The sequence below is a fragment of the Streptomyces sp. NBC_01803 genome (assembly GCF_035917415.1).
GTDB lineage: Bacteria > Actinomycetota > Actinomycetes > Streptomycetales > Streptomycetaceae > Streptomyces.
This window is the reverse complement of record NZ_CP109073.1, coordinates 1139940-1255282: the sequence shown is the minus strand read 5'-3', so window position 1 is coordinate 1255282 and position 115343 is coordinate 1139940. Positions and strand designations below refer to the sequence as shown.

The 115343-nt window shown below is 72.4% G+C and carries 94 protein-coding genes and 1 riboswitch (1 of these 95 only partly in view); of the genes, 58 read left to right on the top strand and 36 right to left on the bottom strand.

Going from position 1 to position 115343, the window contains the following annotated elements; translation table 11 throughout:
• Positions 1-41 precede the first annotated feature (41 nt).
• From OIE51_RS05095 to OIE51_RS05070, 6 genes are all read left to right on the top strand, one after another.
• Positions 42-1013 (top strand): alpha/beta hydrolase, encoded by a 972-nt coding sequence (locus tag OIE51_RS05095; RefSeq protein ID WP_326595839.1) that lies wholly within the window; start codon positions 42-44, stop codon positions 1011-1013.
• Between the two features lie 93 nt (positions 1014-1106).
• The gene (locus tag OIE51_RS05090; RefSeq protein ID WP_326595838.1) at positions 1107-1775 is read left to right on the top strand and encodes a hydrolase; all 669 of its coding nucleotides are present in this window, start codon (positions 1107-1109) and stop codon (positions 1773-1775) included.
• 70 nt (positions 1776-1845) lie between these two features.
• Positions 1846-3486 (top strand): MFS transporter, encoded by a 1641-nt coding sequence (locus OIE51_RS05085; protein ID WP_326595836.1) that lies wholly within the window; start codon positions 1846-1848, stop codon positions 3484-3486.
• Between the two features lie 104 nt (positions 3487-3590).
• On the top strand, positions 3591-4088 hold the full coding sequence (locus OIE51_RS05080; protein WP_326595834.1) for a DoxX family protein: 498 nt from the start codon (positions 3591-3593) through the stop codon (positions 4086-4088).
• 211 nt (positions 4089-4299) lie between these two features.
• Positions 4300-6183 (top strand): amidohydrolase, encoded by a 1884-nt coding sequence (locus tag OIE51_RS05075; RefSeq protein ID WP_326600499.1) that lies wholly within the window; start codon positions 4300-4302, stop codon positions 6181-6183.
• Between the two features lie 52 nt (positions 6184-6235).
• Positions 6236-6952 (top strand): GPR1/FUN34/YaaH family transporter, encoded by a 717-nt coding sequence (locus OIE51_RS05070; protein WP_326595832.1) that lies wholly within the window; start codon positions 6236-6238, stop codon positions 6950-6952.
• Between the two features lie 38 nt (positions 6953-6990).
• Here the strand turns inward: OIE51_RS05070 and OIE51_RS05065 are convergent, their stop codons facing one another.
• The gene (locus tag OIE51_RS05065) at positions 6991-9735 is read right to left on the bottom strand and encodes an ATP-binding protein (RefSeq protein WP_326595831.1); all 2745 of its coding nucleotides are present in this window, start codon (positions 9733-9735) and stop codon (positions 6991-6993) included.
• A gap of 779 nt (positions 9736-10514) precedes the next feature.
• Between OIE51_RS05065 and OIE51_RS05060 the strand changes: the two genes are divergently transcribed.
• Positions 10515-11534 (top strand): helix-turn-helix domain-containing protein, encoded by a 1020-nt coding sequence (locus OIE51_RS05060; RefSeq protein ID WP_326595830.1) that lies wholly within the window; start codon positions 10515-10517, stop codon positions 11532-11534.
• Positions 11535-11598: 64 nt separating this feature from the next.
• Here OIE51_RS05060 and OIE51_RS05055 read toward each other — a convergent pair whose 3' ends face one another.
• Positions 11599-12699, bottom strand: a complete 1101-nt coding sequence (locus tag OIE51_RS05055; protein ID WP_326600497.1) for a helix-turn-helix domain-containing protein — start codon at positions 12697-12699, stop codon at positions 11599-11601.
• A gap of 503 nt (positions 12700-13202) precedes the next feature.
• Between OIE51_RS05055 and OIE51_RS05050 the strand changes: the two genes are divergently transcribed.
• Both OIE51_RS05050 and OIE51_RS05045 read left to right on the top strand, forming a co-directional pair.
• Positions 13203-14066 carry an alpha/beta hydrolase gene (locus OIE51_RS05050; protein ID WP_326595828.1) on the top strand — a complete coding sequence of 288 codons (864 nt, stop codon included), beginning with the start codon at positions 13203-13205 and terminating at the stop codon, positions 14064-14066.
• On the top strand, positions 14063-14413 hold the full coding sequence (locus OIE51_RS05045) for a GNAT family N-acetyltransferase (protein ID WP_326595827.1): 351 nt from the start codon (positions 14063-14065) through the stop codon (positions 14411-14413). Before OIE51_RS05050 ends, OIE51_RS05045 begins: the two co-directional genes overlap by 4 nt.
• Positions 14414-14923: 510 nt before the next feature.
• Here the strand turns inward: OIE51_RS05045 and OIE51_RS05040 are convergent.
• Positions 14924-16384, bottom strand: a complete 1461-nt coding sequence (locus OIE51_RS05040; RefSeq protein ID WP_326595826.1) for an aminotransferase class V-fold PLP-dependent enzyme — start codon at positions 16382-16384, stop codon at positions 14924-14926.
• 194 nt (positions 16385-16578) lie between these two features.
• A riboswitch (SAM riboswitch) is annotated at positions 16579-16696 on the bottom strand.
• Positions 16697-16942: 246 nt separating this feature from the next.
• Here OIE51_RS05040 and OIE51_RS05035 point away from each other — a divergent pair.
• Positions 16943-18250: an MFS transporter gene (locus OIE51_RS05035; protein ID WP_326595825.1), complete on the top strand. Its 1308-nt coding sequence runs from the start codon at positions 16943-16945 to the stop codon at positions 18248-18250.
• On the opposite strand, the gene OIE51_RS05030 is transcribed toward OIE51_RS05035, so the two are convergent.
• From OIE51_RS05030 to OIE51_RS05000, 7 genes are all read right to left on the bottom strand, one after another.
• Positions 18225-19109: a helix-turn-helix domain-containing protein gene (locus OIE51_RS05030; RefSeq protein WP_326595824.1), complete on the bottom strand. Its 885-nt coding sequence runs from the start codon at positions 19107-19109 to the stop codon at positions 18225-18227. The genes OIE51_RS05035 and OIE51_RS05030 overlap by 26 nt on opposite strands.
• Positions 19110-19159: 50 nt before the next feature.
• Positions 19160-20005 (bottom strand): class I SAM-dependent methyltransferase, encoded by an 846-nt coding sequence (locus OIE51_RS05025; RefSeq protein WP_326595823.1) that lies wholly within the window; start codon positions 20003-20005, stop codon positions 19160-19162.
• A complete protein-coding gene (locus OIE51_RS05020; protein ID WP_326595822.1) occupies positions 20002-21492 on the bottom strand; it encodes a 4-hydroxyphenylacetate 3-hydroxylase family protein in 1491 nt (496 codons plus the stop codon). Before OIE51_RS05020 ends, OIE51_RS05025 begins: the two co-directional genes overlap by 4 nt.
• A complete protein-coding gene (locus OIE51_RS05015; protein WP_326595820.1) occupies positions 21489-22052 on the bottom strand; it encodes a flavin reductase family protein in 564 nt (187 codons plus the stop codon). Before OIE51_RS05015 ends, OIE51_RS05020 begins: the two co-directional genes overlap by 4 nt.
• On the bottom strand, positions 22049-23908 hold the full coding sequence (gene asnB, locus OIE51_RS05010; protein ID WP_326595819.1) for an asparagine synthase (glutamine-hydrolyzing): 1860 nt from the start codon (positions 23906-23908) through the stop codon (positions 22049-22051). Before asnB ends, OIE51_RS05015 begins: the two co-directional genes overlap by 4 nt.
• Complete coding sequence (locus OIE51_RS05005) at positions 23909-24661, bottom strand: hypothetical protein (RefSeq protein WP_326595818.1); 753 nt, start codon at positions 24659-24661, stop codon at positions 23909-23911.
• Between the two features lie 215 nt (positions 24662-24876).
• The gene (locus OIE51_RS05000) at positions 24877-25827 is read right to left on the bottom strand and encodes a response regulator transcription factor (RefSeq protein WP_326595817.1); all 951 of its coding nucleotides are present in this window, start codon (positions 25825-25827) and stop codon (positions 24877-24879) included.
• A gap of 488 nt (positions 25828-26315) precedes the next feature.
• Between OIE51_RS05000 and OIE51_RS04995 the strand changes: the two genes are divergently transcribed.
• The 18 genes from OIE51_RS04995 (at position 26316) to OIE51_RS04910 (ending at position 44998) form a co-directional block, all read left to right on the top strand.
• Positions 26316-27260 (top strand): ABC transporter permease, encoded by a 945-nt coding sequence (locus OIE51_RS04995; protein ID WP_326595815.1) that lies wholly within the window; start codon positions 26316-26318, stop codon positions 27258-27260.
• A gap of 2 nt (positions 27261-27262) precedes the next feature.
• Positions 27263-28162: an ABC transporter permease gene (locus OIE51_RS04990; protein ID WP_326595813.1), complete on the top strand. Its 900-nt coding sequence runs from the start codon at positions 27263-27265 to the stop codon at positions 28160-28162.
• Positions 28159-28968 (top strand): ABC transporter ATP-binding protein, encoded by an 810-nt coding sequence (locus tag OIE51_RS04985; RefSeq protein ID WP_326595811.1) that lies wholly within the window; start codon positions 28159-28161, stop codon positions 28966-28968. The genes OIE51_RS04990 and OIE51_RS04985 overlap by 4 nt, the downstream gene beginning before the upstream one ends.
• Before the next feature lie 277 nt (positions 28969-29245).
• Complete coding sequence (locus tag OIE51_RS04980; RefSeq protein WP_326595810.1) at positions 29246-30463, top strand: ABC transporter ATP-binding protein; 1218 nt, start codon at positions 29246-29248, stop codon at positions 30461-30463.
• Positions 30460-32070, top strand: coding sequence for an ABC transporter substrate-binding protein (locus OIE51_RS04975; RefSeq protein WP_326595808.1), 1611 nt, complete (start codon positions 30460-30462; stop codon positions 32068-32070). Before OIE51_RS04980 ends, OIE51_RS04975 begins: the two co-directional genes overlap by 4 nt.
• A 49-nt stretch (positions 32071-32119) precedes the next feature.
• Positions 32120-33142: an LLM class F420-dependent oxidoreductase gene (locus OIE51_RS04970; RefSeq protein ID WP_326595806.1), complete on the top strand. Its 1023-nt coding sequence runs from the start codon at positions 32120-32122 to the stop codon at positions 33140-33142.
• Between the two features lie 17 nt (positions 33143-33159).
• On the top strand, positions 33160-34242 hold the full coding sequence (locus tag OIE51_RS04965; RefSeq protein WP_326595805.1) for an LLM class flavin-dependent oxidoreductase: 1083 nt from the start codon (positions 33160-33162) through the stop codon (positions 34240-34242).
• A 65-nt stretch (positions 34243-34307) separates the two neighbouring features.
• Complete coding sequence (locus OIE51_RS04960) at positions 34308-34529, top strand: hypothetical protein (RefSeq protein ID WP_326595804.1); 222 nt, start codon at positions 34308-34310, stop codon at positions 34527-34529.
• A 238-nt stretch (positions 34530-34767) separates the two neighbouring features.
• Entirely contained in the window at positions 34768-35085 is a 318-nt protein-coding gene (locus OIE51_RS04955; protein ID WP_326595802.1) for an MSMEG_0570 family nitrogen starvation response protein, read from the top strand.
• A 77-nt stretch (positions 35086-35162) separates the two neighbouring features.
• Positions 35163-36503, top strand: coding sequence for an MSMEG_0569 family flavin-dependent oxidoreductase (locus tag OIE51_RS04950; RefSeq protein ID WP_326595801.1), 1341 nt, complete (start codon positions 35163-35165; stop codon positions 36501-36503).
• A 16-nt stretch (positions 36504-36519) separates the two neighbouring features.
• Complete coding sequence (locus OIE51_RS04945; protein WP_326595799.1) at positions 36520-37350, top strand: amidohydrolase family protein; 831 nt, start codon at positions 36520-36522, stop codon at positions 37348-37350.
• Between the two features lie 106 nt (positions 37351-37456).
• Positions 37457-37978 carry an MSMEG_0572/Sll0783 family nitrogen starvation response protein gene (locus OIE51_RS04940; protein ID WP_326595798.1) on the top strand — a complete coding sequence of 174 codons (522 nt, stop codon included), beginning with the start codon at positions 37457-37459 and terminating at the stop codon, positions 37976-37978.
• A gap of 10 nt (positions 37979-37988) precedes the next feature.
• Positions 37989-39089, top strand: a complete 1101-nt coding sequence (locus tag OIE51_RS04935) for an MSMEG_0568 family radical SAM protein (protein ID WP_326595796.1) — start codon at positions 37989-37991, stop codon at positions 39087-39089.
• A 5-nt stretch (positions 39090-39094) separates the two neighbouring features.
• Positions 39095-40618: an MSMEG_0567/sll0787 family protein gene (locus OIE51_RS04930; RefSeq protein ID WP_326595794.1), complete on the top strand. Its 1524-nt coding sequence runs from the start codon at positions 39095-39097 to the stop codon at positions 40616-40618.
• Positions 40615-41496, top strand: a complete 882-nt coding sequence (locus OIE51_RS04925; RefSeq protein ID WP_326595792.1) for a carbon-nitrogen hydrolase family protein — start codon at positions 40615-40617, stop codon at positions 41494-41496. Before OIE51_RS04930 ends, OIE51_RS04925 begins: the two co-directional genes overlap by 4 nt.
• A gap of 52 nt (positions 41497-41548) precedes the next feature.
• Entirely contained in the window at positions 41549-42379 is an 831-nt protein-coding gene (locus OIE51_RS04920) for a carbon-nitrogen hydrolase family protein (RefSeq protein ID WP_326595790.1), read from the top strand.
• Positions 42376-43464 carry an MSMEG_0565 family glycosyltransferase gene (locus tag OIE51_RS04915; protein ID WP_326595788.1) on the top strand — a complete coding sequence of 363 codons (1089 nt, stop codon included), beginning with the start codon at positions 42376-42378 and terminating at the stop codon, positions 43462-43464. Before OIE51_RS04920 ends, OIE51_RS04915 begins: the two co-directional genes overlap by 4 nt.
• A 367-nt stretch (positions 43465-43831) precedes the next feature.
• Positions 43832-44998, top strand: coding sequence for a DUF6801 domain-containing protein (locus OIE51_RS04910; RefSeq protein ID WP_326595787.1), 1167 nt, complete (start codon positions 43832-43834; stop codon positions 44996-44998).
• A gap of 433 nt (positions 44999-45431) precedes the next feature.
• On the opposite strand, the gene OIE51_RS04905 is transcribed toward OIE51_RS04910, so the two are convergent.
• On the bottom strand, positions 45432-45953 hold the full coding sequence (locus tag OIE51_RS04905) for a PaaI family thioesterase (protein WP_326595785.1): 522 nt from the start codon (positions 45951-45953) through the stop codon (positions 45432-45434).
• Between the two features lie 51 nt (positions 45954-46004).
• Here OIE51_RS04905 and OIE51_RS04900 point away from each other — a divergent pair, with 51 nt between their 5' ends.
• Entirely contained in the window at positions 46005-46472 is a 468-nt protein-coding gene (locus OIE51_RS04900; RefSeq protein WP_326595783.1) for a winged helix-turn-helix transcriptional regulator, read from the top strand.
• 518 nt (positions 46473-46990) lie between these two features.
• On the opposite strand, the gene OIE51_RS04895 is transcribed toward OIE51_RS04900, so the two are convergent.
• From OIE51_RS04895 to OIE51_RS04865, 7 genes are all read right to left on the bottom strand, one after another.
• Complete coding sequence (locus tag OIE51_RS04895) at positions 46991-50194, bottom strand: amidohydrolase family protein (RefSeq protein WP_326595782.1); 3204 nt, start codon at positions 50192-50194, stop codon at positions 46991-46993.
• 317 nt (positions 50195-50511) lie between these two features.
• Positions 50512-51156 carry a Rid family hydrolase gene (locus tag OIE51_RS04890; protein ID WP_326595781.1) on the bottom strand — a complete coding sequence of 215 codons (645 nt, stop codon included), beginning with the start codon at positions 51154-51156 and terminating at the stop codon, positions 50512-50514.
• The gene (locus OIE51_RS04885) at positions 51153-52754 is read right to left on the bottom strand and encodes a flavin monoamine oxidase family protein (RefSeq protein ID WP_326595780.1); all 1602 of its coding nucleotides are present in this window, start codon (positions 52752-52754) and stop codon (positions 51153-51155) included. The genes OIE51_RS04890 and OIE51_RS04885 overlap by 4 nt, the downstream gene beginning before the upstream one ends.
• Before the next feature lie 202 nt (positions 52755-52956).
• A complete protein-coding gene (locus tag OIE51_RS04880; protein ID WP_326595779.1) occupies positions 52957-53364 on the bottom strand; it encodes a response regulator in 408 nt (135 codons plus the stop codon).
• Complete coding sequence (locus OIE51_RS04875; protein WP_326595778.1) at positions 53361-54878, bottom strand: PAS domain-containing sensor histidine kinase; 1518 nt, start codon at positions 54876-54878, stop codon at positions 53361-53363. The genes OIE51_RS04880 and OIE51_RS04875 overlap by 4 nt, the downstream gene beginning before the upstream one ends.
• Positions 54879-54889: 11 nt before the next feature.
• Positions 54890-55330 carry an ATP-binding protein gene (locus OIE51_RS04870; RefSeq protein WP_326595777.1) on the bottom strand — a complete coding sequence of 147 codons (441 nt, stop codon included), beginning with the start codon at positions 55328-55330 and terminating at the stop codon, positions 54890-54892.
• Positions 55331-55484: 154 nt separating this feature from the next.
• The gene (locus tag OIE51_RS04865) at positions 55485-56153 is read right to left on the bottom strand and encodes a response regulator transcription factor (RefSeq protein ID WP_326595776.1); all 669 of its coding nucleotides are present in this window, start codon (positions 56151-56153) and stop codon (positions 55485-55487) included.
• Positions 56154-56346: 193 nt separating this feature from the next.
• Between OIE51_RS04865 and OIE51_RS04860 the strand changes: the two genes are divergently transcribed.
• The 3 genes from OIE51_RS04860 (at position 56347) to OIE51_RS04850 (ending at position 58262) form a co-directional block, all read left to right on the top strand.
• A complete protein-coding gene (locus tag OIE51_RS04860) occupies positions 56347-56679 on the top strand; it encodes an STAS domain-containing protein (RefSeq protein WP_326595775.1) in 333 nt (110 codons plus the stop codon).
• Positions 56680-56784: 105 nt separating this feature from the next.
• Positions 56785-57234, top strand: coding sequence for a universal stress protein (locus OIE51_RS04855; RefSeq protein WP_326595774.1), 450 nt, complete (start codon positions 56785-56787; stop codon positions 57232-57234).
• 14 nt (positions 57235-57248) lie between these two features.
• Positions 57249-58262 carry an adenylate/guanylate cyclase domain-containing protein gene (locus OIE51_RS04850; RefSeq protein WP_326595773.1) on the top strand — a complete coding sequence of 338 codons (1014 nt, stop codon included), beginning with the start codon at positions 57249-57251 and terminating at the stop codon, positions 58260-58262.
• A gap of 138 nt (positions 58263-58400) precedes the next feature.
• On the opposite strand, the gene OIE51_RS04845 is transcribed toward OIE51_RS04850, so the two are convergent.
• On the bottom strand, positions 58401-60230 hold the full coding sequence (locus tag OIE51_RS04845) for a glycoside hydrolase family 15 protein (protein ID WP_326595772.1): 1830 nt from the start codon (positions 60228-60230) through the stop codon (positions 58401-58403).
• Positions 60231-60267: 37 nt separating this feature from the next.
• Positions 60268-60606: a DUF427 domain-containing protein gene (locus tag OIE51_RS04840; protein ID WP_326595771.1), complete on the bottom strand. Its 339-nt coding sequence runs from the start codon at positions 60604-60606 to the stop codon at positions 60268-60270.
• A 321-nt stretch (positions 60607-60927) separates the two neighbouring features.
• Between OIE51_RS04840 and OIE51_RS04835 the strand changes: the two genes are divergently transcribed.
• The 6 genes from OIE51_RS04835 (at position 60928) to OIE51_RS04810 (ending at position 67271) form a co-directional block, all read left to right on the top strand.
• Positions 60928-61485, top strand: coding sequence for an Rv1733c family protein (locus OIE51_RS04835; protein WP_326595770.1), 558 nt, complete (start codon positions 60928-60930; stop codon positions 61483-61485).
• 431 nt (positions 61486-61916) lie between these two features.
• Entirely contained in the window at positions 61917-62156 is a 240-nt protein-coding gene (locus tag OIE51_RS04830; protein ID WP_326595768.1) for a hypothetical protein, read from the top strand.
• Between the two features lie 11 nt (positions 62157-62167).
• Complete coding sequence (locus tag OIE51_RS04825) at positions 62168-63943, top strand: DUF6895 family protein (RefSeq protein WP_326595767.1); 1776 nt, start codon at positions 62168-62170, stop codon at positions 63941-63943.
• A complete protein-coding gene (locus tag OIE51_RS04820; protein ID WP_326595766.1) occupies positions 63940-64980 on the top strand; it encodes a serine hydrolase domain-containing protein in 1041 nt (346 codons plus the stop codon). Before OIE51_RS04825 ends, OIE51_RS04820 begins: the two co-directional genes overlap by 4 nt.
• 780 nt (positions 64981-65760) lie before the next feature.
• Positions 65761-66810: a helix-turn-helix domain-containing protein gene (locus tag OIE51_RS04815; RefSeq protein ID WP_326595765.1), complete on the top strand. Its 1050-nt coding sequence runs from the start codon at positions 65761-65763 to the stop codon at positions 66808-66810.
• 41 nt (positions 66811-66851) lie between these two features.
• Positions 66852-67271 (top strand): hypothetical protein, encoded by a 420-nt coding sequence (locus OIE51_RS04810; RefSeq protein ID WP_326595764.1) that lies wholly within the window; start codon positions 66852-66854, stop codon positions 67269-67271.
• Positions 67272-67388: 117 nt separating this feature from the next.
• Here OIE51_RS04810 and OIE51_RS04805 read toward each other — a convergent pair whose 3' ends face one another.
• The 7 genes from OIE51_RS04805 to OIE51_RS04775 all read right to left on the bottom strand — a co-directional run bounded on the left by OIE51_RS04805 (position 67389) and on the right by OIE51_RS04775 (position 83697).
• Positions 67389-68474, bottom strand: a complete 1086-nt coding sequence (locus OIE51_RS04805) for a lipase family protein (protein WP_326595763.1) — start codon at positions 68472-68474, stop codon at positions 67389-67391.
• Positions 68475-68791: 317 nt separating this feature from the next.
• Complete coding sequence (locus OIE51_RS04800; protein ID WP_326595762.1) at positions 68792-69853, bottom strand: methyltransferase domain-containing protein; 1062 nt, start codon at positions 69851-69853, stop codon at positions 68792-68794.
• A gap of 89 nt (positions 69854-69942) precedes the next feature.
• Entirely contained in the window at positions 69943-71112 is a 1170-nt protein-coding gene (locus tag OIE51_RS04795; RefSeq protein WP_326595761.1) for a glycosyltransferase, read from the bottom strand.
• Positions 71109-72020, bottom strand: a complete 912-nt coding sequence (locus OIE51_RS04790) for an alpha/beta fold hydrolase (RefSeq protein WP_326595760.1) — start codon at positions 72018-72020, stop codon at positions 71109-71111. Before OIE51_RS04790 ends, OIE51_RS04795 begins: the two co-directional genes overlap by 4 nt.
• A 3-nt stretch (positions 72021-72023) precedes the next feature.
• Positions 72024-72338, bottom strand: a complete 315-nt coding sequence (locus OIE51_RS04785) for an acyl carrier protein (protein WP_442811864.1) — start codon at positions 72336-72338, stop codon at positions 72024-72026.
• The gene (locus OIE51_RS04780) at positions 72335-76918 is read right to left on the bottom strand and encodes a polyketide synthase (RefSeq protein WP_326595759.1); all 4584 of its coding nucleotides are present in this window, start codon (positions 76916-76918) and stop codon (positions 72335-72337) included. Before OIE51_RS04780 ends, OIE51_RS04785 begins: the two co-directional genes overlap by 4 nt.
• Positions 76915-83697, bottom strand: coding sequence for an SDR family NAD(P)-dependent oxidoreductase (locus OIE51_RS04775; RefSeq protein ID WP_326595757.1), 6783 nt, complete (start codon positions 83695-83697; stop codon positions 76915-76917). Before OIE51_RS04775 ends, OIE51_RS04780 begins: the two co-directional genes overlap by 4 nt.
• A gap of 226 nt (positions 83698-83923) precedes the next feature.
• Here OIE51_RS04775 and OIE51_RS04770 point away from each other — a divergent pair, with 226 nt between their 5' ends.
• Both OIE51_RS04770 and OIE51_RS04765 read left to right on the top strand, forming a co-directional pair.
• Positions 83924-84637, top strand: a complete 714-nt coding sequence (locus OIE51_RS04770; RefSeq protein WP_326595755.1) for a DUF5819 family protein — start codon at positions 83924-83926, stop codon at positions 84635-84637.
• Positions 84634-85854: an HTTM domain-containing protein gene (locus OIE51_RS04765; RefSeq protein ID WP_326595753.1), complete on the top strand. Its 1221-nt coding sequence runs from the start codon at positions 84634-84636 to the stop codon at positions 85852-85854. Before OIE51_RS04770 ends, OIE51_RS04765 begins: the two co-directional genes overlap by 4 nt.
• A gap of 209 nt (positions 85855-86063) precedes the next feature.
• Here the strand turns inward: OIE51_RS04765 and OIE51_RS04760 are convergent, their stop codons facing one another.
• Positions 86064-87299: a DUF6801 domain-containing protein gene (locus OIE51_RS04760; protein WP_326595752.1), complete on the bottom strand. Its 1236-nt coding sequence runs from the start codon at positions 87297-87299 to the stop codon at positions 86064-86066.
• 537 nt (positions 87300-87836) lie between these two features.
• Here OIE51_RS04760 and OIE51_RS04755 point away from each other — a divergent pair.
• Positions 87837-89312 carry a DUF6801 domain-containing protein gene (locus tag OIE51_RS04755; RefSeq protein ID WP_326595750.1) on the top strand — a complete coding sequence of 492 codons (1476 nt, stop codon included), beginning with the start codon at positions 87837-87839 and terminating at the stop codon, positions 89310-89312.
• Positions 89313-89728: 416 nt separating this feature from the next.
• Positions 89729-91789: a DUF6801 domain-containing protein gene (locus tag OIE51_RS04750; protein ID WP_326595749.1), complete on the top strand. Its 2061-nt coding sequence runs from the start codon at positions 89729-89731 to the stop codon at positions 91787-91789.
• 157 nt (positions 91790-91946) lie between these two features.
• Here the strand turns inward: OIE51_RS04750 and OIE51_RS04745 are convergent, their stop codons facing one another.
• Together OIE51_RS04745 and OIE51_RS04740 are read right to left on the bottom strand one after the other, a co-directional pair.
• Positions 91947-92489 carry a hypothetical protein gene (locus OIE51_RS04745; RefSeq protein ID WP_326595747.1) on the bottom strand — a complete coding sequence of 181 codons (543 nt, stop codon included), beginning with the start codon at positions 92487-92489 and terminating at the stop codon, positions 91947-91949.
• A gap of 136 nt (positions 92490-92625) precedes the next feature.
• Positions 92626-93900 (bottom strand): helix-turn-helix domain-containing protein, encoded by a 1275-nt coding sequence (locus OIE51_RS04740; RefSeq protein WP_326595746.1) that lies wholly within the window; start codon positions 93898-93900, stop codon positions 92626-92628.
• Positions 93901-94356: 456 nt separating this feature from the next.
• On the opposite strand from OIE51_RS04740, the gene OIE51_RS04735 reads away from it, so the two are divergent.
• The 14 genes from OIE51_RS04735 (at position 94357) to OIE51_RS04670 (ending at position 107744) form a co-directional block, all read left to right on the top strand.
• Entirely contained in the window at positions 94357-95787 is a 1431-nt protein-coding gene (locus OIE51_RS04735; protein ID WP_326595745.1) for a DUF6801 domain-containing protein, read from the top strand.
• A gap of 19 nt (positions 95788-95806) precedes the next feature.
• Entirely contained in the window at positions 95807-96793 is a 987-nt protein-coding gene (locus OIE51_RS04730) for an ABC transporter ATP-binding protein (protein ID WP_326595743.1), read from the top strand.
• Positions 96784-97593 carry an MlaE family ABC transporter permease gene (locus OIE51_RS04725; RefSeq protein WP_326595741.1) on the top strand — a complete coding sequence of 270 codons (810 nt, stop codon included), beginning with the start codon at positions 96784-96786 and terminating at the stop codon, positions 97591-97593. Before OIE51_RS04730 ends, OIE51_RS04725 begins: the two co-directional genes overlap by 10 nt.
• Positions 97594-97673: 80 nt before the next feature.
• On the top strand, positions 97674-98486 hold the full coding sequence (locus tag OIE51_RS04720; RefSeq protein WP_326600493.1) for an MlaE family ABC transporter permease: 813 nt from the start codon (positions 97674-97676) through the stop codon (positions 98484-98486).
• A gap of 5 nt (positions 98487-98491) precedes the next feature.
• On the top strand, positions 98492-99772 hold the full coding sequence (locus tag OIE51_RS04715) for an MCE family protein (RefSeq protein WP_442812035.1): 1281 nt from the start codon (positions 98492-98494) through the stop codon (positions 99770-99772).
• Positions 99769-100800: an MCE family protein gene (locus tag OIE51_RS04710; RefSeq protein ID WP_326595738.1), complete on the top strand. Its 1032-nt coding sequence runs from the start codon at positions 99769-99771 to the stop codon at positions 100798-100800. The genes OIE51_RS04715 and OIE51_RS04710 overlap by 4 nt, the downstream gene beginning before the upstream one ends.
• A complete protein-coding gene (locus OIE51_RS04705) occupies positions 100797-101864 on the top strand; it encodes an MCE family protein (protein WP_326595737.1) in 1068 nt (355 codons plus the stop codon). The genes OIE51_RS04710 and OIE51_RS04705 overlap by 4 nt, the downstream gene beginning before the upstream one ends.
• Positions 101864-102922 (top strand): MCE family protein, encoded by a 1059-nt coding sequence (locus OIE51_RS04700; RefSeq protein WP_326595735.1) that lies wholly within the window; start codon positions 101864-101866, stop codon positions 102920-102922. The genes OIE51_RS04705 and OIE51_RS04700 overlap by 1 nt, the downstream gene beginning before the upstream one ends.
• Positions 102919-103998 (top strand): MCE family protein, encoded by a 1080-nt coding sequence (locus tag OIE51_RS04695; protein WP_326595732.1) that lies wholly within the window; start codon positions 102919-102921, stop codon positions 103996-103998. The genes OIE51_RS04700 and OIE51_RS04695 overlap by 4 nt, the downstream gene beginning before the upstream one ends.
• On the top strand, positions 103998-105242 hold the full coding sequence (locus OIE51_RS04690; protein WP_326595730.1) for an MlaD family protein: 1245 nt from the start codon (positions 103998-104000) through the stop codon (positions 105240-105242). Before OIE51_RS04695 ends, OIE51_RS04690 begins: the two co-directional genes overlap by 1 nt.
• The gene (locus OIE51_RS04685) at positions 105242-105799 is read left to right on the top strand and encodes a hypothetical protein (RefSeq protein WP_326595729.1); all 558 of its coding nucleotides are present in this window, start codon (positions 105242-105244) and stop codon (positions 105797-105799) included. Before OIE51_RS04690 ends, OIE51_RS04685 begins: the two co-directional genes overlap by 1 nt.
• A gap of 22 nt (positions 105800-105821) precedes the next feature.
• Positions 105822-106448 (top strand): hypothetical protein, encoded by a 627-nt coding sequence (locus tag OIE51_RS04680; RefSeq protein WP_326595728.1) that lies wholly within the window; start codon positions 105822-105824, stop codon positions 106446-106448.
• Positions 106449-106477: 29 nt separating this feature from the next.
• Positions 106478-107008 (top strand): nuclear transport factor 2 family protein, encoded by a 531-nt coding sequence (locus OIE51_RS04675; RefSeq protein WP_326595726.1) that lies wholly within the window; start codon positions 106478-106480, stop codon positions 107006-107008.
• 31 nt (positions 107009-107039) lie between these two features.
• Positions 107040-107744 (top strand): hypothetical protein, encoded by a 705-nt coding sequence (locus tag OIE51_RS04670; protein WP_326595725.1) that lies wholly within the window; start codon positions 107040-107042, stop codon positions 107742-107744.
• 130 nt (positions 107745-107874) lie between these two features.
• Here the strand turns inward: OIE51_RS04670 and OIE51_RS04665 are convergent, their stop codons facing one another.
• The gene (locus tag OIE51_RS04665) at positions 107875-109203 is read right to left on the bottom strand and encodes an aspartate aminotransferase family protein (protein WP_326595723.1); all 1329 of its coding nucleotides are present in this window, start codon (positions 109201-109203) and stop codon (positions 107875-107877) included.
• On the bottom strand, positions 109200-110042 hold the full coding sequence (locus OIE51_RS04660) for a nitrilase-related carbon-nitrogen hydrolase (protein ID WP_326595721.1): 843 nt from the start codon (positions 110040-110042) through the stop codon (positions 109200-109202). The genes OIE51_RS04665 and OIE51_RS04660 overlap by 4 nt, the downstream gene beginning before the upstream one ends.
• Positions 110043-110280: 238 nt before the next feature.
• On the opposite strand from OIE51_RS04660, the gene OIE51_RS04655 reads away from it, so the two are divergent.
• Positions 110281-111024 carry a hypothetical protein gene (locus tag OIE51_RS04655; protein WP_326595720.1) on the top strand — a complete coding sequence of 248 codons (744 nt, stop codon included), beginning with the start codon at positions 110281-110283 and terminating at the stop codon, positions 111022-111024.
• 66 nt (positions 111025-111090) lie between these two features.
• A complete protein-coding gene (locus OIE51_RS04650) occupies positions 111091-111855 on the top strand; it encodes a GntR family transcriptional regulator (RefSeq protein ID WP_326595718.1) in 765 nt (254 codons plus the stop codon).
• 256 nt (positions 111856-112111) lie between these two features.
• Here the strand turns inward: OIE51_RS04650 and OIE51_RS04645 are convergent, their stop codons facing one another.
• The 4 genes from OIE51_RS04645 to pssA form a co-directional block, all read right to left on the bottom strand.
• On the bottom strand, positions 112112-112537 hold the full coding sequence (locus OIE51_RS04645) for a DUF6278 family protein (RefSeq protein ID WP_326595715.1): 426 nt from the start codon (positions 112535-112537) through the stop codon (positions 112112-112114).
• Between the two features lie 251 nt (positions 112538-112788).
• Positions 112789-113571 (bottom strand): exodeoxyribonuclease III, encoded by a 783-nt coding sequence (locus OIE51_RS04640; protein WP_326595714.1) that lies wholly within the window; start codon positions 113569-113571, stop codon positions 112789-112791.
• Positions 113572-113606: 35 nt separating this feature from the next.
• Positions 113607-114251 (bottom strand): MBL fold metallo-hydrolase, encoded by a 645-nt coding sequence (locus OIE51_RS04635; protein ID WP_326595713.1) that lies wholly within the window; start codon positions 114249-114251, stop codon positions 113607-113609.
• Between the two features lie 481 nt (positions 114252-114732).
• Positions 114733-115343: the 3' portion of a CDP-diacylglycerol--serine O-phosphatidyltransferase gene (gene pssA / locus OIE51_RS04630; protein ID WP_326595711.1), read on the bottom strand. The gene runs 238 nt beyond the window's last position; only the last 611 of its 849 coding nucleotides appear in the window; the start codon falls outside the window, past its right edge; its stop codon occupies positions 114733-114735.

Below are 115343 nucleotides of genomic sequence, written 5' to 3'. Positions count from 1 at the left end.
ACTCCCGGTACCGGGCCCCGTACGAGGAAAGGCAGTCCGTGATGTCAGACGCGCAGAGCAGGATCGGGCCGGTTCTGGAGGTGGACGCGGCGGGGTTCGCCGCGGCGACGGCTGAGCCGCCGTTTCTGTACGAGATTCCGGTGGAGGACGGGCGCAAGGCGGTGGACGAGGTCCAGTCCGGTGCGGTCGCGAAGCCGGAGGTGGACGAGGAGTGGGTGACGGTCGAGGGTGGTCCGACGGGCTCCGTCCGAGCGCGCGTCGTGCGTCCGGCGGGACACGAGGGGCTGCTGCCCGTCATCGTCTACATCCACGGCGCCGGCTGGGTGTTCGGTAACGCGCACACGCACGACCGTCTGGTGCGGGAGCTGGCCGTGGGTGCCCGCGCGGCGGTCGTTTTCCCCGAGTACGACCGGTCGCCCGAGGCCCGCTACCCGGTCGCTATCGAGCAGAACTACATCGTGGCCCAGTGGGTCGTGCGCGAGGGCGCCGCGAACGACCTCGACCCGACCCGTATCGCGGTGGCCGGTGACTCGGTCGGCGGCAACATGTCGGCCGCGCTGACTCTGATGGCCAAGGACCGCGGCGATGTCGCGCTCGCCGCGCAGGTGCTCTTCTATCCCGTGACCGACGCGGCGTTCGACACGCCGTCGTACCACCAGTTCGCCGAGGGCTACTTCCTGCGCCGGGAGGCGATGAAGTGGTTCTGGGACCAGTACACGACCGCCGAGGCCGACCGCGCGCAGATCACCGCGTCCCCGTTGCGGGCCACCACCGAGCAGCTCGCCGGCCTGCCGCCGGCCCTGGTCATCACCGCTGAGGCCGACGTGCTGCGCGACGAGGGCGAGGCGTACGCGGACAAACTCCGCGAGGCCGGGGTTCCGGTCACCGCGATCCGGGTCCAGGGCGTCATCCACGACTTCGTGATGCTCAACGCGCTGCGCGGCACCAAGGGCGCGGAGGTCGCCATCACGCTGGCCGTGGACACGCTCCGCAAGGCTCTCCACGGCGTCTGAGCACCGCCCGCCGGCGTGCGGCCGGTGTTCGGTACCGGCCGCTCCGTCCTCCCTCAACGACACAAAACGGTATAAAAGTTAAGGAAGTCAGTCATGCCTGAGTTCGATCTCGACAACGTCTCCGCCGCGCCGAGCCCGGATCTGCTCACGCCCGACAACGCGATGATGCTGTTCGTCGACCACCAGCCGCAGATGTTCTTCGGCACGGGCAGCGGCGACCGCGGCGCGATCATCAACAACACGGTGGGCCTGGCGAAGGCCGCCAAGCTCTTCGACGTGCCGGCCGTGATCACGACGGTGGCCGCCGAGTCCTTCTCCGGCCCGGCGCTGCCCCAGCTCGTCGATGTCTTCCCCGATCACAAGCTCATCGACCGCACCTCGATGAACGCGTGGGAGGACGAGAACCTGGTCGACGCGGTTCGCGCCACCGGCCGCAAGAAGATCGTCATATCCGGCCTGTGGACCGAGGTCTGCCTCGTCCTGCCGGTCCTGTCGGCGCTGAGCCAGGGCTACGAGATGTACGTCGTGGCCGACGCGTCCGGCGGCGTCACCCCGCAGGCTCACGAGCACGCCCTGGAGCGGATGATCCGCGCCGGGGCCGTACCTGTCACCTGGGTCCAGGTCCTGCTGGAGCTTCAGCGGGACTGGGCGCGCGGCGAGACCTACAACGGTGTGATGGACATCGTCAAGGCCCACGCGGGCGCCTACGGCCTCGGGGTCGTCTACGCCAAGCACTTCATCGGCGCCAACGCGGCCGGCTGACCACCGGGCGGTCGCGGGTGCAGCGGGGCTCCGGGCACGCCGGAGCCCCCGACCGGAGAGAGGACCGGAAGTGGGGAACGCGGAGTTCGGGCCGGAACGAGTGGCTGCCCGCCAGTCGGGCATCGCACCAGCGGCACCCGGATTTCGTGAGGCATGGCGACCCTTCGCCGTGCCCGTTTTCCGGGCGTTGTGGATCGCGCAGTTCGTCTCCAACACCGGCACCTGGATGATGACGGTCGGTGCCCAGTGGGAGCTGATCGGCCAATCGGGTGCGGTGCTCGCGCTGGTACAGACGGCGGTGAGCCTTCCGCTGCTGCTGCTCGCGCTCCCTTCGGGCGTCCTCGCGGACCGCTTCGACCGCAGAAGACTTCTCATAGCCGCCCAGTACGCGATGGTCGCGGCCTCGGCGGCTCTCGCCGTGACGGCCTTCACCGGATTGCTCGGATCCGGACTGCTGCTCGCGCTGCTCTTCATCATCGGAGGCGGCTCGGCGTTGATGGGGCCGGCCTGGCAGGCCATCCAGCCCGACCTGGTCGACCGGGCCTCGCTGGCGCAGGCCGCCGCGCTCGGTTCCGTGAGCATGAACCTGGCCCGTGCGGTCGGCCCAGCGCTCGGCGGCTTCGTCGTGGCCGCTGCCGGTACCGGATGGGTGTTCGCCTTCAACGCGGTCTCCTACCTGGGAACCGCCGCTGTGCTCACGGCCTGGCGCGCCCCGCACCGCGGTCGTAGCGACGCGAGCCGGGAAGGCATCCTCGCCGCGGTGGAAGCCGGGCGTCGCTACGTCCGCTACACGCCGGACATCCGACGCGTCCTCCTGCGTACCCTTCTTTTCGTCCCAGCGGCATCGGCGTTGTGGGTTCTGTTGCCGCTCGTCGCGGAACAGCGGCTCGCCCTGGGCGCCTCCGGATACGGACTACTGCTCGGCTCGGTGGGGCTGGGAGCCGTGGCTGGTGCCTTCCTGCTGCCGTGGCTGCGCCGCGCGTGGGGAGCGAATGCTCTCCTCTTGATCGCCGCCGTCGTGTGCGCGGCCGTCCTCGCGGTCCTTGCCCTGTCCAGCGTGTCGTGGCTGGTGACGGCTCTTCTGCCCGCGGCCGGCTTCGCCTGGATATCGGTGCTCTCCGTGCTCAGCGCGGCGCTGCAGACACGCCTGCCCGGGTGGGTGAGGGCTCGCGCCCTCGCCGTACAACTGATGGTCTTCCAGGGTGGCATGGCCCTGTCCGCCCCCCTGTGGGGCTTGCTCGCCGACCGTCTCGGACTTTCCCTCGCGCTGAGCACTGCCGCGGCCGTCCTGCTGGCCGGGGGGCTGTCCGTGCGCGCTCTGCCCCTGCCGGTCGGCGACTCGGACCCCACCGTGTCGGACCACTGGCCGGAGCCATCCGTGAGGTCCGCCCCCGGCCCCGACGCCGGGCCGGTTCTGATCACCGTCGCCTACCGGGTGCCCGAGGTGCGAACCGGCCACTTCCTCGCTGCCATGCGACCCGTCGCACGCGCGCGCCGCCGCACCGGAGCCATCACGTGGGGCCTCTACAGGGACGGCGACGACCCGGAACTGTTCGTCGAGCACTACCTCGTAGCCACCTGGTCCGGACACCTCGCCCAGCATCACCAGCGACTCACCGCTGATGACCGTGCCGCTGAGGAGGCGGCCCGAGCCTGGCTCGCGGAGGGCACGGTGCCCAAGGTCACCCACGCATTCGACGCTCTGACCTGATGGGGTGTGCCTGTTGAGGACAGCGTCGGACACGCTCGGGCAAGTGGCCGTCCCCCTCCGCTTCCTATCGTGGGGCCTCCCGGCGTCAACACAAGGAGCAACCCATGGAACTCGGTCTTCTGATTCTGAGGGCCGTGACCGGACTGCTGCTGGCAGCACACGGAGTGCAGAAGGTGAGTTTTCATCTCGGCGGCAAGGGACTCGCGGGCGGCACCGAGGAGTTCCGGCACGACGGTTTCCGCGGTGGAGTGCTGACCGCGGTTGCCGCGGGAGCGACGCAGATCGGTTCCGGTGCGCTGCTGGCCGCGGGCGCGCTCACGCCGCTCGCCGCCGCGGGCGCGATCGGTGTGATGACGGTAGCTCTGACCGTGAAGTGGTCGCACGGGCCGTGGGTCCAGAACGACGGCTACGAGTACCCCCTCTTCTTGATCGTCGCCGCCGCTGCCCTGTCGTCGACCGGCCCCGGCGCCTGGTCGGTCGACGCTGTCCTGGGTTTGCTGCCCTGGAGCGGATGGTGGCTGGCTTTCGCCGTTGTCCTGGGCGTCGGCGGCGGTCTCGCCACGCGCACCGCCTTGCACCGTTCGGAGCCGGCCCGTTCCTGACCCCCGCTGAGGTGGCTCAGCCGGAGTTCCGGCCGCGAGCACGCCTGTGGCTCGCGGGGCTGCCTTCTCCTGTGTGCTTCCGTGAGCAACCCGTGTGCACTCTCGGTAAACCCGGGAGCCACACCGGCTCCTACGGTGAGGTCATTGCCCAGAAACCCGGGGCGCCTGTGACGGCCCCACGATCTCACCGGAGGTGAGCGACGTGACCAGCATGCCGGTCGCGGGTATGGTCCCGGCGTCAGGCTCTGTCGAGCCCGCCGAGCTTCTCGTCCGCAACGCCAAGGTGTACACGGGCGATCCCGAGCGCCCCGAGGCGCGGGCCGTCGCTGTCCGCGGTGGCGCGGTCGTCGCCTTGGGCGACGACCGCACGGTGGCCGGCCTGGTGGGGCCGGCGACGAAGGTGGTCGACGCGCTGGGCCGGCGGGTGATCCCCGGTCTGAACGACTCGCATCTGCATGTCATCCGGGGTGGGCTCAACTACGTCCTGGAGCTGCGCTGGGACGGCGTGCCCTCGCTGCGCCAGGGGCTCGCGATGCTCAAGGAGCAGGCCGGGCGCACACCAAAGGGGCAGTGGATACGGGTGGTCGGCGGCTGGACGGCGGACCAGTTCGCCGAGCGGCGGATGCCGACCGTCGCCGAGCTCAACGCGGCGGCCCCTGATACGCCGGTCTTCGTCCTGCACCTGTACCAGTCCGCGCTGATGAACCGGGCCGCTGTCCAGGCCGCCGGATTCACCGCGGAGACCCCCGACCCGCCCGGCGGCCAGATGGTCCGGGGCCGGGACGGCAGTCCCACCGGAGTGCTGCTCGCGGCGCCGGGCGCGCTGATCCTCTACTCGACGCTGGCCAAGGCGCCGTCGCTCGACGCTCACCACCAGCGCGTCTCCACCAAGCACTTTCTGCGGGAGCTGAACCGCTTCGGTCTGACCTCCGCGGTGGATGCGGCCGGCGGCTTCCAGAACTTCCCGGACAACTACGGGATCGTGACCGAGCTCGCCCGCGCGGGAGAGCTGACGCTGAGGATCGCCTACCATCTGTTCCCGCAGACAGGTGGTCAGGAGATCGCCGACCTCACACGGTGGATCGAGATGGTCCGCCCCGAGGACGGTGACGCGTGGCTGCGCCTCAACGGCGCGGGCGAGAACCTCACCTGGGCGGCGGCCGACTTCGAGAACTTCACCGAGCCGCGTCCTGAACTCTCCCAGGGCTACGAGGTCGAGTTCGAGAAGGCCGTGCGCCTGCTCATGGAGAACGGCTGGGGCTTCCGCCTGCACGCCACCTATGACGAGACGATCCGCCGCGACCTCGACGTGTTCGAGAAGCTCGCCGCCGACGGGCTGTTCCCGACCGGGAACCGCTGGCTGTTCGACCACGCCGAGACGGTCAGTGACTCCAGCCTGGACCGGATCGCGGCTCTCGGTGGGGCGGTGTCCGTGCAGAACCGCATGTCCTTCCAAGGGCGCGCCTTCGTCGACCGCTACGGTGCCCAGGCCGCGGCCCACACTCCTCCGGTGCGGCGCATGCTCGCCAAGGGGCTCGTCGTCGGCGCGGGCACCGACGCCACACGGGTGTCCTCGTACAACCCGTGGGTCGCGCTGCACTGGCTCGTCACCGGGCGGACCGTTGGCGACCTCGCCCTTTACCCCGCGGAGAACCGCCTCACGCGTGAGACGGCCCTGGAGTTGTACACGCGAGGCGGGGCCCGTCTGACCGGCGAGGAAGGCGTCAAGGGCATCCTCAAAGAGGGCTACTTCGGGGACCTCGCGATCCTCTCCGACGACTACTTCACCGTGCCCGAGCAGGACATCGCGCACATCGAGTCGGTCCTGACCGTGGTGGGCGGACGCATCGTCCACGCGGCGGCCGAGTACGAGGGACTCGACGAGGCGATCGAGCCCCTCAGTCCCTCCTGGAGCCCCGTCGCCCACTTCGGTGGCTACCAGGCCACGCCGCGGCCCAGCGTAACCGGTGCCCGGCAGGCCGACCTCCTCGCGGAGGCCGTCGCCGAGTCGGAGCAGCACCGTCAGTGGCGGATGGCACGCGGCTTCGCGCCAGAGCCGCGCACGGAGATCTTCGACCCGTGCTTCGTGCTGTGAACCCCCTGCCCAGCAAGCCCTTCCGCAGACGACGGCTCCCAGGGAGATCACGATGAACGCCAGTCAAGACCAGCATCCTCAACAGCCCGAACCCGCCGGCCGGCATTTCGAGCCGGACCTCCGTTCGATGACGCGGATCAATCTGCGTCCGATCGCGTCCCCGATGCCGCTCGGCTTTTTCGCCGTGGCCATCGCCTCGGTGATCGTGGGAAGCCTGCAACTGGGGTTCTTCGGTGACGATGCCCATCGTGCGGTCGCCCTGACGATCCTGCCGGCGTTCGTTCTCCAGTTCTTGGTGAGCATCCTCGCCTTCGGAGCGAGGGACGTCCTCGCGGCGACTCTGATGGCCTGTTTCTCCGGGACATGGTTGGCGAGCTCCCTCGTTCTGGCGGTCAACCCGCCGGGTGGTGCCGAGGTGCTCGGTGTACTGAACCTCGTCTTCGCGTGCTTCGCCCTGCTCATGGCGTCGGTCGCGCGGCGCAAGCGTGCCCTGTGGTTCGTCCTCTGCGTTGCCGTGCCACGGTTCGCGGTAGCCGCGCTCTACAACCTCACCGGCGCCGAGTGGCTGGCCTATGTCTCGGGGGCGTTCGGACTGCTGCTCGCGGCGGTGGCCACGTACGCGGCATTCGCGCTCATGCTGGAGGACATGCGAGGCGAGCAGGTTCTCCCGATCGGACGCAGCGGCCCGGCGCATGCCGCGGTGGAAGGGGACCTCACGGTTCAACTGCGCGACCTGGAACGGCAGGCGGGCGTGCGCCGCACGTTGTGAGTGCCGGCGGGCGTGCGCGGACGGGAGGGTCCTCGGGCTCAGCCCGCGCTCAGCTTGTCCCTCAGCTGGCCGCGAGAGGTGATCGCGAGCTTCGGGAAGATGCGGTACAGGTGCGCGCCGATCGTTCGCGGTGACAGGTACAGCTGCTGACCTATCTCCTTGTTGGAGAGGCCCTCCGCCGCGAGCTGCGCGATCTGCAGCTCTTGAGGTGTCAGCAGGTCCCAATCGGTACGGCTTTGACGCTTGCTGCCCTCGCCCGCCGAGCGGAGCTCCTGGCGGGCGCGTTCGCACCACGGCTCCACACCGAGTGCCGCGAAGGACTCCCGGGCGATCCGGAGCGGAGCGCGAGCTTCCATCACGCGGCGTTGCCGTCGGAGCCAGGCGCCATGGGCGAGCATCAGTCGGGCGCGCGTAAAGGGCGCATGGGACATGTCCAGATCGAACGCCGCTCGGAAGCGCTCTTCCGCGTGCTCGTCCTCGGAGAGCAGCGCATGGGCGAATCCCAGGTTGATCCGGGTCAGTTGGGCCTCGCTCGATCCGGCGGTCGCGTCGAGCTGCCGCAACGCGGCCCTTGCCATGGCTCGTTGATCATCGCCCGTCGCGGCCTCGGCCAACTCCGCGATGGCGATGGTCTGCAGGAACGGATGGTAAGCAGGGTCGGCCGGGTCGAATACTCGCCAGACGCAGTGAAACGTTTCCGCGTGGTTGCCGGCGGCGAGGCCGATGAGGCCGCGCGTGATCTGGATGAACGCGAGACCGGACGGATTGGCCACGGACAGCCCGCGCCCCTCCGCCTCGCCGATGACAGCGAGCGCCGTGTCCAGATCTCCGTGCAACGCGGCGAACTGAGCCTTCGCGATCCGCGCACCGGCCAGCCAGCGAGGCTGGGCGTTCTCCTCGGCCAGACGCATCGCCTCGGCCGCGGCCGGGAGCCCGGTCTCCCAATCGACGGTGTGCACCGCGCTCAAAGCGAGGGACACCAGAGTCTGGGCCAGAAGGCCCAGACGGCCTTGGGCACGAAGCCCGGCCGCCGCGTGCTGGAGGAATCCAATGGCGTGGTCGTACGCGTTCACTGTCGTGGCCGCGGTGCCCAGGGTGGCGGCGGCCAGAAAGTCGTATCCGCCCTGACGTTCGAGGCGCTCCAGGCGGTCGAGCACCGTCCCTGACCGCTCCACCGGGGTCGCCGTGGCCAGTGTGTACACGAGGTCCGGGTGGAGTTCCGGAACGGGCAGCCGCTCGGCCGCGGCCACCACGCGTTCCCGCAGTTCTCGACCTGGGTCCGACCACCAGCACCGCCGCGCGGCTGTGCGCAGCAGCCGCAGGGCCAGTTCCGGATCCCCGGCCTCGGAGACCCGCTCCGCTGTCGTGATCAGGAGGTGCAGCCGAGGGATGCTCGTCGCGACTTCCACTTCGAGTCCCTCACGCAGCAGGAGCAGTCGCGCCCGCTCCCGCACGCCGAACTCCAGCGGCTCGGCCTGCCGCAACAGGCTTGACGCGTGGTCCGTCTTGCCGAGTTCGAGGCCCAGCTCGGCGGCGTTCAGGACGCGTGCCGCTCTTCCTTCGGGGAATTCGCTCAGTGCTGTGGCGCGTTCCAACGCCGTCATGGCCACCGCGGTGGCGCCACGCCCTCTCGCTCTGAGGGCCACCTGGTCCAGTTCCCGCGCCACCGCTTCGTCGGGACGGCCGATGGCCGCGGCCCGGTGCCATGCCTGTCGGTCAGGCTGTCCGTGCAGGATGTCGGCGAGTGCGCCGTGGGCGGCGAGACGGTCGGTGAGCGTTGCCGAGCCCAGGACGGCGGAGCGCACCAAGGAATGGGTGAAGCCGATGTGGAACTCGTCGGCGAACACCAGACGTGCGGCGATGGCGGGCTCCAGGGACCGTACGGAAATCTCCGTGCCGGTGAGCGTCGAAACGGCGGCGAGCACCTCGGCCAGCGCGTCGCCGTCGTCGGCGGCGGTGACGAGCAGTGCGCTGCGCGTGTCGGAAGGCAGATCGGCCAGGCGTGAGGCGAAAGCACGTTCGAGTCTGGTGGTGAGGGGGAGCGTTGTCGATGCCACGGACTCGGAGGTCGCCTCCGCGCCGAGGATGATCGGCAGCTCGATGAGCGCCAAGGGGTTGCCGGCGGCCGTGTCCACCACGCGGCGGCGTACGCCTGGGCCGAGACCGGGTTTGCGGGCGTCCAGCAGAGCGTCGGCCGCGGTCGGCTCCAGCGGCCTCAGATGGAGTGCGCGGATGTCAAGGGTCGCCAGCGAGGCGGTGTGGCCTTCGCGGAGGGCGAGCAGCAGGCCGAGGGGTTCGGCACCCACGCGCCGTGCGATGAAGCCGAGAACGTCCAGGGTCGGCGTGTCGAGCCATTGGGCGTCGTCCACGACCAGCAGAACGGGGATGTCGGCGGCGGCCTCGCCGAGCAGGCTGAGCGTGGCCAGGGCGATCATGAAGAACTGGGGGGCGGAGGTGTCGGAGGACGGCTCCGCCATGCCGAAGGCGCTCCGCAGCGCGTCCGCCTGGGCGGGAGGAAGGCCAGAGACGCGATCCATCATGGTCCGGGTCAGCTGGTGCAGCCCCGCGAACGGCAGATGGGTCTCGGCCTGTACACCCGATGCCTTGAGGACGGTGATTCCCGAGCTCTGGGCCCGGGCGACCGCGTGGGCCAGGAGGGAGGATTTGCCGATCCCGGGGGCTCCTTGGATCAGCAGCGCACTGCCGCGCTCCGGTAGTCCGTCGACCAGCTCATCGACAGTCGCCAGCTCTTTGTCCCTACCGAACAGTATGTTGTCTGGCATCCAAGGCTCTCCCGCACCAGTGATCTGACCTGGACAGGAGCAGTCTACGTGCGCGCGGAGAGCACGGATCTGCGCTCAGAGTCAAGCGTCTCTCGGCGATATCGCGTCCTCACCGTCGTTTGGCGGTCAGCATGCCGATGACGTAAGTCATCCGGCGTTCCAGGCTGGGTCCGGCGGCTGGACCTGCTGCCGGGCCGGCCGCTTGCGCGGCGGTGGGTCCCGGCACCGTGACCGGCTGGAGCCCCCCGTGACACCTGTGATCGACACGGCCGGATTCCCGGAGAACGGGACCGTCGAGCGCCGCTGGAGCCGGGCTGTCGCCATGGCCACTCCGCCGGTGACGGTCGCTTCGTACGGGGCGCCATCGCTGGAAGGCCCGGCACCGCGCGGGCCGCCGGTGACGTCGAGGGCCCACGGTCGGTTCCCGACACACCCCGGCCCGGGACGTCCGCGCCCGCGTGGACCGGCACCTCGGGGATCCGGGGTTCGGCCCGGGCGCCGTTGACGAATTCGTGTGTCCGGGGATTGAGGTAAACACCCGGTAACGGGCTCTTATTCCCCTTGCTACGGCGGACCGGCGAAGATGAACGGCGTGGGGCGACATGGGTACGGCACTGCTCGCCGAACATTTTCGGCGCCCGCACAGTCAGATGACTTAACTCCGCGCACGCCTCCTTCGGGAGAATCGCACTCATGAGGTCTTGGTACGTCGATGGGGCCCGCCGGCCGCTGAAAGGCCGCCGAAGTTCCGCTGAACCACTTCGCACCGGGAGGGCCACGTGAGCCTGGCGTTCATCACCACGTCTGTCGCCGATCAGGAGCGGCCGGCGCAGGGGGAGTCCGTCTCGCCGGCCTCGCTGTCGAAGGAAACCGCCCTGCGGAGGGGCTCCTCGTTCAGGGGCCGGATCGTGTCACACCGATGTGGATTCCTGCGGGTCAGCACAGTCGAGGGCGGTGCGCAAAACCTGGCGGGACCGACCTGGTCCATCGGGCCGAGTCCAGCCGACGCCCTGTGTGTCGGTATCCACACCAGGGGCTTGGCCGGGCTCGCTCAGGATGACTGGGCCCAGCGCTGCGGGCCGGGCGACGTGTTCGTCATCGACTGGGCACGTCCCTACACGCTGCGTGAGCTCGAAGGCTTCCGTCTGCACGTGTTCCGGATCCCCGGTGCTGTGCTGGGCATTCCGGAAAAGGACAGGGAATTCCTGGGCGGAGTCCACCGACAGTCCGGTAACGGCGTTGTTCAGCTACTCGCTCCACTTCTTGAGACCATCGCCGATTCGGTCTCGTCCTACTCGCCGCACGTCGCTCACCGACTTGCCGGCAGTGTGACGGATCTGCTCGGCACCATGCTGTCCGAACGGACGGTGTCCGAACACGCGGACGTCGGCGCGGCGGACGAGAATGCCGATCGCCTCGACATGGTGCGGCGAATTCGCAGCTTCGTGAACCAGAACCTGGGCGACCGCGAGCTGTCACCCGAGATGATCGCCGCGCACCATCATGTCTCGGTCAGATACCTGCACAAGGTCTTCGTCAGCGAAGGCACCACGATCAGCAGATGGATTCAGCAACGCCGACTGGAGGAGTGCAGGCGCGAGCTGGCCCGGCTCGGGCAGGCCACCTCATCCGTCTCCGCGGTGGCCAAGCGCTGGGGCTTTGTGAACGCCGCCCATTTCAGCCGCAGTTTCCGTGCCGCGTATGGCATCTCACCGAGCGACTGGCACAAAGTCCGAAGCGCCGACGGTTCGGCCGCGGCGCGGGACGAGGACACCGGAGTCCTGCTGCTCGCGGGCTGAAGCACGCGCGTATGCCGCCGCCCGGTCGGACATCGCGGAGCGACGGGAACCGGCTCGCGGGAAGTCAGACGGCTTCCCCGGCCTCAGCGACCTCACCCGGCGCTTTCGCGGAGTCGACGGCTGCCCCCGTGTGCGTGGCGGCGGCAGCACCCCCGGTCCGTCCCCGGGGACTGGGAAACGACTCGGGCGGGTGACAACATCCAGTGCCTCGGCCGGGCGTGGTTCCCGCATCCCTGCGCCAATGGCGGGGCGAGTGTCCGTACACCGCCTTGAACGCACGGCTGAAGTGCGCGGGGTTCTGGAAACCCCAGCTCCGCGCGACCGTCGAGATGGTCGGCGCCGCCCGCCCACGCCGTACCAACTCGTGGGCGCACTCCTCGACACGCCGCCGCTGGATCAGCTTCCGTACCGTGGTCTCCTCCGCTTCGAAAAGACGGTGCAGATACCGGACCGAGATGCGGTGAGCCCCGGCGACGCGTTCGGGAGACAGCTCGGGATCACGGAGGTTCTCGTCGATGTAGCGGCGGATCAACGGAAGAAGGTGATCGCGGGCATTGCCGCGGTCGCTGTCACCAGCCCCCGCCAGCTCGTCGACCAAGGTGGCCAGCAGATCGGCCGCGTTCCCTGCCAGCCGGTCGCCGACCGGTGCCGTGATCCGCGCGGCATCCGCGACGAGCCCCGTCACGAACGGCGCGAGGAGCGCGGCAACGCCCCCGGCCGGCGTGATGGCACGTCCGGTGATCCGGTCCACTCCGCCCGCGGCGCTGCCCAGCGACTGTTCGGGCAGCCGGAGCAGGTGCAGGGAGAAGCGCTGCCGCTGTTCCAGGGTGAACGGACGGCGAAGATGGAACAGGGCCAGTTCTCCGGGTCTCAGCACAGCGCTTCGCCCATCCTGATGCAGCAAGGCGGTTCCGGATGCCTGCACGGCGAGGGCGAGGCGGTTCTCGGGAGCCGCGGCGACCAGGCGGGCGTCGCGGCTCAGTCGCATCGGGTCCGCTTCCACCGACAGCACGCGCAGATAGCCGAGGTCGACGGCCGCCACACTGCCTTCGAAGGCGTGCTGGGTCCGCCGAGGGGTGACCCGCACCGGAGCCAGCAGGTGGCGGACGGCGCGCTGCCAGGCGCTGACTCTCTCCGCTTCGGGAACGGAAGCCGTACTCAGCACAGGTCGCACACAGACTCCTCGGCTCACATACTCCGGTGGCGAGCGGGATCTCGGTATCGGATCCGAACCGAGGTCTCCGCGAGGCCGCACTCACCCTGGTTCGAGTGTGCGCGTGTCCGGACGTCCAGTCCTCAGTCATCTGACGGCACTGGAGCGCTCCAGGAGACCGACCCTGCTCACTCGCGCACGAGGAGTGCGCGGAGCGTCACGAGTTCGTGTGCCCGGTGGACTGTTCTGTCGCCTGGCCGATCGCTGTCCCGCGATCCGCCGGCCCCGTCCCTGGGCCCCGCCTCGACACGACCAACGCGAACCCGATTCACACAGGTTTGTCCGATGAAGGCGGAGGCGAGGCGGGGGACGGCCACGACAATGTGCGCTGTCGGGATACCGCCACTGCACACGCGGTCATCCCGCCTGGGGCACTCGCCCTAGCTTGAGGCTGACGCCACCCATTCAGGGAGTCGGAACGATATGACTCCGTCTCCGAAGTGAGGACATCTGTCGTGTCAGCATCGGCCGATCTCGAAACCATCGAGCGCATCAACGCGGGCGACCGCATCCCTGTCGTGTTCATTCACGGTCTCTGGCTGCTGCCCAGCAGCTGGGAACGGTGGGCGCGGGTCTTCGAGTCGGCGGGCTATGCGCCCCTGACACCGGGTTGGCCCGACGACCCGGACACTGTCGCGGAGGCCAACGCCCATCCCGAGGTCTTCGCGGGCAAGAGCGTGGGGCAGGTCGCCGACCACTTCGCCGGGCTGATGGAGCGGCTGAAGCACAAGCCGGTCGTCGTCGGGCATTCCTTCGGCGGGCTCATCACGCAGATGATCGCCGGGCGGGGGCTGTCGGCGGCCTCGGTGGCCATCGACCCAGCGCCTTTTCGCGGTGTGCTGCCGCTGCCGATCTCCTCGCTGCGGGCGGCGAGCGTGGTCCTGGGAAACCCGGCCAATTACCACCGGGCCGTTCCGCTCACCTACGACCAGTTCCGCTATTCCTTCGCCAACGCCGTCGGCGAGGAGGAGGCGATGGAGCTGTACGAGCAGTTCGCGGTGCCCGCGCCGGGGGAGCCACTGTTCCAGGCGGCGGTGGCGAACATCAATCCGTGGACCGAGGTGAAGGTCAACACCCTCAATCCCGAGCGTGGTCCGCTGCTCATCATCTCGGGCGAGAAGGACCGCACCGTGCCGTGGGCCATTGCCAACGCCTCATACAAGAGGCAGGAGCGTAACGAGAACGCGGTCACCGAGATCATCGAGATGAAGGGGCGCGGTCACGCACTGACCATCGACAGCGGCTGGCGCGAAGTCGCCGACACCGCACTCTCCTTCGTCAAGCGGTTCACCACTGACGGCGAAGAGGGAGCGTCATGAGCGACATCGGTATCGACATCAGCGACGTCAGGGACCAGGGTCTCCTGGTCGGGCGTCTCGACGGCGAGATCGTCGGCTTCATCCAATACTTCGTCCTGCGGGAGCCGCAGCCGGCACTCGTGCCGGTCCACACCGTCGTCGATCCCGAACACACGGGCAGGGGCTACGCGGGCGCGCTGGTGCGCGAGTTGTATCGCATGGCCGCCCGTGAGGGGGTCGCGGTCGCGCCTTTGTGCTCGTACGTCGTGAAGTGGCAGGCAGGTCATCCCGAGGAGGCACCCGCCGCCACCGGGGCACTGCTCGGTGCGGCGCGGGCGGCCTTCGTCGCCGACCCGGCCAGGTGGTGACGGAGAACCGCCCTCGGGATGCCGGGCACTGCCCGGCATCCCCAGTTCCGCTGTGCGCGCGAAGGCCGTCAGCCTCTCCACGCCATGGCGCCGCGGATCGGCAGGTGGAGTACTAGCCGTGCCGGGATGTCGGCGTGCCGCGCGTCGGGCCGCGCGGGCTCGCCGCTGAGGCGGGGCCAAGGCACGGGGTTGGCGGATCGCCGGACTCCCTCTCAGTCGCTTGCCGTCACCGCCGCGGTGGCGAAGGCGCCTGCCGGATGAACTCTGTTCGCCTCTTCTACCGCACCGGAGGCGCGCTGGGGGAGGCCAGGGGAGTCACCAACGCCCTCCTTTCGCTCCTGCTGACCAGTCAGGAAAACGTGGGCCTCGGCGCGAGACGCACTCCAGGACGGATCGATGGACGAGAGCGCCGGCCGCGCGATGTCCTCGCACTCGGCGGGTGGGCGGCGCGGCGCCGGCCGGTGGGCGACGTGGCCGAGGGTGGACGTGCTTGCCGGCTGTCAACGGGCCTCACCCGGCTGTCAGTTCGGCCGTCGCGCGGAGGAGGCGGTCGATGTGTCCGGGCGGGGTGCCGGTGCCGAAGCTGACGCGGATGGCCTGGAGCGGACCGTCGCAGTCGGCGGGCTCCTCGCCGAGCAGGGTGCGGACCAGGGGGTGCGCGCAGAAGAGGCCGGAGCGGACGCCGATTCCGTAGCGCTCCGACAGGGTCCGGGCGAACTCCGCGCTGTCCCAGCCCTCGACGGTGAAGGACACCACGGGCACCCGGGGGGCGTCCGGACCGAAGAGGGACAGGGTGCGGACGGCGGGGAGGGCGTCGAGGCCGGTCCTCAGACGGCCCAGCAGGTGGTCCTCGTCCGCGACGAGCCGGTCGAACCCGGCCCCGGTGAGGGTGCGGCAGGCGGAGGCGATGGCGTAGGCGCCGATGACGTTGGGGGAGCCGGCCTCGTGCCGGGACTCGTCGGTGTGCCACTCCACCGCCACGCCGCCGTCGGGGCGGCGGGACACAGTGCGGCTCGCCCCGCCGCCCGCGAGGTACGGGTCGGCCGCCGCCAGCCAGTCCGCGCGGCCCGCGAGGACGCCGGAGCCGAACGGCGCGTACAGCTTGTGCCCGGAGAACGCGACCCAGTCCACGTCCAGTGTGGCGATGTCCACGGGCCGGTGCGGGGCGAGCTGGGCGGCGTCCAGGACGATCCGCGCGCCGTGCCGGTGGGCGGCGGCGGCGAGTTCGCGGACCGGCCACAGCTCGCCGGTGACGTTGGAGGCGCCGGTGACGCACAGCAGCTTCGGTCCCGGCGGGGCCGTCCGCAGGGCCTGCTCGGTGGTGCGGACGGCCTCCTCGGGGGAACGGGGCGCGGGCAGGAAGCTCACGTCCCGGCCGCGCCACGGCAGCAGCGCCGCGTGGTGCTCGGTCTCGAAGACGAACACGCGGGTCCCGGCGGGCGTGGCGGCGGCCAGCAGGTTGAGCGAGTCGGTGGTGGAGCGGGTGAAGACGACCTGGTCGCCGGGTCGGCAGCCGAGGAAACGGGCGACGGCCTCCCGGCTCTCCTCGAACAGCCGGGTGGAGAGCAGCGACAGGTGTCCGGCTCCCCGGTGGACGCTGCCGTAGTAGGGGGCGTAGGCGGCGATGTCGTCCCAGACCTGGCGCAGGGCGGGGGCGCTGGCCGCGTAGTCGAGCGCCGCGTACTCGGCTTCGCCGCCGTCCGCGAGCGGCACCCGCACTCCGGCGCTGAGCACGGCCGGAGGGGCGGGGACGGTGGTGGTGGTGGCGGTGGCGGGCGCGGTGACGGTGGCGGTGGTGACGGGCGCGATGGCGGCGGTGGTGGCGGGCGCGGTGGTGGTGGCGGTGGTGCCGGTGGTGGCGGGCGCGGTGACCGTGACGGCGGTGGTGGTGGTGCCGGTGGTGGCGGGCGCGGTGACCGTGACGGCGGTGGTGGTGGTGCCGGTGGTGGCGGGCGCGGTGGTGGTGGTCATGGTGAGTCTCCCGGAAGGCATGACGATCCGTCCGGCGGACGCCGCGGCGGGGTCGCCGCACCGTGTCGGGACGGGGAAAGAAGGCCGGGCGGGACACGTGGTGCCGGCCGCCGGACCGCGGGGGATCGGGTGAAGGCCCTGGGAAGAAGTCCCCGGGCCTAGATCATTCGCCGACTCATGGCGTGCTCCCTGAAATACCGCGCTTGCCGCGGACCTTGCTGTCCACGGCCCGGTCATCACCCGGGGCACCCCGCCACGGAAGGAGGGTTGCCGGACAGCGGGCCGGGGCCGTTGTCGCTGTCACTCGTGACCTTGGGCGCCATCCTGCCACCGCCCGCCACCGGCCGTCGCCCCCGTCTCACTCTCCGGACGCAAGGGTATGAGTGGCGGTCACAGGATGATCGCCTGGCTGGTTGCCGCCGCGTGGGGCCGCCCACGATGACCTGGCCGGGCGGCCCCGTCCCCCCGCCGGAGCCGCACTCCGCGCCGCCCGGCCCCGGCGGGCCGCGTGCCGTGCCGGGACGCGGCTCCGCGCCGATACGCGAGGTGGTGATCCGCTTGAGCGGCGTTTCCCCGACCGAGTCCGATCCGAAGTCCGGTGTCGATCCCACCGCCGATCCCGCCGCCGATCCGGGTGCCGATCCGGGTGTCGAGCCCGCGTCCGCCGGTCCGGTGGAGGGGTTCGACCGGCTCCGCTACGCGGGTGTGTTCGTGCTGCTGTTCCTCTTCGGGACCGAGACCTTTCTCATCTCACCGCTGTTGCCCACCATTTCCGACGACATCGGTGTGAGCGAGGCAGCCGCCGCGTCGAGCGTCACCGCCTACGTCCTGGCGTACGCGGTCGCGGCACCGTTCCTCGGGCTGCTCAGCGACCGGTTCGGCCGCCGCCGCGCGCTGCTCGCCGGGACCGCGCTGTTCGCGGTCTCCAACGCCGCCGCCGCGCTCTCGACCAGCCTGGCGCTGCTCGTCGTCTCCCGGGCGCTCGCCGGGCTGGCCGCCGCCGCGGCCGGGCCGGCGATCTGGGCGCACATCTCGGAGTCCACGTCGGACCGGGTGCGCGGCCGGGCACTGGGCCTCGGCATGGCGCTGTTCTCCTGCGGCCAGGTCGTGGGCGTGCCGCTCGGCGGTCTGCTGGCCGGTGTGGCGGGCTGGCGTTCCGCGTTCTGGGCGCTGACCCTGGGCACCGCCGCGGCCGTGCCGCTGCTGCTGCGGCAGGTCGGGCCCGCCGCAGGGCGGGGGGTGCCGGTGGGCGCGATCCGGGGCGTGCTGGCCGCGTGGCGGGTGCCCGCGCTGCGCGAGGGGCTGCTGGTCAACACGGCGTTCAACGCGGCCAACCTGGGCGCGTACACGTTCCTCGGCGCGCTGCTGGTCGACCGTTTCGACCTCTCCGTGGAGGCCCTGGGCCTCGTCGGGGTGCTGGTCGGGGCCGGGAGCGTGGCCGGGTCGCTGCTCGGCGGGCGGCTCGGCGACCGGTTCCGCGCGGCGGGGCGCACGGATCTGCCGCTGCTGGGCCTGTGGGGCCTGCTGCTGGCGGCGGGCATCGCCGTGGCGGCCACGGGTCCCGGCCTGGTTCTGGCGCTGGCCGGGGTCACCCTGTGGTTCGTCGCGAGCGGTGGCTTCGTGACCGATCAGCAGACGCTGGCGGGCACGGCCGCGCCGGAGCTGCGGGCCACGTCCAGCGCGTGGCTGACCTCCACCATGTACGCGGGCACCGGCCTCGGCGCCTGGGCGGTCGGCGCGTTCGGCGATGTGGCGGACGGCGTGCTGGCGGTGGGCGCGGGACTGGCCGTGCTCGCGGCGCTCGGCGGTCTGCTGGTGGGCCGGGGCGCGCGGGCGGCGGTCAGCCGGCCCGCCGGTCAGGAGTAGCGGAGGACGGCGTCGGGACGGCGCGCGGCCCCGGCTCGGCCAGGGCCGCCATCCGCGCCCGGTCCTCGGCCGAGTCGGGGGTGAAGAGCAGGACGAGCGCCGAGGGGTCGTCGACCGGGTGGAACGAGGACAGCGCGAGCTGGATGCGCTGCCCGGTCCTCGGCTCGACCGTCACCGTGCGGGCGGTCAGCTCGGCGACCGAGCGGCAGCCCCACCAGTGACGCAACTCCGGAGCGTCCTCGTCCAGCTGACGGTAGACCTCGCTGGTCCTCGCGTCGGCGAGGGCGGGCCCGGCCTGAGCGCGGAAGTGCTGGAAGACGTTCATCGCCAGCGGCTCCCAGTCGTGCATGACGGTGCGCAGCCGCTGGTCGGCTGCCATCAGCCACATCAGGTTGCGGCGCTCGGCCGGGATCGTCTCGGGCGCCCCCCACAGGGCGCTCCAGGCCGTGTTCCAGGCCAGCAGATCGAAATACTGGTCCAGGAGCACCGCCGGGCTCGCCGGCCACGAGTCGAGCACCGGCTGGACGGCGGCTGTCAGCCGCCCGCGGCCGTCCCCGCCGACCGGTCCGGCGGGCTCGTGGTATCCGGCGAGCCGCATCGCGTGCCGGGTGCCCGCCGGGTCCAGGCGCAGGGCTCGGGCGACCGCCTCCAGCACCTGCCGGGAGGCGGTCACCCGGCCCTGCTCCAGCCACGTGTACCAGGCCAGCCCCACGCCGGAGAGCGAGGCCACCTCCTCGCGGCGCAGCCCGGGGGTACGCCTGCGTGCCGTGGCGCTCAGTCCGACGTCGCCGGGCTTCAGCAGCTCGCGGTGGGCACGCAGGAACGCTCCGAGTTCCGTGCTGGGGCGGGGAGTTGACATCGGTGAACGCTCCTGGGCGGTGGGACGGGCAAGGGGGCGGAGGCGCGCGGTCAGGCGCGAGGTGTGAGCCGCCAGAGTCGCACGGGCATGTCGCTGACCCGGCCGCGCTCCTCCTGGCGCCGGGCGGCGGCTTCCCCGACGGCGCGGAAGAACTCCTCGCGCCGGGCGGGCGTGACGAGGCCGCTGTAGTAGTCCCCGAAGGTGGCGGCGTGGAAACGGGTGTACTGCGCGGCGTCCGCCACGGTGACCACGGCGTCGCGCTCCCACGTCCCGTCGGTGCGGAAGTCCCGTTCCAGCAGGGCCGCCAGATCCTCGACGGTCCGGGTACGGGTGGCGATGGGCAGCACCCCGCCACCCGCGAACAGGGCGGGGACGTCCGCGCGCGGCACGCCCAGGGCGGTGAGGGCGTCGCGGACGATGTCGTCCTCGCCGCCCAGGCCGTGCTCGTCGCGCGCGGGGTGGTAGGTCGTCAGCAGGAAGTGCCCGCCGGGCGCGAGGTGTTCGCGCACCCACGCCAGGACGCGGTCCTCCGTGGGGTACAGCCAGTGCAGCACCGAGGTCATCGTCACCACGTCGGGTCGGTGGGGCACCGGCGCGGGGGCGTTCAGGTCGGCCTCGGCCAACGCGACCCGGCCGCCGTGGGGCTTCAGGCGCGCGGCGGCCTCGGTGATGCGGTGGGGCGAACGCTCCAGGCCGACCGCCAGCTCCAGCGAGGGGAAGCGGTGCAGCGCCGCCTCCAGCAACTGGCCTATGCCGCTGCCCAGATCGACCAGGGTGGCGGGCTCGCCCGGGATGTGGTCCAGTACCCAGTCCCGGTCGTGCTCCTGGCGGAGTCGGCTGGCGTCCGCGTAGCCGGACAGGGTACGGGCCTGGGCCTCGACGGCTGATGTCGTCATCGCTGTGCCTCCAAGGGCGCGGTCGGGGACTGGGTCGGGGACGGGGACTGCGACAAGGCCCCGGGGGGCTCGACCAGCCGCCGCAGCCGTTCGCGCGTGGCGCTCTGGTCGTAGCGCTTGAAGAGGTTGATCCGGTTCCGGGTCAAGTCCCCGCGGTGGACATACTCGTAGAGGTCCTGGCGCTGGCCGAACCCGTCGCCGGTCAGCTCCCAGGCCAGGCGGAACAGCCGCGACTTCCGCTCGGCGTCGATGCCCCGGCCGCGCATGTACCGGTCGAGGTGCGGGCGGAGCCGGGGGTGGGCGAGGTCGCCCGCGGTGGGCTGCATCAGCAGTCCCGACGCGCCGATCTTCCGCACGATCTCCACGGCGCTGCCCGCCACTTCGGCGGACCACACGCGGCTGGCGGCTGTGTCGCCCGGCGCGAGCAGCCCGCTGTCCGTCGTGGTGGCGCGGCTCTCGGCGGCGTCCAGGAAGTACTCGGTCAGCTCGGCGTAGCCGGCCAGCCGCCCCAAATCCTCCTGGACGTTGCGGAAGCCGTCGACGCCGATGCTCTCGGCGACCAGGGTCGCCGTCGCGAGCAGCGTGCGCAGCCGCTCCCGGAACCGGACGTGCCCGATGTACGCGCTCCAGGCGTTGATCCGGCCGAGGCCGGTGCGCGCCAGGTCGCCGTCGCGGAGCAGGAACACCCGGTCCCAGGGCACCAGGACGTCGTCGAAGAACAGCATGGCGTCCTGCTCGTCGAAACGGGCGCCGAGCGGGTGGGCGTGGCCCCAGGGCTCGCCGCCCAGCGGCTCGCGGCACAGCGTGATCAGGCCGGGCGTGTTGAGGGGCAGGGCGAACCAGACGACGAACTGCTCCGCGCCGCGCTGGGCGAACGAGGCCGACAGGTAGACCAGCACCTCGTGCGCCAGCGGGGCCAGGGTGGTGAGCTGCTTGGCGCCGCGCACGACGATGCCGTGCTCGTTCTCCTCCAGCACCCGCAGGGCGAGGTCCGGGTCGTCCACGGGGTCGGCGGAGCGGTCGATCTGCGGGTCACCGAGCGCGTGCGACAGCACCAGGTCGTTCTGGGCGCAGTACCGGTACCAGGCTTCGGCGTTGGCCCCGAAGCCGGCCCGGTTGGCCTCCAGCCGGTGCCGGAAGTCGTAGACGCCGACCGCGATCGACGCCATGAACGCGGGCGAACGGCCGTGCTGTCCCAGCGATTCGGCGTGCCAGAACTCGGCGCTGCGCCGCTGGAGGCGCAAGTCCTCCAGGCTGTGCGGCGGTTGGTAGCCGCGGGCGAGGCGGTCGCCGGTGTCCGGGTCGACCCAGGTGAGCAGGTCGCGGTGTTCGGGGGCGTGCTGGAGGTCGAGGAGGCGGGCCAGCTCGTCCACGGCGGGCTTGAACGCGGGGTGGTCGGCCGGGCTGGTGACGCGCTCGCCGTCCAGGTACAGCTCGCGGCCGTCGGCGAGCTGGGCCCGGTAGCGGTCGCCGGTGAGCAGAGTCATGCGCGGGCTCCTGCGGAGGTCGGGTTCGGGTGGTCGGTGGGGTGGCCGGGGCCGGGGGACCGGTACCGGCCGTCGTGGTAGACCAGCGGGTCTCCCGGTACGGCGTCGGCGGCGGCGACGAGGCCGACGAGCAGGACGTGGTCGCCGCCCGGGAGCACGCCGTGCAGCCGGCAGTCGAACCAGGCCAGGCAGCGTTCGAGGACGGGCACGCCCGTGGTCCCGGGCCGCATCGGCGCGGTGGTGAAGCAGCCCAGGGCGCGTCCGGCGCCCGGGGAGGCGAAGCGCCGCGCCAGTGGCTCCTGGTCGGCGGCCAGCACGTTCAGCGCGAAGCCCCGGCCGCCCCGGACGGCGGTCACGATGGGGCTGCGGCGGTCGACCGCGACGCTGACCAGCGGGGGGTCGAGGGACAGCGGACACAGCGAGGAGACGGTCTTGGCGAAGACCTCGTCGCCGTGCCGGGCCGTCAGCAGCGCGACGCCGGTGGTCCACGACCGTGCCGCGTGGCGGTAGGCGTCGGCCGGGCCGGGGGCGCGTCCGGCGCGCGGGAAGCCGCCGCTCACCGCAGGCTCACCCGGTAGGCCCGGAGCCATTCGTCCACCTGGACCAGGTGGTCCAGGCCGCCGACGGGGTTGGGCGCGGTGCGCGGGCTGGGCAGCGGGCGTCCTTCGGCGAGTGCCCGGCGCACCGCCGCCCGGTCGACCAGTTCGAAGACCGGTGCGTGCGGATCGGCCAGCAGCTCGTGCGCCCGCGCCGTCAGCACCTCGGTGTACCGCACGGCCGGGGTCGACGGGTAGCCGCTCTTGGGGCGGTCCGTCACCCGCTCCGGGAGCAGGTCGCGCACGGCGTCCCGCAGCAGGCCCTTCGACCGGCCGCCGGGCGCCTTGAGCGCCCACGGCACGTTCCACACGTACTCCACCAGCCGGTGGTCGCAGAATGGCACCCGGACCTCCAGGCCGACCGACATGCTCACCCGGTCCACGCGGTCCAGCAGCGGCGGCAGCCAGCGTGTCAGCGCGAGGTGGAACACCTCGCGGACGCGCCGCTCCGCGTCGCTCTCCGCGCCGTGGTCACCGGCCCACTCCGGCAGCGAGGCGAGCGTGTCGCGGTACGCCGCCGCCGTGTACTCCTCGGGCCGGACCCGGGCCCGCACGTCCGGCCGCAGCAGCGCGGCCGGAGTGGTGCGGTCGTGCAGCCAGGGGAAGGTGCCGGAGGCGAGCGCCGCCGCGTCGTGGAAGTAGGGGTAGCCGCCGAAGATCTCGTCCGCGGCCTCGCCGGACAGCGCCACGGTGGATCGCCGCCGCACCTCGCGGAAGAGCAGGTGCAGCGAGGCGTCCATCTCGCCCCAGCCGGGCCGGTCCCGGGCGCGCAGCACGGCGTCGCGGGCGACCAGCAGGTCGTCGTCGGGGATGACGACGGAGGTGTGCAGGGTGCCGATGTGCCTTACCGCGGCCCGGACATACGGCGCGTCGTGCGTGGTGCGCCAGGCGTCGGGCGCGCGGTCGGAGCTGCCGGGGAAGTCGACCGAGTAGGTGGTCACCTTCCCCCGGCCGGTCCGCTCCCGCGCCGCGGCGGCCAGCGCGGTGATGGCGCTGGAGTCGACGCCGCCCGACAGCAGGGTGCACAGCGGGACGTCGCTGAGAAGCTGGCGCTCGACGGTGTCGGCGAGCAGCGCGCGCACGGTCTCCCGGGTGGCTTCCGGGCCGTCGGTGTGCGGGCGGGACTCCAGCGCCCAGTAGCGGTGTTCGCGGGTGACGGTCTCGCGGACCGACACCAGGTGGCCGGGGCGCACCTCACGCAGCCCGCGGAAGACGCCGTGGCCCGGGGTCGGCGCGGCCGGCAGGGCGAACAGTTCCGCGATGCCCTCGGTGTCGAGCTCGGCGCGGAAGAGGGGACCGGCGAGCAGCGCCTTGGGCTCCGAGCCGAACTGCACGCCGGTGGCATGGGCGTGCCAGTACAGCGGTTTGACGCCGAGGTGGTCGCGGACGAGGAGGAGTTCGCGCCGGTGGGTGTCCCAGAGCGCGTAGGCGAAGATGCCGTTGAACCGGCGGGGCGCGTCGGTCCCCCACTGAAGGTGGGCGCGCAGCACGACCTCGGTGTCCGAGCGGGTCCGGAAGACATGCCCGAGGGCATTCAACTCGGCCCGCAGCTCACGGTAGTTGTACAGCTCGCCGTTGTAGCTGAGCACCGCGCGCGGGTCATCGGGGCCGGCGCCGGGGCCGGTGTCGGTGAGGGGTTGGGTGCCGCCGTCGATGTCGATGACGGAGAGCCGGCGGTGGCCGAGGGCGGCGTGCCGGGAGAGCCAGACACCTCCGGCGTCGGGGCCCCGGCAGGCCAGGGTGTCCGCCATGGCCCGCACGGCGGGCCCCCGCTGCCGCAGGTCGGCGTCCCAGTCGATCCATCCGGTGATGCCGCACATCTAGTCCTCCCTCGGGGTGTCGGCGCCCGCCTGGCGGGGGGCGGTCGCCTCCCACCGGCAACCGTGGCCGGTGGGTCCGCCGCGCAGCCGGTGCGCGGGCACGAAGCCCTTGGCGCGGATGTTGGCGGACAGGGCCTCGGTGCAGTACGTGCACGGGGAGGCCAGCGTCAGACGGACGCCGTTGCGGCGGGCCTGTTCGCGGTAGTCCCAGATGGCGCAGTGCGTGATGGTGACGGCCGCGTGCTCGGCCGAGGGCTGGTCGTCGTCATCGAACTCGTAGTCCGAGCCGTAGAGTTCGGCCTGGCGGGCGATGCGGTGGATGGGGTCGGCCGCGCCCCGGCCGTGGTCGGTCTCGACCTCGCGGTGTACCTCGGCGTTGGCGCGGGCCCAGTCGGCGAGGACCTGTTCGCCGTACCGGTCCACCAGGAACCGTTCCATCAGGGCCTGTCCGCGGAAGAAGATCCGCTGCCACGCGTACGGCGGGGCGTCCGGGGCGGGCAGGTCGGCGAAGAGTTCGGCCTGCAGCGCGAACCAGGCGGTCAGCCGGACCTCGTCGCCCAGCGAGACCAGATAGCGGGTCAGGCCGGCCTCCGCCTCGTGCAGCCGCTGGCGCCACAGGGCCGAGCGTTCGGTGTCGGGCATCGATCGGTAGGGGGAACGGGGGGAGTCGTCCCTGGGGAGGGCCGCGCCCAGCAGCGCGGTGCGGGGCGCGGGTCTGAAGGGCTGTTCGGAAGATCTGTGCCCGTCGCTCATGGAGGGCTCCTTGTCGGGGGGTTACGGACGCACTGATCTCGTTCGCCGATCACGCTAGGCAGCGCGCCGTGGCGCCAGAAGCCCCAAAGGGCGACGGCGGCGGCGACGAACGGCGACGGCGCATGCTCCGAAGGTCGCCCCGCGCCGCGCGCCCCGCCCGCTCCGCCCCCGGATCTCCGGGGGCGGAGCGGGCGGGGCGCGCGGCGGGCGCCGGCTCAGCGGGCCAGGCCGTGCCGGTGGGCGTAGAGCGCGGCGCGCAACCGGTCCGACTGGCCGATCTTGCGCATCGCCTGGGTCAGGTGCTTCTTCACCGTCGCCTCGGCCAGGGCCAGTTCGCGGCCGATCTCGGCGTTGCTGAGCCCCCGGGCGAGCTGGGCGAGCACGTCCCGCTCCCGGTCGGTGAGCCCGCAGTGCTGCGGCGGCGGCTCGGCGGCGTGGCCCACCAGGCTCGCCGGGTGGGTCCGGGCCGACGGGGGAGCGGGCAGGAAGACGGTCCCGCCCGCGGCGGCGAGGGTGACGGCGGCGATCAGCCGGTCCTCGGCCAGGTCGAGCGAGACGCAGCCGCTCGCCCCGGCCAGCAGCACCTGCGCCGCCTCGGCCGGCCCCTCGGCCCGGCGCAGCAGCAGCACCCGGGGGCCGTCCGTCCCCTGGGAGCCTCGCAGCCGCGCGACGGCCGCGAGGTCGTGGGCGAGCGAGGCGCCGGGGCCCAGGAGGATCACGTCGGGCCCGACCCGCCGCACCGCCCCGTACGCCGACGTGGGATCGCTCGTACCGCCGACCACCACGATGTCGGGGGACGCGGCCAGGACGCTGCGCAGTCCGGCCCCGACCACGGGCCGGTGCGCGATGAGGAAAACGCGGGTGGCGGTCGCCGCCCGGCGGGCGTTCCACCCGCAGATGGGGTGGCCGCAGGTGCAGCCGGGCGACTCGGCGCGCGGCCGGCCCGGCATGGTCTCGGGCTCCGCGAGGAGCTGATGACCGGCGATCAGGTCCAGCGGGTTGTCGATCTCCGCTTGGGGGGTCGGGAGTGTCTGGCAGGACGAATGGGCCGGATGCGCCTGGTGCGTGGAGGCTCTGGGGGCGTCGGCGCGGGACGCGCGGCGGCCGAGGGCCGGACGGGACAGCCGTCCGGTGCCCTGTGCCGCCAGCTCGGTCAGTGCGGCCACCGTGAACCCCCGCGGGCGCGGAAGGCGTTGTCGCTGAAGTGCGGCATCGCGTGCGTTTCCTCTCGGATATGGCGAGGCCGTGCCCTTGGGCACGGCGTTACGGCGAAGAGGAAGGGCGCTGTCGGTGACGACCGGAAGTTCAGCGCCCGGCGCGCGGGCGACACAGCTCGTCGAAGCACCTGCGGTGCCACGAGCCGCCGATACCGACCAAGGTGAAGTCGGTCCGCCAATTTGTCATATGTCAATACTACTTGGGGCCAGTTTCCGTGGTCAAGGATATGTGAGCGCCGTGTGAGGGGGCAGCGGCGTACCGGGTCCGCCCGGTCCTATGAGCAGGGGTAACAGCATGAATCCCTGACTGGCTATCCCCGCTCCCCGGCCCGCACCCTTCCTTCCGCACCCGCCATCGGAAGGAAGCCAGCCATGTCCGCCCCCGCTCACCGCCCCGCCGCCGGTTCGCCCGGCGCACCGCCCCGGCAGGCGGCGGGATGAGGCTGTTCCTGGCACGCCGGCTGCTGCTGTCGGTGCCCACCCTGCTGGGCGTCACCGTCGTCGTGTTCGCCACCGTCGCGCTCGTCCCCGGCGACCCGGTCAGCACCTTCCTCGGGCCCGGGGCGCCGGCGGAGGCGCGGCACGAGCTCACCGAACGCCTCGGGCTGGACCGGCCGCTGCCTTTCCAGTACCTCGCGTGGCTCGGGCACGCCCTCAGCGGCGACCTCGGCGTCTCCATCTCCGGCCAGCGCCCTGTCACCGACTTCCTGTTCCCCGCGCTCGGCCAGACGCTGATCCTGGCGGGGGCCTCGTTCGTCCTCGTGCTCATCGGCGGCGTCGCGCTGGGCGCGCTCGGCGCGCTGCGACCGCGCGGCCTGCCGGGACGGCTGTCGGGCGCGCTCAGCACCCTGGCCGTCTCCGCGCCGCAGTATTCCGTGGCGCTGCTGCTCATCGCCGTCTTCGCGGTGGAACTGCGCTGGCTGCCCGCGGGCGGCACCCACGACGTCTTCGGCGGCGGGGGCGGCGCCGACCTGCTGCGCCACCTCGTCCTCCCGGCCGTCGCCGCCGCGCTGGTGCCGCTCGGTCTGACCGCCCGCGTGTTCCGCGCCGCGCTCGGCTCGGTTCTCGCCGGTGACCTCCCCGACAGCCTCCGGGCCCGCGGCCTGAGCCGGCCCGCCGTGCTGCTGCACTGCGCGCACAACGCCGCCCCGGCCCTGCTCACCATCGCCGGACTCCAACTGGCCTATCTCCTGGAGGGCGTCGTCTTCGTGGAGACCCTGTTCGCCTGGCCCGGCGTGGGCCGCCTGCTCTACGAGGCCCTGGCGGCCCGCGACCTCCCCCTGATCCAGGGCGGGGTCCTGGTGGTCGCGGTCGCCTTCGTCGGGATCAACATCCTCGTCGACGCCGCGCACGCGTGGATCGACCCGAGAGTGCGGAGCTGACGATGACCGCACCCGCCAACCCGACCCCCGTGGCGCCGCTCCCCGTGGCGCTGACCCCCATGACGGAGACGGAGACGGCGAACGGCCGACGCCTGGACGCCGGACTGCTGATCCCGGCCGCGCTCGCCACGCTGCTGCTCCTGGCGGCCCTGGCCGCCCCGCTGCTCGCCCCCTACGACCCCGCCGCCGGGTCGCTGGGGGACCGGCTGCTCGACCCCGGCAGCCCCGGTCACCCGCTGGGCACCGACGGCCAAGGCCGGGACGTGCTCAGCCGGCTGATCTGGGCCGCCCGGCCGTCTCTCATCGGCGGCCTGGTGCCGGTGGCGGTGGCCACGGTGCTCGGCAGCGCGCTCGGTATCGCGGCCGGTCTCGGCGGGCGCCTTACCGAGCAGGGCCTGCTGCGCTCCCTCGACGTGCTCTACGCGTTCCCCGGCCTGCTGCTGGCCATCGCCGTCGCCACCGTGCTGGAGGCGGGCGTGGGCGCCACCGTGTTCTCCCTGTCCGTGGTGCTGACGCCGGTCGTGACCCGCGTCGCGTTCACCGAGGTCCAGCGGATCCGATCCGCCGAATACCTGGAGGCCGCCCGCGTGAGCGGCGCCGGACGCGCGGCGATCGCCGTCCGCCAGGTGCTTCCGGTCATCGCCCCCGTCGTGCTGGCGTACGCGTCCTCGCTCATCGGGCTCGCCATCGTCTACGCCGCCGGCCTGTCCTTCCTCGGCCTCGGCGTCGCCCCACCCACCGCCGAATGGGGCGCCATGCTCGACGAGTTGAGACCGGCCCTGCTGACGCACCCCTGGGTCGCCGTGTTGCCCGCCCTGACGATCCTCGTCGTGTCCGTGCTCTTCAACGTCCTCGGCGAGGCGCTGCGCCGCCGGGTCGGCCTCCGGGAGGACCCCCGATGAGCCGGCCGGAGCCTGGCCACCCCGTGCTGGCCGTCGAGAATCTGACCGTCGACCACGTCGGCCGTCACCGGACCGTGCGGGCCGTGGACGGCGTGTCGTTCACCGTCGGCGCCGGGGAGGCGCTGACCCTGCTGGGCGAGTCCGGCAGCGGCAAGACCACCGTGGCGCGCACGGTCCTCGGGCTGCCCGGCCGGGGCGCCCGCGTCGCCGGAAGCGTCCGGCTGGCCGGGACGGACCTGCGCGCGGCGGACGAGCGCACCCTGTCCCGTGTCCGCGGCCGGCGCGTCGGCTACGTGCCGCAGGACCCCACCGGCGCGCTCGACCCGCTGCGCCGGATCGGCCCGCAGCTCACCGAGGTGCTGCGGCGCCACCGGATCGCCACCGGCCGGCGGGCCGCCCGCGCCCTCGTGCCGGAGCTGCTGGCCACGGCCGGTGTCACCGACCCGGAGCGGATCGCGCGCAGCCATCCGCACGAACTGTCCGGCGGCCAGCGGCAGCGGGCGGCGCTCGCGATCGCCCTCGCCTGCGGCCCCGAGCTGCTGGTCGCGGACGAACCCACGACGGCGCTCGACGTGCTGGTGCGGGCGCAGGTCCTCGACCTGTTCGGACGGCTGCGCGCCGAGCGCGGCACGGCCCTGCTGCTGGTCACCCACGACCTGGAGGCGGCCCGCCGGGTGGGCGGCCGGATCGCGGTGATGCGCGACGGCCGCGTCGTCGAGAGCGGACCCGCCGAACGGGTCCTCTTCCGGCCGGACCACGCCTTCACCGCCGAACTGGTCGCCACCCGCGAGGAGGCCCACCGATGACTGACAGCGTGCTCGGCCGAACCCCCGTCGGCCCCGGCGCGGTACGCGCTCTCCGCCGGTGCCACGGCTCTCCTCGTGCCGGTCGGCGGCGGGCCGGTGACGGAGCCGGTCCCCCGGCGGTCACTGACCGGCGCTCCGCGGTACGTCCCCGCGCCGCCGGTCGGCAGCTCCGGAACGGAGCGACCGCGCCGGGCCGTCACCCGCGCGCTCACCGGCGCCGTGCCACGGGCATCCGACAGACGCCCGCTCCCGCGCCCGCGGAAAGGACGGTGGACCAGTGACCGCCCCGGCGACCGCCGTTCCCCTGCTCTGTGTGGAGCGCGTCATCAAGCGCTACGCCCGCGCGGCACCGCCCGCGCTGGACGGCGTCAGCCTGACCGTCGCGCCGGGCGAGACGGTCGGGCTGGTCGGCGAGTCCGGGTCCGGCAAGTCGACGCTCGCCCGGCTGGCGCTCGGCCTGCTCGCCCCCGACTCCGGCACGGTCCGCTTCGACGGCCGGGACCCGTACCGGCTCACCGGCCGGGGCGGGCGGGCGGCGCGCGGGCGGCTCCAGTTCGTCCCGCAGCACCCGGGCGGCTCCCTCAACCCGGCGCTGCGGGCCGGCCAGGCCGTCGCCTTCGCGCTCGGCGCGGCGGACATCCCGCGCCGGGAGCGGGCCGGGGCCGTCGCGGAGCTGTTCCGTCAGGTCGGCCTCGACCCGGCGCTGGCCCAGCGCCGCCCCCGCGAGCTGTCCGGCGGACAGCTCCAGCGGGTGGCCATCGCCCGCGCCCTGGCCACCGGCCCCGACCTGGTGGTCTGCGACGAGCCCACGTCCGCCCTGGACCGGTCCACCCAGTACCACGTCCTCGACCTGCTGCGGGACCTGCGTGAACGCACCGGCCTGGCCTACCTGTTCATCTCCCACGATCTGTCCGTGGTGCGGCGGATCGCCGACCGGGTCGTCGTGCTGCGCGGCGGCCGGGTCGTGGAGGAGGGCCCGACCGGGCGCCTCTGGGCCGCCCCCCAGCACTCCTATACCCGCGCCCTGCTGGCCGCCGCCGACATCCCTCCCGAGCCACCGCCGTCCCGCCCCACCGACATCCCCCCGAGCCCCGCCGTTCCTCCGACCGGCACCGTTCCCCCGGCCGGCACGGTTCCGCCGACCGGCACGGTTCCGCCGAGCCTCGCTGTTCCGCCGACCGGCACCGTTCCGCCGACCGGCACTGTCCCCTCGAGCCTCGCTGTTCCGCCGAGCCTCGCTGTTCCGCCGAGCCCCGCCGTTCCGCCGACCGGCATTGCCCCTCCGACCGGCGCCGTTCCGCCGAGCTCCGCCGTTCCGCTGGCCGGCACTGTCCCCCCGAGCCTCGCCGTTCCTCCGACCGGCACCGTTCCCCCGGCCGGCGTTGCCCCTCCGACCAGCACCGTTCCTCCGACGGGCACTGTCCCCCCGACCGGCACCGTTCCGCCGGCCGGCATCGCCGCGAGATCCCCCCTGACAAGGAAGCCAGCACGATGACACACCGCCATCCCCTTCGCAGACTCGCCGCCCTCCCGGCCGCCGCGTTGCTCGCGCTGACCGCGACCGGCTGTGGCTCCGGTGGCTCCGACACCCCGGCCGCCGCCGACTCCGGCAGCGGCGGCACCCTGGTCGTCGGCGCGACCGGTACCTTGCCCAACACCGACACCGTCATCGGCGGCGCGGGCTTCGAGGGGAAGCGGCTGGTCAGCTTCCAGCTCTACGAGGGCCTGACCCGTTACGACCTGACCCAGGGCGACGCGCCGCCCGAGATCACGGGCGCGCTCGCCACCTCCTGGGAGGTCGCGGACGACGACACCACCTGGACCTTCACCCTGCGCGACGGCGTCACCTTCCACGACGGCACGCCGTTCGACGCCGACGCCGTCATCTTCAACCTCGACCGCTATCTCGACGAGGAGAGCGACTACTACACCGACGCCCTCGGCGCCGCCGCCGGTGAGTACGCGGGCGGCATCGCCGACTACCGGAAGCTCGACGACGGCCGCGTGGAGCTCGTCACCGCGGAGCCCAACGGCCACTTCCCCGAGGACCTGGCCCACGTGCTCATCGCCAGCCCGACCGCGATCCGCGAGACCGGCACTGAGGACTTCGCCCGGCAGCCCGTCGGTACCGGCCCCTTCTCCTTCGCGTCGCAGCGCGAGGGCCAGGAGATCGAGCTGGTCGCCAACGAGCGGTACTGGGCCGGGGCGCCCAAGCTCGACCGGCTGATCGTACGGGCCATCCCCGACGCCGCCGCCCGCACCGCGGCGCTGCGCTCCGGCGACGTCAACTGGATCGAGTACCCCAACCCCGACGACATCGAGAGCCTGACCGCCGAGGGCGCGAGCGTCGTCACCAACAGCTACGACCACCTCTGGTACTGGATCCTCGACACCTCCCAGGGCCCCTGGAGCGACCCGCGGGTCCGGCGGGCCGCCAACTACGCCGTCGACCGCGAGGCCATCGCCGAACAGCTTCTCCACGGCACCGCCGACCCCGCCCACCAGGCCGCGCCCCGGGCCACCTTCGCCTACGACGAGGCGAACGACACCTACACGTACGAACCCGACCGCGCCCGGCGGCTGCTGGCCGAGGCGGGATACGAGGATGGCTTCGAGACGTCCGTGACCGTCCCCACCGGCGGCTCGGGCAACCTGCTTCCGGTGCCCATCACCGAGGCCATTCAGCGTGACCTCGCGGCCGTCGGCATCGACGTCGAGATCCGCACCACCGACTGGTCCACGCTGATCAGCGCCGAGGCGGAGGGCGAGGTGGCGCTCGGCTCCGACGCCATCGCCCAGTCCACGACGCTCTTCCAGTCCGAGGCGCTGCTGCCGCTGTTCATCGGCGGCGACAGCCCCTTCTGGACCGGCCACTACAGCAACGAGCGCGTCGACGAGCTGCTGGCCTCCGCGTCGGCCGACACCGACCCGGAACGCCGCCGGTCGGACTACCGGGAGGCGCTGTCCCTCGTGACGCGCGACGCCCCCTGGCTGTTCGTCGTCAACGACCGCAATCCCAGGGCGCTCGCCCCCGAGGTGCGGGGACTCGTCCAGCCGCAGTCCTGGTTCATCGACCTGACCACGGTCTGGGTCAGCTCGTGACCGCCCGCCCCCGCCTTCCCGCTCCGCCCGAGAGGACGTCAGTCGCTTCATGACCGAGCCGCACCAGCTTCCCCGCGCCGAGGCCGTCCCGCCCAAGTGGGGGATCACCCTGCCGCTGCCCGGACTCACCATCGACCGGCACCGCTTCATCATCGAACGCCTGCCGGACCTCGGTTACACCGACGTCTGGAGCGCGGAGGGCGGGGGCACCGACGCGTTCACCCCGCTCGCCGCGACCGCCGCCTGGTCCCCGACGCTGCGCATCGCCACCGGCATCGTGCCGGTGCACACGCGCGGCCCCGCGGTCCTCGCCCAGACGGCCGCCACCCTGGCCCAACTCGCCCCGGGCCGCCTGCTGCTGGGCATCGGCGCCTCGGTGCCCGCGCATGTCACCGACATCAACGGCATCCCGTTCGACGAGCCGTTCAAGCGCACCAGGGACGTGCTGCGGTTCGTCACGCGGGCGCTGCGCGGCGAGTACATCGCGGGCGACTTCGACACGTTCTCCATCACCGGCTACCGGCTGCCGCACCCGCCGGCCCAGCCGGCCAAGGTGATCCTCGGCGCCCTCCGCTCCCGGATGCTGCGCCTGGGCTTCACCGAGGGGGACGGCGCCATCACCAACCTCCTCTTCCCCGAGGATGTGCCGACCGTCCTCGACGCGGTCGGCCCGCAGCCGCCCGGCAAGGAGCTGGTGGTCAAGGTCTTCGTCTGCCCCACCGAGAACGCCGCCTACGCGCACCGCGCCACGCGCCCGTTCCTCGCCTGGATTCTCAACCGTGAGCCCTACCGGAAGTTCCACGAATGGCTCGGCCACGGCGAGCTGCTGCGCGAGTCCCACCGGCTCTGGGCCGAGGGGGACGCGGAGGGCGCCCAGAAGGCGCTGCCCGACGAGGTCGTGGACGGGCTGTTCATCAGCGGCTCGCCCGAGGAGTGCCGCGAGCGCATCCTGCGGTACCACCGCCCCGGCGTGACGACCATCCAGCTCTACGTGTCGCTGCCGCCCGAGGTGTTCGTCAGCCGCGCCAAGGTGCTGGAAACTCTGGCCCGGCTCGGCCCCGCCGGGTCCTGAGCGGAGGGACGAGGCGCATGGAACTCGACCTGCGGGGCGGCATCCGGGCCGCCCCCGTCGCCGGCGATACGCCCGGGGAACGCCAGGCGCTGCGCCTCGCCCCCGACCCGCGCGAGCGCACCGCCGACCCGGAGCACGTGGCGCGCACCGCCCGGGAGAACGAGGCGGACGGCCTGGACAGCGCCCTGGTGACGCAGTCCAGCTCGTGGCCCGATCCCTGGCTGGTGGCGGCGTGGGCGCTGGCCGCCACCAGCAGGCTCCGGGTCGCCGTCGCCCACCGGCTCGGCACCACGGCCCCCACGGCCGCGGCCCGTTCCCTGGCCACCCTGGACCGCCTCTCCGGGGGCCGGGCCGCCGCCCACCTCATCGTCGGGTCGAGCGACGCCGACGTGCTGCGCGACGGCGACACCCTCGGCAAGGAGGATCGGTACCGGCGGGCCGGGGAGTATCTGGAGGTCTTCCGCCGCTCCCTGACCGAGCGGCGGGGCTTCGACCACGACGGGGAGTTCTACACGGTCCGGGACGCCATGGCGGGCCTGTGGCCGCGCCCCCGCGCCGAACTACTCTCCTTCGGTGGGTCCTCACCGGCCGGACTGGAGCTGGCGGCGCGGTACGCCGACGTCTACGCGGTGCGGGCGCTGCCGCTGCCGGCGACGCGCGCCCGGATCAAGGAGATCCGGGCCGCGGCGGCGGCGCACGGCCGGACACTGCGGATCTGGCGCCACATCACGGTGGTGCTGGCCGCGACCGACGCCGGGGCGGAGGAGCGGGCGCGGCGGCTCGCGCGGGAGGCCGTGCGGCTCACCTCGGGGGCCGACCGCGCCCGGTGGGCCGGGGCGGTGCAGCTCGACCGGGACCGGGAACGGGGAACCGCCGGGCCCGACGAGGTCGCGTCGTACATCCGCCGCTCGGTCGCGGGCGCCTTCGTCGGCTCGCCGGAGGGGGTGGCCGCGCGCATCGAGCTGCTGGGGTCGGCCGGGGTGGACATCGTGCAGCTCGACATGGCCGTCGAGACGGACGAGGACCGGGACCTGCGCCGGGCCCTGGTGCACCGCCTCCGCCACCCCACCCGCGCCCTGTCGCGCCGCCGCGTCTGGTGAAACGGGCGCCGTGGCACCGGTCAGGCCCGGGGGCTCAGTCCGCCGGGGTGGCCGGGGCCGTCGCCGTGCGGACGGCTTCCCGGGCGAAGGAAGATCGCGGCGCGGACCGCGCCCGTGGGGCCGAGGATCGCGGCGCTCGTGTTGACGCCGTCCAGGATCAGGGCGATCCGGTCGGCCGGCTCCTGCGGGTCGCGGCCTCCGCGCGGTGGGCCGTCTTCACCGCCGCGCCGAACGACATCAACGGCACCGATTGCATCATCGACGGCGGCGTTCTCAAGTCCGCCTGAGCCGGAGCCGGTCGGGCCGGAACGGGCGGTCGGGCCCGGCGGCGGACCTCCCCCTGGGCAAGGAAGGGAGGCTCCTCTGCCGGGCCCGACGCCGTGTCACCCTCGGTGAGATCTTGGCAACACGTCTTTATTCCGGATGACTTCGATCGGTAATCGGCGGTGGCTGAAGTAGTCCCCACGAGCAGTACCGAGACCGCTCTTCCCCGCGGGTCACGGTGCTCCGTTCTGGAGGACATTCATGCCTGAGATGTACTTCCGGGTGCGCTGGCCGGACGGCGGAATCCAGCGCTGCTACTCACCGTCCACCGTAGTCCAGGACTTCTTCGAGTCCGGCACCGGCTATCCGGTCGACGACTTCGTCGACCGCAGCCGACGCGCCCTGACCATCGCCGGCGAGAGGGTGCGGGCCACGTACGGCTTCGCCTGCACCTCCGCGGCGGAGCAGCTCGCCCAGATCGAGGCGACCGCCGCCGCCCACGCCGCCTCGCCCGGCGCCACGGCCGACGACCGTGTGGTGGTCGAGGCGCTGACCGGCCCGGACGGGAGCGAGCGGTGACCCTCCCCCAGCCCCATGGGGGGCCGGGAGGTGCCCCCACGTTGCAGCCCCATGGGGGGCCGGGAGGTGCCCCCACGTTGCAGTCCCGTGGGGGGCCGGGAGGTGGCCCCGCGCTCGTCGGCGCCCACTACCAGGTGGCGGTCGTCGGCGGCGGACAGGCCGGGCTGTCGATGAGCTACCGGCTTGCCGAGCGCGCCATCGACCATGTGGTCATCGAGGCCGAACGGGTCGGGCACGAGTGGCGCGAGCGACGCTGGGACTCCTTCTGTCTGGTGACGCCCAACTGGCAGTGCCGGCTGCCCGGTTTCCCCTACCAGGGCCCCGACCCGGACGGCTTCATGGTCCGCGACGAGATCGTGCGGTATCTGGAGGACTACGTCGCCTTCGCAGCGCCCCCGCTGGCCGAGGGCGTGCGGGTCACCGGACTCCGGCGCACCGGCACCGGGGCCTTCCGGCTCACCACCACGGCGGGCGACCTGACGGCCGATCAGGTCGTCGTCGCCACCGGCCCCTACCACGGCCCGTCCGTGCCGCGCCTAGCCGAGCGGCTGCCGTCCGGGGTGCACCAGCTCCACTCCTCCCAGTACCGCGACGCCGGCCAACTCCCGGACGGAGACGTGCTGGTGGTCGGCACCGGACAGTCCGGCTGCCAGATAGCCGAAGACCTGCACCTGGCCGGCCGCCGGGTCCACCTCGCGGTGGGCGGCGCGCCGCGCGTGGCCCGCTTCTACCGGGGCCGCGACTGCGTGGCCTGGCTGGACGAGATGGGCCACTACGCCAAGGGCATCGACGAGTTCGCCGGCGCCGAGGCGGTGCGGCTGCGCGTCAACCACTACGTGACGGGCCGCGACGGTGGCCGGGACATCGACCTGCGGGCCTTCGCCCGCGAGGGCATGCGGCTGTACGGGCGGCTCACCGGCGTCGACGGCGCGTCGCTCACGTTCGCCGACGACCTCGCGGACAACCTCGACCACGCCGACGCGGTCGCGGAGTCCATCAAGGACGCCATCGACGCCCACATCACGGCGCACGGCGTCTCCGCGCCGCACGAGTCCCGTTACGTGCCGGTGTGGCGGCCCGATCCGCGCACCCAGCCGCGCGCCCTCGACCTGACGGGGGCGGGCGTCACCTCGGTGATCTGGTCCACCGGGTTCGTCCGCGACCACCGCTGGATCGAGATCCCGGTCTTCGACGGACGCGGCTACCCGATGCACTGGCGCGGTGCCACCAGCTGCCCCGGGCTGTACTTCCTGGGCCTGCCCTGGCAGTTCTCCTGGGGGTCGGGTCGTTTCGAAGCGGTGGGCCGGGACGCTGAGTTCCTCGCCGGGCACATCGACGCCTCCCGCCGGCTCGCCGACGTCTGCGGCGCGCTGACCGGAGCCCCCACGTCCCTTGCCTCCGCGCTCCCCGTCGGCTGAAGGAGGTGCCGCACCGATGACCACCACCCCCGGCGTGGCCGACGCCCACCGGCACATCGGCGTCCTGCCCGCGTATCCGTTCTACGGCGGCCCGCCGGTCAAGCCCGACACCACCGCCCGCGCCACCGTGAAACAACTCATCGCCGACCTCGACGCCGAGGGCACCACCCGCGCCCTCGTCCTGCCCAACTACGGTGTGCCCGACCCCGCCATCGCGTTCTCCTTCAACGAGCTCGCGATCGAGGCCGCGCAGACGGACGACCGCGTCCGGGCCGGCCTGTGGGTCTCCCCGCGCCCCGAGGACGAGCAACGCACCGCCCGAGCCCTGGCGTTGGCCGGCGAGGAAGGAGTGCGGGCCCTCAAGCTCAGCTTCCTCCTCGGCGGACGCGCCACCGACCCCGACTGCCGACCGCTGCTGGATCGGATCTTCCGGACCGCCGAGGCCCACCGGCTCGTCGTCCACGTCCACACCTCGCCCGGCGCCGCCTCCGACATCGACGAGGTCGGTCACCTGGTCGAGTGGTATGCCGACCGGGTGCCCGTGCACCTGGTCCACTTCGGTGGCGGCATGAGCGGCCACATCAAGCTCGCCGGCTCCCGCTTCTTCGACTGGATCGAGGCCGGCAAGCGCGTCTACACGGACCTCTCCTGGGCCATCGGCTTCACGCCCCGCTGGCTGGCCCGGGAGATCGAGCGCCGCGGCATCGGCCACGACCGGGTGCTCTTCGCCAGCGACCAACCGTGGGGCGACTTCGCGGGCGAGTACGCCCGGATGCGCGCCGCGACCGACGACGGCGAACTCGGCGGACTCGTCTTCCGGGACACCTTCGCCGCGCTCTACGACTGACAGTGACCGACTGACCGGCACGACCGACTGACCCGCACGACCGACTGACCGGCACGACCGACCGTCCCGCCTCCACCCCATCCGACACCGTCCCGAGGAGTCAGCCATGTCCGAGACCGTCGAACTCAGCGACATCGAGAAGAAGTCCCTCACCGAGATCCCGCACCCCTCGCTGCCCGAGGGCTCCACCATCTACGGCAGCACCAAGGTCTTCCCCGACTACCAGGCGGAGGACGGCGAAACGTACTTCACGCTCGTGCACGGCATCGCCCACGAGTCGTCCGTCAGCTTCGTCGCCGTCCTTCAGGCGACCCGCGCGTTGCGCAAGGGCTTCGAGACCGCCATCTACTTCTATGGGCCCGGCTCGCTCAACTGCCTGGCCACGCGCGGCTTCCCGACCACCGGCAACTCCGCGTTCCCCGGTGAGCACAACATCAACAACCAGCTCAAGACCTTCATCGCGGAGGGTGGCAAGGTCTTCTGCTGCCGCTTCGGTCTCTCCCTCCACGGCGCGCGCGAGGAGGACCTGATCGAGGGCGTGATCCCCACCCACCCGCTGGACGTCCAGGACGCGCTGATCCACTACGCCCGCAAGGGCGCCATCATCAACTCGACCTACCAGCTCTGAGGGGGGCCCGATGAGCGTTGGCACCGGCACGCCGGTGGATGTGCGGATCACGACCCGCGCCGAACTCGCCCTGCGCGGCGTCCGATTGGACGACGCCCAGGTCAAGCGGCCCGAGGGCGCGGGGCCCAGCGACGACGGTCACGTCCTCGTCGACGGTGCCAACGCCGCGCTTCCCACCAACCCCGACAGCCCCTACACCGTTCGCGACGGCCGGGTCTGGCTCGGCGACGAGACCGGATCTCTCACCGACACCGGCCTGACCCTCACTCCCGTGCGGCGGCCGAAGTTCTACGACCTGACCACCGCCGACGGCGTCCCCTACGAGCACATCGCCCGTCTGCACGGCGCGGATGTCTTGGCCACCACCGTCGTCCAGACCTGTGTCCGCTACGCCGAGTCCGACCGCTGCCGGTTCTGCACCATCGAGGAGTCCCTGCGCTCCGGCGCCACCGTCGCCGCGAAGACCCCGGCCCAGCTCGCCGAGGTCGCCGAGGCCGCCGTCCGGCTCGACGGCGTCCGGCAGATGGTGATGACCACCGGCACCACCGCCGGCCCCGACCGGGGCGCCCGCAACCTCGCCCGCGCCGTGCGCGCCGTCCTGGCCGCCGTGCCGGGACTGCCGATCCAGGCGCAGTGCGAGCCGCCCGGCGATCTCGCCTGGATCCGCGAGCTGCGCGACGCCGGGGCGACCGCCATCGGCATCCATGCCGAGGCCCTGGACGAGGACGTCCGCCGCCGCTGGATGCCCGGCAAGTCGACGGTTCCCCTGGCCGAGTACGACGCCGCGTGGGACGAGGCGGTCCGCGTCTTCGGCCGCAACCGCGTCTCCACCTACCTGTTGGTCGGCCTCGGCGAGGACCCGGACGAACTCATCGCGGGCGCCGGCCGGTTGATCGACCGCGGCGTCTACCCGTTCGTCGTGCCGTTCCGCCCGATGCGCGGTACCCTCGCCGCCCGCGACGGCGTCGGCGCCCCCGACCCGGAGCTGCTGCGCCGCGTCACCGTCGCCGTGGCCGCCAGGCTCCGCGCGGCGGGCATGACCGGCGCGGACCAGAAGGCGGGCTGCGCGGCCTGCGGCGCTTGCGGCGTCCTGGCGACGGCGGGCGGGTGAGCGCCATGACCTCCAGGTCCCCGTCCCCCTCCTCGCTGTCCCCGCCCGCCCCGCCCTTCCCGCCCGTGGCGCTCTCCCACGACGTGGCCGACGTGGCGGGGGGCGCCGGGTCCGCCGCGCCGGACGGGAACGACGTCCTGCTGCTGCTCGGCGACCGCGCCACGCTGGCCCGCCAGCCCGGGTTCACCGTCGAACAGGCCGACGACGCCGCCACGTTGGCCACCTACCGGGCGCTGCGTCGGGACGTCTTCGTCCACGAGCAGGGCCTGTTCGCCGGGGACGACCTCGACGGCCGCGACGCCGACCCGCGCACCATCGTGCTCGTGGCCCGGGGCCGCGACGGCACGGTCCTCGGCGGCGTGCGGCTGGGACCCGTCGACGACGGGCCCGACATCGGCTGGTGGCACGGCGGCCGGCTGGCCGTCGCGCCCGCCGCCCGCCGGCTCGGCGGCATCGGCCCCGCCCTGGTGCGGGCCGCCTGCGCCCGCGCCGAGAGCGAGGGCGTGCTGCGCTTCGAGGCGACCGTGCAGCCGCGCAACCAGCGGCTGTTCACCCGCCTCGGCTGGCAGACCGTGCGCGAGGTGACCGCCGCCGGGACGCCGCACGTCCTGATGCGCAGCCCGATCCACCGCATCGCCGCCCAGGCCGGTGCGACCAAGTCGGCGCTCGGGCCGCTGCTGTCGGGCCTCGCGCCCGGCGGCCCCGGATTCGTCGGCGACGACGGCGCGCCGGTCCCCGGCAGCGACCTGATCGCCGCCTGCGACGCCATCGTGCCGTCGATGGTCGAACGCGACCCGGAGTGGGCGGGCTGGTGCTCGGTCCTGGTCAACGTCAACGACCTGGCCGCCATGGGCGCGACGCCCGTCGGGCTGCTCGACGCCCTCGGTGCCCGCAACGCTTCGCACGCCGCTCGTGTGCTGGCCGGACTCACCCGGGCCGCCGCCGCGTACGGCGTGCCGGTGCTCGGCGGGCACACTCAACTCGGCGTCCCGGCCGCCCTGTCGGTCACCGCCCTGGGCCGCACCGCGCACCCCGTGCCGGGCGGCGGTGGGCGTCCCGGGCACGCCGTGCGGCTCACCGCCGATCTCGCCGGCGGCTGGCGCCCCGGCTACCGGGGCCGTCAGTGGGACTCGACCACCCACCGGACGCCCGGTGAACTCCGGGCGCTGCTCGGCACGTTGTCCGACGCCCCGGTCGGCGCGCGCCCGGCCGCGGCCAAGGACGTGTCGATGGCCGGGATCGCCGGCACCCTCGGCATGCTGGCCGAGGCCGGCGGCTGCGCGGCCGTGCTCGACGTGGCGGCCGTGCCGCGGCCGGCGGGCGCGTCGGTCGGGGACTGGCTGACCTGCTTCCCCGGCTTCGCGCTGCTCACCACCGACCGGCCCGGCGCCCCCGCGCCCGGCGCGGGTCCGGCGGTGAGCGGCGTGTGCGGGGAGCTGACACCGGGCCGGGGCGTCGGGCTGCGCTGGCCCGACGGAGAAATCACGGAAGCGGTCACCGGGACGGTGACCGGAATGGGGACCGCATGAGCACCGTACGCATGGCCGCCGTCGCCGCCGAGTTCGGCCGCGACCTGGAGGAGGACTTTCGCGTCGTCGAGGGGCTGATCGACCGGGCCCGCGCGGACGGTGTCCAGCTCCTGGCGCTGCCCGAGGCGTGTCTCGGCGGCTACCTGCTGAGCCTGGACGACGACGCGGAGCTGGACGCGGGCCCGCCCGCGCTCGCCGCCGACGGCCCGGAGATTCGCCGATTGGCCGTGCTCGCGGGCGAGATGACCGTCGTCGCGGGCTACTGCGAGGCGGGGACGGACAGTCGGCGCTACAACAGCGTCGTCTGCGTCAGCGGGGACGGCGTGCTGGGCAACCACCGGAAGGTGCACCAGCCGTTGAGCGAGGACGCCAGCTACGCCTCCGGGGACCGCTTCCACGCCTTCGCCACCCCGGTCGGCCGGATCGGCATGATGATCTGCTACGACAAGGCGTTCCCCGAATCCGCCCGCGCACTGGCCCTGGACGGCGCCGAGATCGGCGTCTGCGTCTCCGCCTGGCCGGGCGCCCGCACCCAGCCATCCGCCGACCTGGCCGAGGACCGCTGGAAGCGGCGCTTCGATCTCTTCGACCGGGCGCGGGCGTTGGAGAACCAGATGGTGTGGCTGTCGGCCAACCAGTCGGGAACCTTCGGCTCGTTGCGCTTCGTCGGCAGCGCCAAGGTGGTCGATCCGGGCGGCGAGATCCTCGCCGAAACCGGCGTCACGGCCGGGATGGCGACCGCCGAACTCGACGTCACCCAGGCCCTGGAGACCGCTCGCCGCGCCATGGCCCACCTGCGCGACCGGCGCCCGGACGCCTACGTGGCGGAGAACGCCGTGTCCGGCACGCCCGTCGCCCCCATCGGATCCCCGGCATGATGGACCCCCCGCAGGGCAACCCGTCCCCACCGGCACTGGAAGGCAGACATACGTGATCCGGATCGCGGCCGTGGCCGCCCACTTCGGCCGCGACCTGGAGTTCGACCTGGCGCGCGTCGCCAAACTCATCGACGACGCGCGCAAGGAGGGCGCCGGGCTGCTCGTCCTGCCCGACGCCGCGCTGGGCGGCTATCTCGCGGACCTGCGCCACCCCGATCCCGACGCGCTGCCGCCCGCGCTCAAGCCGGATGACCCGCTGATCCACGAAATCGCCCGCCTGGCCGCCGAGATGGTCGTCTGCGTCGGCTACTGCGAGGACGGCGGCAACGAACGGTACAACGCCGCCGTCTGCGTCAGCGGCGACGGCGTGCTCGGCCGCCACCGCAAGGTCCACCTCCCGGCCGGCGAGACCGCCGCCTACACACCGGGCGACCGCTTCGACGCGTTCGACACCCCCGCCGGGCGCGTCGGCATGCTCATCGACTACGACAAGACGTTTCCCGAGTCGGCGCGCAGCCTCGCCCTGGACGGCGCCGAGATCCTCGCCTGCCTGTCCGCCTGGCCCACCAGCATCACCAACCGCGCGCCCCGCATGGCGCAGGACCGGCAGGCGAAGCTGTTCGACCTCTACGACCAGGCCCGTGCCGCCGAGAACCAGGTCGTCCTCGCCTCCTCCAACCAGACCGGCGCCATGGGCGGCATGCGCTTCCTCGGCCAGGCCAAGGTGGTGGGCCCGGGCGGCGACATCCTCGCCCGCACCTGGGCCAAGGCGGGACTCGCGGTGGCCGAGGTGGACATCGCCGCCGAGATCGAGCGCGCCCGCCGCGTCCTGCGTCACCTGGACGAGCGGCGCCCCGCCACGTACCGGGGGACCGCGTCGTGAGGATCGCCCTGCTGAGCTACTCGACGAAGCCGCGCGGCGGCGTGGTCCACACCCTGGCGCTGGCCGAGGCGCTCGCCGCGGCCGGGCAGGACGTCACCGTCTGGACTCTCGGCCGCGGCGGCGACCAGGCGTTCTTCCGCCGCGTCGACCCGGCCGTCCGGCAGCGGATCGTTCCCTTCCCGGACGGCCCGTCGGAGGAGACGGTCGGGGAGCGCGTGCTGCGCTCGATCGCCACGCTGCGCGCGGCGTTCGACCCGGCGCCGTACGACATCACGCACGCCCAGGACTGCATCAGCGCCAACGCCGTGGACCGGTGCGTCCGGACGGTCCACCACATCGACCACTTCACCACCCCCGAGCTGGCCGCCTGCCACGAGCGGGCCCTCACCACCCCGTACGCGCACGTCTGCGTCTCGCGCACGGTCGCCGCCGAACTCGCCGACGGCTGGGGCCTCAAGGCCGAGGTCATCCCCAACGGCGTGGCGTTCGAACGGTTCTCCGCCGCGGCCGAGGACGGCGCCGGCCGGGCGGCGTGGGGCAGCCGCATCGGCCGCCGCTACGTGCTGTCGGTCGGCGGTATCGAACCCCGCAAGGGCTCGCTGGATCTGCTGGAGGCGTACGCCTTGCTGCGCGAACGCCGCCCGGACGTGCGGCTGGTGATCGCGGGCGGCGAGACGCTCTTCGACTACCGTGACTACCGGACCCGTTGGGAGGCACGGGCGGCCGAGCTGGGCGTCGAGCCGCTGATCCTGGGCGCGGTTCCCGACGACGAACTCCCCACGCTGGTCGCGGCGGCCGACGCCTTCGCGTTCCCCTCCGTCAAGGAGGGCTTCGGCCTGGCCGCGATGGAGGCCCTGGCCGCCCGCGTTCCGCTCGTCGTCCGTGATCTGCCCGTGCTCCGCGAGGTGTTCGGCGACGCGGCCCGCTTCGCGGCCACCCCCGAAGCGCTCGCCACGGAGCTCGACCACGCCTTCGGCGCGCCCGACCCGGCCCGCCGCGCGGCGGGCCGGGCCCTGGCCGCCCGCCACACCTGGGCGGAGGCGGCCCGCCGCCACCTGGCGTTCTACCGGTCGCTGCTCGCCTGACCGTCCGCTGTGTGAGTGAGGCAGGGGGGCACCTCGCCGCGCTACCCTTCGGTCCGCGCACCGTGTCCGCCGCCTGTCTCGTCGTGCCTGCCGGTCCGGGAGCACGCGCTCCCGGCACAGGCCAGCCAGTCGGGCATCGCCCCGGCACGGTGACGACACACCGGCCCGGCACGGTGACGACACACCGGCCCGGACCGTATTGCTCACCGGCGCACAGGAATGCGTCGTTCGACAATCCGGACCGAGGGATCGCGGGCGCGCGTCTTGACCACGGGAAAACGCGACTCCTAGCTTGTCGGGCGCGGGCCGGAGCCTTTTCCGCCCGTTCCCGTGCCATTCCGCCGAGAACAGGGAAAGAAAGGCGCTCATGGAGTTATCCAGAAAGAGATCACGGGTCCTCAGAGGTGCGACGGGGCTGCTGGCCACCGCTCTGTTCGCGACCGCGTCGCTGCCGCTCACCGCCGGTGCCGCGCACGCCGAACCCGTTTCCCGGTCGCTCCCATATCTGTGCACGATGCCGCTGGTGGGCGCCCGTCCCGCCACCGCCGTATTCGAGGTGGATGTTCCCACCGGCATCGTGACCGGTGAGCCGGTGACGATCGGCGTCGACGGCGAGCTGACGCTCGACGCCACCACCAGCCAGGCCATGCGGATCGTGAACGCCGTCACTCTCGAAGGCTCGGCCGTCGCCCATCTGACGGTGGAGGCCCCGGAGGGTTCCCTTCCCCTCGACGTGCCCCTGACGCTGCCGTCGGCCGATGTCCCGCCCGGGCCGCCGTATGTGCCGACCGTCATACCGATCGACGGCGGTTCGGCCGAGGTGATCTTCACGGAGCCCGGTCCCGCCTCCCTCATCGCGGGGAGCCTGACCCTGACCCTGACGCCGCGCCAGGCGGACTGGAGCCTCACCGGTCTCGGCACGTTCCAGTCGGAGTGCGCGCTCCAGGCCGGCCAGGACAATGTCCTGGCCACGTTCGAGATTGGCCCGGGCGACCCCGGCCCCCAGCCCGGCGATGTCACGCTCTCCTATGAGTGCGCCCTCCCGCTGATCGGTCGGCAGCCGGTGACCGCGACCTTCCGGCCCGAGGGCCCGGCCACGGTCGAGGTCGGCCGTCCAGTCAGCTTCGGTGCCGGTGTCTCGGCGACGTTCGACGACGAGATGACGCATCAGATGTTCCGGATGGTGAACGCCACCACGGTCGACGCCGCCGGGACGGCCGCTCTGGCGGTGGACGGCCCGCGGCGTGACGACTTCGCGTCCTTGGGGTCGCTGAACCTGGACCGGATCGTCCTCCCACCGGGTCCGCCCTACACGGCGCTCGGCACCGACGGCCGTCTCTCCGCCACGGATGTCACCTTCGCGCGGCGCGGGCCCGGCGAGGTCAGCGTCGGCGCGCTGATCCTGACGATGGTCGCGTCGCGGGCCGACGGCACTCTGTCGGGCCTCGGCGTGTTCGGCGTGCCGTGCACGCAGGACCCGGACCAGGACAACGTGCTGACGGCGTTCGACGTCGTCCGGGCGACCGGCGCGTGAGCGACCGCCCGGCGGCGCCAGGCACGCCGTCGTTCGAGGTCGGGGACGGCCGCGGTGATGCCCGGGTGGTAGCCGGTTCGCGTCAGGGCGCGCTGAAGGACGCGGCTCCGCCGGCGGGTCGCGGTGAGGGCGTCCAGCGATTCCGGGGGCGGCGAGGGAGACCGTGAGGTCCGGATCGGGCAGGCCCGCCGTTTCGGCGCCGGCCGTGATCACCGGCCGGCGCGGCGGGCCGAGGCGGCCGGTCGGGCGGCGCGGACCGTTTCGGCGAGCAGGGTGCCGGCGGCGGGCCCAGAGCGTTCGGTGATGCTGCGTGCGGCTCGTGAGGTTGTCGGCCCGGTGCTCGTGGGTCCGGGGTGCTCGTGGGTCCGGGGTGCTCGCGGGTCCGGGGTGTTCGTGGGTCCGGGGCCGGAGTCCGGGGGGTGTGACGGCTCGCTCAGCCGCCCAGGATCAGGCAGGTGCTCGACGCGGTGGCGAGGACCTTGCCGTCGGCGCTCCGGACGTCACCCTCGGCGAACGCCACCCGGCGGCCCGGCTTGGTGACCCAGCCGTGGGCGCGCAGCTCCGCGCCGGAGTGGACCGGGCGCAGGTAGTTCACCTTGATCTCGATCGAGGTGTACCCGGTGCCGACCGGCAGCGTCGACTGCACGGCGCAGCCGGCGACGGTGTCGAGCAGGGTGCAGACCAGGCCGCCGTGGATCAGGCCGATCGGGTTGTAGGCGCTCTCGTCCGGCGTGCAGACGAAGACCACTTCGCCTTTTTCGGCGCTGTGGAAGCGCATGCCGAACAGCTCGGCGATCGGGGGCGGCGGCAGCTCGCCGGCCGCCATGGCCCTGAGATGGTCGAGGCCCGACATCTGGGCGCCGGCCTCGGCGGTGACCCGAGGGTCGTACCAGGTGATCGTTTTGCTACGCGGGCTGCCCCAGGACTCGGGCACGGCGCTCTCGTCGGCGGACATGCGACGACGGTAGCATCTGAGTTCGGAAAGCGAATCCAGAGGGGAGTGTGAATGCCGCCACGTATCTGCTCGGTGGCCAGAGCGCTGGAAGTCGTCGGCGAGCGCTGGTCGTTGCTCGTGCTGCGCGAAGTCTTCCTCGGAGTACGGCGGTTCGGGCCGATCCGGGAGGCCACGGGCGTGCCGCGCGCCGTGCTGGCCGAGCGGCTGCGCGACTTGGTGGCGGCGGGCGTGCTGGACCGGCGGGAGTACCGGGAGCCGGGCGCCCGGGTCCGCCACGAGTACCATCTGACCTCTGCGGGACAGGAGTTGCAGCCGGTGCTCTTGGCGCTCATGCGGTGGGGCGACCGGCATCTGGCCGGAGCCGAGGGCCCGCCGCTTGAGCTGCGGCACGCGGACTGCGGCGGCCGGGTCCGGACCGCGCTGGTCTGCGAGGAGGGTCACACGCTGCCGGACAACGGGGCCGGACTGCGGCCGGTGCAGCGCGTCGGCGGGCCGGGCCCGTTCTTCGGATCTTCCTGAACCGGATCGCCGCTCGCTGATGGCCGAGTGCGGCGCGGGCGCCGTCATGGAGGTCCACCACATGCCGCGCGACATCCGCGACGGCGTCCTCGGCCCGGACGACCTCGACCACCTGCCCCCGGGGCCGGCGCGACCCGGCGCACTTCACCCGGTACGAGGAGACCGTCGTCCGCCTCCTCGCCCCGCGCGCGAGCCCATCACCCCGGCCCGCGCCACCGAGTGGGCCGGGGCCTACTGGCGGCGGGCCGGTCGGGCGAGGTCGTCGGAGCGGTCCGCCGCTGGCGGGAGCTCCTCAACGCGACCGGAACGGGACCCGGCCCGCTGTATCGCGTCTACCACGCCGGGTTCCCGGACGCCCCGTACGAGGAGGTCGGCCTCCTCGGCCACCACGAGGCGATCAGCGGCACGATCGCCGCCAAGATCCCCGGCTTTCCGGCAGGTTCGCCGGAGCCGGGGATCCGAGCCGGGGGGACCGAACCGCGCGCCCTCGCCGGCGGGCGCGCCCGCCGGCGAAGCCGTCAGTGGCCCGGGTCGCAGCAGCTCTCGCGGCGCATCAGATGGCCCACTTCCGCCCAGGCGGCCCAGTCGGCCGCGTCCCGCGCCACCCTGACGTCCGCGAACGCGCCGACCAGATCGGTCTGTTCGAACGGCACGCCGCCGCGCAGCACGGACTCGGTGTGCACCAGGGAGTCGAAGTCGGTGAACGGGTCGCCGTCCACCACCGTCATGTCGGCCAGCTTCCCCTCCGTCAACGTACCCAGGTCGCCGTCCGCGCCGAAGACCCGCGCGGGCAGCGCGGTCGCCGTCCGCAGCGTCTCGAACGGCGACAGGCCCGCGCGGTGCAACGCCCGCAGCCCCAGATGGAGATGGAGACCCACCGGGACCAGCGGCTGGTCGGTGCCCAGCGCGACCAGGCCGCCGCCCGCCAGCAGGCGGCGGTAGACGGCCGTCTCCGTGTCCAGCGCGGCCAGTTGGGCGGCGGTGGGCGGCACCGCCGCCTGCCCGCGCACCAGCGTGATGTCCCAGGGCGGCATCAGGGTGGTGACCCGGGGGTCCTGGGCCAGCGCCGGATCGGCGCCCAGCAGCGCCAGCGCCGTGAACGGGGTGGCGATCAGCCGGAAGTCGGTGGCCGTGTAGATCTCCGCCACGTCCTGGTACGCGCGCCCGGTCACGGAGGTCGCGTGCCCGAACTCAAGGCGTTGCGTCGCCTGGAGATGCGTCGTCAGGTCCTGCCCGAGCTGAACACCCGGCGAGCACAGGTGGCTTCCGGTCCGCACCCCGAGCCGGTCGTGGGCGAACGCGGCGGCCTCCGCCATCACCCAGCCCGGTGCGCGGACATACGTCTTCACGAAGTCCCAGTCGAGAGCCTCCGCCCGCTCCAGCGAGCGGCGCAGACCGTCCCTGGTCCGGTGTGCCCGGCCCATGCTGTACGCGACGCGGGCGCCGTCCAGCAGTTCCCCGGTGGCCAGCAGGCGCGGCCCGGCCAGGGCGCCCGAGGCGATCGCCTCGCGCAGCCGGGCCTGTTCGTAGGCGAAGCCGCCGAGCGAGACCGACGTCGTGATGCCGTACGCGAGTTGGAGCGCGGTCTGCCGTCCGCCGTAGGTGCTCTGCCAGGGGTGGATGTGGGAGTCCCACAGACCGGGGATGACCGTGCGGGCGGACGCGTCCACGAGCCGGCCGGCGGTGCGGCCCGCGCGGTGCGGCTCGACGGCGGTGACCCGCCCCTCCCGCACCACGACGTCCACGTCCTCGCGGACCGTCTCGTCCGTGCCGTCCCAGAAGCGGCCCGCCCGGACCACCACGTCGGCCGGGGCCGGCCGGCGGTAGGTGAGGGAGAGCCGGACGGTCCTGGGCGGGCCGCCGTCCACGCCGATGGTCCGCAGCCGGCCCGCCGACAGGTACAGCAGGGTGCGCGCGTCGCCGGACCAGGAGGGGTGGTCGGCGGGCTCGTCCGTCAGCCGGCGCGGCTCGCCGTCCGGACCGCCGTCCGCGCGGACGGGCAGCAGCCACAGCGCGGACTCCGCGACCACGGCCATCCAGCGGCCGTCCGGCGACCAGACCGGGCCGGAGTCGTAGCGGTCGGACAGGGAGGTGTGGGCGCCGATGGCGTGCAGCGTGGCGGCGCCGGTGTCCGTGTCCACGACGCGGATGAGGTTGTAGCCCTCGCGGAAGCGCTGGTTGAGGCGGTTCCGGTCGCACAGCGCGACGCGGCGGCCGTCCGGTGACCAACTCGGGCGGCCGGGCAGCCCGCCACCGCCGAGCGGCGCGGCCAGGGCGCGTTCGGTGCCGGAGGCGAGGTCGCGCACCACGAGGTTGCCGGACATGTCGAGGCACGCCAGCCGCGAACCGTCCGGCGAGAGCGCCGGGAACACCCGCCCGCCCGAGGCGAGTTCGGTCTCCTCCCCGGTGGCGAGGTCGCGGCGGCGGACGGCGAACAGCCCGTCGCGGTCGTCCGCGTAGACCAGCGCCCGGCCGTCGGCCGTCCAGGTCGGGCCCAGCACATAGCGGGTCGGATCGGCGTCCAGCACCTTGCGCGGCCGGGTTCCACCGGAGACCGGCGCGATCCAGAGGGAGTTGAGCGCGGCGAACGCCACCTCGCGGCCGTCGGGCGAGAGCGCGGGCAGATGCGGGGCGCGCACGGTGTGCCGCCCGCCGGCCGCGAAGTCATAGGTCTTGGCCCGGTACCGGTGCCGCCGCACGGGCAGGGCGGCGGTGAACGGGATGGCGTCCCGCTCGCCCGGCGCCGCCGGGCGCACGACGCGGAACTCGCCGTCCACGGTGGCCAGCAGAGCATCGGCGGAGATCCAGCGCACCGGCACCGGCTCCACGTCGCCGCCCACCTCCAGCGGGGTGCCGTCCACCACCAGGACGCAGGAGGTGGCGGGCGCCGCCGTGGTCCGCAGATGGGCGAGCCGCCCGGTGGGGGAGAGGGCCGGGGCCATCACCTGGAACCCGGCGGCCTCGGTGTGCGCGGTCTCCACCGGACCCGAGCCGTCGGCCGGGACGGAGACGACGGTCCTGGCCTGGAGCGCGGGCGGGATGCCGGTGAGGGCGGCGCGGACGAAGAAGATCCGGCGTCCGTCCGGCGACCAGGCCGGGTCGAAATCCTCCCAGGCGCCGTCCTGGAGCGGACCGGCCTGGCCGGGCAATCCGGTGACGCGGGTGTTCTCGCCGGAACGGGTGTCGTGGATCCAGATCCGGTAGGGGCTGCCGGTCACGGTGTCGCCGCCGCGCTCGGAGCAGAACGCGATCCGCGTGCCGTCCGGCGACCAGCTCGGCGCCCGGTCGTCGAACGGCCCGTCCGTGAGCTGCCGCAGCCCCGAGCCGTCCGGCCGCATCGTCCAGACGTGAAACCCGCCGCCCCGGTAGGCGCAGAACGTCAGCAATCCGCCGTCCGGCGAGAACTGCGGGCGGTTGGGCTCCAGTTCGGCGTCGGTGAGGGGCGTGGCCGCGCCACCGTCGCGCGGCACGGACCACAGGACGTTCTGCACCTCGGCGATCAGCCGGTCCCCCGCCGGGGACAGGGTGGCGGCGCCGTTGGTGGCGGCGGTGAAGGAGAGGGTGACGGACGAGCCGGCCGCGCCGCCCTCGGCGGCGGTGGCCGCCGCCGGGCTGAGCGCGGGCACGGTCACGGCGGCGCCGGCCGTCACCGTGGCGGCGCGCAGGAAGCCGCGCCGCGAGAGGTCGTGGGGAGGGGCGGCTGGGGTTTCTGAGGTGTCCAACGGAACGGGTCTCCCAGAAGAAGAAGGTGCGCGATGTGGGGGTGGCGAGTCGGCAGCCTAGGACCTCGTCGACCGGGCGCGTCGGATCAACCCGCCGTCCCGCCGGGGAGGTCGGTGGCCCGAGAAGTGGCCGATGAGAAGGTCCCCCGGACGAGGTGAGCGGTTGTGGCGGTCGCGTGAGGGCGCCGGATCACCCGGACGGGCGACCGCGCGGCCCCCGGGGGGGCGGATGCGGGGCGTACCGGGGCGGACGCCGGGGGGACGCGGGTGCGGAGCCGGGGTCGCCGGCCCCGCACCCACATCATCACAACGGTGGGTCAGCGGGGGTTGTCGTAGGTGGCGGTCACTTCCACCTCGACGAGCCAGCCGGGCACGGCCAGCGAGACGACCTCCATGGTCGCCCGCGCCGGGCGGGCCGCGTTCTCCACGAGCGGCGGCTCGGGCGCCGAGGTACCCATCGGGACGGGCACGACCTCCTCCGTCACCAGGTCGACGTTCGCGAAATACTGCCGGTACGCGCGGTTCCAGCCCGCGTAGTCGGCCGTCGCCGCGCCCGGCGGCGCCATCAGATAGCACTTCATGGTGACGACGTCCTCCGGCTTCAACCCGGCCGCCTGGAGGTTGCTGACGATGTTGCGCAGCACCACCAACGCCTGGGCCTCGGTCACGGTGACGCCCTGCGCGCCCTCGGTGAGCGCCGGATCGGTCCACCGCTCGGGCGAGTTGACCGGGGCCGAGGGGTTGAGGGCGGTGGGGCCGAGGCCGCTGCTCTGATAGAACGCGACCTCGGATCCGGTGGCCACGCCGTTGGCGATGGCCGGGTTGCTCTGCCCCTGCGGCAGCATGACGCGCACCTCGTGCGGGCGCGGCAGCCAGTCCCGCGCGTCGGCGACGGCGGTGGCGCCGACCAGCAGCACGCCGCTGGCGCCGAGCGCCGTGATGATCCTGGTCCGTCGCTTCACGCGGCCATCACCCTCTCGTGGATGTTCGTGACGACCCGGCGGGCGGAGGTGAACGCCCCGTGCTGCCAGGCGATGACGTGGCTGAGCCAGTCACCGGCGAAGTAGACGTGCCCGGCCGGCTCGTTGAGCAGCCGGTACTCGGGGCCGCTCTGGGAGGGCCAGCCCACCCAGCCGCCCTCGATGAACGGGGTGCGGTGCCACGCCACGCTGAAGGAATGGTCCAGCTCCGTGCGGTACTTGTCGCCGTGGATCCGCACGCCGCGACTGACCGCGCGGGCCTCGCGCTCGGCGTGGGACAGGCCGCTGTAGGCGACCGCGTTCGCCCCGAAGTTGTAGTAGCCGATGAGGGTGCCGCGGCGGCCCTGGTAGCCGTAGGAGGGATACCAGATGGTCGACAGATCGGTGTCGGTCGGCGTGATGCCGCCGTAGATGTGCTCGTCCTTCTCCCACCAGCGACTGCGGTACTCCAGACCGATCTTGCCCACCGGGGTCGGCACGGCGTAGCGGAGCGCGGCGGTGACATCCGTGCCGAGGTTGTGCTCGACGCGCGCCATGACCTGGGGCGGGATCGCCGCCACCACGAAGTCGGCGAGCTCGGTCCTGGTCCGGCCGTGCGCGTCACGCCAGGTGACCTCGGCGCCGTCGTCCAGGTTCCGCACGGAGGTGGCCTGGGCGCCGTAGGTGATGCGCTGGTCGCCGATCTCCTGGGCGAGGGCGCGCGGGATGGCGTCCATGCCGCCGACCGGCTGGAACATCAGCATGGCCTGGTCGTAGCCGAGTTCGAAGGAGAAGCGCTGTCCCACTCCGCTCGCGATGACGTCGGAGAGGGAGGGTGGCGGGCCGAGCGGGGTGCCCGCCTCGAAGGCGGCGCCGGGTTCCACGGAGTAGCCGCGGCGGTCGGTGCCGGTGTAGGCCCAGTTGTCCGCGCGCCCCTTGATGGCACCGAAGCTCTGGAGGAACGCCAGCAGGCGCTCCTTGTCCTGGCCGGTGAGGGTCTGGTCGAGGGCGCCCTGGTCGGTCGCCTTGGCGAGCAGCTCGGAGACATAGCCGTAGACGTCGGCCTTGGCGGTGCGCCAGCGCACCGGCTGTCCGGCGAGCGCGGCGCTGTTCTCGTGGTGGATGTAGGCGTTGGCGTTCTGGTTGGTGAACACCTCAAGGGGTACGCCGAGTTCGCGGCAGTACTCCATCGTCACGTGGGACTGCGGCAGGCGGGCCGGGCCCGCGTTCATGTACTGGCCGTCGGAGAAGGACGCCCGCTGGGTCCGGCCGTCGAGGTCGGTTTCCCCGGTGCCACCGCGGACCGTCCAGTTACGGCCGCCGGGGCGGTCCTTCGCTTCGAGAACGCGGCAGTCGTACCCGGCCTTGCGGAGCTCATAGGCCGTGGCGAGGCCGGCGATGCCGGCCCCGAGTATGACCACCTTCTTGCTGGTGCGTCCGGAGAGAGTGAAGTCGCCGCGTCGCGGTGGGCTGTACGCCTCCGCGTGGGCCTCGGGAACTGGTGCCAGCCCCAACGCGCCCATCGTGGAGTACAGCACTCCGGCGCCACCCGCGACTCCCACCGATCTCAGGAAGTCGCGGCGGGAAGCTTCCGCCACCATCTGTCGCTCCTTGCCCGCGACTCCACAGCGCGGACGCCGGAGCCGCGTATTTCCGTACGTTCCGGCCATGTGGGGGGAGGTGTGGAAGTGGCCGGCTGTGCTCCAAGAGGCTCCGTCAGGAGTGTTACGCACGCATGCCGATGACGTATCTGTGTCATGAGCGATACGAGCGACGCACGTGACACTGCGTCGGCCCGTCGGGTCAGCGTGCGACGCCGGAGCGGCCGAGTCGGCGAACGGCGGCCACGATCTCCGTGTTGGGGACGCCCTTCAGCAGGTATTCCGTCACCCCGAGGTCCCGCATCTCGTCGATCGCGCCGAGATCGGCGTAGGCCGAGAACGTCAGGATGCGGGTGCCGGGGGAGCGCCGCATGATCTCGCGGGCCACCCTCGCCCCGCCGCCGCCCGGCATCCTGACGTCCACGACGGCGACCGCCGGCCGGTGCAGCGCCGCGAGCGCGATGGCCTCGTCGGTATCCGCCGCGACCCCGACCACGTCGAAGTCCGGCTCCTCGCACAGCACTTCGCTCAGTGCCTCGCGGATCATCCCGTCGTCGTCACAGACCAGGACGCGCAGCCGCTCCGAAGTCTCCTGTTTCGCTGTATTCATGACTGACCGTCAGAGGATGGTGCGGTGGACCCGGCCGGGTCACCGGGCGGCGGGATGGGCAGCCAGAACTCGACGGTGGTGCCGCCGCCGGGCTCACCGTGCATGGTCCACCAGCCGTCGGCGGTCTCGGCCCGCTCGCGCATCTCGATCACGCCGAAGTGCTCGCGCCCGGTCGGCGGATCCAGCGGCGAGGCGAGACCGACGCCGTCGTCGGTGACGCGCGTCAGCACCCCGTGGCCGGCCGGCGCGAGCGACACCTTGACCATGCTCGCGCGGGCGTGCTTGTGCACGTTGATGAGTGCCTCCTGGCAGATGCGGAAGATGGTGATGGCTGTCTCGGTCGGCACTTCCCACTCCAGGGTGTGCTCGAACGCGTGACGCAGGCCCCACCCGGTCACCACCTCGCCCAGATAGGCCCCCAGCGCCTCAGCCAGCCCGTGCCGGTCGATTCCCGGCGGTCGCAGCCGGAAACTGAGGTCCCGCAGCCGGCCGACCGCGCCGCTCACCGACTCGTCGAGTCGGCGCACCTGCCCCAAGAGCTCCGGCGGCACCCGATTGGCCAGGAGCTGCAGTCGCATGCCGACGGCCACCATGGACTGGATCGAGTCGTCGTGGACGTCCCACGCGATCCGGCGCCGCTCCAGTTCCTGCGCCTCCACCAGATGCGCCAGCAGCCGCCGCCGCTCGGTCAGGACCCGTTCGGCCGTGCGGCGTTCGGTCAGGTCGCGGGTGACTTTGCCGAAGCCGCGGAGTCGGCCGGTTTCGTCGAAGAGGGCGGTGATGATGACGTTGGCCCAGAAGCGGGTGCCGTCCTGGCGGATGCGCCAGCCTTCGTCCTCGAAGCGGCCTTCGGCGGTGGCGGTCACGAGTTCGCGGCGGGGTTTGTCGGCGGCTTTGTCCTCGGGCGGATAGAAGACGGAGAAGTGCTGTCCGATGATCTCGTCGGCGGTGTAGCCCTTGATGCGTTCGGCGCCCAGGTTCCAGCTCACGATGTGGCCGTCGGTGTCGAGCATGAAGATCGCGTAGTCCACAACGCTCTGCACCAGCAGCCGGAAACGCTCCTCGCTCTCCCGCAGTGCCTCCTCGGCCGTGCGGCGTTCGGTCAGGTCGCGGGTGACTTTGCCGAAGCCGCGGAGTCGGCCGGTTTCGTCGAAGAGGGCGGTGATGATGACGTTGGCCCAGAAGCGGGTGCCGTCCTGGCGGATGCGCCAGCCTTCGTCCTCGAAGCGGCCTTCGGCGGTGGCGGTCACGAGTTCGCGGCGGGGTTTGTCGGCGGCTTTGTCCTCGGGCGGATAGAAGACGGAGAAGTGCTGTCCGATGATCTCATCGGCGGTGTAGCCCTTGATGCGTTCGGCGCCCAGGTTCCAGCTCACGATGTGGCCGTCGGTGTCGAGCATGAAGATCGCGTAGTCCACAACGCTCTGCACCAGTAGGTGAGGGGCGGGCGGGGAGGAATCCGCTCCGGCCCGCTGGGTGTGCTCGTCCGGCTGCTGGCGTTGGGGGGCACCGCGCATACCGTAGAGCTTTACACGACCGAGCCGGTCCCCGGCACGGGCCGGCCGCCGACGCTCCCCTCCTGGTCCGCTGAGGTCAGCTCGCACCAGACGACCTTCCCCCTGGCCAGCGGGGAGCTGCCCCAGTCGGCCGCGAGCCGGTCGATCATCCGCAGGCCGAGCCCGCCACCGGCCGGACCCGGCGCCCTGGGCACCGGGCGCGCGGGGCTGTCGTCGCTCACCTCGACCCGGACCCGGCCCGGCGTGCCGACCATGCGCAGCACCGGGGCCCCGTGGCCGTGCCGCAGGGCGTTGGAGACCAGCTCGGAGACGACGAGAACGACATCCTCGTGGCGTCCCCGGTACTCGTGCCGGATCAGTGTCCGGCGGGCGAACTCCCGGGCGTGTGCCGCGCTGCCGCCGTCCTCGGGCAGATCGAGCGCGACGTCGTAGGCCGGAGACGGGAGTTCCACGAGGGCACTCTGCGGCATCGGCGGGCCGCTGGCGAGACGCACGGGGCCTACCCGGGATGGTGCGGATGCGAGGCCGTGTCTGGTGCGTTCGCACTACGCGGCGCCGCCCGTAACCCCCCGCCCGCGCCCCCACCCCCGCCCGCGAGCCGCCGCGTCAGTCGAGCAGCCCGTCGCGGCGCGCGATCGCCACCGCTTCCAGCTTCGAGCGAGCGCCGATCTTCTCCAGCACCCGCTGCACATGGTTGCGCGCCGTGTTGTGCGCCACGCCGAGCCGCTCCCCGACCTGCGCGGTGCTCAGCCCCTCGGCCAGCAGCAGCAGGGTCTCCCGCTCCCGGCCGGTCAGCGTCGCCCCGGCGGTGGGCACCCGCCCGGTCAGCCGGTCCAGGATGCCGCTGAGCAGCCCCGGCGCGAACACCACCTCACCGGCCGCCACCTGCCGCACGGCCGCCTCCAGTTCTTCCAGCCGCCCGGACTTCAGCACCAGCCCCGCGCCCCCGGCCTCCACCACCCGCGTCGCCACCGACGCCGTCGCCTCGCCCGTCAGCACCAGCACCCGGGCCGACGCGGCGGCCTCCATCAGCCGGCCGATCGCCGCTATCCCGTCCCCGTCCGGCAGTCGGCGGTCCAGCACCACCACGTCCGGCCGGCAGTGGCGGGTGTCCGCGAGCGCCGCGGCGATCGAACGGGACCGCGCCACCACCGTCATGCCCGCCGCCCGGTCCAGCGCCTGGCCGATCGCCTCCGCCACCATGTCGTGGTCCTCGACCAGCACCACCCGGATCGGCTGTCCCTCGGACGGCGTCGGTGTCGGCGTTGGCGGCATGAACGGGGTCCCTCGGCAGTGGGCGGTGCGAGCGCAAACGCCTCGATCGTAACCGCCGGACCGGCCGTTGCTCCCGGGCGGCGTACGCGCCGGACCGCGCGCGGCCCTTTCACGCCGCCGCCCTGCGCTTCCCGGCTCCCAGCCGCTACTGTCGGACCGGCCGGCCGATCCCCAGGGCGAAGGTGAGGTGCCGATGACAGCCGTCGACGCGTTCCACACCACCGTCTTCTCGATAGAGGGCCGGGTCACCGTCGGCGCCGTGGGCGAGATCGACTTCGCCACGCTGCCCCGCCTGCGCCTCGCGCTGGCCGCCGCGCTGGACACCGGGCCGCGGTCGGTGGAGGTGGACCTCTCCGGGGTCTCGTTCTGCGACTGCGCCGGGGTGAACGTGCTGCTGTGGGCGCGGCAGCGGGCCCGGGCCGAGGGCACCCCGTTCCGTGTGACCGGCACCGGGGCGCCCGTCGTCGCCAGGATCTTCCACCTGCTGGACATCGATCACCTGCTGGGGCTGGACCCGGCCCGCTGAGAATGCTCTGTTCCGGCGCACCCGCGCACCGGCCTTTGTCAGCGCGCCACAACATCCGCCCCGGGACCCCGTCCGGTCGCCGGGGGGCGATTAGGGTGAGCTGCCATGACCGCTTATGACACCGTCGTCGTCGGGACCGACGGCTCCAAGTCATCGTTCGCGGCGGTGGAGCGCGCAGCCCTCGTCGCCGCCGTGTGCGGGGCCAAGTTGGTCGTCCTGTGCGCCTACCGGCCGCTGGGCCGCTCGGAGTCCATGGCCGCCCAGGACGTGCTCCGCGACGAGGCATACCACGTGATGGGCTCCGCCCCCGCCGAGGAAACCCTGCGCACAGCCCGGGAGAAGGCGGCCGTCGCCGGCGTGATCGACGTCGAGGCCATCGCCGTCGAGGGCGATCCGGTGCCCAATCTGCTGAAGGCCGCCCGGAAGCGTGGCGCGGGCCTGATCGTCGTGGGCAACCGGGGCCTGAACACCCTCACGGGGCGCATCCTCGGCTCGGTGCCGGCCGAGGTGGCCCGCAAGGCGGACGTCGACGTATTGATCGTGCACACCACGTGACAGGAGCGTCGCCCATGGAGCAGGAGCCGATCGAACGAGACGGACCCGGCGAGCCCGGGATCGAGGAGGCCCTGCTCGGCGGCGAGCGCAAGTACACCAGAAAGCAGGTCGCGGACCTGGCCGACGTTCCGCTGGAGCGCGTCCACCGGCTGTGGCGCGCGCTGGGCTTCGCCGCCGCGGACGACGACGACATCATCTTCACGGACGCCGACGTGGAGGCCGCCAGGATGGGCTATGCCTTCGTCGGCTCCGGTCTGATCGACCAGGAGCTGGACGCGGCCATGACCCGCGCCCTGGGACACTTCCTGTCCCGGCTGGCCGAGTGGCAGGTCCAGGTGGTGTGGGACTGGCTGGTCAAGCAGGAGGGCATGAACGTCGACGAGTTCGACATCGCGCGCGTCGTCGAGGCCACCATGCCGACCATGGAACGCCTCCAGAACTACGTGTGGCGCCGCCACCTCGTCGCCTTCGCGGGGCGCGCGGTGACCCTCGAGGCCGGGGTGGAGGCGGAGGAGCGCACCCAGATCATCGGCTTCGTCGACATGGTCGGCTACACGCGGCTGACGCGGCAGACCGACGAGCACACCCTCATCGACCTGCTGGAGCGGTTCGAGGCGCTGGCGGCCGACACCATCTCCGGACACCACGGCCGGATCGTGAAGATGATCGGCGATGAAGTCCTCTTCGTCGCCGACACGCCCGACGACGCGGTCGCGATCGCCTTCGACCTCGGCGAGCGCGCGCGGCTGGACGACAGCATCCCCGAGCTGCGCACCGGCCTCGCCCTGGGCCGCGTGCTGCACCGGCTCGGCGACGTGTTCGGCGAGACGGTGAACATAGCCGCCCGGCTCACCTCCATCGCGCGCCCGGACACCATCCTGATCGACGCCAACCTCGCCGGACGGATCCGCGCCGATCGCGCGTACGAGCTCCGCTCCCTGCGCGCGTCCGTGCGCGGCTACAGCCGTCTGCGGGCCTACGCCCTGCGCCGCCGCGAGAACGGCCGCCCCTCCACCCGGCACCACTGACACCGGGCCCCGCTCCCGCGCGGCGTCCGGGCGTTCCCGTGCCGAGCCGCGCGCGACGCGGCACCGCGGCCTGGGGATGACCCCCCGGACGAAGTCCGGCGGAGCGTCGTGGCCCCGCGAAGCCCCGAAAGACACGACCTAACGGCGGGTCGCCTCCGCGCGGGCGATCGACCAGGCCGCGTTGACCAGGCCGACGTGGCTGAACGCCTGGGGGAAGTTGCCCATCGGGCGGCCCGAGGCGGGGTCGGTCTGCTCCGCCAGCAGGCCGAGGTCGTTGGCGTGGTCCGCCGCGCGGGCGAACGTGGCGCGGGCCGCGTCCACGCGGCCCGCCATCGCCTGGGCCTGGGCCAGCCAGAACGTGCACAGCAGGAAGCTGCCCTCGCCGCCCGCCAGGCCGTCCACCCCGGTCGCCGTGCGGTAGCGGTGGACCATGCCCCGGCTGTCGGTCAGCCCCGCCGTGATCGCGTCGAGCGTGGACAGCACGCGCGGGTCGTCGGCCGGCAGGAAGCCGGTGATCGGCAGCGTCAGCGCGCAGGCGTCCAGCTCGGTGCCGCCGAAGGACTGGGTGAACGCCCCCGCCTCGTCGCTCCAGCCCTCCGTCAGGATCGCGGCCTGGATCTCCGCCGCGACGCGCAGCCAGCGCTCCACCCGATCGGCCGCCACGTCGAGCCGGCCGGCCAGGGACACCGCCCGGTCCAGGGCGACCCAGCACATCAGCTTCGAGTACACGAAGTGCCGCGGCTCGCCCCTGATCTCCCAGATGCCGTGGTCCGGCCGGTGCCAGACGTCGATGGCCGCGTCGGCCAGGTCCGGCAGGAACCGGCGCAGCGCCGTGCCGCCCGCGTCGAGCCAGTTCTCGAAGCGGGACGCGGTGCTCAGGATCTCGCCGTAGACGTCGTGCTGGATCTGGTTCCAGGCGTCGTTCCCGATCCGCACCGGGCGGCTGTCGCGCCAGCCCGCCAGGTGCGGCATGTCCCGCTCGGCCAAGTCGTGTTCACCGCCGATGCCGTACATGATCTGGAGCCGGGAACGGGCTCCGGAGACCGCCGCGGCGGCTGAGGTGAGGAACGCGAAGAACTCGTCCGCCTCGTCCGGGCAGGCGGCCACCCACAGCGCGTCCATGGTGAACGACGAGTCCCGTACCCAGGCGTAGCGGTAGTCCCAGTTCCGCTCGCCGCCCGGCTCCTCGGGCAGCGAGGTGGTGACGGCGGCGACGATCGCGCCGGTCGGCTGGTAGGACAGCGCTTGGAGGACCCGGCCCGAGTGGTGCACCAGCTCGCTGAAGGGCCCGTCGTAGGTGCGGTGCGCGTCGGACCAGGCCCGCCAGGTGCGGATCGTGGCCGCCAGCTGGTCCGCGACCTCCGCCGCCGGGTGGACGTCCGGGAACGGCCCCGACAGCGACCCCCAGTGCAGCGCGAAGTCCAGTCCCTGCCCGGCCCGCAGCACGGCCGTGCCGGTCGCCGCCTCGTCGCCGGGCGTCAGCGGCACCGGCGAGGTCAGGGCGAGAACGGTGGCCCCGCCGCGCGCCATGAGCCCGCCGTCGACCGGCAGGAGCAGCGGCCGGACCAGCCCGTACTCCGGGCGCGGCCGGAAGTCCACCGCCATCTCGACGGTGCCCTCAGCGCAGGCCGCCCGGCGCACCAGCAGGTGCGGGGCGGCCGAGCCGAGCCGGTGCGGGTCCTCGTCCGGGCCGGTCGCCAGCGCGTCGGTGAGGACCAGGGTGCCGGTGTCCGTGCGGAACTCGGTGCGCAGCACCAGCGTGCCGTCCAGATACCGGCGGGAGATCCGGGCCGGGGCCGTCGGCCGGATCGACCAGTGGCCCGCTCCCTCGTCCAGCAGCGCCGCGAAGACCGCCGGGCTGTCGAAGCGCGGGAAACACAGCCAGTCCACGGCGCCCTCCCTGCTGACCAGGGCGGCGCTGTGGCGGTCGGACAGGAGTCCGTAGTCCCCGATGGATGTGTTCGCCATCCGGGTCACCGTAACGCGGCCCGGCGGGCACCGCCCGTCAGACGTCCTCGGGCTCGCCCTCGACCACGACGCCGCGCCAGAACGCGATGTGGCCGGTGATCCGCCGCGCCTCGGGCAGCGGCTCGGGGTAGTACCAGGCCGCGTCGGGGTTGGTCTCGCCGTCCACCTGGAGGGTCAGATAGTGGGCGGTGCCCTTCCACGAACAGACGGACGTGGAGTCGCTGTCCGCCACGTAGTCCCGGTTCACCGCCTCCGGCGGGAAGTAGTGATTGCCCTCGACCATGACCGTGCGCGGTGATTCCGCGACCACCGCGCCGTTCCACAGAGCCCGCACCATGATGCCGATCGACCTCGTCTCGTCGCGTGCCGTCTCCACTCGGTGAGGGGGGAACCCGGCCGCCCGGCGGTTTCTTCCCGACTCGCTCCCGGGCCGGGGGCCGCGGGGCGTGGTCCGGGCACCGGGATCCGCATGGTCGGGACGGCCGACCCGCGCGGCGTGTCCGGCGCCAGGCCCATGGGGTGAGAGCCCGTCGTCCCGGTGGTGCCGGCCCTGGCCAACGCGGTCCGCGACGTCGCCCGGCGTCCGGTTCACCGCGCCGCCGCCGCGGCCCGACACCGTCTGGAATCGGCTTCGTTGACATGTACGGCGGCCCCATCGGGTACTCGCTTTCCCGATGTCACTGAGAGGGGCCCGGAGATGGAGCACAGGGTGCGGCTGTGGCGCTGGCGGCGCAATCCCCTTCGGCGCCGGTGCGACGTCGCGGAGGCGTGGATCGGCCTGCTGACCGGCGTGGTGATGGCGGTCGGCGCCCCGGTGGCGGGCGCGGCGGCGCTCACCGGAGGCACCGAGGCCATGCTGGACGACGCCCGGGAGGCGCGGCGTGCCACGGCCGTGGTGGCCGCCGCCTACGAGGCGGTGACGCCGAGCGGCGTCGGGCCGCTGGGCACCGTCCGGTGGACGGAGCCGGACGGGACGGTCGGAACCGGCATGACGCGGCTGGCCCCCGGTGCTGAGCCGGGCACGCGGATGACCGTCTGGCTCGATGAGGGTGGCGCGCTGCGCGGCGCGCCCCCGTCCCCGGCGGTGGCCCGGACCAGTGGCGTCCTGCTCGGGGCAGGCGCGGCGGGCGGCGTCTGCCTGCTCGCCCTTGGCGTGCGCGGCGGCGCCCGCGGCCGCCTGGACGCGGGCCGCGCGGCGCGGTGGGAACGCGAATGGGCCAAGATCGCGCCCCGCTGGAGCGGCCACGCCCTGTGAGGCGCCGCGTTGTGTGAGGCGCCACGCTCTGTGAGGCGCCACGCCCTGTGAGGGGCCGCCCGACGACCGGCCGTGGCCGGAGCGGGCGCGGGTGCCGCGCTCGCCACCGCCTCGGTCATCGGCTGTGGCGTGGTCGGCGGCGGACCCGACCTGGAACGGGTGGCCGTCGTCCCCCGAGGGGCGGCGCCCGGGGGGCCGCTGGTGGTCGTTCGCCATGGTCACCGCCGTGCGGTGCTGTCCGGGCCGACCCCCGACGCGATCAAAGGATAGGGAAATAGCACCTTGCGGCTGAATGGTCACTTGGAATCGTATGCGTGCGAATTCAGTCTGTTGAGCGCCAATAGCATAAAAAGGGCATCTACCTGGATTGCTGCTGCTTAAGGTGGGAAAAGGGAAATCAAATACGCTCGGCGAGAAATGAGGTATTTGTCGTGAAGAATGACGCTCTGTCGGTCGTCCCCTCCACAGGGGACGCCGAGACGGTTCGGGCGCTGGTCGCCGAGGGCGAGACGTCCCAGAACCTCGGCGCCGGTGGCGCCCAGGCATCGGGGGGCGCGCGGTTCACCCTGGCGCTCGCCGGGCTGCTGTCGTCGAACCCGAAGAAGGAGGAGCCGATCGAGGACGCCTTCGGCGGCATGGTGCGGGAGCTGACCTACCCGGCTGCCTGCTAAGGAGCCAGTGGATGTCTGTCGCGCGTCAGGCGGCGCCGCGCCCGGTCGAACCGACCGTCTCGGCGCTGGCCTCCGAGCTCGTCGGCGCGCTGCGGCACAGCGGCGGGGGCTTCTCCCTACGGGCCTGTGCCGCGGTCGCCGCTGAGCCGGTGGGGGCATTGGGCGCGGTGCGGGGCCTGGGTGCGGATGCCCTGGCCCTGTTCCTCCTCGTCGGCCACCCGCTCACGGAAGACGACGCCGCCGTCCTGCGGGCGGCCGTGGTGGCCTTCCCGGCACCGCCGCCCGGGGCGGAGGACGGCGCCCTGTGGGCGGCCCGCGACGCCGTCCTGGTCCGCGTGCTGGCCGCGCTGGGCGTGACCGCGGAGGGCTGGGGAGGGCTGGCGCCCGCCCGCGCCGATCCCGAGCCGGAGGAGGGGCCGGACGCGGGAGCGGCGGAGGAGTGGCCCGGCTTCGCGGCCGGACCTGGCGCTGCCGGCGTCGCTCGCCCTGCCAGGGCGGCCCGCGACGCCGCCTTGGTCCGCGTGCTGGCCGCGCTGGGCGTGACCGCGGAGGGCTGGGGAGGGCTGGCGCCCGCCCGCGCCGATCCCGAGCCGGAGGAGGGGCCGGACGCGGGAGCGGCGGAGGAGTGGCCCGGCTTCGCGGCCGGACCTGGTGCGGGCGATGCCGCGCCGCGACCACCTCAGCGCGGCGCGGCTGGCGCGCTGGCTGGCGCTCGACGCCCACCGCGCTCCCGAGCCGTTGCCGGCCACCGCCCTGGACCACGTCGCCGCGCTCGCGGTGGACCGGCCCCGGGTGCTGTTCGAGCTCGCCGTGGCACGGCGGCTGTTGACGACGGGAAGCGAGGCGTGGTGATGGACGCCGCGACGATCCGACTGGCCCAGCAGGTCACCGACCGGGCCATGGCCTGGCTGTCCGGGATGCGCTCCTCCTTCGCCTTCCCGCGCGACGTGGCGGACCACGAGGTCAGAGGTGAGGCGCTGAAGTCCCTGAGCGAGCTGGCGCTGGCCGTGGGCCTGCTGCTGCGCGCGGCGGTGGCCGGGCCGGACAGCGCGCGGTCCGCCCAGGAGCTGCTGGACTTCGCCTGGCGGGAGTTCCGCGAGGGCGAGCTGCTGTACGAGCTCCAGCGCTACACCCCGGCGGCGACCTATCCCTGGGAGATCTACGGGCAGTTCGCCACGGCGGGCTACCGTCACCCCCGGCTGGAGGAGCTGGCGCTCCCTCTGGACGGCCTGCGCGCCGCGCGGTTCACCGAGCACGTGCCGAACCGCCGGCTGGGCGTTCTCGCGGCCCGGCGCAGGCTGGGCCTGCCGGACCCGCCCGACGTGGCGGACCAGATCGGCCGGACGTGGCTGGGCGGTATGCCCGAGCCGTGGATGCTGGACGCGAGCAACGCGTACGGCGTCACCCACACCGTCTTCCACCTCACCGACTGGGGCGCCGACCCCGCCGGGCTGCCGGCCGGGCTCCAGGAGTATCTGGTGCGGTGGCTGCCGGTCTGGGTGGACGTCTTCACCGAGACCAGGACCTGGGACCTGCTCGGCGAGTTCCTGATGGTCGACATGTGCCTGGCCCGCCCCCATTTCCACGCCGCGGCCTGGGAGCGGTTCGCCGCCGCCCAGCGCGTCGACGGCATGGTGCCCAACGGCGTCACCCGCCCGCCGGACGATCCGGTGCTGGCGTTCGCCAACCACCACCATCCGACGATCGTGGCGGTCGTCGCCGGGACCCTCACGGTTTCCCGCGCACTCGACCCGGCGTCGCACGGCGAGCGGGGGCGCCCCGCATGAGCGAGGAGCTCCGGGCCGAGCTGTGGACGGTCATGGCCGAGCTGCTGGACGATCCGGCCATCCCCGGCGCGGTGGCCGTGATGGTCCGGGGCCCGGACCGGGCGGTGCTCGCGGCCGGTCGGTCGGCCAGGGGCGTGGGGGCGCCCGCGGTGGGCACGGACACGCCGTTCGCGCTGGGTTCCGTCACCAAGACGTTCACCGCGCTGCTGCTGGCCGAGCTGGCGGCCCGGGGCGACGTACGCTACGCCGATCCGATCGAGAGCTACCTGCCCGCGGGCGCCGCGCCCCGCCGCGGCGGTGGGCCGCCCATCACCCTGCTGGACCTGGCCACCCACAGCGGCGGCCTGCCCCACCTGCCGCGCAATGTCTACCGGCGCGGCCTGCGGCACTGGCTGGCCGACCCCTACGCGCGGTACCGGGCCGAGGACCTCTACCGCGCCACCGCCCGGCTGCGCTCCCGGCGGCGCACCGCGCGGTACTCGACGTTCGGCATGGGCCTGCTCGGCACCCTGCTCGCCAACGCCGCCGGCACCGACTACGTCACGCTCGTCACCGAACGGGTGCTCACGCCCCTGGGGATGCGCCACACCGGCGTGCCCGGCACCGCCGCCCTGGCGGCGGCGGAGCCCGCCACCGGACACCGGCGTGGCCGTCCCGTCCCGCACTGGACTCTCGACGCCCTTGCCGGGGCCGGCGCCCTCTACACCACGGGCGCCGACCTGCTGCGCTATCTGCTGGCCCACCTCGCGCCGGAGCGGACCCCGCTGGCCGCCGCCCTCGACGCCGTGCGGCGGCCCCACCAGCGGTACGAGGACGGGGACAACGACGTCTGCCTGGCCTGGACCCACCGCGTCGTCGGCTCGCGAGCGCTGCTGTGGCACACCGGGGGCACCGGGGGTTTCACCGCGTTCGCGGGCTTCGGCCCGGACGCGGCGGCGGGCGCCGCCGTGCTGGCCAACGCGGGCCCGACCAGGGCGGAGCCCGTGCTGAGGGCGGGCCGCCGACTGCTGCGCCGGGCCGTCTTCCCGGACCGTTGAGACCCCGGACGGTGGGCGTCACGCCGTCGACCGCTGACCGGAGTTGGCCAAGTGATGACCGTTTATGACAGCGCGATGTGCGGCGTTGAGGGGATTCGTCGCGAGGGTGGCCCCATCATCCCGATTACATCTCGTAATGCTGGCGTGCCACAGGGTTGGCGGGGTAGCGTCCCCGGCAGACGAAGGAACCCGGCCGGTATGGCAGCCAAGACGCCGGGCTCCTCCGACAGTTACCAGCTCACGATCCCAAGGAGGGGCTTATGCCTCCTGACCGTTTGCCGTCGGATCCGCGTGATCCGTTTCTCAACGGGTCACCGTCCTCGCGTGACGGTAGCATCCCGCGCCTCCCGGCGTTTCAAACCCTTCCCGCCCGTGCCAGGACGGGCAACAGCCGCTCGGCGCCGCTCCTCGCCCCGCTCGCCCGGCCTTCGGTGCCCCGCGTCCGCGTGCCGATGGCCGTCGCGGTGGTCGGCGCGGGCCTCATGAGGGAAGTCGCCCGAGGGCCCCGCGTCCGATATCGCCGGACTCGTCCCGACTGAGCCTGATCGTCGGCCGGGGCGGCTCCCCGCCGCCCCGGCGCACACCCCGGGAGCGTGCCCGCGCCGCGCCGCGCGCCGCGCGCCCCATACCCGCCCGGGGTTTCGCCCGGATTCCGGGCCAGTCCTGTGCCGCCTCGCGACGAAACCGGCGAGACGGCATCACCACATCCGGGGCTCCCCCCGATGTCCGCCGAGCAGAGGCAGTATGACCCGCTGCAAGAACTCGAAGTGCCGTAAACCCGTGGAGCAGAACCGCTCGGGGCGGCCCAAGGAGTACTGCGACAAACGGTGCCGCGACGCGGCCTACCGGGCCTCCCGCGCCAAGTCCTCCCCGGACGCCGAACGGTACTCCCAGTATGTCCGCGAGCTCTCCGAGGAGCTGGCCCGCCTCACCGACCGTCTGGTGAAGGCCGCCCACACCGACGACGCCACCGGCGACCTGCCGCTGCGCGTCCTGCGCCTGGCGGCGGAAGTCGAACGCGGCCTGAGCGACGTCCGGTTCGCCGCCGTCCAGCAGGCCCGCACCCGCAAGGTCCGGGCCGCCGAGATCGCCGGGGCGATGAGCGTCACCCCGGTCAAGCTCCGCACCGACTGGTCGGCGCACGCCGCCGAGCGGCGCATGCAGCACCGGATGAGCCCCAGCGCCCGCGCCGACGGCGCCCGGCAGGACGACGCGGACGGCCAGCCCGGCGCGGGCTGGTCGACCGGCCCCGTCTTCGTCCCCCGGCAGCGACGGCCCGACCCGACCGGTCAGGACCCCGGGCCCGCGCCCGAGCCGGACACGCTGGCCCGCGCCCTGACCACGCTGCAGCGCCTCAGCGGGCGCACCCTGCGGGAGCTCGGCAAGAAGGCCGGCGTCTCCGCCTCCTACGTGTCCCGCGTGCTGGCCGGCAAACGCCGCCCCTCGTGGCGGCTGGCCCAGTGCCTGGCCGAGGCGTGCGGCGGCGACCCGGCCGACATCCTCCCGCTGTGGAAGGCCGCCCGCGGCCTCGCCGCGCGCCCCGCCGGGCCCGACACCCTGCACGCCGCGCTGCGCGGCCTCCACCTCGCGGCGCAGCGGCCCGCGCCGGAGCTGATCCACACGGCCAGCCACGGGCTGCTCAGCACGGACGACATCAACAGCCTGCTGAACGGCCGCCGCACCCCCGACTGGCCCACGGTCGACCGCTTCGTGCACGCCCTGGGCGGCCAGCCCGAGGCGTTCCTCCCGCTGTGGCACGCCGCCCGCCCCCCCATGGCGACGCCCGCCCAAGCCGGCACCGGCCACTACCCGGCCGCCGCGTTCGGCTAGGGCACGTCCGCAGTCCTCCCCCGGAGCCGAAAGTCACCACCATGCGCGCATCCACGCCCCACGAGGGCCTGACCGCCCGCCGACTGCCGCCCGACCGCGAGGCGTTCGTCGCCCTGCACCACGGGCACTACCTGAGCTACGCCCGCCTGCACCTGCCCGCCCCGGCCGCCGAGGCGGTCGTCGGCGCCGTCTTCGACCACCTCTTCCGGTGCTGGCGGCGCTTCCTCAGCTCCCCCAACCCCGCGTCCCACGCCTGGTGTCTGCTCACCGACCGGATCCGCGACGAGGCCGACCGGCCCTGCCCGGCCCTCAGCCCGGCCCAGTACGACGCCTACGCGCTGCACCACCTGCTGGGCTACCAGCCGGCCGACGTGGCCACGGCGATGGGGGAGGAGGAGGACACCGTCCGCTTCCTGCTGCGCAGTCCCGGGGTGCGCGGGCTGCTGACCGGTCCCCCCTGACAACACGCCCGGATAACACGCCCTGAGAACACGCCCTGAGAACACGCCCGGACAAGCGGACCGCCCCCGTCCCCGGCGGTGCCGGGGACGAGGGCGGCGTGGGTGCCCGGAAGGTGGTCAGCAGGTGGTGGTGGCGGGGGTGCCGGCCAGCCGCTCGGCGATGAACTCCGCGGCCTCGTCGTTGCCCAGCCCGATTCCGTCGGTGTGCAGGCCCCCGGACTCGTACTGGGTCCAGGACAGTTCCACACCCTGGTCGCAGTACTCGTCGCGCAGGGTCCGGCCCTGGGAGAAATCGACGATGTCGTCGTCCACGACGTGGTACTGGAAGACGGGCACCTCGATCGGGGCCCCGCCGAGACGGTTCTCGCCCAGACGGCCCTGCCACGAGTCGTCCAGCACCGGGACGGTCGTCATGTAGTCCTGGAGCGTCTTGCCGATGTAGTCGTTCAGCAGCTCCACGGTGCAGGAGTTCTCCGACATCTCGGCGTACATGGCGCGACCCTCGTCGGTGAGCGAGGCGTCCAGGTCGAGCTCCGGGTACGCCTGGTCCAGGCCGAGCAGCGCGTACAGCAGCACGCCCATGCCGCGCTGGCCCTCCAGCGGCAGGGCCACCTCGATCAGGTTGGCCGGCACGCCGCCGCCGACCACGCCCGTCAGGTTCAGCTCGGGGGCGTACTCGGGCTGGAGCTGACCGGCCCACATGGCGGCGGCGCCGCCCTGCGAGTAGCCGCGGAAGAAGACCGGCGCGTCGGCGGACAGGCCCGACTCGGGCAGGCGCTGGGCGGCGCGGACCGAGTTGATGACCGCCGGGCCCATCGACTGGCCGACCATGTAGGTGCTGGTCGGGTCGGCGTGGTAACCCTCGTAGTCGGTGATGGCGACCGCGTATCCGGCGCGGAGCATGTCGTTGAGCGCGCCCTGCTCGTAGAACGCGCCCTCGTTGATCATCCCGGAGGGGGCGCAGCGGGCCGCGGGCCCGTGCGTGCCGGGGGCCAGGGCGACGATCGGCACATCGGCCGGGTCGGCGTTCTTCGGCACGACGACCATGCCGGTCACGGCGACCGGCTCGCCGAGCGCGTCGGTGGACAGGTACATCACCTGCCAGGCGTCGCCCAGCGACTGGGCGGTCGGCCCGCCGGCCTTGGCCGGGCGCGAGCGGATGAGGTCGCCGGGCTCGCCCTCGGGGAGCGGACTCGGCGGCACGTAGAAGTCGTCCTCAGCGACGGGCGGTGGTGCCTCGCCGGGTGCCCCCGCCGCTACCGGACCAGCGCCGGCGAACAGGAGCAGAATGGCCGCGGCCGGAGCCAGGATCCGTTTTCCCGGCCGACGGCGGGACAACATAGCAAGCACTGAAGCAACCTTTCGTCCGGCCTGTCGAGTTGAGATTTCGAGCCTGCCAGGTAACACACCGGAAATCCACAGTCAACGTGTGGGGCGGGAGTTTCTTGTCAGGTCGACGCAATACCAGGAGTGGGCGTGCGCCGCGGGGGATGAATCCGCGAACCGGGTCTCGACCCGGGTCAATTGTTCCGGCGCGCGATCAGCCGGTAGGCGTTGGACAGCCGGGAGCGGCGGGCCACCGGTGCCATGAGCATCTCCACGCCGTAGAGACCGATGAACGCCGGGAGCGCGGCCACCAGCCCCGCCGAGCGCGTCGCCCGGGCCACCCGGCCGGGCGGCTCCTCCCGCCACGGCGCGTCCTCAGCGGGCAGCACGCGGTTGAGCATGTACCAGAAGCCGATGAGGAGGTCCACGGGAACGTGCGCGGTGCCGCGCTCCTCGGCGACCACCGAGAAGCCGTTGCGATTCAGCTCCTCGCGCATGTTCGCCAGCGGGATGAACTGGAGGTGCTGCGGCTGGAACCACGGCACCCACCACCGGCCCATCAGCCGGGCGGACAGCGACTGCGGGTCCGGGATCTCGATCAGCAGATGGCCGCCGGGGCGCAACGCGGTCCGCGCCGCCGCCAGTTCGGCGCGCGGGTCCAGCGTGTGCTCCAGGTAGTGGAACATACTGACCGTTTCGTAACGGCCCGCCAGCTCGTCGGCCATCTCGGTCAGCAGACCTCGGTAGGCGCGCGAGATCCGCCCGGCCTTGGCCGCCAGCTCCACCGTCTCGCCCATGTCGAGACCGTCGAATTCCGTTTCCGGAAGCATCTCCTTCGCCGTGGCACAGAAATAGCCGTAGGAGGTGCCCACGTCCAGCCAGGTGCGCGGCGCGATGTGCGGGGTCAGCGCGTCCACGCTCGCACGGTAGCGGCGGGCGCTGCCGCTACCGCGGAACATTTTCTCCCACGTTTCCGCGCCGAGGCCGTCGTAGAAATCGCGGTAGTAGAAATCGAGGCCCTCCTGATTCAGGCGGGGATTCTGGAAGACGTGTCCGCAGTCCCGGCACCGGTCCAGGGTGAACACCCCCGGCTTGCCCTGCACCCAGTCACGGGTGCGCATCCGCCGCGTCAGCGCTCCCGACTCGCACCAGGGGCAGGTGGTGCGCTTGGGCAGGAGGAACCGCTCGGTGCCGCGGGCCAGTTCGGCCTGGTAGTCGGCGCGCAGCCGCTCGGTCTCCGCAGTGCGTGTGTTCATGTGTCCTGTCTCTTCCCTCTGGGCGCGCGTGCGGCCCGTTCGGAGTCGTCGGGGGTGCTGCCGTTCGGTGGAACGGACGGGCCGGTCTCTCAGGCGTCGATCGCGAGCTTCTCCAGGTGCGCCGCCGCGGCGGGGGCGCCGCCGGCCGCGCGGAACGACTCCCCGATCCGGTGGGCCGCCGCCGCGTACACGGGGTTGTCCAGCACGGTGTCCAGCGCCGCGCCGATCGATTCCCGGTCCGCCCGCGCGAACCGGACCCGCACCCCGGCGCCCGCCTCGGTGACCTGGGTCGCGACGGCCGGCTGGTCGTCCCGGATCGGGGCCACGACCAGCGGGACGCCGTTCGACAGGGCCTCGACCACCGTGTTGTGGCCGGCGTGGCAGACGACGGCGGCGGTCCGCTCCAGCAGGGCCAGCTGCGGGACGGAGCGCGCGATCAGCACGTCGTGGTCCCGGAACGGCTCCTCGCCCAGGGCGCCGCCGGGGTCCGCGACCACCGCCCGCAGCCGCCGGGCCCGCTCGCGCACCGCCTCGACGCACTCGGACAGGAAACGGGCGCCCGCCTCCGAGTTGACCGTGCCCATGGTCAGCAGGACCACCGGCCGGTCCGGCTCCGCGTCGATCCAGTCCCAGGGGAAGCCGGGCTCGGCGGGCCGCTCGGCCAGCGCCGGGCCGACGAACGCGACCGGGCCGCCCGGGTCCGGATACGGCCCGACCAGGTCCACGGTGGTGAAGGCGATGGTGAGCAGCGGTGAGAAGCGGGGATCGTACGCGGCCCTGGTGCTCCCGATCCGCTGCCGCAGCTCGCCGAGCCGGTCCCGGATCCACTCGTCCACCTTGGGCGTCCCGGCCGCGCCCAGCAGCTCGGCCGAGGTGGTCGCCGAGGTGGCGAACCGCAGCCCGGACCGCTCGGCCACCAGCGCGCCCGCCACCGTCTGCTGGTCCACCACGGCCAGGTCCGGGTGGAACCGCGTCATCGCCTGCTCGACGCCCGGCTCCATGGCCTCGGCCAGCGGAACGAACCACTCCTCCCACAGGTGCTTCAGCGCCGCGAACCCGCGCAGCCCGGCCGGGCGCGGCTTCTCCTCCGGGGTGGCCACCGGGAACACCGGGTCCTGCCGGGTGAGCAGTCGGCCCAGCAGCCCGGGGTGTCCCGCCCACGCCACCTCGTGCCCCCGGGCGGCCAGCTCGCCGGCGACGGCCGCCGCCGGGTTGATGTGCCCGACCAGGGGGGGCACGACGAAGAGGAAACGGCTCATCGGGCAGTGCCCCTGCCGCTTCCACCCGCCGGCGGCGCGGTCACGGCGGTGTCCCCCTCATGCCCGGGGTCCGTGCCGCGCTCGTTCTCCCGCACCCACTCCAGCACCAGCTTGCCGACCGCCTCCGGGGCCTCGACCAGCACCGAGTGCTTCTGCCCCGGCACCTCGGCGACCCGCACCCGGGGCAGCAGCGACAGCAGCCAGTCCGCCTTTTCCTTCACCAGCCCGTCGCTGCCGTTGACCAGCAGCACCGGAGCGGCCAGCGAGCGCAACTGCTCGTCGGTCAGCAGCCGGCTGGCGGGGACGTCGGCGACGATGGTGGTGGACCGCATCAGCTTCGCCGCGGACATGCCCAGGCGGGCGATGTGCGCCTCGTGCTGCTTGCCGCTGCGGTTGGAGGCGTAGGTGCCGTACATGTGGACCCACCAGGCCAGCGCCTGGTCCTCCGGCAGGTTCTCCGTCGTCTGCACCAGGGCGCCGCGCATCGACTCCGCCCAGTCCGGCGTCGCCGGCCCGGACTCGATCACCAGCACGGAGGCGACACGCTCCGGGTGGTGCGCGGCGTAGTCCAGGGCGACCGTGCCACCGAAGGAGTTGCCCACGAGGTGGACCGGCTGGTCGATGCCGAGCCGGTCGAGCAGCGCGTCGAGGTCGGCGATGAAGTCCTCGATCCGGTAGCCGCTCTCCGGCCGTTCGCTGCGGCCGTGTCCCCGCAGGTCGAACATGACGGCCTCGCAGCCGCCGGCGGCCAGCGCCGGGCCCAGCGTGAAGTAGAAGCTGGCGAGGCTGTCGATGAACACCCCGTGCACGCACACGACGACGGGCGGCCGGGCGTCCGGGTCGGTCCCGCCCTTGGGCGTCAGGCGCAGCACGTTCAGCCCGACGCCGTTCACCTCCATCCTGGCCATGGCTCAGCTCTCCTCAACGGCGCGGAGGCTGGCCACCACGTAGTCGACGAGCCGGCCCACGGTCAGGCTGATGATCTCGTCCAGCTCCATCTCGGCGACGAAGGCGGCGAAGTTGACCCGGTCGCCGTAGTGCGCCTCCAGGCTCTCGGACAGCGACACCATGTCGATGCTCTCCAGCTCCAGGTCGTCGCCGAACCGGGTGTCCATGTCGATCTCCAGCTCGGCCAGGTCCTCCCCGCCCAGAATGTCCCTGATCATCTCGGCCACGGTCGCCAGAACGGTGTCCTGGGCGGCTTCGGCGGGCTGTGCAACGCTCACTGGCTGGTCTCCTCGTTGTTCGGCGCGGTCCACGCGACGATGTAGATTTTCGCCCCGTCGCCGCTCGCCGGATCCGTGGTCACGGGATCCGCACTGTTCGGGTCGGTGTTCGCAGGATCCACCACGCGGGCGCAGCGCACCCGGTGACGGCGCGGGCCGACCGCGACGGTCAGCTCGTCGGCGTCGGCCGCCACCACGGCGAAGTCACGTGGCCGCCCCCGGAATCCGGTGCCCTCGGCCTTGGCGGCGGCCTCCTTGGCCGCCCAGAACCGAGTGAACCACTCCGCCGCCGACCGCCCGTCGGCGGCCCGGACGGCTTCGAGCAGCGCGCGCTCCTCGTCGCCGAGCGCGACCGCCACGGCCCGCTCGACATCGGCGGTGATCTCCTCGACGTCGATCCCGACGCCAGTCCCGGAGGCGGTCCCCACGCCGGTTCCGACGTCGGTCCCCACGCCGGTCCCGGAGGCGGGGCGGACGAGGGCGACCGCCACATCGCCGCGGTGGGCGAGCGACAGGTCCAGCGCGGGCAGCTTCCGGCCGTGCGCGCCGGTGGCGTACGGGCGGCCCGCCGCGTCGTTGGCGATCCGGATCTCGGCCGGGAAGACGGCGCCCTCGCCGCGCTCCCACAGCCAGTTCCGCACCGCGTCCTTGGCGGCGATCCGGCCCAGCAGCCACTGACGGCGGCCACGCGGCGGGCGCCGCGCGTACTCCTCGCGCTCCTCGTGGCCGAGCTGGGTGCGCATGAGCAGATCGCGCGAGGCCAGGTCGGGCGCCTGTTCGCGCATCATGTACCAGCCGCCCGGCCGCGCCACGGACAGCCCTCGGCGCTCGGGATAGCCGCCCGTCCGGCGGGCGTCGGGGCCGGCGAAACGGCGGTCCTTCCAGTCGGTGATCTCCGCCCAGACCCGGCCGCCGACGGTGAGCTGCGCGTCCATGTCGAGGCCGGTCTCGGTGACCGAGGTGACCCGGATGTGGCACTCGACCGCCGTGCCGGGCGGCGGCTCGGAGCCGAAGAAACGCACCCGGCCCATCTGGATGGGGAAGAGAATGTTCCGGCCGGGCTGGGTGGTGAGGAGCCAGTAGCCGATGAGCTGGCCGACGTTGTCGAGCAGCGAGCCGGGCGCGGGCGGGGCGGCGATGACGCCGCGCACGTGCTTCTCGCCGAGGGAGATCGGATACGTCAGGCCCTGGAACGCCGGCCCGTGGAACAGCCAGCGGTCGCCGTAGATCTCCTCCGGGGTGTGCTCGCCGAGCCATTCGCCCGCCGGGTCGAACGGCCAGGGCGCGGGCCGGTCGGGCGCGTAGTCGGGGGCCAGCTCGACCTGCGCCCGCGCGTACGGCCCGAAGGCGACCGCCAGCCGGCCGTCCTCGCGGGGCGTGGCGGTCACGTCGACCGTCACCTCGGGGATGGCGTCGGCCCACTGCTCGCACCGGACGTCGTACACGGCGACGGCCCGCGTGCCGGGGACCGCCAGCTCGGCGGCGTCCATCATGTGCCGCATGAGCGTGGTGGCCGGCACGACCGGCCGCCGGTCGGAGTCGTCCGGCCAGCCGGGCCGCTGCGGGAAGAAGCAGTGGTCCAGCAGATACGGCATGGTGCGGGTGGACACCACCAGCGGCATGGTGAACGGCGCGGCCGGCGGCGATGCCGGTGCGGGCGCCTGGGCGGGCGGCGCCGGGGGAGCGGCCACGGCCGCCGCCGGGTCGCGGGCCGCGATCACGGCCGCCGCCGCCGTCGCCGTCTCCGCGAGCAGGGCACCCAGCTCGGCCGCCACGGGGAACCGCGCGGCCAGCCCGTTCAGCGAGCCCAACTCGGGCGCCGCGACGGCCGACGGCCCCCGCACCGCGCCCCGCAGGTCGGCGCCCAGCGCGTCCCGCTCGCCGGGCTCCAGGGAGATCAGCGGCGCGCCCAGCGTCAGGCGCGTCGCGGGCCGGACCGGGGTCTCCCGCTTCGCCCGGGGCGGGGTGAGCACGGTGTCGTCGACGGCGGCGCCCTCCGTCCACAGCGCGGTGGCCACCCGGCGGAGCTGGGCCAGGCCGCCCCGGTGCGGGGAGTTGGCCGAGACCGTCAGATGGTCCTGGCCGTCCAGCGTGTCGTCGATCAGCGAGCCGACCTGGCCGGTGCCGACCTGGATGAACGCGCGGAAGCCCGCCGCGTACATGGCCTGGACGGTGGGCCGGAAGCGGACCGGCTCCAGCAGGTGCCGGATGAACAGCCGCCGCACCTCCGCGTGCTCGTCCGGGAACGGCGCCGCGATGGTGGCGGACCAGACGGGCACGGTCGGGGCGTGCAGCTCGAACCGCTCGGCGCCTTCGGCGAGCGGCCCGAGGTAGGGGGCGAGCATCGGCGTGTGGAAACCGGACATGAACGGCAGCACCCGGCCCAGCACCCGCCGCTCGCGGAACCACCGCACCAGCTCCTCGACGGCCTCGCGCGGGCCGCACACCATCGACTGGCGGGGCGAGTTGTCGTGCGAGAGGACGATGTCGTCGCGGCCCGCGATCGCCTCGGTGACCTTGTCCGCCGAGCAGCCGAGCGCGGCGAAGACCACGCCCGGGACGTTGAAGGAGTCCGGGTCGAACGCGGCCAGCACCTCGTCCGACTGCTCGCGGGAGTGCAGTCCGCCGGCGACCATCGCGGTCCACTCGCCGACGCTGTGCCCGGCCACCGCGTCCGGCACCACGCCCATCCGGCGCAGCGCGGCGTCCAGCAGCCGGCCGATACCGATCACGCCCAGGCCCTGCCGGGCGGTGTCGCCGGCGTCGGCCTCGGTACGGCCCGGCATGGGCAGGCCGAACCGCTCCGCCACCTCGTCCAGCCCGCGCGGCTCGAACTCCGCCTCCAGACCGGGGAAGACGAACGCCAGCCGTCCGGCGCCCGGCCCGGCCAGCAGCGGCGTGGCGCTGAACCAGACGTCGTCGCGGCCCCGCCAGGCCCGGCCCTTGGCGACCACGCGGCGGGCCAGCGCCAGCCGCTTCGCGGTGGGCTCCACGATGCCGAGCCGGCCGCCGACGGGGGCGTCCGGCGCGGGGGCCGCGCCGGCCAGGGCGCGCAGGTCTGCGTCGTCGGCGTCCAGCAGCGTCGCCAGCTCGGCCGGGCTCCCGGCGGCCAGCCGCAGCACCCGCTCGGGCTCGCGTACGGCGCCCGGCACCGCGCGACCGCGCGAGCGGCGCGGCGCGGGGTCGGGCGCGGCCTGTTCGATGACGACGTGCGCGTTGATCCCGCCGAAGCCGAAGGCGTTGACGGCGGCCCGGCGCAGCTCGCCCTCCCACGGCTGGGCCGTGGCCACCGGACGGAACCGGGTCCGCGCCAGCGTGGGGTGCGGGTCGTCGCAGTGCAGCGTCGGCAGCAGCGTCGCCCGGTGCACGGCCAGCGCCGCCTTGATCAGCCCGGCCGCGCCGGCCGCGGGCATGGTGTGCCCGATCATCGACTTCACCGACCCGATCACCGGGCCCTCGCCGTCGCTGGGCGCCCCGGGCGGGCCGAACACCTCGGCCAGCGTGGTGAGCTCGGCCGTGTCCCCGGCCGGGGTGCCCGTGCCGTGGGCCTCCAGCAGCCCGAGCACGCCCGGCTCGCGCGGGTCCAGCCCGGCCGCCGCCCACGCCTGCCGGACCGCCCGGGTCTGGCCGCCCGGGTCCGGGCTGACCAGCCCGCCGGCCCGGCCGTCCCCGGCCACGCCGGTGCCGCGGATGACGGCGTACACGCGGTCGCCGTCCCGTTCCGCGTCCGCCAGCCGCTTCAGCACCACGATGCCGGTGCCCTCGCCGATCAGGATGCCGTCCGCGCCGGAGTGGAACGGGCGGATGCGCTGGCTCGGCGACAGCGCCTTCATCTGTGAGAACACGCTCCACAGCGTGATGTCGTGACAGTGGTGCACACCGCCCGCCAGCATCACGTCGCAGGAGCCCGAGAGCAGCTTGGCGACCGCCTGGTCCACCGCGATCAGGGACGAGGCGCAGGCCGCGTCGATGGTGTACGCCGGGCCGCGCAGATCGAGACGGTTGGCCAGCCGGGACGCGGCGAGGTTGGGCACCAGTCCGATCGCGTCCTCCGGCCGTTCCGGCCCGAGCCGGGCGGCGAACGCCTCCCGCACCCGGGCGAGCTGGTCCGCGCCCAGCTCCGGCAGCAGCTCCCCGAGGGTGCGGGTGAGCTGATGGGCCGTGCGCAGCCGCTGGTCGAGCCGGACCTGACCGGCGTTGAGGTAGCCGCCGCGGCCCAGCACCACGCCCACCCGGTCCCGGTCGGGCAGCCGGTCCTCGCCGCCCGCGTCGGCGATCGCGTCGGCCGCCACGGCCAGCGCGATGAGCTGGTCGGGGTCGGTCCCGGCCACCGAGGTGGGCATGATCCCGAACCGGGTCACCTCCACCTCGGCCAGGTCGTCGACGAACCCGCCCCGGCGGCAGTACACCGGGTCCGGGTAGTACGACGGGTCCCAGCGCCCGCCCGGCACCTCGGTGATGGCGTCGGTGCCGGAGATCAGGTTGCGCCAGTACGTCTCCAGGTCGGGCGCGCCGGGCAGCAGCGCCGCCATGCCGACGATCGCGATCCGGGTGTCCCGGCCGTCGTCCCCGGCGGTCACTTGTCCCACCCCTCGGCCGCCGTGTAGACGACCGCGGGAGTCTCGGGATCGCCCCACGCCAGCTCGCGCAGCAGGGCCCGCGCCCCGGCGTCGGGGGCGATCAGCCCCACGCCGCGCCGGGTGTAGTCGCGGCCCAGCTCGGGGCTGACCATCCCGGGGTGCGCGGCCGACGGCGCCCACGGACCCCAGTGCACGGTCAGCGCCCGCTGCCCGGTGCGCGCGGCCCAGGCGGCGGCGAGTCCCTCCAGCGCCTCGTTGGCCGCCGCGTAGTCGGACTGGCCCCGGTTGCCCAGGACGGCGGCGATGCTGCCGAACAGCACGGCGAATCCGGGCGCGGGGGACAGCTCGCCCACCGCGTCGAGCAACGCCCGCGCGCCGTCCACCTTGGTGGCGAAGACACGGTCGAAGGACTCGGCGGTCTTCTGCGCGATCAGCCGGTCCTCGATCACCCCAGCGGCGCAGACCACGCCGTCCAGGCGGCCGTTGCGCGTCCTGATCTCCTTGACGACCTGCGCGACGGCCTCCGCGTCCCGCAGGTCCACGGAGTGGTAACGGGCCTGGCCGCCGAGGGCGTTCAGCTCGGCGAGGGTGGCGTCGATCTCCCGCTGGGCCAGGATCAGCCCGGCCTCCCGCTCGATCTCGGCGGGCGCCAGCCCGCCGCGCCTGGCCAGCGCCCCGCGCAGCGCGGTGCGGTCGGCCGCCCGCGCGGTGTCGGCCGCCTCCGGGGCCGTCGCCTGCGGGGTGCGGCCCATCAGCTCCAGCCGGCAGCCGGCGGTCCGCGCCAGCTCCACGGCGATGTGCGCGGTGATGCCCCGCGCGCCGCCGGCCAGCACCACCACGGACTCACCGTCCAGGCCGAGCGCCGCCGCGTCGGGCACCGCGTCGGCGTCCCGCGCCAGCTCGCCCGCCAGCAGCTCGAAGCCCTGCCGCTCCGATCCGGCGCGCAGCACGGCGGGGGAACCGTCGGGCGCCGCCAGCTCGTCCAGCAGCGCCTCGGCGAGGGCCGCGGCGGGCACGGTCGCGTCCAGCGCGACCGCCCGTGCGACGGTCTTCGGGTACTCCCTGGCCACCGAGCGGAACAGGCCGTCGAACCCGGCCGCCCCCTCGGCCGCGGGCCGCGCGCACACCAGCCAGCGCGGGCCGTCCCGCAGCGCCGCCTTCACCACGGGGAAGACGGCGGGCGGCGCCACACCGCCCGGCTCGGTGAGCGGCCCGAGCAGGAACACCCCGTCGAACGGGCCGTCCTGCTCGCCCAGCGGATGTCCCGCGTCCAGCGTCTCCGGCCGGGCGCCGCGCGCGGCCAGCGCCGCCGCGAGCGCCTCGGTGACCGCGCCCCGGCCCAGCAGCGCGAAGCGGCGCCCGGCCAGGTCGGGGGCGGCGGACGCCCCGGCCGACAGCGCCACCCGGCGCTGCACGAGCCGCTTGGGCGGCTCGCCCGCGAGCGCGGCGTCGTCCGCCGCGCCGCCGTGGTGTCCCTCGCCGACGGCCGGGAGCGTTCCACCGGCCTCCGGCGAGGGCGTCTTCGCCGAGCCGCGCGCCGACAGCCAGTCGGCGATGGCGGCCGCGGTCCTGGCCCCGGAGAGCTCCTCCACCTCGTCGTCGCTCAGCGAGAACGAGGCCGAGCCGCCCAGCCGCACGGCGAGTTCGCCGGCGATCTCGGTGCGCTTGATCGAGTCGATGCTGAGGTCGGCCTCCAGATCGAGGCCCGGCTCCAGCATGTCCACCGGGTAGCCGGTGCGGTCGCTGATGACGTCGAGCACCGTGCCGAGCACGTCGCGCGGCATCTCGGCGGCCGGTTCGGCCGCGGCCGGGGCCGGCTCGGCGGGCACGGCCGGCGGAGCGGCGGCGATCGCCTGTGCCGGCTGGGCGTAGGGCACGGCCTGGAGCGTCAGGGGCGCCGCCGGGGCGGGCACCACACCACCGAAGTACGACAGCAGCACGTCGCGCTGGGCCGCGATCATCTCCCGGCTGGTGGTGAGGAACTCGGTGATCAGGGCGTCCCGGTTCGGCTGGGCGGCGGGCGCCGGCGCCGCGGCCACCCGCCGCGCCGGGCGCAGCCCGCCGGCCAGCGCCTCGCCGTCCGCCGTGCGGACCAGATGGCCGTCCACGGTCCAGCCGGCCGGCTTGGCCGCCGCGGCTCGCTCGGCCGCCACCGCGTCGCCCCGGCCCTGGAACAGCCAGCCGGTGCGCACCGGCAGGCCCGCGACGGCCAGCCGGGCCAGGGCCTCCAGCAGGCCGCGCAGCCCGGCGTCGGGACGCGGCTCGGTCGCCACCGTCAGGTGCGGGCGGTCGCCGAGGATCTTGCGCACCAGGCCGCTCAGCACCGAGCCGGGTCCGGCCTCGACGAAGACCCTGGCGCCGGCCGCGTACATGGCCTCGATCTGCTCCACGAAGCGCACCGGCGCGCCCAGTTGGGCGGCGAGCTCGGATCGGATGCCGTCCGGCTCGGCCGGGTAGACGATGGCGGTGCGGTTGGCCCATACCGGGAACTCCGGGACGCGCAGCTGCCGTTCGGCCAGCGCCTCGGCGAACCGGGCGCCCGCGGCGGCGACCAGGGGGCTGTGGAACGCGCAGGCCACCGGCAGCCGCTGGGGCCGCAGTCCGGTCTCGCGCAGCCGCTCGACGGCCTCGCCCACGGCCTCGGTCCCGCCGGAGATCACGGTCTGCCGGGGCGCGTTGCGGTTGGCCGTCACCACCCGGTCGGCCAGCCCGGCCTCGCGCAGGACACGTTCGACGTCCTCGGCCGGTGCCGCGACGGCGGCCATGGTGCCCGGGTCGTTCCCCACCGAGGCGAGGATCGAGTCGGCCCGCTCGGCACTCAGGCCGACCAGCGTCTCGGGCGAGAAGACGCCCGCCGCGCACAGCGCGACCAGCTCGCCGTAGGAGTGCCCGGCCGCCATGTCGGGCCGGACGCCCGCGCGGGCCAGCAGGTCGAACGCGGCCAGCCCGGCCATGCCGAGCACCGGCTGCGCCACCCGGGTGTCCGTGACCGCGGCGCGCTGCCGCTCCGCCGTCTCGGGGTCGAACGAGGCGGGCGGGAACAGCGCGTCGGCGTAGGCGGCGGCGCCGCCGTGCCGCAGGTGGCGCTGGAGGTCGGGGAAGGCGAGGAACAGGTCGGCCAGCATGCCGGGCCGCTGGCTGCCCTGGCCGGGGAAGAGAAACGCCACATGACCCTCGGGTCCGGCGGCGGCCGGCTCGGCGAGGAAGACCCCGGCGGCCGGATCGTGGCCCCCGGCCAGCGCCTTGCGCAGCGATGTCGCCAGCTCGTCGGTGTCGGCGGCGACGACCGCGAGGCGCACCAGCCCCTGCGCGGTGTCGGAGCGGCGGGCGGCGGCCCGGGCCAGCTCGCGCAGCGGCTGCCGGCGGGCGCCGCCGTCGAGGGAGGTCAGCAGCCGCTCGGCCTCCCGCACGGCGGCGGCGTGGTCCGCGCCCCGGAAGGTGAACAGCTCGGCGGGCCACACCTCCCGGCCGTGCGATGGCGGCGGCGCGTCGTAGCCGCCGAGCACCACGTGGAAGTTGGTCCCGCCGAAGCCGAACGCGCTGACGCCGGCGATCCGTTCGGCGGTGGGCGTGGCCCAGGGACGGGCGGAGGTGTGGAAGACGAAGGGGCTCTCGTCGGCCTTCCAGGCGGGGTTGGGCCGGTTCAGGTTGCCGGTGGGCGGGAGCGCGCCGGTGTGCAGGGCCAGCGCGGCCTTGATCAGCCCGGCCAGACCGGCCGCGCACTTGGTGTGCCCGATCTGGGACTTCACCGAGCCGAGCGCGCAGCTCGCCGGCGCGGCACCGGACTCGGTGAACACCTCGGTGAGGATGGACAGCTCGGTGCGGTCGCCGACCACGGTGCCGGTGCCGTGCGCCTCGACGAGGCCGACGTCGGCGGGGGAGACGCCCGCGTTGTGGTAGGCGCGCTCCAGGGCCGCGCGCTGGCCCTCGGGCCGGGGGGCCGTCAGGCCGCGCGCGCGGCCGTCGCTGGAGGCGCCGACGCCCTTGATGACGGCGTAGACGCGGTCCCCGTCCCGCTCGGCGTCGGCCAGCCGCTTCAGCGCCACGCAGGCGATGCCCTCGCCCAGCGCGATGCCGTCGGCGTCCGCGTCGAAGGTCCGGGACCGGCCGGTGGGCGACAGGGCGCCGACGGAGGCGAACAGCAGATAGTCGTTGACGCTGTTGTGCAGGTCGGCGCCGCCGCACAGCACGAGGTCGCTCGACCCGGCGGCCAGCTCCTTGCAGGCCGCGTCCAGCGCCGCCAGCGAGGAGGCGCAGGCGGCGTCCACGGTGTAGTTGGCCCCGCCGAGGTCGAGACGGTTGGCGATGCGGCCCGCGATGACGTTGGACAGCATGCCGGGGAACGAGTCCTCGGTGAGCGTCGGAAGCTGCTCGGACAGGCCGGGCGGCATGCCGTCGAGGTAGGCCGGCAGGACCGCGCGCAGCGTGGCGGCCTGGGACAGGTCGCTGCCCGCCTCGGCGCCGAAGATCACCGAGGTGCGGGAGCGGTCGAACGGCCGGTCGTCGTACCCGGCGTCGGTCAGCGTGCGGCGCGCGGCCTCCAGCGCGAGGAGCTGCACCGGCTCGATGCTGCGCAGCGTGGCGGGCGGGATGCCGTACGACAGCGGGTCGAACGGGATGCGCGGCAGGAACCCGCCCCACTTCGACGGCGTGGTGGCGTCCGCGCGCTCCGCCGAGTAGTACACCTCCGGGTCCCAGCGCTCGGCCGGCACCTCGGTGACCGCGTCGTGGCCGGAGAGCACGTTCGTCCAGAACTCGCCGAGGTCGGCGGCGTCGGGGAACATGCAGGCCATGCCGACGATGGCGACATCCAGCGGCTCGGGCGCCGGCTCGGGCTCGGGCGCCGCGGTCAGGCCGAGCCGCTCGCGCACCAGCGCCGCGCTGCCGGCCAGGAAGTCCGCCGCGGCCGGGCCGACCGAGCGGTGCAGCTCCCCGACGGAGGTCAGCCGCGACCGCAGCACGGCCACCTCGCCGGCCATGAACATGCCCGCGTCGAGCTGGCGCTCCTCGCCGGTGGCCCGCAGCTCGTCGCCCACCCGCTCGATGCCCTTGCTGGCGATGCGCAGCCGGCCCAGGTTCAGCTTCTCCAGCTCCTGCCACGCCTCCCGGTCCGGCAGGCCCTCGGCGCGCAGCCGCTCCCGGGCCGTGGTGAACTCCTCGGTGAACGGGCTGCTCACGCAGCGCGTGGCGTGCCCGGGAGCGGTCTCCAGCAGGTCCGTGGCCTCGGCCGAGATCACCTGCCGCTGGAAGACCTCACCGATCGCGCCGCAGCTCACGGCCTGCTCGGTGAACAGGTAGGCGGTGCCCATCAGCACGCCGATCGCCGCGCCCCGCGCCGTCAACGGCGCGGCGAGCGCGGCGATCATCGCGGAGGAGCGTTCGTCGTGGATCCCGCCCGCGAACAGCAGCTCCAGCGTGGCGGCCGTTCCGTCGCCGTCCGCCGCCTCCGCCAGGAACCGCTCGATGACGGCGACCTGCGCCTCCCACAGCGAGAAGCTGCTCAGCGGCCCGACATGGCCGCCGCACTCGGATCCCTCGAAGACGAACCGGCGCACCCCGGCGTCCAGGAACTGCTTGAGCAGCCCCGGCGTCGGCACGTGCAGGAACGCCCTGATCCCGGCCTGCTCCAGCGCGGCGGCCTGAGCCGGGCGCCCGCCCGCGATGATCGCGTGCGTCGGCCGCCGTTCCAGGACCTCCGCGATCTGCGCCGTCCGCAGCTCCTCGTCCGCGAAGCCGAGCAGGCCCACTCCCCAGGACCGCTCGCCCAGCGCCGCCCGCGTCTCGGTCAGCAGCGCCCGGGTCTGCTCGCCGGTCGCCAAGGCGAGGGCCAGCATGGGCAGGCCGCCCTCGCGCGCCACCTCGGCGGCGAACCGCGGCTGGTCGCTGACGCGCGTCATCGGGCCCTGCACCACCGGCAGCTCAGTGCGCAGCGCGCGGCTCATCGGGGAGCCGGGGCGCAGCGCCGCCGCCGGGGCGTCGTCGGTGAACGTCTCCTCGACGGCCGTCCGCACCGCGCGGACCGCGCGGGCCACGTTGCCCCAGCTCTCCGCGAACCGGCGGGCCTGCCAGGCGTCCTGGCCGACCGGCAGCGGCTCCGTCTGCCCCTCCTGGACATCGCGGCGCCGCAGCACCCGGACGCCGTCCACGACGATGGTCTCGGTGCCGTCCATCCGGCGGATCGCCGCGGCCGTGTCCTCCGGGAGCTGCGACTCCGCCAGAAGTGAGAGTTGTGTGTCGAGCACCACGCCGGCCGCGCCGCCGGCCACCGCCGCGGCGGCCGTGCGCGGCCCGATCCCGCCGGCGGCCCAGACCGGCACGCCGAGCCCGGGGTCGGCGAGAAGCCGTTGCAGCAGCACAAACGTGCTCAGGGAGCCGATCCTGCCCCCACTCTCACTGCCGCGCGCGATGAGCCCGTGCGCCCCCGCCGAAACAGCCCGCACCGCCTCCTCCGCACTCGTCACCTCGGCCAGCACCCGCCAGTCTTCCGGCAGGTCACGTGGCCGCCAGGGGGCGCCCGCGCTCAGCACCACCGTGAGCCCGGACACGCCGTCCAGCTCCTCGGGCCCGAGGGCGCAGCCGGCTGAAACCCGGACACCGAATGGCCCCCGCACCCATTCGCGAATGCGTGCGAGCGCTTCCAGCGTCCGCCGGTCACCGGCACCCAGATCAAGAATTCCCAGCCCGCCGGCCCGGCACACCGCGGCCGTCAGCCGCGCATCAGGTTTCCCGAACGGACTGACGCCGATGACAATATGGTGATTGTGTGAATCGGGCGACATGGCACTCCAAGTGCATGCGGGGGGGATTTCAAAAACGGGAAACTACTCGTCGGTATCAGACTGGGTCAAGGAGCTTTCAACACCCGATTTTTTTTGTCATGCGAATGAGCAGTGCGTTCGAGGCGCTTGTCACTCGTGGCCAAGCGTCCCGCAGCAGGGGAGTTGCCGCAGGTGGGCCGGGCGTATGGTGCCGGGACTTCGTACGGACATGGGAGAGCCGCATAGCATGGAACCGTCCGAGGCCGCAGCGCCTAACGCATCCACGCGCACCGGGCCCCCCGGGTTCGGCGCGCTCTCACTGCCGGGCCGTGCCGCCGTTACGATCGCCGCACTGGTAATCGTGCTGGCGGGAGTCTGGCATCTGGGAAATGCCTTTTTCTACGTCGCGCCGGCGAACACCGTCAAGGACGAGTACGGCGAGACGATCCGTGATTACATGACCCCGGAATTCTCCCGGAACTGGCAGCTGTTCGCGCCCAATCCACCGACCACTAATACGCATGTGGAGGTGCGCGCGGAGTTCCGCCGGGAGGACGGCACCCTGGATACGACCGTGTGGGTCGACATGACGGGGCAGGACATGGACGCCGTCGAGCACAGCCTCCTGCCGGGCACGGCCCCGCAGACCCAGCTCCGCCGTATCTGGACCTCCTACCTCAACACCCACGACGACGAGGGCAACGCCCAGTCGGAGAGCGGGCTGCTGGCGGAGAGCTATCTGCACCGCATCGCGCTGCGCCGGCTCACCGACGAAGTGGACCTGCGCGATGTCGAACGTATCCAGGTCCGCGGCGTCACCACCTCCATCCAGCCGCCGGCGTGGACCGGAGAGACCGTCAGCGGCCTCAAGCGCTACCGGGAGCTGGAATGGTGGCACGTCAGGCGCTCGGACTTCCCCGACGACGTGAGAGACGACCTGCCCGACGAGGAGGCATCGTGAGCGCCACCGCCGCCGACCGCGACAGCCGACTGCTGCGCCCCTGGCTGGAACTGGCTGCCAGCCGGGCGTTCGGTCCCTATCAGACCGCCGTCGTCAGGATCGGCGTCTCCTTCACCTTCCTGCTCTATCTGCTCCGCGAGATTCCCGAACGCCATGTGCTCTACGGTCCCGACGGCCCCTGGGGCCTGGACCTCGCGGAGCGGGCGCTGGCCATGTCGCACGCCTTCACCGTCCTGATGTGGAACGACTCCGACCTGTGGTTCGAGTTCGTCTACGCGCTGGGCATAGCCTCCTGCGTCGCCATGCTCGTCGGCTGGCGGACCCGGACGGCCACCGTACTCGTCATGGTGATGATCGTGTCGTTCCAGGCGCGCAACCAGCACCTCATCGGCGGCGGCGACAACATCCTGCGGCTCGCGGCGATCTATCTGGTGCTCACCCGGTGCGGACAGGTCTGGTCGCTGGACGCCCGCCGCCTGACGCGGGTGAAGGGGAAGGCGACGGCGAAGGACGGATCCAGGGACATCGACCGGGTCGGCATCGCCCTGTGGCTGATATCCGGCGCCGCCCTCGCCGCGGCCACCGCCACCGGCGACCTCGACGGCCGCGGCTGGACCTTGGGGCTGTGGGGCATGTGGGCCCTGCACGGCCTGTGGTGGGCCCTGAACCGCCGCGGTGGCGTCAGCGAACCGCGCGCCATCGCCGACATGGTGGCCAACCTCCTCCACAACGCCGCCCTGCTGATTCTGATGGCCGAGGTCTGCCTCATCTATGCCACGGCCGGCTGGTACAAGATCCAGGGCTCCCTCTGGCAGGAGGGCACCGCCGTCTACTACTCGATGCGGCTGGACTACTTCTCGCCCTGGCCCGAGATTTCGGAACGGCTGGCGAGCAACAGCCTCATGGTGCTCCTGATGACCTACGGCACGGTGATGGTGCAGGTCGCCTTCCCGTTCAGCCTGCTCAACCGCCGGCTGAAGAACGTGCTGCTCGTCGCGCTCATCGGTGAGCACATCGCGATCGGGATCCTGCTGGCGCTGCCGTTCTTCTCCATGGCGATGATCGCCGCCGACATCGTCTTCCTGCCGACCGCCTTCCTGCTGGCCGTCGACGGCCGGGTCCGTGGTCTCTTCCGCCGCATCCCGCCGCCGCGGGCGGGGGCCGAGCGGGAGACCGCGCAGGCGGAGGCAGCGCCGCCGGAGCGGCAGCCCGCCTAGGAGCGCGCGCGAGCGCTGCCGGCGCTCCTCGCGTCCGTGTCATGCCGAAGACCTCCGTGCGGTGGATCCGTCCGTCAGCACCGCGCGGAGGTCTTCTCGTCCGCCCGGCCGGGGTCCGGAACCGAGGCGACGCCCGCACCACGCGGACGGGCCCGGAGCTGAATCGCTCCGGGCCCGCCGTCCTGCTCAGGTGCTGTGCGAGGTGTCGGTCAGGACGCCTCGGCGGTGCGCCGGCCCATCAGCCGGGGCAGGACGCGGAAGGCCGCGCCACCCGCCAGCATCGTCGCCGCGCCGATGATCATCAGCGGGGTGTTGTCCGACGAACCGGTCTGCGCGAGACCGCCGCCGCCCCCGAGGCTGCTGCCGCCGGAGCTTCCGCCGAGCTGCGTGCCTGACACGCCACCGGTGGTGGTGGTGCCGCCGTCCGTGGTGCCGCCGTCCGTGGTGCCGCCGTCCGTCGTGGTCCCGTCCGTCGTGGTCCCGTCAGGGTCCGTGGCGTCCGGGTCGGTGACATCGGGGTCGGTCACGTCGGGGTCGGTGACGTCCGGGTCGGTGACATCGGGGTCGGTCACGTCGGGGTCGGTGACGTCCGGGTCGGTGACATCGGGGTCGGTGACATCGGGGTCGGTGACGTCCGGGTCGGTGACGTCCGGGTCGGTGACATCGGGGTCGGTGACATCGGGGTCGGTGACGTCCGGGTCGGTGACATCGGGGTCGGTGACATCGGGGTCGGTGACGTCCGGGTCGGTGACGTCCGGGTCGGTGACATCGGGGTCAGTGACGTCCGGGTCGGTCACGTCGGGGTCCGTGCTGGAACCGTCGGTGACCTCGAACTCGGCCAGGACGTTGTCCTGTCCTTCCACCACGGTGCAGGCCGAATTGAACGTCTTCAGGCCGGTCGGCGAGCCGTCGGCCTTCCGCGGGGTGAGGGTCAGCGCCAGGTTGCCGACCGTGATCTCGCCGTGGCCGGGCTCCGTGAAGCTGATCTCAGGCGCGTCACCGGAGGCGGTGATGTCGAACTCCGTGTACGGCGGCGCCGGCGGGATATCCTGCTTCGGGATCTCGATCGGCACCTCAAGAGGCAGGTCGATGCCGCCCGGAGCCGCGATGTTCGCCTCAGCCACGGCGCTGCCCTCGATGGTGGTGGAAGCCACCGTCTTCAGGCCCTGATGCGTCTTGGCGTTCACCGTGGTGATCGCCTCGATCGCGATCGGCGGCGTCATCTCGTTGACCGCGATGCTGCTGGGGATGTCCGAGCTGATGTCCACGCTGATCGGCTGGGTACCGATCAGGGGGAACGGACACGTGTACTCCAGCGTCAGAGAAACCGGCTCCGCCGAGGCCGTGTCCATACCGGCGACGACCATGAACCCGCCGGCGGCGACAGTGGACGCGGCCAGAGCCGCGGTGACCCTGGACCTTCCCGATTTCTTATGAGTTGCCATCTAGAGCCCTTCAATCTTCGCCGAATTGACACGAGTGTGATTCCGTTTCCCCCGCATATCCTCATGTGGTGCATCCCACTCGGTCATTTTCGTTTCGAACCGGTAAACTACTCACCGGTATCCAGTGGGGTCAAGGGTTGTGACCCCTCCTCGGAGATTTGTCATCCGAGTGAGTAAGACGTTTCCGAAAGTTGTCACCCGGCGCCGAATCCTCCGAGTCGGGATGCCGGATCGCATGCAGGCGTGGCACGTTGGCCTCCTGTGATGAAGCGGGGTGTGGCGTTGCTCACCCGACCACAAGAAAAGGGCCTGCTCACGATGGTTCGGGGAGATTGCTGTGACACACCTTGACCGCCGAAATACTGGGAAGTAGTTTACGGCCCGGAAACGTGGTCGGATCGGTTTATCCGAGCGATTACGTGCTCAGTAGGCGATCCGTTCTCAGCGAAGCGAGCGGCATCACTCGGTGTCTCTCTCTCGCTACACGAGAGGTAGCTCATGGGAGCTCAGACGAGGAAATCACGAAGGATTAAGGCGGTGTCGGCTCTGGCCGCCTCCGCCCTTGTTGGGGGTGGGCTCATCGCCTTGGCCGGGAACTCCGCATCCGCGGACCCGGCGTCCCTGACGCTGAACTACACGTGTCCGTTCCCCCTGATCGGTACGCAGCCGATCAGTGTGGACATCAGCACGGATATTCCCGGCACCATCGAGGTCAACGAGATGACCCCGCCGATCGAGATCGAGGCGATCACTACGGTGAACGCCAAGACTCATCAGGGTCTGAAGACGGTGGCCTCCACCACGATCGAGGGTAGTGCTATCGCCTACTCGAACATCGCGGCCCCTGGTTTCGATCTGCCTCTTGAGGTGCCGATCGAGATCCCGAAGCAGAACATCCCGCCGGCTCCGCCCTACACGGAGTTCGACATCACCGCCAATGGCAGCGCTCCTGAGATCAGCTTCAGCGAGCCCGGCCACGGCGAGATCACGGTCGGCGACCTGCTGCTGACCCTCACCCCGCGGAAGGCCGACGGCACGCCGACCGGCCTGAAGACCTTCGAATCCGCCTGCACCGTGGTGGAAGGACAGGACAACGTCCTGGCCGAGTTCGAGGTCGTCCCCGAGGGTGGCGGCAGCACTGACGTGACGGACCCGGATGTCACGGACCCTGACGTGACGGACCCGGATGTCACGGACCCGGATGTCACGGACCCGGATGTCACGGACCCGGATGTCACGGACCCTGACGTGACGGACCCGGATGTCACGGACCCTGACGTGACGGACCCGGATGTCACGGACCCGGATGTCACGGACCCTGACGTGACGGACCCCGATGTCACGGACCCTGACGTGACGGACCCCGATGTCACGGACCCGGATGTCACGGACCCTGACGTGACGGACCCCGATGTCACGGACCCGGATGTCACGGACCCTGACGTGACGGACCCGGATGTCACGGACCCCGACGCCACGGACCCCGATGGCGGTCCCGGCGACCTGATCGAGTACGGCTACAACCTGGCCGGTACCTCGCACATCGGTACGGCTAACGGCGATGTGCCGATCAGCGGTGACCTGGATGCTCTGTTCGACCTGGAGTCCGGCGAGTACGAGGGCGAGCTGAACCTGGCCCCGACTTCCGGCAGCTTCAGCATCCTGGGCTTCCTGCCCGCGACCTCGGATATCGACTTCGAGCAGGTCGGTCCCACCACCGGCACGCTCCAGGAGGGTGTGCTGACCTCCAGCTCGACGATGAACATCCTGCTCCCGTCGATAAGCCTCTTCGGCATCCCGATCGGTGGCGGCGAGACCTGCAAGACGGTCGAGCCTTCCGTGATCGACCTGCAGTCGACCGGGGAGTTCTTCGACCCGCTGGAGGGTGGCGAGATCGCGGGCACCTACGCCCTGTCCGCCGTCCAGGACTGTGGTCCGCTCACCGGCTTCATCAGCCCCTTCATGGCCGGTCCGAACAACACGCTGTCGATCAACCTGACGCCGAAGTCCTAATCGATTCGGATCAGCTTGAATTAGCAGCCGCCCAAAAGTAACTGACCCCCGCCGCGAACCGCGGCGGGGGTCAGTTACTTTGAGGTCAGGCATCCTACGCCCTTCGTGAGTCGCCGGAGCGCCGCTGAACGGGGAGCTCACATAGCTGCGCGTTCAAGACGGGCTGAGCCGGCGGTCAAAGCGTGAAGAATTTGTAGGCGCGGCGTGATAAAAAGTCGGCATGCATCTTGACCGCTATGCAACCGAGCAGTAACTTACTGCCCGAGGGTGCAGTCTGGTCGGTTTATTCCGAGTGATTATGAGCTCGGTTGGTCGTTCTCAGCGAAGCGAGCGGCATCATCTGGTGTCTCTCTCGCATATAACCGAGAGGTACCTCAATGGGAACTCATAAGAGAAAAGTGAGAAGAATAAAGGCGGTGTCGGCTCTGGCCGCCTCCGCCCTTGTTGGGGGTGGGCTCATCGCCTTGGCCGGGAACTCCGCATCCGCGGACCCGGCGTCCCTGACGCTGAACTACACGTGTCCGTTCCCCCTGATCGGTACGCAGCCGATCAGTGTGGACATCAGCACGGATATTCCCGGCACCATCGAGGTCAACGAGATGACCCCGCCGATCGAGATCGAGGCGATCACTACGGTGAACGCCAAGACTCATCAGGGTCTGAAGACGGTGGCCTCCACCACGATCGAGGGTAGTGCTATCGCCTACTCGAACATCGCGGCCCCTGGTTTCGATCTGCCTCTTGAGGTGCCGATCGAGATCCCGAAGCAGAACATCCCGCCGGCTCCGCCCTACACGGAGTTCGACATCACCGCTTTTGGCAGCGCTCCTGAGATCAGCTTCAGCGAGCCCGGCCACGGCGAGATCACGGTTGGCGACCTGCTGCTGACCCTCACCCCGCGGAAGGCCGACGGCACGCCGACCGGCCTGAAGACCTTCAATTCCGCCTGCACCCTGGTGGCGGGTCAGGACACCGTCCTGGCCGAGTTCGAGGTCGTCCCCGTGGGTTCGACCGATGGTGGCACTGACGGTGGCACCGATGGTGGCACTGACGGCGGCACCGATGGTTCCACTGATGGTGGGACGGACGGTTCGACCGATGGTGGGACCGATGGTTCCACCGATGGTGGCACTGACGGCGGCACCGATGGTTCCACTGATGGTGGGACGGACGGTTCGACCGATGGTGGGACCGATGGTTCCACCGATGGTGGCACTGACGGCGGCACCGATGGTTCCACTGATGGTGGGACGGACGGTTCGACCGATGGTGGGACGGACGGTTCCACTGATGGTGGGACCGATGGTTCGACCGATGGTGGGACGGACGGTTCGACCGATGGTGGGACCGATGGTTCGACCGATGGTGGGACCGATGGTTCGACCGATGGTGGGACGGACGGTTCGACCGATGGTGGGACGGACGGTTCCACTGATGGTGGGACCGATGGTTCGACCGATGGTGGGACGGACGGTTCCACTGATGGTGGGACCGATGGTTCGACCGATGGTGGGACGGACGGTTCGACCGATGGTGGGACCGATGGTTCGACCGATGGTGGGACGGACGGTTCGACCGATGGTGGGACCGATGGTTCGACCGATGGTGGGACGGACGGTTCGACCGATGGTGGGACCGATGGTTCGACCGATGGTGGGACCGATGGTTCCACTGATGGTGGGACGGACGGTTCGACCGATGGTGGGACCGATGGTTCCACTGATGGTGGGACGGACGGTTCGACCGATGGTTCGACCGATGGTTCCACTGACGGCGGCACCGATGGTTCCACCGATGGTTCCACCGATGGTGGCACCGATGGTTCCACCGATGGTTCCACCGATGGTTCCACCGATGGTGGCACCGATGGTTCCACCGATGGTGGCACCGATGGTTCCACTGACGGCGGCACCGATGGTGGCACCGATGGTTCCACCGATGGCTCCACTGACGGCGGTGGGGGCGATCCGATCGAGTACGGCTACAACCTGCGGGGCACGTCGCACATCGGAGCCGCCAATGGCGATGTCCCGATCCGGGGTAGCCTCGACGCTCTGTTCGACCTGGAATCGGGTCAGTTCGAGGCCGAGCTGGAACTGGCCAACTCCGTTGGCCGCTTCAGGATCCTGGGCTTCCTGCCGGTCACTGCCGACATCGCGTACGAGCAGGTGGGCCTGACCACTGGTTCGCTGGTGGACGGCCAGCTCAACTCCAGCTCGACCGTGGATGTCTTCCTCCCGAAGGTGAAGCTGCTCGGCTTCCCGATCGGTGGCGGTGCCGACTGCCACACGGTCCAGCCCTCGGTGATCGACCTGCAGTCGACGGACGAGTTCTTCGACCCGCTGGCCGGTGGTGAGCTCGCGGGCACCTACGCCCTCTCCGCCGTCGAGGACTGTGGTCCGCTCACCGGCTTCATCAGCCCCTTCATGGCCGGTCCGAACAACACGCTGTCGATCGACCTGACGCCGAAGTCCTAATTGATTCGGATCAGTTTGAATTAGCAGTCGCCCAAAAGTAACCGGCCCCCGCCGTGATCCGCGGTGGGGGCCGGTTATCGTTCGCATCCGTCAACGGCCGGGAAAGACAACCGGCCCCCGCCGCGATCTGCGGTGGGGGCCTGCTGCTGTGGTCGGATCAGGCTCGCTGACAGTTTTCCGCCTCATCGAGTGCGGCCTCGATATCCGGGTTGTTGCGGAAAGTGTCCTCGGGGCCACCGTAAGCCTGGAGCTCCGTCATGCTCTCGCCGGCCTCCGTGATGGCCGCTTCCAGACTGGCGGGGTCCTCGCTGACCTCGGCCTCCTCCAGCGAGGCGGTCGCCGAGGCGACGGCCTCCCTGGCATCGTTGAGCTGCGTCATCGCGGCGTCGTACGACTCCTGCCCGTTCATCACCGGAGGCGGCCCGTCGCTCTCGATGCCCTGGGCGAGGACATCAAGTTGCTCCGACAGGCTGTCGAGGAACCCAACATAGTCATCCCTGGTCTGCTGGGGATCGGTGGAGCCGGTTTCAGGAAGGTTCAGAGCCTCCGAACCTTCCTGAATGTGACCACAGAAGCTTTCGGCCCACTCAAGGGCCTCCGAATCGACGGACGATTCGTCATCGCTATCCGAGCCGCAGCCGACCAGCGTCATCCCGGCCACCGACAGCAGCGTCAGACCGGTAATCAGACGTCGCACCATATTCCTCTCCTTCGTGAATTGGTGAGCGCTGGATGACGCTACTTACCCACGAGTTCGAGGACAAGGTTCCGTCACCGGAATCGCGGCACTCAGTCGCCGTTTGTCATCCGGTGACAAAGACCGGTGCCGGCAGTTGTCAGCCGTAGGTGCGGCTCAACGACCGGTCCTGGGCGGGCCGGAGCTGTCGCGCCAGGGGCAGGACGGTGGCCTTCTCCCGCAGCCGCAGGGCCCGCAGCACGGACTCCGTGGCGAACCGCTGGTCCGGATCGCTCAGCCGCCTGGAGCCGAAGATCCGCTCCAGGTTGCGCATCCGGTACCGGACCGTCTGCGGGTGCAGGTGGAGCAAGTCGGCCATCTCGACCGCGTTGCCCCGGGTGGTGTGCCAGGCCCGCAGCGTCTCGATGAGACGCTCCCGCTGGGTCTCGGTCAGCTCGGCCAGCGGCGCGAGCTGCCGGCGGGCGAGCTGTTCCGTCAGGGCCGGGTCCGCCAGTAGCCAGAGGGTCACGAGGTGTTCCTCGCACGGAATGAGGGGGCCGGCCTCGATGATGCCGGTCTCGGCCAGCTGCAGGGCCTGGCGGGCCCAGCGCAGCGAGTCACCGGCGTCGTCGAGCGGCACGGTGAGCCCGATGACCGCGCGGGTGCTGGAGAGCGCGGTCTCCAGTGTGGCGTGGCGCAGGTCGTCCATCGGCCCCGGAATCAGCAGGTGCGGCTGCGGGTCGGTCAGGTCGACGAGCGCGTCCGCGTCCAACTCCTCGCGCATGAGCTGCGGGTCGGGCGCCAGGGCGACGAGGGTGACCTCGTCGGGCAGCGGCCAGCCCGTGCGCTCGGCGAGCTCGGTGACCTTCGCCCGGGGAGCCGCGGGGCCGGCGAGCACCAGCCGCAGCAGGCGTCGGCGTTCGTTCTCCATCTGCTCGTTCAGCTCGGTCTGCGCCTTGATGGCCACATACCCTTCGCGCGAGACCTCCACCAGCTCGTCCATGTACGCGAACAGGGCGTCCGCGAAGGACAGCATGAGGCTGGGGGACAGGCTGTACCGCTTGCCGATCCGCTTCGCGCGGCGCAGGGCGACCCGGGCTCCGATCTGGAACGACGCCCGCAGGGTGTCCAGGGAGTGGCCCGAGAGCGCCTCGCAGCGGCCGAGCCTTCTGCACATCTCGTCGCGGCGCGCGGTCGAGGCCGCGGGATCGTTCACCTGCTCCACGAATGTGATGAGAATTTGCTCAACACAGGCTTGGATGGCCCTACCGTAGGGACCGTTCAGGAACTTGGTGTGCTCGGGTATGGCTCGTCGGATCTCCTCGCCTATCTCCCGGATGAGGCTCGGGAGCTCTGGCCGCATGATCGTCGCGAGCTCTTTGGGAATCGGACCCAGTGGCTCGAACACCTCTGGCTTTGTCGCGCTGGTAGTCATATCTCGCCCCTCACTCCGCCCAGGCGGACCCCGACAGCCGGATGGCCTGCGGCGATCCGGTCGACGGCGTCCGCGGATCGTCTTTGATCGCGGCCGGTGGCTCCGCCGCGTCAACGTCCATAGGCGCGCCGTAGCTCGCAGCAACATAGACCACGTTGGGGCCATAGCGCAGTAGTTAGGACATGCCGAACTACGTTCAACCTTCTGCGCGCGGTGTCAACCCGTCGGACGGAACATGCTCACCCGCCGATGAGGCGCCCCGGACCCCTGCTCAGTAGGACGACAAGACAAATCTGCGGCTTGAAAGTCTTCGGTGGATTCTTGTTGAGGACCATTGCGCTGGAGGTTACCCGTACGTAACGTCCCATCCGCGAGTTGCCGTCGGAGCCAATCGCCCCGGTCGGAGAGCTCGTTCGTATATTTCACGTCCGAGTCGCTCGTCGCCGAGGAGCAAAGATGCAGGGTGCGGTCAACCGACGTCGAGCGGTGCGTTTCGCCGCTGTCGCCGGGGTTGGTGCCCTGGTGATCGGCTTCTTCCAGGCCCAGGGCTCGGCCAGCGACGACCAGGACGTGAACAGGACGGTCGTCTATCAGTGCGGGTTCTCCGCGGGCAGCCGGGCGGTCGAGGTTGGCTTCGCCGGCGTCTTCCCCGTGGCCGGCGAGGCCGGCCGCCCGTTCGCCCCCGGTGACATGACCGCACGGGTGACGCTGCCGCAGGACGTGGCCGGGGAGCTGCTGGCTCCCGGCGCCGAGACCTTCGGCAGCGAGGCGACACTCACCACGCCCGTCTCGCAGAACGGCGGAGCCACGTCGGCCCAGTGGCCGGCTCTGAGCGCGGAGCAGGCCGCTGTGCCGGCCGCCGGCGAGGATCTTTCGCTGACCTACCAGGGGACCGGCCCCGAGATCACCCCGGCCGTGGCCGGCGACGTGACCTTCTCGGCCGGCGACTTGGTCCTCACCTTCCAGGCCGACGGCGCCGAGTCCCCCTCGCGCGTCGAGTGCGCCCCCGCCCCGGAGCTGGCGGAGGAGGAGCTCACGCTCGCCACCGTCGAGGTCTCCGGCGGCGAGGACGCGGAGGCGACAGAAGAAGAGGAATCGGCCCCCGAGGTCGAGGGCCAGGCACGCGAGGGCGCCGAGAACCCCGAGGCGGAGGCCCCGGCGGACGAGGTCCGCCCGCTGGCGGCGGACTGTCCCGACATCCCGCCGTCGACGCCGATGGACTTCAGCATGCTCCCCAGGGGCGTCCCGGATCCGGCGCCCGGTGACTACCTGGACGGCTCGACCGGCTGCACCTACGCGGTAGGGTTCGCCGACGTCACCAAGCAGAACGGTGCGACGATCGTCAACGATCCGTCGGGGAACCCCCGTCCGGGCAGCGTCCTGGCCGGCCGGGCGGTCTGGAGCGGGGACGACTTCCTCGCCCAGGCGTCGCTGGTCCAGCTCGACTTCCCGCCGGCGCGTTCCACGTTCCTCAGCTTCGGCTTCGCCCCCGTGACGGCGACCGTCGCCTTCGACGCCGACCCGGCGACGGTCATCACGGTCGACAACGCCGACGGGTCAAGGACCACCGTCAGGTATTTTCAGACGCTCCACGTCTCCGATGTCGAGGTCAACGGGGTGCCGCTCGACGTCGGACCGAACTGCCGCTCGGTCCGCCCGATGGACACGCTCCTGACGGGTGGCTCCAGCTACCAGGTGCTCGACGGTGGCCCGCTCAACGGAGAGGTCGAGATTCCCCCCTTCACCGGCTGCGGCTCGCACGGTGAAGATTTCGACCCGCTCCTGACCGCCACGATCTCCGGTCCGGGCAACGCCATCAAATTCAACCAAGGTGCGGTGTGCGACCCGTGTACGGAAGCCAACATTCCGAGTCTGCCCGAGCACTGATTCATCCCCGGGAGGTGTGATGGGTACTGAAGTCATCATCGAAGGTCTGACCAAGTCCTTCGGAAAGCAGAACATCTGGGAAGACGTGACGCTGACACTGCCTGCCGGCGAGGTGAGCGTCATGCTCGGCCCGTCCGGCACCGGCAAGACCGTCTTCCTGAAGTCCCTGGTCGGCCTCCTGCGACCGGAGCGCGGGCGCGTGCTCGTCGATGGCGTGGACATGGTCAACAGCCCGGTCAAGGACGTCTTCGAGGCCCGCAAGAAGTTCGGCCTGATGTTCCAGGACGGCGCGCTGTTCGGGTCGATGACCCTTTTCGACAACATCGCTTTCCCGCTCCGCGAGCACACGAAGAAGAAGGAATCCGAGATCCGCACCATCGTCATGGAGCGGATGGAGATGGTCGGTCTCGGCAACGCCGACCGGAAGCTCCCCGGCGAGATATCCGGCGGTATGCGCAAGCGCGCCGGCCTGGCCCGCGCGCTGGTGCTCGACCCCGAGATCATCCTGTGCGACGAGCCGGACTCCGGCCTCGACCCGGTGCGCACGTCGTACCTGTCGCAGCTCCTGATCGATCTCAACGCGCAGATCGACGCCACGATGCTGATCGTCACGCACAACCTCGAAATCGCGAACACCGTGCCGGACAACATGGGCATGCTCTTCCGCCGCAGGCTCGTCACCTTCGGCCCCCGCGAGCTGCTGCTCACCAGCACCGAGCCCGTCGTCGCCCAGTTCCTCAGCGGCAGCCGCGCCGGCCCCATCGGGATGGCCGAGGAGAAGGACGCCGCCACCATCGCCATGGAGACCCGCAACGGCCTCACCGCGATCCGGCCCGAGCAGATGCGGACCGTCGTGCCGCAGCTGGAGCCCACCCCGGGCCTGCCGCCCCGGATGGCCGTGCTGCGCCGCAAGAAGCGCGTCATGGGCATGCTCAACCAGATGCCCGACGCCGCCCGCCGGGCCGTCGAGGAGAACCTGCTGCCCAGCGGAGGACAGTGGCAGTGACCGCCCCTCCTGTGAAGGCGCCCAGGCAGCCGCTGCCAGGTCTCGGACTGCTGCGGCAGGCCGGCGACATGTTCATCCTGGCGCTGTCCGTCCTGAGGCTCATGTTCAAACGGCCCTTCCAGGTCCGGGAGTTCGTCGAGCAGTTCTGGTTCATCGCGAGCGTGACGATCCTGCCGGCGTGTCTGGTCGCCATTCCGTTCGGCGCCGTCGTCGCGCTGCAGGTCGGTTCGCTCACCGAGCAGTTCGGCGCCCAGTCGTTCACCGGTGGTGCCAGCGTCCTCGCCGTGCTCCAGCAGGCCAGCCCGCTCATCGTGGCCCTGCTGGTGTCCGGCGTGGCCGGCTCGGCGATCTGCGCCGACCTCGGCTCCCGGAAGATCCGCGAAGAACTGGACGCGATGGAGGTCATGGGCGTCTCGCCCGTGCAGCGCCTCATCGTCCCGCGCGTGCTGGCCACCGTCCTCGTCGCCGTGCTTCTCAACGGTCTGGTGTCGGTGGTCGGTACGGTCGGCGGCTACTTCTTCAACGTGATCCTCCAGGAGGGCACGCCGGGCGCCTACGTGTCGAGCTTCAACTCGCTCGCCCAGCTCCCCGACATCTACGTCAGCGAGCTGAAAGCCGTCATCTTCGGTTTCGTCGCCGGGATCGTCGCCGCCCACCGCGGCCTCAACCCGAGCGGCGGCCCGAAGGGCGTCGGCGAAGTGGTGAACCAGTCCGTCGTCATCTCCTTCACACTGCTGTTCGGGATCAACCTCATCATGACCGCCATCTACCTGCAGATCGTCCCGCCGAAGGGAGGCTGACCGTGGCACTGCTGGACAAGGACCAGGACACCGCGGAGCTGCCGCCCACCGGCGGCGGATCCGGCCGCCCGCCGCGCCGGATCCGCGCGGACCGGCTCTTCTCCTGGCTGGAAAAGCCCGGCGACCAGCTCATCTTCTACGTGCGTGCCATCCTGTGGATGCCGCGTGCCCTGCGCCGTTACTTCAAGGAGGTTCAGCGCCTCCTCGCCGAAGTCGCGTTCGGCACCGGTGGCCTGAGCGTCATCGGTGGCACCATCGGGGTCATGGTCGCTCTGACACTTGCCACCGGCATGGTCGTCGGCCTCCAGGGCTACGCCGCCCTGAACCAGATCGGCACCGAGGCCCTCACCGGCTTCGTCTCCGCGTACTTCAACACCCGCGAGATCGCGCCGCTGGTCGCCGGACTCTGTCTGTCCTCCACGATCGGCGCCGGCTTCACCGCCCAGCTCGGTGCCATGCGCATCAACGAGGAGATCGACGCGCTGGAGAGCATGGGCGTGCGCAGCATGCCCTATCTCGTCAGCACCCGCCTCGTGGCCGGCGTCTTCGCCATCGTCCCGCTGTACGCCATCGGGCTCCTCAGCTCCTACTTGGCGTCCCGCACGATCACCATCATCTCGGCCGGACAGTCCACGGGCACCTACGACCACTACTTCAATCTGTTCCTGTCGCCCACGGACGTGCTGCTGTCCTTCATGAAGGTCATCCTGTTCAGCGTGCTGGTCATCCTGGCGCACTGCTACTACGGCTTCAACGCCTCCGGCGGCCCGGCCGGCGTCGGCGTCGCGGTGGGCCGCTCGGTCCGTACCGCGATCGTGCTGATCGGCATCACCGACTTCTTCCTCAGCCTCGCCGTGTGGGGCACGACGACGACCGTGCGGGTGACCGGATGACGACGATGCTGCGCCCCACCGCCCCCCAGCCGGCCGTGCCCCCGTCGGCCGCCACCCGCGTGCGCCGTTCCGACACCGGGAGCCGACGGATCGCCGGTATCGCGTTCCTGCTCGTGCCCGCGCTCCTGGTCTGGCTCTGTGTGGCGATCTACAACAAGGAGTTCACCGACGTCGACCTCGTGGTCGTGGAGACCGACGTCGCGGGCAACGACATGCGCCCGCACGCCGACGTGAAGCTGCGCGGAGTCATCGTCGGGGAGGTGCGGGACGTCACCGCCGACGCCGAGGGCGCCACTCTCACCCTGGCCATGAAGCCAGGGGCGATGAAGGACATCCCCGCCGACGTCTCCGCACAGCTCCTGCCCACCACCCTCTTCGGTGAGCGGTACGTCGCGCTGATCCCCGAGGCCGACCACGGTCCGGCGACGCTCGCCGCGGGCACGGTCATCACCCAGGACCGCAGCTCCAACGCGATCGAGATCAACGACGCCCTGGACAATCTGCTGCCCGCGCTGAACGCCCTACAGCCGCAGAAGATGTCCTCCATCCTCACCGCGATGGCCACGGCCCTCGACGGCCGCGGCGCCGACATGGGCGACACGATCGTCACCCTCGACCGGGAGCTCGCCGAGATCAACCCGATGCTGCCCGCCCTCAACGAGGACATCAGGCAGCTCGTCGAGGTCAGCAACCTCTACGCCGAGACCGCCCCCGACATCGTGGACGCGCTCAACGACTTCTCCGTCACCAGCGCCACCATCGCCGAGGAGCGCGGCAATCTCAGCTCGCTGTACCAAGCGGTGACCACCACGTCGCAGGACCTCACCACCTTCCTGCGCTCGAACCAGGAGAACATCATCCGCCTGGCCGCCACCAGCCGCCCGACCCTGGACCTGCTGCGGGAGTACTCCCCGTCCTTCCCCTGCACGCTCCAGATGCTCGCCGACTTCGTGCCCGTGATGGACCAGGCACTGGGCGCGGGCACCAATGAGCCGGGCCTGCACATCAACGTCAGGACCGTGCCCTCCCGGGGCGCCTACGGTCCCGGTGACACGCCCGGCTACGGCGCCGGCGGCGGACCCGAGTGCTATGGGGTCCCGTTCGCCAGCAACGCCACGTACCAGGGCACGGAGGGCGGCCTCGGGCTGCCCAACTCCGAGCAGGAGAGCGAGCTCGTCAACGAGCTGCTGGCCGCCGACGGCGACAGCCGGGCCGCCGACCTGCCGCAGTGGTCGAGCCTGCTGGCCGGCCCGGCGTTCCGCGGGACGGAGGTGGAGCTCCAGTGAGCCGCGCAGGCATCGCCGCCCCGGTGATCAAATCGCTCATCTTCGTCCTCGTCACCGTGCTGTCCACCCTGGTGCTCGCCGTCAGCGTCGGCAGCAGCGGCGTCGGCGAGGCCCACACCTACCGGGCCGTCTTCACCGACACCACCGGCCTGGCCGACGGCGACAGCGTGCGCATCGCCGGTGTCCAGGTCGGCGAGGTCACCGGCATCAAGGTGGTCGACCGCCGGTACGCCGAGGTCTCCTTCACCGTCGAGAAGGGCCGCGAGATCCCCGCCTCGACCACCGCCGCGATCCGCTACCTCAACATGGTCGGCCAGCGGTACATCTCGCTCGGCCAGGGCGCCGGTGAGGTCGGCGACAGCCTGGGGCCCGACGAGGTCATCCCGCTGGAACGCACCGCGCCCGCTCTCGACCTCACCCAGCTCTTCAACGGGTTCCAGCCGCTCTTCCGCGGCCTGGACCCGGACGAGACCAACCAGCTCGCCGTGGAGATCGTCCAGGTCCTCCAGGGCGAGGGCGGCACCGTCACCAGCCTGCTCAGCCACGTGGGCTCGCTCACCACCACCCTGGCGGCCGAGGACGAGGTGATCGGCGAGGTGATCGACAACCTCAACACCGTCCTGGACACCGTCAACGAACGCGAAGAGGAATTCACCGAGTTGGTCTCGACCACCCAGGAGCTGGTCTCCGGATTCGCCGCCGACCGCGAGCCGCTGGGCGACGCGATCCAGGCGATGGGCGACCTCTCCGTCAGCACCGCGGGACTGCTCGAAGACGGCCGCGAGCCCCTCCGCCAGGACATCGCGGAGCTCGGCCGCCTCTCCGGCAACCTCGCGGAGAACACGCCGCTGCTGGAGAACTTCCTCCAGAACACCCCGGAGAAGATGGAGTCGATCGCCCGACTCGCCTCCTACGGGTCCTGGTTCAACGCCTACCTCTGCGAGGCGACCGTGACCGGCGTGTCCACCTGGGACGGCAGCCGTGCCCCGACAGGTCTGCCCATCACCGAATCGCGGTGCAGGTCATGAGCGGCGTCAGGCGGCTGCGCCGGCCGCGCCTCGACTTCCTGCGCGGCCGGATCAAGCCGCTCAGCGAGCGCAATCCCCTGATCGTGGGCATCGTCGGCATCATCATCTGCGCCCTGCTCTGCCTGGGCGCCTACCGTGCCGACTCGCTGCCACTGATCGGCGGCGGCACTGAGTACAGCGCGGACTTCACCGAGGCCGCCGGGCTCAGGACCGGCGACGAGGTGCGGATCGCGGGCGTGCGGGTCGGCGAGGTCACCGGCGTCGACCTGGACGACGGCAAGGTCAAGGTCTCCTTCCGCGTCGAGAACGCCTGGGTCGGCGACGCCAGCCGGGTCGCCATCGGGATCAGGACACTGCTCGGCTCGAAGTACCTGGCGGTGGACCCGCTCGGCTCCGACGAGCAGAACCCGGGCGAGCGCATCCCGTCCTCCCGGACGGCCTCGCCCTATGACGTCACCGAGGCGTTCCAGGATCTCGGGGAGCACGCCTCGCAGCTGGACACGGAGGCGATCGCGGAGAGCTTCCAGACCATCGCGGACACCTTCGAGAACACCTCGCCCGAGGTCGACGCCGCCCTGGAGGGCTTGTCCGCCCTGTCGGGGACCATCGCCTCCCGCGACGAGGAGCTGGCCCATCTCCTCGAAGGCACCGACCAGGTGGCCGGGACCCTCGCCTCGCAGACCGACCAGTTCGAGCGGCTCATCGAGGACGGCAACGTGCTGCTGGAGGAGATCCGGCAGCGGCGCGAGGCCATCCACGCCCTGTTCGTCAACACCGGCCAGCTCAGCGAGACGCTCAGCGGCATCGTCCAGGACAACACCGAACAGATCCAGCCCACCCTGGACGCCCTCGGCCGCGTCACCGACGTGCTGCTGGACAACCAGGAGCAGCTCGACTCCGTGCTGGCCACGGCCGGGCCGTACTACCGCCTGGTGGGCAACACCGTCGGCAACGGCCGATGGCTCGACATCTACGCCTGCGGCCTTGTGCCGTCCAGTTACATGCCCCCCGGCACCGCACCCGAGTCCGGATGCGTGCCGCCCAGGCCCGGAGGCGGTCGCTGATGAGCGTCCTGAAGCGCAAGAGCGTCCTGCTGTCCCTCGCCGGGCTCGTGCTGGCCCTCCTGCTGGCCAGCTTCACCGGCCTGATCAGCGTCGGCGGCGGAGGCGGCAAGACGGTCACCGCGTTCTTCGACCGGGCCGTCGGTGTCCACGAGGGCTCCGACGTCCGCGTCCTGGGCGTCAGGGTCGGCAGGGTGGAGGCCGTGGAGCCCGAGGGCACCCAGGTCCGGGTCAAGCTCAGCGTCGACGACGGCGTGCGGATCCCGGCGGACGCCCAGGCCCTGGTCATCTACCCGAGCATCGTGGCCGACCGGTACATCCAGCTCACCCCGGCCTACACCGAGGGCGCCGAGATGGAGAGCCAGGCGGTCATCCCGCTCGAACGGACCGCCGTGCCGCTGGAGGTGGACGACCTCTACGACAGCCTGACGGAGCTGAGCGACGCGCTCGGCCCCGAGGGCGCCAACCGGAACGGCGCGCTGTCCAACATGCTCGACGTCGGCGCCGAGAACCTGGAGGGCAACGGCGCGGCGCTCGGCTCCACCATCGAGCAGTTCGGCGCCGCCGCCGGCACGCTGGCCGACAGCAGCGGTGAGCTCTTCGGCACCATCGAGAGCCTCCAGCGGTTCACCAGCATGCTGAACGAGAACGACGACGACGTGCGCCAGGCGGAGGAACAGCTCGCCGAAGTCGCCGGCTTCCTCTCGGACGACAGCGACGAGCTCGGCCAGGCCCTCCAGCAGCTCGGCACCGCCCTCGGGCAGGTCGAGACGTTCATCGGCGACAACCGCGAGGCGCTGGCCGCCAACGTCAACGACCTCGCGTCGCTCACCCAGACCCTCGTCGACCAGCGGGCCTCGCTGGCCGAGGTGATGGACACCGCGCCGCTGGCCCTCGACAACGTCCTCAACGCCTACAATCCCGCCACCCAGACCTTCGACACGCGCGCCAACCTCAACGAGGTGAGCATGATCCCGGTGACGAACTCCGCGCAGACACAGTTGGTGCCGCTGGCCGTGGAGGGCTCCGTCTACCGCTTCGACGAGGAGTCCGGCCAATGAAGCGCGGAGCCAGGATCGGAATCGGGGTCGGCGCCGCCGGCCTCGCGGTGGCCGTCGTCTTCGCGGTCTCCACGGTGAACCTGTCGGAGCTGCCGACCGTCGCGGACCTGCCGCTGCCCGGCGGCGCCGACCTCGGCGACCACCCGTACGAGGTGACCGCCGAGTTCGAGGACGTGCTGAGCCTCGTGCCGCACTCGACGGTCAAGGTCAACGACGTGGCCGTGGGCCGCGTCACCGAGATCGAGATCACCGACGACGGCTGGCACGCCCTGGTCACCATGGAGATCAACGGCGACATCGAGCTCCCCGCGAACGCCTTCGCCGCCGTGGAGCAGGCCAGCCTGCTCGGCGAGAAGTTCGTCCAGCTCTCCTCGCCCGAGGAGCCCGAGGGCAGTCTGGACAACGGGGCCGTGATCCCGGTCACCCAGACCAACCGGAACGCCGAGGTCGAGGAGGTGTTCGGCGCGCTGTCCCTGGTCCTCAACGGCGGTGGCGTCGACCAGATCCGGACCATCAGCGAGGAGCTCAACAACGCCCTGGAGGGCAACGAGGCGGAGGCCCGCTCCGTGCTGGACCAGCTCGACGTCTTCGTCGGCGACCTGGACGACCACCGCGAGGACATCACCGACGCCCTGCACGGCATGGACCGGCTGGCCTCGACCCTCGCGACCCGCGACGAGGCCATCGGCGACGCCCTGGACAACCTCGCCCCCGGCCTGGAAGTCCTCGAAGAACAGCGGGAATCGCTGATGACCATGCTCGACTCTCTCGACCAGCTCGGCGACGTCGCCATCGAGACCATCAACCAGAGCGCCGACGACATCGTCGCCGACCTGGAGGCGCTGGCGCCGACCCTGCGGAACCTGGCCGACGCCGGCCAGGCCCTGCCGGACTCCCTCGAAGTCCTCGCCACCTACCCGTTCACCGACGAGGTCATGAACGGGATCCGGGGCGACTACCTCAACGCCTACCTGACCATCGCGGCCCAGCCCGGCACCGAGATCGTCCCGCCGGTCGGCTCCTCCAGCACGCGCAGCGCTCCGCTGCCCCTGCCCTCCGTGGGAGGGGATGACTGATGCTCACACTCGCAGTCCGACTCAAGATCGTCGCCTTCCTGGTGATCGGCACGGTCGCCGTCGGCTACCTCGGCGTCAACTACGCCGACGTCGGCCGGTACATCGGCGTCCGCGACTACTTCGAGATGAAGGTGGAGCTGAGGGAGACCGGCGGCCTCTACCCGAACGCGGACGTCACCTACCGCGGCGTCTCCGTCGGGCGGATCGGCTCCATCGACCTCACCGAGGACGGCGTCGAGGCCACCGTGCGGATCGACAAGTCGGCGCCCGACATCCCCGAGGACTCGACGGCGATCGTCGCCAGCCTCTCGGCCATCGGCGAGCAGTACCTCGACTTGCGCCCGCGCACCGACAGCGCCCCCTACCTGGACGGCGACACGGTCATCCCGGTGCGCGACACCGACACCCCGGCCCCCGTCACCGACATGCTCAACAGCCTCAACGACATGGTCGTCTCCGTGCCGCTGGACTCGCTGCGGACCGTCATGGACGAGCTGGGCACCGCGCTGGAGGGCCAGGGCGACAACCTCGGCGGTCTGCTGGACGCCGAGTACGAGTTCGTGCGGGCCGCCGCCGAGGCCCTGCCGGAGACCACGGACTTCATCGTGGACGCTCAGACCGTCCTGACGACCCAGGCCGAACAGGGCGACGCGCTGCGGGAGTTCGCCGCCGGCGCCGCCGACCTGAGCGCCCAGCTCAGGGAGTCCGACAGCGACCTGCGGAACGTCATCAACGCCGGCCCCGGCGCCGCCGCGCAGGTCTCCGGCCTGCTGCGCGACGTCGACCCCGGCCTGAGCGTCCTCATCGCCAACCTGCTGACCACCTCGGACGTGATGGTCACCCGCCAGCGGGGCTTCGAGGAGCTGCTCGTGCAGGCGCCGCGCGTGGTGGCCGCCGGATCGACCGCGGTCGGCCCCGACGGGATCAACACCGGCATGGCCGTCACGTTCTTCCAGCCGATGCCCTGCACCCAGGGCTACGGCGGCACGACCTACCGCAACGGCCTGGACACCTCGTCGGCGCCGCTGAACACCGAGGCCGCCTGCACCGCCTCGCCCGGCAGCGGCCAGAACGTGCGCGGCTCGCAGAACGCCCCCTACGGCGGCGGCGTGCCCGACGCGGCCGTCCCCGGGTCGTTGCGCGCGGGCGGTGGCGGTGAGCTGCCCGGCGCCCTGGGCCTGCCCGGCACCGGCGGCTCGGGTTCCGGCGGGATGGACGACCTGCTCGGCATGGGAGGCGACTGATGAGCCCGACGACCGGGACGGCCCGGACAGCCCGGACAGCCCGGACGACATGGCCGCGCAAGGCGATCGCCCTGCTGGCGGCGCTGGCGATCGTGCTGTTCACGGCGTACTCGGCCGGCGCCTACTGGAACGCCGACAACGACGAGTCGCTGGAGTACGCCAAGACGCGCGACTCCGTGCTGAACGCGGGCGAGCGGCACATCGCCCGGCTCAACAGCATGGACGCCGACGATGTCGAGGCCGGCCTCGCGCAGTGGCTGGACGCCACCGGCGGCGCCCTCCACGAGGAGCTGGAGCGCGGCAACGACGCCAGCGCCGAGGTGCTGGCGGAGGTCGGCACCACCACCGTGGCCACCGTCACCGACGCCGCCCTGCTCCAGCTCGACACCAGGGCCGGCACCGCCCGCATGATCGCCAGCGTCCGGGTCGAGACCACCCCGAGCAGCGGCGAGGCCACCACCGACCGCAAGCGCTTCGAGGCCGGACTCGGCCGCACCGACGACGGCTGGAAGCTCACCTCCCTCACCGCGATCACCACCGCCGCGGACGAGAGCTGACCGGGAAGCGAGAGGAGCGACCGTGAGAACAACCGGATCCGTCACCGAGCCGGACGTCGTCGGTGACGACGACGACACGGAGACCGCCGGGGCCGAGCCGTCCGGGCGTGGCAGGCGGCGGCGGGCGCGGCGCGGACGGCTGTCCCGGCTGCTGCCCGGACGGCGCACCCTCGTCGTCGCGCTGCTGGCGCTGACATTGCTGGCGGGCGCCGGGCTGTTCGTCCGGGCCGCCCAGCTGGAGGACTCGGACGCGACCGGTAACCTCGCCCTCGCCGACACCGAGGCCACCGACGGGGTCGCGGGCGAGGTGACCAACGCGCTCCGCACGGTCTTCTCGTACACTCCGGAGACCATCGCCGAGACCGAGCGCAGGGCCGGGGACCTGCTGGCGGGCTCGGCGGCCGACGAGTACGCGGAGCTGATGGCGGAGGTCAGGGACCTGGCCGCCGATCAGCGGCTCAGCCTCACCACCACCGTGGTGCGGGCCGGCGTCCGGGATCTCACCGAGGACCGCGCGCACCTGCTCGTCTTCCTCGACCAGGTCGCCCAGCGAGCCGGCGAGGACCCCACGACCACGGCGGCCCAGCTCTCGGTGACGGCCCAGCGGGTGGACGACCGCTGGCAGATCACCGAGATCACGTCGAGGTAGAACGTCCCGATCAGAAAGGCCGGACTGACATGGTGCGAACGCTGCGGAAGAACGCGCTGCTGCTGACGGCGCTGCTGCTGGCCCTTGTCGCCGGGATCGGCGCGACCGGCGCGAGCTTCTCCTGGTACGACGCGAGCCATGACGACACCGCCGACTTCGCCACGGCCCGCGACGACGTGCTCGCGGCGGCCAAGCAGGGCGTGCAGAACCTCAACACCCTCGACCACGCCGATCTCGACACGGGCCTCGACCTGTGGCTGGACTCGACCACCGGCGACCTCCACCAGCAGCTGGAGGAGGGCAGGGAGGCGTTCGAGGAGCAGGTCCGGCAGGCGGAGACGGTGACCACCGCCGAGGTGCTCTCCGGGGCCGTCACCGAGCTCGACGAGCGGGCGGGCCGGGCCGGCGTGATGGTCGCCGTCCGCATCACGGTCGAGGCGCCGGAGGAGGATCCGGCCACCAAGACCAGCCGCATGCTGGGCGAGTTGACCAGGACCCCCGAGGGATGGAAGCTCAGCGGACTCGACCAGGCCCCGGTCGCCTACACGGCCGCAGGATGACGCGCGAGCAGAAGGCCGGAAGGACCAGCCCATGTCAATGACCCGCCACCTCGTCAACCGTCAGCGCCGCCTGGCGGCCCGCACGGACGCCCCGTCGCAGCCGCCGACGGGCGAGGAGCCGCCGCGCCGCCCGGACCCGGAGCAGAAGCGGAAGCCGAAGCCGGAGAAGGAACCGAGGCGGAAGAAGGAGAAGCGGGAACGGACGGGCCGCTCGGCGCTGCTCGTCCCCGCGATCCTCGGCCTGATCGCGGTCCTCCTCGGCGGCTTCGCCTTGTGGGCGAACGCGGAGGCGGACAGCCTGAAGGACGACCCGGCCACCCGGAACACGGCCCTCAGCGACCCGGTCGCCACCAGCGAGGTCATCGGCACCGTCTCGCAAGCCGTCAACGAGCTCTTCTCCTACGACTTCGCCTCCCCGGAGCGCACGGCGTCCGCCGCCGAGGAGTGGCTGACCGGCGACGCGGTGGAGCAGCACGCGACCCTCCTCGCCCCGGTCCTGGAAGCGGGCGAGGAGCAGCGCATGGTGCTCACCACGACCGTCACCCACGCCGGGGTCGAGGTGATCGAGGGCGACCGCGCCCGCCTCCTGCTCTACGCCGACCAGAGCAGCGCCCAGGCCGCCGAGGAGGACGAGGAGGAGGCCGAGACGCTGTACGCCCCCGCCGCCCTCGCCGTCGAGGCCGTCCACCGCGACGGCCACTGGCTGATCGCGGGCATCGAGACCTACGGCGGCTGATCCCCACCCGCGCGCCCGCCCACCCACGCACGGCCGGGGACCGGCCGGGGACGACGGGCCGCCCGCTCCCGCGATGGCGAGCGGAGACCGGCCCGCCGTCCTCGGGTGCTCGGCCCCGCGCGGGCGGCGCTCAGCACAGGTTCGCGCGGGCCTCCTTCAGGGCCGCCGCCAGCAGGGTCGCGCCCTCCTCGGCCTCGGCCACCGTCAGGGTCAGCGGGGGAGCGATCCGCAGGACGCTGCCCCCGGGGCCGCCGCCCTTGCCCAGGAGGAGGCCGCTCGCACGGGCCGCCTCCAGGATCAGCGAGGCCGCCTCGGGGCACGGTTCGTCCGTGCCGGGAGCCACCAGCTCCATGCCGATCATCAGACCGCGCCCGCGCACCTCGCGGACGATGTCGAGACCGGCCGCCGCGCCGCGCAGCCGCTCCAGCAGCAGGCCGCCGACCCGCCGGGCGTTCCCCTGGAGGTCGTGCTCCAGCACATAGCCCAGGTTGGCCAGGCCCGCCGCCATGGTGACGGGGGAGCCGCCGAAGGTCGAGATCGAGTTCGCGTCCAGGCAGTTCATCACCTCGGCCCGCGCCACCACGCCGCCGATGGACATGCCGTTGCCGATGCCCTTGGCGAACGTCAGCATGTCCGGCGGCCCTTGCGCGGCGTGCGCCTGCCAGCCCCAGAAGTGATCGCCCGTACGGCCCCAGCCGGTCTGCACCTCATCGCTGATCCACAGGATGCCCCGCTCGGCCAGCACCGACCGGAAGGCCGCGAACAGGCCGTCAGGGCCGGAGGTGAAGCCGCCGACGCCCTGCACCGGCTCGGCGATCAGCGCCGCCACGTTCCCCCGCGTCTGGTCCAGCATGTCCCGCAGGTCCGCGACGCACGCCGCCGTGAACCCCTCGTCCGACAGCGCGGCGAACGGCCCGCGCGTGCGGACGCCGCCGTGCACGTACAGCGTCTGGAGCGGCGACAGACTCGTGGGCGACCAGGCCGAGTTGCCCGTGATGCCCACGGTCGAGAACGACCTGCCGTGGTAGCTGTTGCGCATCGCGAGCACCTGGTTGGAGCCCCGCAGGGCGGTGGCCAGCAGCAGCGCCGTGTCGTTGGCCTCGGTGCCCGAGGTGGTGAAGAAGACCCGGGCGTCCGGGATGCCGGACAGCACGGCGATCCGCTCGGCCAGCTCGACCATCGGCCGGTCGAGGTAGAGCGTGGAGGTGTGCAGGACGCGGCCCGCCTGTTCGGCGACCGCCTTGGTCACCTCGGGCAGGGCGTGCGCGGTCATCGTGGTGAGGATGCCGCCGAAGAAGTCGAGGTAGCGGTTGCCCTCGGCGTCCCAGACGTGGCGGCCCTCGCCGTGGGTGATCTCGATCGGCCGCTCGTAGTAGAGGGCCAGCCAGTCGGGCAGCACGGCCCGGTGCCGGGCCAGCAGCGTCTCGTGCGTCCCCGGGGCTCCCGGCGGGCGCGTCACGGCCGCACCAGGCCCTGGTAGGCGTCGGGGCGGCGGTCGCGGTAGAACGCCCACTGCTGTCGGACTTCCTCGATGAGGCCGAGGTCGAGATCGCGGACGACGAGCTCCTCCTTGCTGTCGCTGGCCACGTCGCCGACGAACTGCCCGCGCGGGTCCACGAAGTAGCTCGTGCCGTAGAAGTCGTTGTCCCCGTAGGGCTCGGTGCCGACCCGGTTGATGGCGGCGACGAAGTACTCGTTGGCCACGGCGGCGGCCGGCTGCTCCAGCTGCCACAGGTGGGCCGAGAGACCGCGCGAGGTCGCCGAGGGGTTGTAGACCAGCTGCGCGCCCGCCAGGCCGAGTTCGCGCCAGCCCTCCGGGAAGTGCCGGTCGTAGCAGATGTAGACGCCGATCCGGCCGACGGCCGTGTCGAAGACCGGCCAGCCCAGGTTCCCCGGCTTGAAGTAGTACTTCTCCCAGAAGCCCTTGACCTGCGGGATGTGGTGCTTGCGGTACTTGCCGAGGTAGCTCCCGTCGGCGTCGATGACGGCGGCCGTGTTGTAGTAGTGGCCGGACTGCTCGACCTCGAAGACCGGGACCACCAGCACCATGCCGGTCTCCCGGGCCAGCTCCCGCATCCGGGTCACGGTCGGCCCGTCCGGCACCGGCTCGGCCCAGCGGTAGTGCTCGGCCTCCTGCACCTGGCAGAAGTACGGCGCGTTGAAGACCTCCTGGAAACCCATCACCTGGGCGCCCTGCCGGGCCGCCTCGCGGGCGTACTCCTCGTGCTTGTCGATCATCGACCCGGCGTCGCCGGTCCAGGTCGCCTGCACCAGCGCCGCACGCACTGTTGTGGCCATGTCTTGCTCCCGTCCTCGTGGCAGCCGCCAGAGTTGACACGTGTAGACAAAGGTGTCGATGGAATCAGACCGTAGGAGCCGTTACAGACCGTGGCAAGACCGTGGACGTAACGTCGCCGATTCGATCATGTTTCCCCCGGTGATCGGGGGCTTCCGGCGGTGACGTCGCGGAGCCCCGGCGGTCCCCGGCGGTCCCGGGCCCTCGTCGCCCGAGCGGCGCCCCGGTAGATTCCCGGCCATGACTGACGACGCCCGCTCGCTCGTGATCGCCGTGGGGGCCACGGCGATCGCCGCGCTGCTGCTCGGCTGGTTCCTGCGGAGCTATCTGTCGGAGCGCTCGCTGCGCCGCCTCCAGACCTTCTTCGGGCTGCCGGAGCACTCCGAATGCCTGCTGGTGGTCAGCCGCGACACCGGATCGGACGGCGCGGTCGGGCGCAACGACGTCCTCGCGCTGCTGGAGCTGGCCGCCGTGATCAAGAACTGCAAGGCGACGACCCAGCTCATCTCGGGGGAGACCGTCCGGCAGGGCTTCGGCGAGCGCACGGAGTTCTGCGTCGGCGGACCGGTCGCCAACCGCCGCATGGCCGACCACCTGCGGAGCCTGCTGCCGGGCGTCACGGTCGACACGGACGCCGAACACGGCCCCGACCGGGGCGCGTTCCTCATCGGCGGCGACCGGTACCGGCTGGCGAACGGCTCGGTCGAGTACGTCCTGCTGGCGCGGCTGACGGCGGGGCAGGAGGGCCGCCCGGTCTTCCTCGCCTGCGGCCAGCGGCCGATCGCGAGCCAGGCCGCCACCCGCTACCTGGTCAGGCACCACCGGAGACTGGCCCGCAAGCACGGCTCGGGCGGCGACTTCTGCCTGCTGCTGAAAGTCGTCAACTCCCAGGCGTACGGGCCGGATGTGGTCGAGTTGGTCAAGGATGTGACACGCGGTGCCACAAGCCCACACCCGAAGCTCACCACTAGTAAGGATCTCTGACGGGGTGTGACGTAGCCTGGCGTTGGGGAGACCAGCGGAACGCACAGCCTGCGAAGGGAGACGCGGATGGGCGACGGCCGACCGGTGTACCAGCGGATCGCCGACGACCTGCGACAGCAGATCGACGAGGGCATGCTCGTGGTGGGAGCGCGGATTCCTTCCCGGGCCGAGCTCAAGCGGACCTACAAGGCCAGCGATCAGACGGTGGACCGGGCGGTACGAGTGCTGAAGGCCGCCGGGTATGCCACCGGCCAGTTCGGCCGGGGAGTGTTCGTCAGCGACCGCGCGCCGATCGGCGCCCTCCTGCGCTCCACCGACGCGGTGGACTCGCCGCTGGCCGCCAGGATCAGTGTCCCGGACCGCTCCCGGGGCAAGCAGCCGGACCTCGCCTGGGAAGCGGCCTCCACCTCCACGGTCGCGCCGCCCGCGATCGCGGAGCGGCTGCGGGTCCGGCCGGGCGAGCGCGTGATGTGCACCCAGTATGAATACCTGGCCGATCGCCGCCCCCTCCAGCTGGTCACGAGCTGGGAGCCGTTAGCGCTCACCGAGGGCACGGAGGTGGCGTTCCCCGAGCGCGGGCCCTATGCCCGGCGCGGTGTGCGGGGCCGGTTCGCGGCCATCGGCATCCGGGTCGTCCACGCCAAGGAGATCGTCGGCTCCCGCCCCGCGACGAGCCCGGAGGCGGACGCGCTCGGCTGCGTCCCCGGGCAGTGCGTGACCGCCGTGGAGCGCACGCACTACGACGCGGACGACCGCCCGGTGGAGACCTCGGACACCGTGGTCCTCGGCGACCGCTGGCGGCTGGAGTACGCCATCACCTTCAGCGGCTAGCCGCACTATCGGTGACATGCGGCTGGTTCGGCCGTCGAGTGCGACGTCATGACCGTCCTCCGGCGGCACACCCGGCGGCATCCACAGCCGTAACGTCGCACTCGCGAGGATGCGCCGGGAGGGTCGGGGTCCGGAGAGGTGAATCGTGCCCAGCGTCGCCCTGGATCAGCGAAGTCACCGGTATCGCGCGCCTAGCCGGGGGGTCCCGGGACGTCGGCGACGGGCTCGGACCCCATGCCCGCGAACGCCACGCCCCTCATGACTCGGCGACCTCGGCATAGACCTGGGACAGCTCCGGAGTGCCGGTGTCCGCCCACTCCTGCCCGGCGGCCACCACGTCCACCTCCCGGCCCGAGGCCATCACCACGATGGGCCGTCCCTCCGGGCCCGGCTCCCACCGTGCCCCGGGCACGGTCCGGACGATGACGGTGCCCAGATACAGCCCCGCGTCGTTCGCCAGCCGGGGCAGCTCCTCCGGGTCGTCCCGCCAGCGCGGCAGAAGCTGGTCCAGGGCCTCCAGGGAGACCGGGCTGTCGCCGAGCACCACTCCGGCCCGCTCCGCCCGGTCCCGCAGCAGATCGCACTCCGACAGGAGCTGGGCCACCCCTTCGGGATCCGACCAGGCGCCGGTCGCTGTCGCGGCGGGCCTCTTGCGCCAGTTGTCCAGGAAAGGGATGTTCATGTGGCCTAGCGTCCCACCTCCGGAGCATCCGGCACCACAGGCGCGCTCCGGGCCCAGGGCCCGTCCTCGACGAGGCCGCCCTGCCTCCGACGCCCGGCACGCACGCTCGCCGCGTCGCCGAAGCGCCCGCGTCCTCCCCCAGACTCCGTCCGGGGGCCCCATGCGTCCGAGGACGATCCGGCGCCTCGCGCTCGCACGCACCAGACGCCGTGGGCGGCCGGACGACCCTTGGGAAGACGGACCCCAGCGCCCTAGCGCGGGTCCAGGTCGACCACCACCGGAGCGTGATCGGAGGCGCCCTTGCCCTTGCGCTCCTCGCGGTCCACATAGGCGTCCTTGACCGCGCCCGCGAACGCGCCGTTGCCGTAGACCAGGTCGATCCGCATGCCCCGGTTCTTCGGGAAGCAGAGCTGCCGGTAATCCCAATACGTGTACGGGTGGTCGTACTTCAGCGGGCGCGGCACGACGTCCGTCAGGCCCGTCTCGCGCAGCGCCGCCAGCGCGGCTCGCTCCACGTCCGTCACATGCGTGGCGCCCTCGAACAGCGTGATGTCGTGCACGTCCTCGTCGGCCGGCGCGACGTTGAAGTCGCCGAGCACCGCGAACGGCCGCTCGCCCGCCGCGTCCTGGGCCACCGTCTCCCGCAGCGCGGCCAGCCACCGCAGCTTGTACGCGAAGTGCGGATGCCCGACCTCCCGGCCGTTCGGCACATACACCGACCAGACGCGCACCCCGCCGCACGTCGCGCCGACCGCGCGCGGCTCGGCCTTCCCATCGAACTCCGGCCCGCCGCGCAGCCCGGTCTCGACCTCCGCCAGGCCGACCCGGGAGAGCACCGCCACCCCGTTCCACCGGCCGTCGGCGTGCACCGCCGCCTCGTATCCGACCTCGCGCAGCCGCTCGGCGGGGAATGCCGCCGCGTCGCACTTCAGCTCCTGGAGGCAGAGCACGTCCGTGCCGCTGCTCTCCAGCCAGGCCAGCAGCCGGTCGACGCGGACGGTGATCGAGTTGATGTTCCAGGTGGCGATGCGCATGGTGGCTCTCTCGGACGCTGGTCGACGACGCTTGCTCAGACGGTGGTGGACTCGCCGGGCACGAGCCGGGCGTAGGCGGTGCCGCCGATCCCCGGCCCCTGGGGGCCCAGGTTCCGCCCGTAGACCAGGTGGCCGATGTCGGAGAGCAGCCCGTCGTGCACCGCGACGGCGCGCTCGGGCCGGACCTCCCGGACATAGTCCACGATCTCGGCGAACTTGTTCCACGGGGCGTGCACGGGAAGCAGCAGGGTGCCCACCTCGCGGCCCGGCACGGTCAGCGCGTCCCCGGGGTGGAAGACATCGCCGTCCACCACGAAGCCGACGTTCGTCACGCGCGGCAGATCCGGGTGGATCACCGCGTGCAGCTCGCCGTGCGCCTCCACCTCGAAGCCGGCCGCGGTGAACGTGTCACCCTTGCCGACCGTGTGCACCCGTCCCGGGAACGCCCCGGAGAGCTGGTCGGCGACGCTCGCCAGGGTCCACAGCTCCGCCGCCGCGTTCGCCTCCAGGGCGGCCCGCAGTCGTCCCTCGTCGAAGTGGTCCACATGCTCGTGCGTCACGAGCAGGGCGTCCGCGCCGGCCGCCGCGTCCTGCTCGCTGAACGCCCCCGGGTCGATGACGAGGGTGCGCCCCTCCTTGGTCAGCCGGACGCAGGCGTGGCCCTTCTTGGTCAGCTCCATGCGGGCCATTCTGCTACGCCCCACCGACAGCGTTCATCCACGCCCGTCGGGTACGTGCGGAGCCCGCGACCTCCCCGCGTTCCAGGGACGGTGCCGCGAACGCGGCGCTGGTCCAACGGCCGCGCCGTCCCGCCCCTGTCCGTCCGCGGCCTCACCTTCGACGACAGCCGGGCCCACGGCGCCGGCGTGCCGTTCGGCAGCATGGGAAAGCCCTGGTATCGAGGACTGCCCCGGCTCGCCGCCCGCGCGGCCGGCCCGGCCGCGCCATCAACGCCCTCCGCGACCGTCAGACCGCCGCCGGCGCCCTCGGCGCCCCCGCCACTCGGCCGCGCGGTACGGCCGCGCGGCACGGTCTGTGTCCCGCGGCGCCGCCACCGTCGACGTGACGGAGGCCGGGGCCCGAACACTGGGTGTTCGGGCCCCGGCCTCTCGTTGTCCGGGTCTCAGCGTGCTACGGGCTCTTGGGCCCCGTCGCCGGACCTCACGACTGGGCGCCGGCCCGCGCCTCGCGGCGGTTGTCGCGGAAGGTGTACACCCGGCGGACCATCGCGAAGAGCGGGATCACCGCGCCCAGCACGAGCTGGAGCGAGCAGCCTGTCTGGAGGAGCAGCTCGCCGCCGGGCGCGTCGAAGGCCCAGGCGGTCAGCAGGGCCATGCTGAGCACGATCCAGCTCAGCATGGCGACCGCGAGCGTGCCGCGCGGCTTGGGGTACTCGACGCGGCTCACCATGAGCCAGGCGACCCCGAGGATGGCGAGCAGCGTCGGCGTGAAGGGCAGCTCCAGCAGCACGATGGAGACCACCGTGAGCGCCCCGAAGGGGCTCGGCATGCCCTGGAACACGCCGTTCGGCACGGTCACACAGGAGAATCTGGCCAGCCGGAGCACCACGGCCAGTAGCACCACGATCGCGGCCAGTGCCGACAATGGCTCGTGGATGTCACCGACCACCATCCCCCACACCAGGACGAAGTAGGCGGGGGCCAGCCCGAAGCTGATCAGGTCCGAGAGGTTGTCCAGCTCGGCGCCCATGGCGGAGCTGCGCAGCTTGCGCGCCACCAGGCCGTCGAAGAGGTCGAAGACGGAGGCGAGCA

What these genes read in the sequence shown, in the direction of transcription:
- OIE51_RS05075 (WP_326600499.1), top strand. Translation starts at nt 4,300, where the DNA reads ATGCCGGTCGCGGGTATGGTCCCGGCGTCAGGCTCTGTCGAGCCCGCC.
- OIE51_RS04775 (WP_326595757.1), bottom strand. Translation starts at nt 83,697, where the DNA reads ATGTCGCCCGATTCACACAATCACCATATTGTCATCGGCGTCAGTCCG.
- OIE51_RS05045 (WP_326595827.1), top strand. Translation starts at nt 14,063, where the DNA reads ATGAGCGACATCGGTATCGACATCAGCGACGTCAGGGACCAGGGTCTC.
- OIE51_RS04740 (WP_326595746.1), bottom strand. Translation starts at nt 93,900, where the DNA reads ATGACTACCAGCGCGACAAAGCCAGAGGTGTTCGAGCCACTGGGTCCG.
- OIE51_RS04865 (WP_326595776.1), bottom strand. Translation starts at nt 56,153, where the DNA reads ATGCCGCCAACGCCGACACCGACGCCGTCCGAGGGACAGCCGATCCGG.
- OIE51_RS04945 (WP_326595799.1), top strand. Translation starts at nt 36,520, where the DNA reads ATGACCACCACCCCCGGCGTGGCCGACGCCCACCGGCACATCGGCGTC.
- OIE51_RS04695 (WP_326595732.1), top strand. Translation starts at nt 102,919, where the DNA reads ATGAAGCGCGGAGCCAGGATCGGAATCGGGGTCGGCGCCGCCGGCCTC.
- OIE51_RS04935 (WP_326595796.1), top strand. Translation starts at nt 37,989, where the DNA reads ATGAGCGTTGGCACCGGCACGCCGGTGGATGTGCGGATCACGACCCGC.
- OIE51_RS04835 (WP_326595770.1), top strand. Translation starts at nt 60,928, where the DNA reads ATGGAGCACAGGGTGCGGCTGTGGCGCTGGCGGCGCAATCCCCTTCGG.
- OIE51_RS04900 (WP_326595783.1), top strand. Translation starts at nt 46,005, where the DNA reads ATGCCGCCACGTATCTGCTCGGTGGCCAGAGCGCTGGAAGTCGTCGGC.
- asnB (WP_326595819.1), bottom strand. Translation starts at nt 23,908, where the DNA reads ATGTGCGGCATCACCGGATGGATCGACTGGGACGCCGACCTGCGGCAG.
- OIE51_RS04990 (WP_326595813.1), top strand. Translation starts at nt 27,263, where the DNA reads ATGACCGCACCCGCCAACCCGACCCCCGTGGCGCCGCTCCCCGTGGCG.
- OIE51_RS04745 (WP_326595747.1), bottom strand. Translation starts at nt 92,489, where the DNA reads ATGGTGCGACGTCTGATTACCGGTCTGACGCTGCTGTCGGTGGCCGGG.
- OIE51_RS04735 (WP_326595745.1), top strand. Translation starts at nt 94,357, where the DNA reads ATGCAGGGTGCGGTCAACCGACGTCGAGCGGTGCGTTTCGCCGCTGTC.
- OIE51_RS04795 (WP_326595761.1), bottom strand. Translation starts at nt 71,112, where the DNA reads ATGAGCCGTTTCCTCTTCGTCGTGCCCCCCCTGGTCGGGCACATCAAC.
- OIE51_RS05095 (WP_326595839.1), top strand. Translation starts at nt 42, where the DNA reads ATGTCAGACGCGCAGAGCAGGATCGGGCCGGTTCTGGAGGTGGACGCG.
- OIE51_RS04965 (WP_326595805.1), top strand. Translation starts at nt 33,160, where the DNA reads ATGGAACTCGACCTGCGGGGCGGCATCCGGGCCGCCCCCGTCGCCGGC.
- OIE51_RS04800 (WP_326595762.1), bottom strand. Translation starts at nt 69,853, where the DNA reads ATGAACACACGCACTGCGGAGACCGAGCGGCTGCGCGCCGACTACCAG.
- OIE51_RS04885 (WP_326595780.1), bottom strand. Translation starts at nt 52,754, where the DNA reads ATGGTGGCGGAAGCTTCCCGCCGCGACTTCCTGAGATCGGTGGGAGTC.
- OIE51_RS05020 (WP_326595822.1), bottom strand. Translation starts at nt 21,492, where the DNA reads ATGACTCTGCTCACCGGCGACCGCTACCGGGCCCAGCTCGCCGACGGC.
- OIE51_RS04925 (WP_326595792.1), top strand. Translation starts at nt 40,615, where the DNA reads ATGAGCACCGTACGCATGGCCGCCGTCGCCGCCGAGTTCGGCCGCGAC.
- OIE51_RS04675 (WP_326595726.1), top strand. Translation starts at nt 106,478, where the DNA reads ATGGTGCGAACGCTGCGGAAGAACGCGCTGCTGCTGACGGCGCTGCTG.
- OIE51_RS04770 (WP_326595755.1), top strand. Translation starts at nt 83,924, where the DNA reads ATGGAACCGTCCGAGGCCGCAGCGCCTAACGCATCCACGCGCACCGGG.
- OIE51_RS05030 (WP_326595824.1), bottom strand. Translation starts at nt 19,109, where the DNA reads ATGTCAACTCCCCGCCCCAGCACGGAACTCGGAGCGTTCCTGCGTGCC.
- OIE51_RS05070 (WP_326595832.1), top strand. Translation starts at nt 6,236, where the DNA reads ATGAACGCCAGTCAAGACCAGCATCCTCAACAGCCCGAACCCGCCGGC.
- OIE51_RS04975 (WP_326595808.1), top strand. Translation starts at nt 30,460, where the DNA reads ATGACACACCGCCATCCCCTTCGCAGACTCGCCGCCCTCCCGGCCGCC.
- OIE51_RS04655 (WP_326595720.1), top strand. Translation starts at nt 110,281, where the DNA reads ATGACTGACGACGCCCGCTCGCTCGTGATCGCCGTGGGGGCCACGGCG.
- OIE51_RS04705 (WP_326595737.1), top strand. Translation starts at nt 100,797, where the DNA reads ATGAGCGGCGTCAGGCGGCTGCGCCGGCCGCGCCTCGACTTCCTGCGC.
- OIE51_RS04700 (WP_326595735.1), top strand. Translation starts at nt 101,864, where the DNA reads ATGAGCGTCCTGAAGCGCAAGAGCGTCCTGCTGTCCCTCGCCGGGCTC.
- OIE51_RS04910 (WP_326595787.1), top strand. Translation starts at nt 43,832, where the DNA reads ATGGAGTTATCCAGAAAGAGATCACGGGTCCTCAGAGGTGCGACGGGG.
- OIE51_RS04820 (WP_326595766.1), top strand. Translation starts at nt 63,940, where the DNA reads ATGAGCGAGGAGCTCCGGGCCGAGCTGTGGACGGTCATGGCCGAGCTG.
- OIE51_RS04875 (WP_326595778.1), bottom strand. Translation starts at nt 54,878, where the DNA reads ATGCGCGGTGCCCCCCAACGCCAGCAGCCGGACGAGCACACCCAGCGG.
- OIE51_RS04640 (WP_326595714.1), bottom strand. Translation starts at nt 113,571, where the DNA reads ATGCGCATCGCCACCTGGAACATCAACTCGATCACCGTCCGCGTCGAC.
- OIE51_RS04905 (WP_326595785.1), bottom strand. Translation starts at nt 45,953, where the DNA reads ATGTCCGCCGACGAGAGCGCCGTGCCCGAGTCCTGGGGCAGCCCGCGT.
- OIE51_RS05005 (WP_326595818.1), bottom strand. Translation starts at nt 24,661, where the DNA reads ATGAGCGACGGGCACAGATCTTCCGAACAGCCCTTCAGACCCGCGCCC.
- OIE51_RS05090 (WP_326595838.1), top strand. Translation starts at nt 1,107, where the DNA reads ATGCCTGAGTTCGATCTCGACAACGTCTCCGCCGCGCCGAGCCCGGAT.
- OIE51_RS04930 (WP_326595794.1), top strand. Translation starts at nt 39,095, where the DNA reads ATGACCTCCAGGTCCCCGTCCCCCTCCTCGCTGTCCCCGCCCGCCCCG.
- OIE51_RS04670 (WP_326595725.1), top strand. Translation starts at nt 107,040, where the DNA reads ATGTCAATGACCCGCCACCTCGTCAACCGTCAGCGCCGCCTGGCGGCC.
- OIE51_RS04940 (WP_326595798.1), top strand. Translation starts at nt 37,457, where the DNA reads ATGTCCGAGACCGTCGAACTCAGCGACATCGAGAAGAAGTCCCTCACC.
- OIE51_RS04845 (WP_326595772.1), bottom strand. Translation starts at nt 60,230, where the DNA reads ATGGCGAACACATCCATCGGGGACTACGGACTCCTGTCCGACCGCCAC.
- OIE51_RS04790 (WP_326595760.1), bottom strand. Translation starts at nt 72,020, where the DNA reads ATGGCCAGGATGGAGGTGAACGGCGTCGGGCTGAACGTGCTGCGCCTG.
- OIE51_RS04995 (WP_326595815.1), top strand. Translation starts at nt 26,316, where the DNA reads ATGAGGCTGTTCCTGGCACGCCGGCTGCTGCTGTCGGTGCCCACCCTG.
- OIE51_RS04970 (WP_326595806.1), top strand. Translation starts at nt 32,120, where the DNA reads ATGACCGAGCCGCACCAGCTTCCCCGCGCCGAGGCCGTCCCGCCCAAG.
- OIE51_RS04860 (WP_326595775.1), top strand. Translation starts at nt 56,347, where the DNA reads ATGACAGCCGTCGACGCGTTCCACACCACCGTCTTCTCGATAGAGGGC.
- OIE51_RS04650 (WP_326595718.1), top strand. Translation starts at nt 111,091, where the DNA reads ATGGGCGACGGCCGACCGGTGTACCAGCGGATCGCCGACGACCTGCGA.
- OIE51_RS04660 (WP_326595721.1), bottom strand. Translation starts at nt 110,042, where the DNA reads ATGGCCACAACAGTGCGTGCGGCGCTGGTGCAGGCGACCTGGACCGGC.
- OIE51_RS05040 (WP_326595826.1), bottom strand. Translation starts at nt 16,384, where the DNA reads ATGACCACCACCACCGCGCCCGCCACCACCGGCACCACCACCACCGCC.
- OIE51_RS05025 (WP_326595823.1), bottom strand. Translation starts at nt 20,005, where the DNA reads ATGACGACATCAGCCGTCGAGGCCCAGGCCCGTACCCTGTCCGGCTAC.
- OIE51_RS04645 (WP_326595715.1), bottom strand. Translation starts at nt 112,537, where the DNA reads ATGAACATCCCTTTCCTGGACAACTGGCGCAAGAGGCCCGCCGCGACA.
- OIE51_RS05065 (WP_326595831.1), bottom strand. Translation starts at nt 9,735, where the DNA reads ATGCCAGACAACATACTGTTCGGTAGGGACAAAGAGCTGGCGACTGTC.
- OIE51_RS04880 (WP_326595779.1), bottom strand. Translation starts at nt 53,364, where the DNA reads ATGAATACAGCGAAACAGGAGACTTCGGAGCGGCTGCGCGTCCTGGTC.
- OIE51_RS04825 (WP_326595767.1), top strand. Translation starts at nt 62,168, where the DNA reads ATGTCTGTCGCGCGTCAGGCGGCGCCGCGCCCGGTCGAACCGACCGTC.
- OIE51_RS04690 (WP_326595730.1), top strand. Translation starts at nt 103,998, where the DNA reads ATGCTCACACTCGCAGTCCGACTCAAGATCGTCGCCTTCCTGGTGATC.
- OIE51_RS05080 (WP_326595834.1), top strand. Translation starts at nt 3,591, where the DNA reads ATGGAACTCGGTCTTCTGATTCTGAGGGCCGTGACCGGACTGCTGCTG.
- OIE51_RS04715 (WP_442812035.1), top strand. Translation starts at nt 98,492, where the DNA reads ATGCTGCGCCCCACCGCCCCCCAGCCGGCCGTGCCCCCGTCGGCCGCC.
- OIE51_RS04760 (WP_326595752.1), bottom strand. Translation starts at nt 87,299, where the DNA reads ATGGCAACTCATAAGAAATCGGGAAGGTCCAGGGTCACCGCGGCTCTG.
- OIE51_RS04955 (WP_326595802.1), top strand. Translation starts at nt 34,768, where the DNA reads ATGCCTGAGATGTACTTCCGGGTGCGCTGGCCGGACGGCGGAATCCAG.
- OIE51_RS04855 (WP_326595774.1), top strand. Translation starts at nt 56,785, where the DNA reads ATGACCGCTTATGACACCGTCGTCGTCGGGACCGACGGCTCCAAGTCA.
- OIE51_RS04685 (WP_326595729.1), top strand. Translation starts at nt 105,242, where the DNA reads ATGAGCCCGACGACCGGGACGGCCCGGACAGCCCGGACAGCCCGGACG.
- OIE51_RS04635 (WP_326595713.1), bottom strand. Translation starts at nt 114,251, where the DNA reads ATGGAGCTGACCAAGAAGGGCCACGCCTGCGTCCGGCTGACCAAGGAG.
- OIE51_RS04985 (WP_326595811.1), top strand. Translation starts at nt 28,159, where the DNA reads ATGAGCCGGCCGGAGCCTGGCCACCCCGTGCTGGCCGTCGAGAATCTG.
- OIE51_RS04850 (WP_326595773.1), top strand. Translation starts at nt 57,249, where the DNA reads ATGGAGCAGGAGCCGATCGAACGAGACGGACCCGGCGAGCCCGGGATC.
- OIE51_RS04730 (WP_326595743.1), top strand. Translation starts at nt 95,807, where the DNA reads ATGGGTACTGAAGTCATCATCGAAGGTCTGACCAAGTCCTTCGGAAAG.
- OIE51_RS04810 (WP_326595764.1), top strand. Translation starts at nt 66,852, where the DNA reads ATGCGCGCATCCACGCCCCACGAGGGCCTGACCGCCCGCCGACTGCCG.